This window comes from Kribbella sp. NPDC002412 (assembly GCF_053592935.1).
This window is the reverse complement of the sequence record NZ_JBSFBL010000009.1, coordinates 57,672-171,796: the sequence shown is the minus strand read 5'-3', so window position 1 is coordinate 171,796 and position 114,125 is coordinate 57,672. Positions and strand designations below refer to the sequence as shown.

The 114,125-nt window shown below is 67.0% G+C and carries 101 protein-coding genes and 3 pseudogenes (2 of these 104 cut by a window edge); 47 read left to right on the top strand and 57 right to left on the bottom strand.

Annotation, left to right across the window (positions count from 1 at the left end; translation table 11 throughout):
* On the top strand, positions 1-366 hold the 3' portion of the coding sequence (locus ACWCOV_RS10430; RefSeq protein WP_449828954.1) for a hypothetical protein. Its footprint begins 165 nt before the window's first position; 366 of the gene's 531 nt are visible here — the last part of the coding sequence; its start codon lies off the left edge, out of view; it ends in the stop codon at positions 364-366.
* On the opposite strand, the gene ACWCOV_RS10425 is transcribed toward ACWCOV_RS10430, so the two are convergent.
* Complete coding sequence (locus ACWCOV_RS10425) at positions 328-2,913, bottom strand: GNAT family N-acetyltransferase (RefSeq protein WP_449828953.1); 2,586 nt, start codon at positions 2,911-2,913, stop codon at positions 328-330. The two genes, ACWCOV_RS10430 and ACWCOV_RS10425, sit on opposite strands and share 39 nt — an antisense overlap.
* An 89-nt stretch (positions 2,914-3,002) precedes the next feature.
* Between ACWCOV_RS10425 and ACWCOV_RS10420 the strand changes: the two genes are divergently transcribed.
* Together ACWCOV_RS10420 and ACWCOV_RS10415 are read left to right on the top strand one after the other, a co-directional pair.
* Positions 3,003-3,716, top strand: coding sequence for a siderophore-interacting protein (locus tag ACWCOV_RS10420; protein ID WP_449828952.1), 714 nt, complete (start codon positions 3,003-3,005; stop codon positions 3,714-3,716).
* A 17-nt stretch (positions 3,717-3,733) separates the two neighbouring features.
* Positions 3,734-4,186, top strand: a complete 453-nt coding sequence (locus ACWCOV_RS10415; protein ID WP_449828951.1) for a GNAT family N-acetyltransferase — start codon at positions 3,734-3,736, stop codon at positions 4,184-4,186.
* Here ACWCOV_RS10415 and arfA read toward each other — a convergent pair.
* The 5 genes from arfA to ACWCOV_RS10390 all read right to left on the bottom strand — a co-directional run bounded on the left by arfA (position 4,170) and on the right by ACWCOV_RS10390 (position 9,894).
* Entirely contained in the window at positions 4,170-5,666 is a 1,497-nt protein-coding gene (gene arfA / locus ACWCOV_RS10410; protein ID WP_449828950.1) for an arabinosylfuranosidase ArfA, read from the bottom strand. The genes ACWCOV_RS10415 and arfA overlap by 17 nt on opposite strands.
* A 30-nt stretch (positions 5,667-5,696) precedes the next feature.
* Entirely contained in the window at positions 5,697-6,524 is an 828-nt protein-coding gene (locus tag ACWCOV_RS10405) for a carbohydrate ABC transporter permease (protein WP_449828949.1), read from the bottom strand.
* Positions 6,521-7,468 carry a carbohydrate ABC transporter permease gene (locus ACWCOV_RS10400; protein ID WP_449828948.1) on the bottom strand — a complete coding sequence of 316 codons (948 nt, stop codon included), beginning with the start codon at positions 7,466-7,468 and terminating at the stop codon, positions 6,521-6,523. Before ACWCOV_RS10400 ends, ACWCOV_RS10405 begins: the two co-directional genes overlap by 4 nt.
* 15 nt (positions 7,469-7,483) lie before the next feature.
* The gene (locus ACWCOV_RS10395; protein WP_449828947.1) at positions 7,484-8,764 is read right to left on the bottom strand and encodes an extracellular solute-binding protein; all 1,281 of its coding nucleotides are present in this window, start codon (positions 8,762-8,764) and stop codon (positions 7,484-7,486) included.
* An 89-nt stretch (positions 8,765-8,853) separates the two neighbouring features.
* On the bottom strand, positions 8,854-9,894 hold the full coding sequence (locus ACWCOV_RS10390) for a LacI family DNA-binding transcriptional regulator (protein WP_449828946.1): 1,041 nt from the start codon (positions 9,892-9,894) through the stop codon (positions 8,854-8,856).
* A 105-nt stretch (positions 9,895-9,999) separates the two neighbouring features.
* On the opposite strand from ACWCOV_RS10390, the gene ACWCOV_RS10385 reads away from it, so the two are divergent.
* Together ACWCOV_RS10385 and ACWCOV_RS10380 are read left to right on the top strand one after the other, a co-directional pair.
* A complete protein-coding gene (locus tag ACWCOV_RS10385; protein WP_449828945.1) occupies positions 10,000-10,500 on the top strand; it encodes a MarR family winged helix-turn-helix transcriptional regulator in 501 nt (166 codons plus the stop codon).
* The gene (locus ACWCOV_RS10380; protein WP_449828944.1) at positions 10,497-11,639 is read left to right on the top strand and encodes an MFS transporter; all 1,143 of its coding nucleotides are present in this window, start codon (positions 10,497-10,499) and stop codon (positions 11,637-11,639) included. Before ACWCOV_RS10385 ends, ACWCOV_RS10380 begins: the two co-directional genes overlap by 4 nt.
* Here the strand turns inward: ACWCOV_RS10380 and ACWCOV_RS10375 are convergent.
* Both ACWCOV_RS10375 and ACWCOV_RS10370 read right to left on the bottom strand, forming a co-directional pair.
* On the bottom strand, positions 11,636-11,776 hold the full coding sequence (locus ACWCOV_RS10375) for a hypothetical protein (protein ID WP_449828943.1): 141 nt from the start codon (positions 11,774-11,776) through the stop codon (positions 11,636-11,638). The genes ACWCOV_RS10380 and ACWCOV_RS10375 overlap by 4 nt on opposite strands.
* 123 nt (positions 11,777-11,899) lie before the next feature.
* Entirely contained in the window at positions 11,900-12,943 is a 1,044-nt protein-coding gene (locus tag ACWCOV_RS10370; RefSeq protein WP_449828942.1) for an aldo/keto reductase, read from the bottom strand.
* Between the two features lie 87 nt (positions 12,944-13,030).
* Between ACWCOV_RS10370 and ACWCOV_RS10365 the strand changes: the two genes are divergently transcribed.
* Positions 13,031-14,065, top strand: coding sequence for an aminotransferase class V-fold PLP-dependent enzyme (locus ACWCOV_RS10365; RefSeq protein ID WP_449828941.1), 1,035 nt, complete (start codon positions 13,031-13,033; stop codon positions 14,063-14,065).
* 43 nt (positions 14,066-14,108) lie between these two features.
* Positions 14,109-14,537, top strand: coding sequence for a MerR family transcriptional regulator (locus ACWCOV_RS10360; protein WP_449828940.1), 429 nt, complete (start codon positions 14,109-14,111; stop codon positions 14,535-14,537).
* Here ACWCOV_RS10360 and fdhD read toward each other — a convergent pair.
* The 7 genes from fdhD to ACWCOV_RS10325 all read right to left on the bottom strand — a co-directional run bounded on the left by fdhD (position 14,534) and on the right by ACWCOV_RS10325 (position 22,339).
* Complete coding sequence (gene fdhD, locus ACWCOV_RS10355; protein WP_449828939.1) at positions 14,534-15,361, bottom strand: formate dehydrogenase accessory sulfurtransferase FdhD; 828 nt, start codon at positions 15,359-15,361, stop codon at positions 14,534-14,536. The two genes, ACWCOV_RS10360 and fdhD, sit on opposite strands and share 4 nt — an antisense overlap.
* Positions 15,349-16,452, bottom strand: a complete 1,104-nt coding sequence (locus tag ACWCOV_RS10350) for a molybdopterin molybdotransferase MoeA (RefSeq protein WP_449828938.1) — start codon at positions 16,450-16,452, stop codon at positions 15,349-15,351. The genes fdhD and ACWCOV_RS10350 overlap by 13 nt, the downstream gene beginning before the upstream one ends.
* A gap of 170 nt (positions 16,453-16,622) precedes the next feature.
* Positions 16,623-16,841 (bottom strand): formate dehydrogenase subunit delta, encoded by a 219-nt coding sequence (locus tag ACWCOV_RS10345; RefSeq protein WP_449828937.1) that lies wholly within the window; start codon positions 16,839-16,841, stop codon positions 16,623-16,625.
* Positions 16,838-19,651: a formate dehydrogenase subunit alpha gene (gene fdhF, locus ACWCOV_RS10340; RefSeq protein WP_449828936.1), complete on the bottom strand. Its 2,814-nt coding sequence runs from the start codon at positions 19,649-19,651 to the stop codon at positions 16,838-16,840. The genes ACWCOV_RS10345 and fdhF overlap by 4 nt, the downstream gene beginning before the upstream one ends.
* Positions 19,648-21,168 (bottom strand): formate dehydrogenase beta subunit, encoded by a 1,521-nt coding sequence (locus ACWCOV_RS10335; protein ID WP_449828935.1) that lies wholly within the window; start codon positions 21,166-21,168, stop codon positions 19,648-19,650. The genes fdhF and ACWCOV_RS10335 overlap by 4 nt, the downstream gene beginning before the upstream one ends.
* Positions 21,165-21,659 (bottom strand): NAD(P)H-dependent oxidoreductase subunit E, encoded by a 495-nt coding sequence (locus tag ACWCOV_RS10330; RefSeq protein ID WP_449828934.1) that lies wholly within the window; start codon positions 21,657-21,659, stop codon positions 21,165-21,167. Before ACWCOV_RS10330 ends, ACWCOV_RS10335 begins: the two co-directional genes overlap by 4 nt.
* Positions 21,660-21,730: 71 nt before the next feature.
* Positions 21,731-22,339, bottom strand: coding sequence for a TetR/AcrR family transcriptional regulator (locus ACWCOV_RS10325; protein WP_449828933.1), 609 nt, complete (start codon positions 22,337-22,339; stop codon positions 21,731-21,733).
* 118 nt (positions 22,340-22,457) lie between these two features.
* Between ACWCOV_RS10325 and ACWCOV_RS10320 the strand changes: the two genes are divergently transcribed.
* Both ACWCOV_RS10320 and ACWCOV_RS10315 read left to right on the top strand, forming a co-directional pair.
* Positions 22,458-23,339, top strand: coding sequence for an SDR family oxidoreductase (locus tag ACWCOV_RS10320; protein WP_449828932.1), 882 nt, complete (start codon positions 22,458-22,460; stop codon positions 23,337-23,339).
* Positions 23,340-23,367: 28 nt separating this feature from the next.
* Entirely contained in the window at positions 23,368-24,072 is a 705-nt protein-coding gene (locus ACWCOV_RS10315; RefSeq protein WP_449828931.1) for a GNAT family N-acetyltransferase, read from the top strand.
* Here ACWCOV_RS10315 and ACWCOV_RS10310 read toward each other — a convergent pair.
* Entirely contained in the window at positions 24,016-24,558 is a 543-nt protein-coding gene (locus ACWCOV_RS10310) for a CGNR zinc finger domain-containing protein (RefSeq protein ID WP_449828930.1), read from the bottom strand. The genes ACWCOV_RS10315 and ACWCOV_RS10310 overlap by 57 nt on opposite strands.
* Before the next feature lie 148 nt (positions 24,559-24,706).
* Between ACWCOV_RS10310 and alr the strand changes: the two genes are divergently transcribed.
* Genes alr through ACWCOV_RS10295 form a run of 3 tightly spaced genes read left to right on the top strand, consistent with a single transcriptional unit; the run spans position 24,707 to position 27,422 of the window.
* A complete protein-coding gene (gene alr / locus ACWCOV_RS10305; RefSeq protein WP_449828929.1) occupies positions 24,707-25,849 on the top strand; it encodes an alanine racemase in 1,143 nt (380 codons plus the stop codon).
* On the top strand, positions 25,846-26,811 hold the full coding sequence (locus ACWCOV_RS10300; RefSeq protein WP_449828928.1) for a D-alanine--D-alanine ligase family protein: 966 nt from the start codon (positions 25,846-25,848) through the stop codon (positions 26,809-26,811). Before alr ends, ACWCOV_RS10300 begins: the two co-directional genes overlap by 4 nt.
* Positions 26,808-27,422 (top strand): M15 family metallopeptidase, encoded by a 615-nt coding sequence (locus ACWCOV_RS10295; protein ID WP_449828927.1) that lies wholly within the window; start codon positions 26,808-26,810, stop codon positions 27,420-27,422. Before ACWCOV_RS10300 ends, ACWCOV_RS10295 begins: the two co-directional genes overlap by 4 nt.
* Here the strand turns inward: ACWCOV_RS10295 and ACWCOV_RS10290 are convergent.
* The gene (locus ACWCOV_RS10290; protein WP_449828926.1) at positions 27,419-28,561 is read right to left on the bottom strand and encodes an ROK family transcriptional regulator; all 1,143 of its coding nucleotides are present in this window, start codon (positions 28,559-28,561) and stop codon (positions 27,419-27,421) included. The two genes, ACWCOV_RS10295 and ACWCOV_RS10290, sit on opposite strands and share 4 nt — an antisense overlap.
* A gap of 250 nt (positions 28,562-28,811) precedes the next feature.
* Complete coding sequence (locus ACWCOV_RS10285) at positions 28,812-29,363, bottom strand: TetR/AcrR family transcriptional regulator (RefSeq protein ID WP_449828925.1); 552 nt, start codon at positions 29,361-29,363, stop codon at positions 28,812-28,814.
* Between the two features lie 78 nt (positions 29,364-29,441).
* On the opposite strand from ACWCOV_RS10285, the gene ACWCOV_RS10280 reads away from it, so the two are divergent.
* Positions 29,442-30,269, top strand: coding sequence for an oxidoreductase (locus tag ACWCOV_RS10280; RefSeq protein ID WP_449828924.1), 828 nt, complete (start codon positions 29,442-29,444; stop codon positions 30,267-30,269).
* Between the two features lie 22 nt (positions 30,270-30,291).
* Here the strand turns inward: ACWCOV_RS10280 and ACWCOV_RS10275 are convergent, their stop codons facing one another.
* On the bottom strand, positions 30,292-31,008 hold the full coding sequence (locus ACWCOV_RS10275) for a GAF and ANTAR domain-containing protein (protein WP_449828923.1): 717 nt from the start codon (positions 31,006-31,008) through the stop codon (positions 30,292-30,294).
* A 134-nt stretch (positions 31,009-31,142) separates the two neighbouring features.
* Between ACWCOV_RS10275 and nhaA the strand changes: the two genes are divergently transcribed.
* Positions 31,143-33,020 carry a Na+/H+ antiporter NhaA gene (gene nhaA / locus ACWCOV_RS10270; RefSeq protein WP_449828922.1) on the top strand — a complete coding sequence of 626 codons (1,878 nt, stop codon included), beginning with the start codon at positions 31,143-31,145 and terminating at the stop codon, positions 33,018-33,020.
* Positions 33,021-33,114: 94 nt separating this feature from the next.
* Positions 33,115-33,588, top strand: a complete 474-nt coding sequence (locus ACWCOV_RS10265; RefSeq protein WP_449828921.1) for a rhodanese-like domain-containing protein — start codon at positions 33,115-33,117, stop codon at positions 33,586-33,588.
* A 3-nt stretch (positions 33,589-33,591) separates the two neighbouring features.
* On the opposite strand, the gene ACWCOV_RS10260 is transcribed toward ACWCOV_RS10265, so the two are convergent.
* Genes ACWCOV_RS10260 through ACWCOV_RS10250 form a run of 3 tightly spaced genes read right to left on the bottom strand, consistent with a single transcriptional unit; the run spans position 33,592 to position 35,757 of the window.
* Positions 33,592-34,092 (bottom strand): tetratricopeptide repeat protein, encoded by a 501-nt coding sequence (locus tag ACWCOV_RS10260; RefSeq protein WP_449828920.1) that lies wholly within the window; start codon positions 34,090-34,092, stop codon positions 33,592-33,594.
* A gap of 17 nt (positions 34,093-34,109) precedes the next feature.
* Positions 34,110-34,454: a DUF1622 domain-containing protein gene (locus tag ACWCOV_RS10255; protein WP_449828919.1), complete on the bottom strand. Its 345-nt coding sequence runs from the start codon at positions 34,452-34,454 to the stop codon at positions 34,110-34,112.
* A 16-nt stretch (positions 34,455-34,470) separates the two neighbouring features.
* Entirely contained in the window at positions 34,471-35,757 is a 1,287-nt protein-coding gene (locus tag ACWCOV_RS10250; protein ID WP_449828918.1) for an FAD-binding oxidoreductase, read from the bottom strand.
* A 71-nt stretch (positions 35,758-35,828) separates the two neighbouring features.
* On the opposite strand from ACWCOV_RS10250, the gene pdxR reads away from it, so the two are divergent.
* Together pdxR and ACWCOV_RS10240 are read left to right on the top strand one after the other, a co-directional pair.
* Positions 35,829-37,235: a MocR-like pyridoxine biosynthesis transcription factor PdxR gene (pdxR, locus tag ACWCOV_RS10245; RefSeq protein ID WP_449828917.1), complete on the top strand. Its 1,407-nt coding sequence runs from the start codon at positions 35,829-35,831 to the stop codon at positions 37,233-37,235.
* A 48-nt stretch (positions 37,236-37,283) separates the two neighbouring features.
* A complete protein-coding gene (locus ACWCOV_RS10240) occupies positions 37,284-38,030 on the top strand; it encodes a GNAT family N-acetyltransferase (RefSeq protein ID WP_449828916.1) in 747 nt (248 codons plus the stop codon).
* On the opposite strand, the gene ACWCOV_RS10235 is transcribed toward ACWCOV_RS10240, so the two are convergent.
* Positions 38,020-38,961: an MBL fold metallo-hydrolase gene (locus ACWCOV_RS10235; RefSeq protein ID WP_449828915.1), complete on the bottom strand. Its 942-nt coding sequence runs from the start codon at positions 38,959-38,961 to the stop codon at positions 38,020-38,022. The two genes, ACWCOV_RS10240 and ACWCOV_RS10235, sit on opposite strands and share 11 nt — an antisense overlap.
* 123 nt (positions 38,962-39,084) lie before the next feature.
* Between ACWCOV_RS10235 and ACWCOV_RS10230 the strand changes: the two genes are divergently transcribed.
* On the top strand, positions 39,085-39,966 hold the full coding sequence (locus ACWCOV_RS10230; RefSeq protein WP_449828914.1) for a LysR family transcriptional regulator: 882 nt from the start codon (positions 39,085-39,087) through the stop codon (positions 39,964-39,966).
* Positions 39,963-40,835 (top strand): serine hydrolase, encoded by an 873-nt coding sequence (locus ACWCOV_RS10225; RefSeq protein WP_449828913.1) that lies wholly within the window; start codon positions 39,963-39,965, stop codon positions 40,833-40,835. Before ACWCOV_RS10230 ends, ACWCOV_RS10225 begins: the two co-directional genes overlap by 4 nt.
* On the opposite strand, the gene ACWCOV_RS10220 is transcribed toward ACWCOV_RS10225, so the two are convergent.
* The 5 genes from ACWCOV_RS10220 to ACWCOV_RS10200 form a co-directional block, all read right to left on the bottom strand.
* The gene (locus ACWCOV_RS10220; RefSeq protein ID WP_449828912.1) at positions 40,832-41,878 is read right to left on the bottom strand and encodes an aldo/keto reductase; all 1,047 of its coding nucleotides are present in this window, start codon (positions 41,876-41,878) and stop codon (positions 40,832-40,834) included. The two genes, ACWCOV_RS10225 and ACWCOV_RS10220, sit on opposite strands and share 4 nt — an antisense overlap.
* Positions 41,879-41,980: 102 nt before the next feature.
* Positions 41,981-43,567: a LuxR C-terminal-related transcriptional regulator gene (locus ACWCOV_RS10215; protein ID WP_449828911.1), complete on the bottom strand. Its 1,587-nt coding sequence runs from the start codon at positions 43,565-43,567 to the stop codon at positions 41,981-41,983.
* A 68-nt stretch (positions 43,568-43,635) separates the two neighbouring features.
* On the bottom strand, positions 43,636-43,998 hold the full coding sequence (locus tag ACWCOV_RS10210) for a RidA family protein (RefSeq protein WP_449828973.1): 363 nt from the start codon (positions 43,996-43,998) through the stop codon (positions 43,636-43,638).
* A 236-nt stretch (positions 43,999-44,234) separates the two neighbouring features.
* The gene (locus tag ACWCOV_RS10205) at positions 44,235-44,375 is read right to left on the bottom strand and encodes a hypothetical protein (RefSeq protein ID WP_449828910.1); all 141 of its coding nucleotides are present in this window, start codon (positions 44,373-44,375) and stop codon (positions 44,235-44,237) included.
* On the bottom strand, positions 44,372-45,673 hold the full coding sequence (locus ACWCOV_RS10200; protein ID WP_449828909.1) for a hypothetical protein: 1,302 nt from the start codon (positions 45,671-45,673) through the stop codon (positions 44,372-44,374). Before ACWCOV_RS10200 ends, ACWCOV_RS10205 begins: the two co-directional genes overlap by 4 nt.
* A gap of 54 nt (positions 45,674-45,727) precedes the next feature.
* On the opposite strand from ACWCOV_RS10200, the gene ACWCOV_RS10195 reads away from it, so the two are divergent.
* Both ACWCOV_RS10195 and ACWCOV_RS10190 read left to right on the top strand, forming a co-directional pair.
* Positions 45,728-45,886 (top strand): hypothetical protein, encoded by a 159-nt coding sequence (locus ACWCOV_RS10195; protein ID WP_449828908.1) that lies wholly within the window; start codon positions 45,728-45,730, stop codon positions 45,884-45,886.
* Positions 45,886-47,787 carry a DUF6807 family protein gene (locus ACWCOV_RS10190; RefSeq protein ID WP_449828907.1) on the top strand — a complete coding sequence of 634 codons (1,902 nt, stop codon included), beginning with the start codon at positions 45,886-45,888 and terminating at the stop codon, positions 47,785-47,787. The genes ACWCOV_RS10195 and ACWCOV_RS10190 overlap by 1 nt, the downstream gene beginning before the upstream one ends.
* On the opposite strand, the gene ACWCOV_RS10185 is transcribed toward ACWCOV_RS10190, so the two are convergent.
* The 5 genes from ACWCOV_RS10185 to ACWCOV_RS10165 all read right to left on the bottom strand — a co-directional run bounded on the left by ACWCOV_RS10185 (position 47,784) and on the right by ACWCOV_RS10165 (position 52,322).
* Positions 47,784-48,557, bottom strand: coding sequence for a thiazole synthase (locus tag ACWCOV_RS10185; protein ID WP_449828972.1), 774 nt, complete (start codon positions 48,555-48,557; stop codon positions 47,784-47,786). The two genes, ACWCOV_RS10190 and ACWCOV_RS10185, sit on opposite strands and share 4 nt — an antisense overlap.
* Before the next feature lie 16 nt (positions 48,558-48,573).
* A complete protein-coding gene (thiS, locus tag ACWCOV_RS10180) occupies positions 48,574-48,780 on the bottom strand; it encodes a sulfur carrier protein ThiS (RefSeq protein ID WP_360518472.1) in 207 nt (68 codons plus the stop codon).
* Between the two features lie 214 nt (positions 48,781-48,994).
* The gene (locus tag ACWCOV_RS10175) at positions 48,995-49,870 is read right to left on the bottom strand and encodes an RNA polymerase sigma-70 factor (protein ID WP_449828906.1); all 876 of its coding nucleotides are present in this window, start codon (positions 49,868-49,870) and stop codon (positions 48,995-48,997) included.
* Positions 49,867-51,573 (bottom strand): ferritin-like domain-containing protein, encoded by a 1,707-nt coding sequence (locus ACWCOV_RS10170; protein WP_449828905.1) that lies wholly within the window; start codon positions 51,571-51,573, stop codon positions 49,867-49,869. Before ACWCOV_RS10170 ends, ACWCOV_RS10175 begins: the two co-directional genes overlap by 4 nt.
* The gene (locus tag ACWCOV_RS10165) at positions 51,570-52,322 is read right to left on the bottom strand and encodes a class I SAM-dependent methyltransferase (protein ID WP_449828904.1); all 753 of its coding nucleotides are present in this window, start codon (positions 52,320-52,322) and stop codon (positions 51,570-51,572) included. Before ACWCOV_RS10165 ends, ACWCOV_RS10170 begins: the two co-directional genes overlap by 4 nt.
* 154 nt (positions 52,323-52,476) lie before the next feature.
* Between ACWCOV_RS10165 and ACWCOV_RS10160 the strand changes: the two genes are divergently transcribed.
* From ACWCOV_RS10160 to ACWCOV_RS10150, 3 genes are all read left to right on the top strand, one after another.
* Positions 52,477-53,187 (top strand): alpha/beta fold hydrolase, encoded by a 711-nt coding sequence (locus ACWCOV_RS10160; protein ID WP_449828903.1) that lies wholly within the window; start codon positions 52,477-52,479, stop codon positions 53,185-53,187.
* 151 nt (positions 53,188-53,338) lie between these two features.
* Positions 53,339-54,184: a hypothetical protein gene (locus ACWCOV_RS10155; protein WP_449828902.1), complete on the top strand. Its 846-nt coding sequence runs from the start codon at positions 53,339-53,341 to the stop codon at positions 54,182-54,184.
* A gap of 5 nt (positions 54,185-54,189) precedes the next feature.
* Positions 54,190-54,948, top strand: coding sequence for a caspase family protein (locus tag ACWCOV_RS10150; protein WP_449828901.1), 759 nt, complete (start codon positions 54,190-54,192; stop codon positions 54,946-54,948).
* A 28-nt stretch (positions 54,949-54,976) separates the two neighbouring features.
* Here the strand turns inward: ACWCOV_RS10150 and ACWCOV_RS10145 are convergent, their stop codons facing one another.
* The 3 genes from ACWCOV_RS10145 to ACWCOV_RS10135 all read right to left on the bottom strand — a co-directional run bounded on the left by ACWCOV_RS10145 (position 54,977) and on the right by ACWCOV_RS10135 (position 58,027).
* Entirely contained in the window at positions 54,977-56,131 is a 1,155-nt protein-coding gene (locus tag ACWCOV_RS10145) for a nitric oxide synthase oxygenase (protein WP_449828900.1), read from the bottom strand.
* Positions 56,132-56,223: 92 nt separating this feature from the next.
* Positions 56,224-56,772: a DivIVA domain-containing protein gene (locus ACWCOV_RS10140; RefSeq protein WP_449828899.1), complete on the bottom strand. Its 549-nt coding sequence runs from the start codon at positions 56,770-56,772 to the stop codon at positions 56,224-56,226.
* Positions 56,723-58,027: a globin domain-containing protein gene (locus ACWCOV_RS10135; protein WP_449828898.1), complete on the bottom strand. Its 1,305-nt coding sequence runs from the start codon at positions 58,025-58,027 to the stop codon at positions 56,723-56,725. The genes ACWCOV_RS10140 and ACWCOV_RS10135 overlap by 50 nt, the downstream gene beginning before the upstream one ends.
* A gap of 604 nt (positions 58,028-58,631) precedes the next feature.
* Between ACWCOV_RS10135 and ACWCOV_RS10130 the strand changes: the two genes are divergently transcribed.
* Positions 58,632-59,480 carry a hypothetical protein gene (locus ACWCOV_RS10130; protein ID WP_449828897.1) on the top strand — a complete coding sequence of 283 codons (849 nt, stop codon included), beginning with the start codon at positions 58,632-58,634 and terminating at the stop codon, positions 59,478-59,480.
* On the opposite strand, the gene nhaC is transcribed toward ACWCOV_RS10130, so the two are convergent.
* The 3 genes and pseudogenes from nhaC to ACWCOV_RS10115 all read right to left on the bottom strand — a co-directional run bounded on the left by nhaC (position 59,396) and on the right by ACWCOV_RS10115 (position 63,538).
* On the bottom strand, positions 59,396-60,919 hold the full coding sequence (nhaC, locus tag ACWCOV_RS10125; RefSeq protein ID WP_449828896.1) for a Na+/H+ antiporter NhaC: 1,524 nt from the start codon (positions 60,917-60,919) through the stop codon (positions 59,396-59,398). The two genes, ACWCOV_RS10130 and nhaC, sit on opposite strands and share 85 nt — an antisense overlap.
* Positions 60,920-60,934: 15 nt before the next feature.
* Positions 60,935-62,395, bottom strand: a complete 1,461-nt coding sequence (locus ACWCOV_RS10120) for a basic amino acid/polyamine antiporter (RefSeq protein ID WP_449828895.1) — start codon at positions 62,393-62,395, stop codon at positions 60,935-60,937.
* A gap of 35 nt (positions 62,396-62,430) precedes the next feature.
* Positions 62,431-63,538: pseudogene (locus ACWCOV_RS10115) on the bottom strand (arginine deiminase).
* An 869-nt stretch (positions 63,539-64,407) separates the two neighbouring features.
* Here ACWCOV_RS10115 and ACWCOV_RS10110 point away from each other — a divergent pair.
* Positions 64,408-64,911 carry a helix-turn-helix domain-containing protein gene (locus tag ACWCOV_RS10110; protein ID WP_449828894.1) on the top strand — a complete coding sequence of 168 codons (504 nt, stop codon included), beginning with the start codon at positions 64,408-64,410 and terminating at the stop codon, positions 64,909-64,911.
* A gap of 264 nt (positions 64,912-65,175) precedes the next feature.
* On the opposite strand, the gene ACWCOV_RS10105 is transcribed toward ACWCOV_RS10110, so the two are convergent.
* From ACWCOV_RS10105 to ACWCOV_RS10085, 5 genes are all read right to left on the bottom strand, one after another.
* Positions 65,176-65,496, bottom strand: a complete 321-nt coding sequence (locus tag ACWCOV_RS10105) for a hypothetical protein (protein ID WP_449828893.1) — start codon at positions 65,494-65,496, stop codon at positions 65,176-65,178.
* A gap of 128 nt (positions 65,497-65,624) precedes the next feature.
* Positions 65,625-66,335, bottom strand: coding sequence for a DJ-1/PfpI family protein (locus tag ACWCOV_RS10100; RefSeq protein ID WP_449828892.1), 711 nt, complete (start codon positions 66,333-66,335; stop codon positions 65,625-65,627).
* Positions 66,332-67,885 carry a multicopper oxidase family protein gene (locus tag ACWCOV_RS10095; protein ID WP_449828891.1) on the bottom strand — a complete coding sequence of 518 codons (1,554 nt, stop codon included), beginning with the start codon at positions 67,883-67,885 and terminating at the stop codon, positions 66,332-66,334. The genes ACWCOV_RS10100 and ACWCOV_RS10095 overlap by 4 nt, the downstream gene beginning before the upstream one ends.
* A 9-nt stretch (positions 67,886-67,894) precedes the next feature.
* A complete protein-coding gene (locus ACWCOV_RS10090; protein WP_449828890.1) occupies positions 67,895-71,152 on the bottom strand; it encodes a DUF4062 domain-containing protein in 3,258 nt (1,085 codons plus the stop codon).
* 633 nt (positions 71,153-71,785) lie between these two features.
* Positions 71,786-73,204, bottom strand: coding sequence for a tyrosine-type recombinase/integrase (locus ACWCOV_RS10085; protein ID WP_449828889.1), 1,419 nt, complete (start codon positions 73,202-73,204; stop codon positions 71,786-71,788).
* An 890-nt stretch (positions 73,205-74,094) separates the two neighbouring features.
* Here ACWCOV_RS10085 and ACWCOV_RS10080 point away from each other — a divergent pair.
* From ACWCOV_RS10080 to ACWCOV_RS10055, 6 genes are all read left to right on the top strand, one after another.
* Entirely contained in the window at positions 74,095-74,607 is a 513-nt protein-coding gene (locus ACWCOV_RS10080) for a hypothetical protein (protein WP_449828888.1), read from the top strand.
* A gap of 433 nt (positions 74,608-75,040) precedes the next feature.
* On the top strand, positions 75,041-77,677 hold the full coding sequence (locus ACWCOV_RS10075) for a hypothetical protein (protein WP_449828887.1): 2,637 nt from the start codon (positions 75,041-75,043) through the stop codon (positions 77,675-77,677).
* Positions 77,678-77,780: 103 nt separating this feature from the next.
* Complete coding sequence (locus ACWCOV_RS10070) at positions 77,781-79,784, top strand: zinc-ribbon domain-containing protein (RefSeq protein WP_449828886.1); 2,004 nt, start codon at positions 77,781-77,783, stop codon at positions 79,782-79,784.
* A gap of 62 nt (positions 79,785-79,846) precedes the next feature.
* Complete coding sequence (locus ACWCOV_RS10065) at positions 79,847-81,787, top strand: ATP-dependent nuclease (protein ID WP_449828885.1); 1,941 nt, start codon at positions 79,847-79,849, stop codon at positions 81,785-81,787.
* On the top strand, positions 81,784-83,442 hold the full coding sequence (locus ACWCOV_RS10060) for a UvrD-helicase domain-containing protein (RefSeq protein WP_449828884.1): 1,659 nt from the start codon (positions 81,784-81,786) through the stop codon (positions 83,440-83,442). The genes ACWCOV_RS10065 and ACWCOV_RS10060 overlap by 4 nt, the downstream gene beginning before the upstream one ends.
* A 551-nt stretch (positions 83,443-83,993) precedes the next feature.
* Positions 83,994-84,764, top strand: a complete 771-nt coding sequence (locus ACWCOV_RS10055) for a hypothetical protein (RefSeq protein WP_449828883.1) — start codon at positions 83,994-83,996, stop codon at positions 84,762-84,764.
* A gap of 78 nt (positions 84,765-84,842) precedes the next feature.
* Here ACWCOV_RS10055 and ACWCOV_RS10050 read toward each other — a convergent pair whose 3' ends face one another.
* Positions 84,843-87,251, bottom strand: a complete 2,409-nt coding sequence (locus ACWCOV_RS10050; protein ID WP_449828882.1) for a hypothetical protein — start codon at positions 87,249-87,251, stop codon at positions 84,843-84,845.
* A 243-nt stretch (positions 87,252-87,494) separates the two neighbouring features.
* On the opposite strand from ACWCOV_RS10050, the gene ACWCOV_RS10045 reads away from it, so the two are divergent.
* From ACWCOV_RS10045 to ACWCOV_RS10035, 3 genes are all read left to right on the top strand, one after another.
* Positions 87,495-88,994: a hypothetical protein gene (locus ACWCOV_RS10045; RefSeq protein WP_449828881.1), complete on the top strand. Its 1,500-nt coding sequence runs from the start codon at positions 87,495-87,497 to the stop codon at positions 88,992-88,994.
* 213 nt (positions 88,995-89,207) lie between these two features.
* Complete coding sequence (locus tag ACWCOV_RS10040) at positions 89,208-90,440, top strand: hypothetical protein (protein ID WP_449828880.1); 1,233 nt, start codon at positions 89,208-89,210, stop codon at positions 90,438-90,440.
* Positions 90,441-91,052: 612 nt separating this feature from the next.
* Positions 91,053-91,820 carry a hypothetical protein gene (locus ACWCOV_RS10035; protein WP_449828879.1) on the top strand — a complete coding sequence of 256 codons (768 nt, stop codon included), beginning with the start codon at positions 91,053-91,055 and terminating at the stop codon, positions 91,818-91,820.
* Between the two features lie 245 nt (positions 91,821-92,065).
* Here the strand turns inward: ACWCOV_RS10035 and ACWCOV_RS10030 are convergent.
* Positions 92,066-92,634: pseudogene (locus ACWCOV_RS10030) on the bottom strand (IS1634 family transposase); the annotation flags it as partial.
* Positions 92,635-92,707: 73 nt separating this feature from the next.
* On the opposite strand from ACWCOV_RS10030, the gene ACWCOV_RS10025 reads away from it, so the two are divergent.
* The 5 genes from ACWCOV_RS10025 (at position 92,708) to ACWCOV_RS10005 (ending at position 99,909) form a co-directional block, all read left to right on the top strand.
* On the top strand, positions 92,708-92,899 hold the full coding sequence (locus ACWCOV_RS10025) for a hypothetical protein (protein ID WP_449828878.1): 192 nt from the start codon (positions 92,708-92,710) through the stop codon (positions 92,897-92,899).
* Positions 92,900-93,243: 344 nt separating this feature from the next.
* A complete protein-coding gene (locus ACWCOV_RS10020; RefSeq protein ID WP_449828877.1) occupies positions 93,244-94,347 on the top strand; it encodes a hypothetical protein in 1,104 nt (367 codons plus the stop codon).
* 230 nt (positions 94,348-94,577) lie between these two features.
* Positions 94,578-97,256 carry a type I restriction endonuclease subunit R gene (locus tag ACWCOV_RS10015; protein ID WP_449828876.1) on the top strand — a complete coding sequence of 893 codons (2,679 nt, stop codon included), beginning with the start codon at positions 94,578-94,580 and terminating at the stop codon, positions 97,254-97,256.
* Positions 97,253-98,671 carry an N-6 DNA methylase gene (locus ACWCOV_RS10010; protein WP_449828875.1) on the top strand — a complete coding sequence of 473 codons (1,419 nt, stop codon included), beginning with the start codon at positions 97,253-97,255 and terminating at the stop codon, positions 98,669-98,671. Before ACWCOV_RS10015 ends, ACWCOV_RS10010 begins: the two co-directional genes overlap by 4 nt.
* Positions 98,668-99,909, top strand: coding sequence for a restriction endonuclease subunit S (locus ACWCOV_RS10005; RefSeq protein ID WP_449828874.1), 1,242 nt, complete (start codon positions 98,668-98,670; stop codon positions 99,907-99,909). Before ACWCOV_RS10010 ends, ACWCOV_RS10005 begins: the two co-directional genes overlap by 4 nt.
* Positions 99,910-99,918: 9 nt before the next feature.
* Here ACWCOV_RS10005 and ACWCOV_RS10000 read toward each other — a convergent pair whose 3' ends face one another.
* The 6 genes from ACWCOV_RS10000 to ACWCOV_RS09975 all read right to left on the bottom strand — a co-directional run bounded on the left by ACWCOV_RS10000 (position 99,919) and on the right by ACWCOV_RS09975 (position 104,409).
* Positions 99,919-100,899 carry an IS630 family transposase gene (locus ACWCOV_RS10000; protein ID WP_449828873.1) on the bottom strand — a complete coding sequence of 327 codons (981 nt, stop codon included), beginning with the start codon at positions 100,897-100,899 and terminating at the stop codon, positions 99,919-99,921.
* Between the two features lie 156 nt (positions 100,900-101,055).
* The gene (locus tag ACWCOV_RS09995; protein WP_449828872.1) at positions 101,056-101,961 is read right to left on the bottom strand and encodes an SDH family Clp fold serine proteinase; all 906 of its coding nucleotides are present in this window, start codon (positions 101,959-101,961) and stop codon (positions 101,056-101,058) included.
* Positions 101,945-102,286: a DUF6527 family protein gene (locus ACWCOV_RS09990; RefSeq protein WP_449828971.1), complete on the bottom strand. Its 342-nt coding sequence runs from the start codon at positions 102,284-102,286 to the stop codon at positions 101,945-101,947. Before ACWCOV_RS09990 ends, ACWCOV_RS09995 begins: the two co-directional genes overlap by 17 nt.
* Before the next feature lie 79 nt (positions 102,287-102,365).
* Complete coding sequence (locus tag ACWCOV_RS09985; protein ID WP_449828871.1) at positions 102,366-103,745, bottom strand: HesA/MoeB/ThiF family protein; 1,380 nt, start codon at positions 103,743-103,745, stop codon at positions 102,366-102,368.
* Entirely contained in the window at positions 103,742-104,131 is a 390-nt protein-coding gene (locus ACWCOV_RS09980) for an E2/UBC family protein (RefSeq protein ID WP_449828870.1), read from the bottom strand. Before ACWCOV_RS09980 ends, ACWCOV_RS09985 begins: the two co-directional genes overlap by 4 nt.
* 20 nt (positions 104,132-104,151) lie before the next feature.
* On the bottom strand, positions 104,152-104,409 hold the full coding sequence (locus ACWCOV_RS09975) for a multiubiquitin domain-containing protein (RefSeq protein WP_449828869.1): 258 nt from the start codon (positions 104,407-104,409) through the stop codon (positions 104,152-104,154).
* A gap of 100 nt (positions 104,410-104,509) precedes the next feature.
* On the opposite strand from ACWCOV_RS09975, the gene ACWCOV_RS09970 reads away from it, so the two are divergent.
* The 3 genes and pseudogenes from ACWCOV_RS09970 to istB all read left to right on the top strand — a co-directional run bounded on the left by ACWCOV_RS09970 (position 104,510) and on the right by istB (position 106,614).
* Positions 104,510-104,722, top strand: a complete 213-nt coding sequence (locus ACWCOV_RS09970; protein ID WP_449828868.1) for a ribbon-helix-helix protein, CopG family — start codon at positions 104,510-104,512, stop codon at positions 104,720-104,722.
* Between the two features lie 523 nt (positions 104,723-105,245).
* Entirely contained in the window at positions 105,246-105,443 is a 198-nt protein-coding gene (locus ACWCOV_RS09965) for a hypothetical protein (RefSeq protein WP_449828867.1), read from the top strand.
* Positions 105,444-106,039: 596 nt separating this feature from the next.
* A pseudogene (gene istB, locus ACWCOV_RS09960) lies at positions 106,040-106,614 on the top strand (IS21-like element helper ATPase IstB).
* Between the two features lie 88 nt (positions 106,615-106,702).
* Here istB and ACWCOV_RS09955 read toward each other — a convergent pair.
* The 5 genes from ACWCOV_RS09955 to ACWCOV_RS09935 form a co-directional block, all read right to left on the bottom strand.
* Positions 106,703-107,062 (bottom strand): hypothetical protein, encoded by a 360-nt coding sequence (locus ACWCOV_RS09955; RefSeq protein ID WP_449828866.1) that lies wholly within the window; start codon positions 107,060-107,062, stop codon positions 106,703-106,705.
* Between the two features lie 63 nt (positions 107,063-107,125).
* Positions 107,126-108,085, bottom strand: a complete 960-nt coding sequence (gene tgmB, locus ACWCOV_RS09950; RefSeq protein ID WP_449828865.1) for an ATP-grasp ribosomal peptide maturase — start codon at positions 108,083-108,085, stop codon at positions 107,126-107,128.
* Positions 108,086-108,097: 12 nt separating this feature from the next.
* Entirely contained in the window at positions 108,098-108,301 is a 204-nt protein-coding gene (locus ACWCOV_RS09945; RefSeq protein WP_449828864.1) for a hypothetical protein, read from the bottom strand.
* Positions 108,302-108,323: 22 nt separating this feature from the next.
* Positions 108,324-108,866 carry an N-acetyltransferase family protein gene (locus ACWCOV_RS09940; RefSeq protein WP_449828863.1) on the bottom strand — a complete coding sequence of 181 codons (543 nt, stop codon included), beginning with the start codon at positions 108,864-108,866 and terminating at the stop codon, positions 108,324-108,326.
* Positions 108,863-110,161 (bottom strand): helix-turn-helix domain-containing protein, encoded by a 1,299-nt coding sequence (locus ACWCOV_RS09935; protein WP_449828862.1) that lies wholly within the window; start codon positions 110,159-110,161, stop codon positions 108,863-108,865. The genes ACWCOV_RS09940 and ACWCOV_RS09935 overlap by 4 nt, the downstream gene beginning before the upstream one ends.
* A 487-nt stretch (positions 110,162-110,648) precedes the next feature.
* Here ACWCOV_RS09935 and ACWCOV_RS09930 point away from each other — a divergent pair, with 487 nt between their 5' ends.
* From ACWCOV_RS09930 to mobF, 4 genes are all read left to right on the top strand, one after another.
* Positions 110,649-110,966, top strand: a complete 318-nt coding sequence (locus tag ACWCOV_RS09930) for a hypothetical protein (protein ID WP_449828861.1) — start codon at positions 110,649-110,651, stop codon at positions 110,964-110,966.
* A gap of 757 nt (positions 110,967-111,723) precedes the next feature.
* Positions 111,724-112,407 (top strand): diguanylate cyclase domain-containing protein, encoded by a 684-nt coding sequence (locus ACWCOV_RS09925; RefSeq protein ID WP_449828860.1) that lies wholly within the window; start codon positions 111,724-111,726, stop codon positions 112,405-112,407.
* Between the two features lie 355 nt (positions 112,408-112,762).
* A complete protein-coding gene (locus ACWCOV_RS09920; protein WP_449828859.1) occupies positions 112,763-113,338 on the top strand; it encodes an HD domain-containing protein in 576 nt (191 codons plus the stop codon).
* Between the two features lie 101 nt (positions 113,339-113,439).
* Positions 113,440-114,125, top strand: partial view of a MobF family relaxase gene (gene mobF, locus ACWCOV_RS09915; RefSeq protein ID WP_449828858.1) — the beginning only. Its footprint extends 3,145 nt past the window's final position; only the first 686 of its 3,831 coding nucleotides appear in the window; the start codon lies at positions 113,440-113,442; the stop codon falls past the right edge of the window.

Sequence of the window (114,125 nt, the reverse complement as noted above, 5' to 3'; positions counted from 1 at the left end):
GAGTACTTCTTCGGCTTGCCGGCCCGGGAGACCGGGGGCAGTTACCCCAACTTCGGTGGAGCGGAGCCGTCGCAGTTGCTGGACGCCGGGCGTTGGCTCGCGCTGGCCGATCAGTTGGCGAGCATGTTGCCGCCGGATGATCCGGAGACCGGTGCGGAGGCGTTGACGCTGGCGGCCGCGGCGGTTGGTGAGGTGGTGAAGTTCATTCCGGCCGGCTCGGACGTCGTACCTGTGGACGCCTTCTGGACGGTCGAAGGGCGGCAGGTGTACGACGCCGAGCCGGGGCGGTTTCAGCGGGGGCGGTTGGAGGTGGTGCTGGCGACGTACCTAGGCGCCAAGGAAGCGTTCGCGGGTGAGGAAGGCTAGCTGGGCGGTCTTGGTGGTGCCGTCGGGGTGGGTGATCTTGACTTCGGGGCCGGTGGTGAAGCCGGTCCGGAGGAAACGGTCGATGGCGCGGTCGTTGCGGACGTCCGGGTCCACGACCACGCGGGGGTGGCCGAGGTGGGCGAACAAGAACAGGCCGAGGACCTTCAGCAGGTTGCCGGTGAAGTTCGGGCGCGGGTCGCCGGGCGCGATCAGGAAGTGCAGCCCGATGTCGCCGGCCTGGACGTCGTACGACGCCCCGACCGGATCGGCCTGTGGGTCGTAGGTCTGCAACAGGGCGATCGGCGCGCCGTCGAGGTGCACGATGTACACGTGGTGCGTCGGGACCGAGTCGAGGAAGCGGTAGATCCCCTCGATCTCGTCCCGGGACAGGTGCCCCATGCCCCAGTAGGTCGCCCGCTCGGCCGTCACCCAGCTATGAATCAGGTCCAGGTCGCGGGCCGGATCGGCCTCGACGATCCGCACCGAGCCGAAGCCCTCGACGTCCTGCGCGAAACCCTTCTCGATCCGGGCGAGCTCACCCTGAACCGGTGCCAGCTCGCCGCGAAGCCAGTGCGGCAGCTGGTCGTGGTGGTGCGGATCCCCGAGTACGCCGGACGCGCCCATCGGCACGATCCACGCGCTGGCCGAGCGATCCGCGAGATCCCACGCGTAGCGCGCCGCCGAACCGCGGATGCACACGTCGGTCAGGCCGGGCAGGCTCGATGTCGACATCACGCAGTGGTGGTCGCCGGACACGCCGAGATCGAACGGCTTCTCGCCCGGCGCGAACACCGGACCTCGCAACATGTGCAGCGGCGCGACCTGGTGGGTCTCACCCCACGGCGGCCGGGGCTTGCGTGCGGCCACCTCCTCGAGCGCCTCCCGCGCCAGCCAGCTCACGTTGACGGCCGGCAGCTCAGCGTCGAGGAGGTTCTCCAGCGCATAGGAGACGTGCGTGAGCGGATCCATCCACGGCGCGAAGACCTCCGGGCCGTCCGCTCCTTCAAGCATCGTGAAGTGATCCGCCAACCGGGAAACGAGGGCCTTGCGGACCGCAGCGTACGACGACGCCGTTGTGCTCGCCGCATCCATCCGACGGTCCCACGCGAGCAACTCGGTGCGCAGGGCAACGGCTTCCTCGGAGAGATCGTCCAGCCCGGCCAGGATGTCCAGCAGGCCGGCCGCGGAGCCGAGGTAGGTGTCGGTGTGCACCGACGGCATCTCCTCCACCGACCACCCGGAGCGTGCGGACAGCAGGTCCGCGATCCGCCGGGACCGATGCGGCGCGGCGAACTCCACACCAAGGGGAGCGGCCAGCTCACGCGCGTTCGCCATCACGACCGGACCGTCGACGGTTGCCCGAGGCATCGGGGCGTACCAGCCCTGCCACTGGCTCTCAGCCTCCCACGCGGGGACCACGCGCAGCCGGTTCGCGTGATCGCGGGTGGGTACCAGACCGGCGGTCCGATGCAACAGGCCACCGGTCTGATCAGCGGCCAGCACCACGTTGACCGGCTCGACCCAGTCCTCCAGCGCTGCATCCAGCTCACCCACGCTCGTTGCCCGCAGCAACTTCGGCAGCACCTCGAAGCCGAGGCGCCCGGTCACCCGCGGCGGGTACCGCAGGCTGATGGTCTGCGTGGGGGTGTCGATGATCACCGGCCCGCGCTCGGTCTCGATCACCTCGATCTCGATCGGATCCGCGCCGGCCACCTCGACCACCTCGGTGTGCACCGAGGCCGGCTTCCACCCGTCCGGGCCGAGCGCCTCGACCGTCGACCCGGTCCGCCGGAGCTGCTCGGCGTACAGGTCCTGGTAGTCCGACATCGCGTTGGTGATCGCCCAGGCGACCTGGCCGGTGTGACCGAAGTGGGCGATCCCCGGGACCCCGGGGACGGCGAGGCCGAGGACGTCGTACTCCGGGCAGGTCAACCGGACCTGCTGGTAGATGCCCGGGCTCTCGATGAACCGGTGCGGGTCACCCGCGATGATCGCCTGCCCCGAGGCCGTCAGCGAACCGGGGATCAGCCAGCCGTTGCTGCCCGCGGTCCGCGGCCCCTCGGAGGAGAAGAGCTCGATGTTGTCGTCGCCGAGCTGCTGGGCGACGTGCGTCCGCCACAGCTTGGTCGGGAAGCCGGCGAACAGGATGTGGACGGCGAGCCAGATCCCGAGCGGCGCCCACGGCTCCCACGCCTGGAGAGTCAGGCCGGTCTGCGCGAACTCGGGCGCGCGCTTGGCCCCGACCGGCAGCGCGTGGTTGACGCCCTCGGTGTACGCCGTGATCCACTCGCGGGTCTCGTCGTCGAGCGCCTCGAAGCAGCGCTGCGCGGTGTCCGCGAGCCGAGCCTGCCGCGCGAACACGTCCCACGGCGCGTGCTCCGGGCCGAGGAACGCCGCGCTCGTCCCGAGGAAACGGCGGCGTTCGAGCTCCAGCTGCCAGGCTCGATCCTCCGCTGCGTTGAGGCCCTGCAGGTAGCCGAGCGCCAACGGGTCTCCCGCTTGCAGATGCGGTACGCCGTACGCGTCCCGGTAGACCCTCGCGTTCACTACAGTCCTCGCTTCAGTTAGGTTAGGCTGCGCTAACTTACAAGTCAGCTACATCTGGCCGCAACGGCCATTCTCGCGTGGAGGAAACAGTGAGGCATGGCTGGGAAGGCGTCGTACTCAAGCTGTTCCGCGGGAAGGACTTCACCTTCACGGTGACCGGCGCCGAACAGGTCACGGAACGCTACCGCCGGGTGCACTTCACCGACGGCGGGCTGCTCGAGGCGATCGGCGTACACCCGACCATGTGGGTGCGGCTGTGGTTCGACAACGCCGGCAAGCCGCACCAGCGCGCGTACACCCTGGTCGACCCGGACCCCGGCAAGGGCACGTTCAGCCTGGAGTTCGCGCTGCACGACGGGTGCGCGAGCGACTGGTCCCGCGAGGCCGAGCCGGGGGACACCATCGAGGCGACCGTGCAGGGGACGGGCTTCGAGGTGCCGGACCCGCTGCCGGAGCGGATGCTGGTGATCGGCGACCCGGCGTCGCTGCCGGCCATCAACTCGCTGCTCGCGGTCGCGCCGAAGCTGCCGGCGACGATCTGGTTCGAGACCACGGACGACGCCGACCACGAGTTGCCGTTCCGGATCGAGGACCATCACGACCTGCGCACGGTGCCGCGGCCGGAGCTGGTCGAGGGCGTGAAGGCGGAGCTCGCCAAGTTCGTCGGCGACAACCCGGCCGACGCGTTCGTCTGGATCGCGTGCGACACCGTGACCACCCGGACCCTGTCGTCGTACGTCCTGAAGGATCTCGCGGTGCCGAAGCACCGGGTGAAGGCGCTCGGGTACTGGCGGGCCGCCTGAGCAGTAGCCTGACGCGCGTGATCAGACCTCTCGACCTCAGCGACCGAGCGCTCGCCGAACGCGTGCTGGCGATCCAGCGCGCCGCGTACGCCGTCGAGGCCGAGCTGATCGGTTTCGACGGCATCCCGCCGCTCCAGGAGGACCTCGACGGCCTGATGGCGTCCACCGAGCACTGGCTCGGCCGGTACGACGGCGACGTCCTGGTCGGCGCGGTCGCCTACGAGTTCCCGGACCAGGACACGGTCGACATCTCCCGCCTGATCGTCGACCCGGCGCACGCCCGCCGCGGGCACGGGCGTGCGCTGCTGGATCACCTCGACCAGCTCGAGCCGCGACCGGTCAGCATCGTCTCGACCGGTACGGCGAACACCCCGGCGATCAACCTCTACAAGTCCCGCGGCTACCACGAGACCGCGCGGATCGAGATCGCGCCGGGGGTCACCGTGACGCAGTTCAGCCGGCGAGGCTGACGGCGGTCCAGCTCACCGCCGGGAGGGTGACGGTGAGCTTGCCGTCGTCCAGCTTGACGTCGGCCGGCTGCGGGACGACGCGGTCCGGGTGGTCGGCGGAGTTCGTCGCGAGCAGGTCGTCGTCGTGGATGATGACGGCCTCGGCGACCGTGCCGACGCCGGCACGGCTGACGTCGACGGTTACCTCGATCGGGCCCTCGGTGGACCGGTTGACCAGGAACACGGCCAGCTTGCCCTCGTCGTACGTCGCCACCGCGTCGACCGCCGTGATGTCGCCGTACTTGGCCGTGCTGATCGTCGGCGAGTCGGTCTCCAGCCGCAGCACCTGGCCGGCTGCGAGCCGGGAGGTGATCGCGAACGGGTGGAACGTCGGCTGCCGCCAGGCCGGGCCGCCGCGCTCGGTCATGATCGGCGCGATCACGTTCGCCAGCTGGGCCAGGCAGGCGACGCCGACCCGGTCGCTGTGCCGGAGCAGCGAGATCAGCAGGTTGCCGACCACGACGGCGTCGGTGACGTTGTACTCGTCCTCGATCCGCCGCGGCGCCACCTCCCACTGGTCGCCGGGGCCGTCGGTGCGGCGCGAGCGCTCGCCGTACCAGACGTTCCACTCGTCGAAGGAGATGTCGATCTTCTTCTTGCTCTTCTTCTCCGCGCCGACGGCGTCCGCGGTCGCGGTGACCGCGTCGATGAAGCGGTCCATGTTGACCGCCGAGCCGAGGAACGAGGCGGTGTCACCGTCGTCGTTGCCGTAGTACGCGTGGCAGGAGATGTACTCGACGAAGTCGTAGGTCTCCCGCAGGACCGTCTGCTCCCAGCTCCCGAAGGTCGGCATCGCCGACGAGGACGAGCCGCACGCGACCAGCTGCAGGTCGGGCTCGATCATCCGCATCGCCCGCGCGGTCTCGGCCGCGACCCGGCCGTACTCCTCGGCCGTCTTGTGCCCGATCTGCCAGGGCCCGTCCATCTCGTTGCCCAGGCACCACAACTTGATCCCGTACGGCGACGCGCCGTGCTGCTCGCGGAGGTCGGACAGCGCCGTGCCGCCCGGGTGGTTCGCGTACTCCTGCAGGTCGAGCGCCTCCTGCACCCCGCGGGTGCCGAGGTTGATCGCCATCATCGGCTCGACGCCGGCCTTGGCGCACCAGCGGATGAACTCGTCCAGGCCGAACTCGTTCGTCTCGACGCTGTGCCAGGCCAGGTCGAGGCGGCGCGGGCGGCCCTCCCGCGGGCCGACGCCGTCCTCCCAGCGGTAGCCGGAGACGAAGTTGCCGCCGGGGTAGCGGACCACCGACACCCCGAGCTCCCGGGTCAGCTCGAGGACGTCCTTGCGGAACCCGTCCTCGTCGGCGGTGGCGTGACCCGGCTCGTAGATACCGGTGTAGACACAACGACCCATATGCTCGACGAACGCGCCGAAGGTACGGCGGTTCACCGGCGCGATCGTGAACGCTGGGTCGAGGGTGATGTTGGCAGCGGGCACCAGGTTGCTCCTGTCGTGATGGATGGTGATCTATCCCTTGATGCCCGCGTCGCCGACCCCGCGGACCACGTGGCGCTGGAACAGGGCGAAGACGATGAGCAGCGGGAGTCCGCCCAGCACGGCCGAGGCCATGATCTGGGCGTAGCGCAGGCCGTACGAGCCCTGCACGTTGGCGAGACCGACCGGGATCGTCATCATCGACGGGTCGGTGGTCACGATGAACGGCCAGAGGAAGTTGTTCCAGGCGCCGATGAAGGTGAAGATGCCGACGGCCACGAGAATCGGCCGCGACATCGGCACCATCACGCTCCAGACGATCCGCCACCGGGTCGCGCCGTCCACCCGGGCGGCGTCCTCGTAATCGCGGGAGATGCCGTCGAAGAACTTCTTCAGCACGAACACCATCACCGGCGCGACCACCTGCGGCAGCACGATGCCCCAGTAGGTGTCGACCAGGCCGAGGCCGGTCATCTCCTGGAACAGCGGCACGATCAGCACCTGCGGCGGGACCAGGATGCCCGCGATGATCAGGCCGAACAGCACCCGCCGGCCGGGGAAGCTGGTCCGCGAGAACCCGTACGCCGCCAGCACCGAGACCAGCAGGGTCAGCGCCGTCACCAGGACGGCCACGATGCTGCTGTTCATGAACCAGCGCAGCAGGTCGCCCTGGTCGACGACGCTCCGGTACGCGTCCATGGTCGGATCCTGCGGCAGCCAGGTGATCGGTGACCTGGTGGTCTCCGGCTCCGGCTTGAGCGACGTGTCCAGCGCCCACAGCAACGGCACCAGCCAGACCACGGCGAGCAGCACCGCGCCGACGATGGTCGCCACCTTCGGGAAGGTCCAGGTGGTCCTCATGCGCCGGCCTCCTTCCGGCCGGAGAACAGCTTGAACTGCGCGATCGCGACGACCACGATGATCGCGAAGAACATGTAGGAGATCGCCGACGCGTAGCCGATCCGGTAGTTGGTGAAGCCGTTCTGGTAGATGTACTGGATGATCGGCCGGGTCGCGTAGTTCGGCCCGCCGTTCGTCATCAGGTAGATCTGGTCGAAGATCTTCAGCGACGCCACCAGCTGCAGTACGACGATCAGCCCGGTGGTCCGGCTCAGCAGCGGCAGCGTGATCCGGAACAACTGCTGCCGACCGTTCGCGCCGTCGATCGCGGCCGCCTCGTACACCTGGGCCGGAATCCCTTGCAGGGCGGCCAGGTAGAGCAGGAAGTTGAAGCCGACCGTCCACCAGACGGTCGTGATCACCACGGCCAGCATGGCCCGGTTCTCGGTGTTCAGCCAGTCGATCTCGGCGAACCCGCCGGCCGTCAGCAGACCGTTCACCAGGCCGAACCCGGGCTGGTAGATCCAGACCCAGATCAGGGTCACGACGGTCGCGGGCAGCACGAACGGAGCGAAGTACGAGAATCGCAGCAGCCAGCCGAGCAGGCCGCGGCGGTTGGCGAGCAGGGCCATGACGAGCGCGATGACCACCAACGGCGGAGTACTCATCGCGGTGAAGACGAGGGTGTTCTTCAGCGACGACCAGACAGCCGGGTCGCCGAACATCTCCCGCCAGTTCTGCAGGCCCAGGAACTCCTGCTGGACACCGGCCAGGCTGGTGTTGAAGAAGCTGTTCCACAGTCCGGAGATCGTCGGCCAGATCAGGAAGGCCGCGAACAGCAGCAGGAACGGCGCGACGAAGAACAGTCCCGCCCAGCGTTCCTTCCACGGCTGCCCGGTCTCCGGTTTCGCCGTCGTGGACGGCGTACCAGGGGTGGTGACTCGAGGTGGTGTCTGCACAGCCATCGTGGTGACCTCCTGTCAGACCGGGGACGGGGTGTCGAGCAGCGTCTGAGTCGCTGCCTTGAACTGTGCGAGCGCAGCCTTCGGCGTCGCCTGGCCGGAGAACACCCCGCTGAACGCGGCGCCGGCTTCGTTCTGCAACTGCGCGCCTGAGCCGCTGAACCACGCGTCCGGGTCGAACAGCACGTCCGGCGCAACACTGCGGTACTCCGCCTGCGGGTCGAGGCTCAGGTACTTCTCGCTCTTCACCACCGGCTGGTACGCCGGGATGTGCCCGCCCGCGGCCCAGTCCGCGCTGTGCTTGAGCATCCAGGCGATGTACTCGACCGTCGCCTTGGTGTCGTCCGCGCTCCGGTTCGACTGGTGCGGCAGCACGAACGTGTGCGCGTCACCGGCATACTTCGGCACGTCGTACACGACCGGGAACGGCGCCATGCTGAACGGCATCTTCGCGGTCTGGTACGTCGTCACCTCCCACTCCCCGTTGAAACTCAGGCCGACGTCGCCGCTGGTGAACTGGGCCACCAGGGCCGGGTAGTTCGCCGAGCGCGGGACGAGACCGTCGGCGGCGAGTTTCGCCATCAGCTCCAGGGCTTCGAGCGCCTTCGCGTCGTCGATGATCAGCTCGGTGCCGTCCTCGGTGAAGAACTCGCCCTCGAGCTGGCCGTAGAGCGTCCACCACATCCGCCACGGGTTCGTGGTCTCGATCGAGGCGCCGTACTTGCCGGTGGTCTCCTTGGCCGCCCGGATCATGTCCACGAACGCGTCCACGCCCTTGACCGGCTTGATCTTGCCGTCCGGTCCGAGCAGTCCGGCCTTCTGGCAGATGTCGGTGTTGTAGTAGAGGACGAACGGGTGCTGGTCCAGCGGTACGGCGTACAGCTGCCCGTCCACGACGCAGCGGTTCCAGGTCGCGGGCAGGAAGTCCTCCTCGTGGATCCCGGCGTCGTTCAGCAGCTCGACCGGGATCGGGTCGAGCATCGTGCTCGGGCTGAACCCCTTCAACCGGGACAGGTGCAGGGTGGCGATCTCGGGCGCCCGGCCGCCGGCCGCGGACATCGCGAGCTTGGTGTAGAACGGCGGGCCCCAGGCCAGGGTGTGCGCCTCGAACCGGACGTCCGGGTGCTCGGCGACGTACTGCTGGTGGATCTGCAGCAGGCGGGCGCCGTCGCCGCCGCCGAACAGGTTCCACTCGCGGACCTTCGGTCTGGCGCCGAGCGTGCCGCAGCCGCTGAGCGCGAGCGCGCCGGCCAGTCCGCCAAGGACTGCCCGGCGCGAGAGGGGTGGGGTGTCAAGCATCTTCGTGTCCTCCTGGCGGTGGTGGAGCACGGCTTTTACATCGGTGTAGTACATCGGTGTAGAGATGATGCCGGGTGGTCCGCGGACGGTCAACCCTTCGGGGACGGTGGCTTTGCGTGACCGGTCAAGCCGGCCGTGGACTCGCGCACGTGCAGCTCGTACGGCGCCACGATCTCCTGGTGCTCGGAGTCGTCGCCGGCCATCCGGCGCACCAGCAGCTCGACCGCCTTCCGGGCGATCTCGGTCCGGCCCGGATCGACGGTGGTCAGCGTCGGGCTGGTGAACTTCGCCTCGTCGATGTTGTCGAAGCCGGCGACCGCCACGTCGTCCGGGATCCGGACACCGTGCGCGGCCAGCGCCCGGATCGCGCCGAGGGCCAGCGTGTCGTTCAGCGCGAACACGGCGTCGAACTTGCCCTGGCCGGCCAGCAGCTCCTCCATCGCGTCGGCTCCGCTCGAGCGGCGCCACTTCCCGCCCGACACGGCCAGATCCTCCGGCACGGGGACGCCGTACTCCGCCAGGGTCTCGGCGTAGGTGCCGTACCGGATGGCGGCGGTGCCGACCTGCTCGCCGGGGCGGATGCCGATCACGGCGATCCGGCGCCGGCCCTGGTCGAGGAGGTGCCGGACGACGGCTCTGGTGCCCTCGACGTTGTCGATCATCACGTGGTCGGCCGGGCCGTGGAAGATCCGCTCGCCGAGCAGCACCATCGGTGTCGAGGTCCGCAGCGCGTCGACGTCCTCCGGGCCCAGGCCGAGCGGGCTGTAGAGCAGGCCGTCGACCAGGTGGCCGCGCGGGCGGGCGAGCGCGGTCAGCTCGCGCTCGCGGCTGGCGCCGGTGGTCTCGATCATCACGGTCAGGCCGTGCTCGCCGGCGGCCGCGATCGCGGCGTCGGCCAGCTCGGCGAAGTACGGGTTGCTCAGCTCCGGGACGGCCAGGCCGATGATGCCGGTCCGGCCGGACTTGAGGTTCCGGGCCGAGATGTTCATCTGGTAGCCGAGGGCATCGATCGAGGCGAGCACCTTGGTCCGGGTCTCCTCGCGGATGTACGGGTACCCGTTCATCACGTTCGAGACCGTCTTCGGCGAGACCCCGGCATGCCGCGCCACGTCCCGCATCGTCACCGCCACGGCATCACCCCCTCGTCACCCGGTCCTGGTTCCCACACACCGTAATGCACGCGGCCGACACGCTCAGGCTGGCGCGAACATATGAGCAAGTCATATGACTGAATCATGTCTGAGTCGAACGTCTGGGCCGCCTGGACCCTGCGCAGTCACGATGCGTTGTCGGCAGCAGTCGCGGCGGCCGCGCCTCCGGGGGTCGCTCTGCGTGACCTCGCGGCACTGACCTTGATCGCCAGCCACGACGGCTGCTCGGCCGACTGGTTGTGGAGCCGGATCGGCCTCACCCAGTCCGGCACCGTCCGCCTGATCGACCGCCTGGAGCGACTCGGGTACGTCGATCGCGCCCGAAGCGGCCGGGTTCTGGAGCTCAGCCTGACCGCGGCCGGCGCCGACCTGCTGGCGAGCTGGAACTCCGCCCGGGATCAGGCTCGGCATGAAGTGCTCGACGGGTTGACGCCGGCCGAGCGGCGCCGGTTCAACGACCTCCTCGCCACCGCGCTCCGGCGAACCGCTCGCGCACGCACCGAAGCCGACTCCACCTGCCGCCTCTGCAACTGGCCGATCTGCACCGAATGCCCAGTCGACGAATCGGTTGGCGCGTCGCCATGACCCGACGCCCGCTCATCAGCCTCGCGAGTGCGTGGACGCTCGCTTCGACGGCTGACAGCTTCCTGTTGTTCGTGCTGCTCTGGATCGCTGAGCCCCAGGGGTGGTCCGGTGCGCAGACTGCGCTGCTGATCGTCGCGATCCGGCTGCCTACGGTCGTCGGCGGTGTGCTGGGCGGTCGTGCCGTGGATCGGTTCGGGCCGGTGCAGATGCTGTTGCTCGACGTCGTCGTACGGGCTGTGCTGATGGGCGCACTCGTGGTTGTTGGTTGGCGGCAGCAGTTCGCGCTCTGGGTCGTGCTGGGGTTGTGTGCGGTGGCTGGTGCGACCACTCCGCTCAGCTATGCGGCGGCGCGGACGTTGGTGCCGCGGCTGGTTGACGACGACCTGTTGCCACGGGCGAATGCCCTGCTGGGGTTGGGGGATCAGTTGCCGATGCTGCTGGGGGCGGCGTTGGCGGGCCCCGCGCTCGCACTGCTGGGTCCGGGGCGGGCGTTCCTCGTGCCGCTGGTGATGTTGATCGGCGTTGCCGCGATCGCCGTACGGCTGCCTCGTCGTACTGGGGTGCCTCGCCGGGCTGAGGCGCGGGCCGGTTGGGTGTCGGGGCGGGTGATCGGGCTGATCGGGTTGTCGGTGGCGTACTACTTCACCTACGGGCCCTTCGACTCCGTGCTGCCCCACTTCACGCGGGAGCAGTTGGGCAGCGGGGTTGGTGGTTACACGCTGCTGTGGGTCCTGTTCGGTGCAGCCGCGCTGGCGACGTTGCCGTTCGCCCCTTGGCTGGCCGACCGGCGGCCCGGGGTGGTGAATGCGGGCGGCGCGCTCGTGTGGGGGCTCGTCACGCTCCCGATCGTCCTCACCGACAGCCTGCCTGCCGCGGCGGCGATCTTCCTGGTGTCGGGTGCGGTGTGGGGGCCGTACTCCGCGATCGAGGCGACGGCGTTGCAGCGCTGGGCCGATCCGGCGAGTCACGGCGCGATGTTCGGCACGCAGCGTGCGCTGCTGTCGATCGCCTTCCCGCTGGGTGCCGCGGTGGGCGCGGTGGCGGTCGACCACGTGTCGCCGGCGGCGATCCTCGCGGTGTCCGCACTGAGTTGCGCCACCGCGGGAGCGGTGGCGATGGTGCCGCTGCGGCGCGGTTAGGCGCCGTACGGCGGGCGGTACAGCGGAGTGAGCTTGATGCCGGCCTGGAGGGCCTTGCTCAGGATGGCCGACTCCGGGCGGCCGAGGCGGAGGCTGATCACCGAGGGTGGAAGGTTGTCGGCGGCCAGTTCCTTCAACTTACGCAGTTCCTTTGTCGTCCAAGGTTCCGCAGCGTTGCGGATGGACTGTGGCAGTCCCATCGTCCTCACATCTCTTCAGCGGTTCTGCCACCCCTGTGCCCGATCTCCATCGTTTGAAAATCAGCGGTCCGCCGGGGGCCGTCGGCGCCAAGTCGCATCGGTGAGGGATGGCGGCCGCCAGGCGCCGTCCGGCTGGTAGAGGTCGGTGCCCGGTGGCACGATCTCGTCGATGCGGTCCAGGGTGGCGTCGTCCAGCGTCAGGTCGGCGCTCTTCAGCAGACCGTCCAGGTGCTCCATCGTGCGCGGGCCGCTGATCACCGACGTCACCGCGGGATGCGTGGTGACGAACGCCAGCGCCAGCTCGGGCAGCGTACAACCGATGCCCTCGGCAACCTCGATCAGCTGCTCGACCGCGTCGAACTTCGCCGCGTTCCCGGGGATCGACGGATCGAACCGGAACGGCGTCAGCGCCGCACGCCCGGTGCTCAGGTCGACCGGCTGGTCCTTGCGCACCTTGCCGGACAGGAACCCGGACGCCAGCGGGCTCCAAGTCAGCACGCCCATCCCCAGCCGCTTGGCGGTCGGCAGCAGCGACCGCTCGATGCCACGCGCGATCAGCGAGTACGGCGGTTGCTCGGTCCGGAACTTCCCGTACCCACGCCGTTCCGCCACATGGTAGGCGTTCACGATGTCCTCGGCCGGGAACGTCGAGCACCCGAACGCGCGGATCTTCCCCTGGCTGACCAGGTCGGTCAGCACCCAGAGCGTCTCCTCGATGTCCGTGCTGTAGTCCGGGCGGTGGATCTGGTACAGGTCGATCCAGTCGGTGTCGAGCCGGCGCAGGCTGTTCTCCACCCCCTGGACGATCCACCGCCTCGAGTTCCCACTCCGGTTCCGTGACCCGTCCTCGAGCGGGAAGTGCACCTTCGTCGCCAGCACGACGTCGTCCCGGCGGCCCTTGAGCGCCTTGCCGACGATCTGCTCGGACTCGCCGCGGGAGTACATGTCGGCAGTGTCGACGAAGTTGATGCCCTGGTCGAGGGCGGCGTGGATGATGCGGACACAGTCCGCGTGGTCGGGGTTGCCGACCGCGCCGAACATCATCGTCCCGAGGCAGTGCGCACTGACCTCGATCCCGGTCCCACCCAGCGTGCGATAACGCATCTACTCTGCTCCTAGCTCCCGGATCTGGTGTCTCGAACGCTAGAAGCTAGAGCGCTGTCTAGGTCAAGCCGCCCGTACTGTGGGGACGTGGACTTCGCAGAGTTGTGGGACCCGGAGCCCGGTTGGCTGAACACGGCGTCGTACGGCTTGCCGCCGCGGGTCGCGTGGGAGGCGTTGCAGGCTGCGCTGGCCGACTGGCGGGTCGGCGCGACGAGCTGGGAGCCGTGGGACGAGTCGACGACCCGGTCCCGGGAGTCGTTCGCCCGGCTGGTCGGAGCCGACCCGGCCGACGTGTTCGTGGGCAGCACGGTCTCCGCTGCGATGGCGCCGATCGCGGCCGCGTTGCCGGACGGCGCCAAGGTGCTGACCGACGACGTGGAGTTCACGTCGAACGTCTTCCCGTGGAAGGTGCACGAGGACCGCGGCGTCGAGTTGATCGCCGTACCGGGTGATCAGCTGGTGGCGGCGATCCGGCCCGGGATCGACCTGGTCGCGGTGAGCGCGGTGCAGTCGTCGACCGGCGCCGTCCTCGACCTCGCCGCGGTTGTTGCTGCCAGCAAGGAAGCTGGCGCGCTGCTGGTGATCGACGCGAGCCAGGCGCTCGGCTGGCTGCCGCTGACCGTGGACGGCGTCGACGCGCTCGTCGCGCACACCTACAAGTGGCTGATGTCGCCTCGTGGGGCCACGCTCGGTTACCTCTCGCCGCGGCTCCAGGAGCGGTGCCGCCCGTCGGCCGCCGGATGGTACGCCGGCCGGACGGTGCACGGCTCGTACTACGGAGCCGAGATGGATCTCGCTCCGGGCGCACGGAGGTTCGACCAGTCGCCGGCGTGGTTCAGTTTCGTCGGTGCGGCGCCCGCACTCGAGCTGATCGAGCAGATCGGCGTCGAGACGATCCATCGCCACAACCTCGAGCTGGCCAACGAGTTCCGCGCCGGGCTCGGCCTGCCGCCGTCCGGCTCGGCCATCGTCAGTACCGACCTCGCCGGCGCCCAGGAGGCGTTCGAGGCGGCCGGGATCCGGGCGGCCGTCCGGGGCGGGAAGCTGCGGGCGTCGTTCCACATCTACACGACGACGGCCGACGTACATCAGGCCCTCACGGCGCTCAAACCGCTGCTGTAAAAACAGCTAGAGGGTGGTCTAGGTCCGGGTTAGGGTGCCGCGTATGAGCACGGGACTGAGCATCGGACAGGTTGCGGAACGGACCGGGCTGAGCGTGCACGCCCTCCGGTTCTACGAGCGCGAGGGCCTGCTCGCGGATCCGGTACGGCGGGAGTCGAACGGCCGGCGCGTCTACACCGAGGACGACGTCGAGTGGCTCGGCATGTGCATCAAGTTCCGCTCGTCCGGGATGCCGCTGGACACCATCCGCAAGTACACCGACCTGGTCCGCCAGGGACCGGGCAACGAGCAGGACCGGCTCGCCCTGCTGCGCAGCCACCAGGAACACGTCACCGCGCAGATCCAGGAGCTCACCGACTGCCTGAGCGTCATCACCCACAAGGTCGACGTCTACAGCCGCCACCTGGCCGCCGGCACCGCCGACTGCCTGTGGGTGGCGCCGTCCAGCAGCACCGACTCCGCCGCGTCCTAGTCCACCGTGATGCGGTCGGGGTGGGCGTAGACGTTCATCGTGCCGTTGCGGATGAAGCCGGCCAGGGTGAGGCCGGACTCGTGCGCGAGGTCGACGGCGAGCGACGACGGGGCCGAGACGGCGCCCAGGACGGGGATGCCGGCCATGACCGCCTTCTGGGCGAGCTCGAACGACGTACGGCCGGAGACGATCAGGATGCAGGCGCGGGCCGGGATGTGACCGGCGAGGACGGCCCAGCCGATCACCTTGTCGACGGCGTTGTGGCGGCCGACATCCTCGCGTACGACGAGGAGCTCGCCGGTGGCCGTGAACAGGCCGGCCGCGTGCAGACCGCCGGTGCGGTCGAACACCTGCTGCCGCTCGCGGAGTGCGTCGGGCAAGTCCTTCAGCACGTCGTACGGCACGCGCACCTGGTCGTCGGCCGGGGAGTGGCGGGTCTTCAGGCGTACCGCGTCCAGCGACGCCTTGCCGCAGACGCCGCAGGACGAGGTGGTGTAGAAGTTGCGCTCGACGCCGGTCACTGGTGGCGGGACGCCGGGCGCGAGGCGCACGTCGAGGACGTTGTAGGTGTTGCGGCCTGCGTCGTCGACCGAATCGCAGTACCGGGCGTCGCGGATGTCGTCGGAGCTGCCGATCACGCCCTCGGTGTGCAGGAAGCCGTGCGCCAACTCGACGTCGTGGCCGGGGGTTCGCATGGTGACCGCGAGGGGCTTGCCGTCGACGCGGAGCTCCAGTGGTTCCTCGACGGCGATCGAGTCCGGGCGACTGCGGTCGCCCGCCGGGCCAAGTCGCAGTACCGGACGACGTGCGATCAGACGGCCCATGGTCGCGCTCCTGGATCGAGTGGCAGCAATCGCGCGGCGATCGCCTCGGCCGGGCCGGGGTCGACCACGGCGAGCGCGTCAGCTGCGGCGACGCCGCGCAGCATCGCGGACCCACCATGCCCGAGCGGTACGGCGCCTTGTGCGGTGACGCGGACGGGGACGAGCCGGGTACTGCGGGGGTGGCATGGCAGCCCGCCTGGTACTGGGGCGACCAGCAACGTTGGGAGGGGGAGACCCCGCATGCGGAGGATCGCGGCGACGCCCAAGGTGAGGAAGGCGGTCAGGGCGGCGAACGGGTTGCCGGGTAGGCCGACGATCAGGCGGCCGTCGGCGAGGCGTGCGAGGGCCTGCGGGTGACCGGGGCGGCAGGCGACGCCGTCGATGATCAGCTCGGCGCCTAGCGCGGACAGTGCTGGTCGTAGGTGGTCTGCTGGTCCGGATGCCGATGAGCCGGACACGAGGATGAGCTCGGCGTCGGTGGACCGGAGGGTGTCGATGAGCGCCGTACGGTCGTCGGGTAGGTGGGTGACGGGGGAGGCTTGGGCGCCGGCCCGGGTGATCAGGCCGGGGAGCATTGGGCCGATGGCGTCGCGTACGCGGCCTGGTCCGGACGCGCCTCGGTGCACCAGCTCGTCGCCGGTGACGATGGCTGCGACACGTGGTTGTGGGATGACCGTCAGGCGGTTGAGGCCCACTGACGCGGCCACGCCGAGCACTGCCGGGTCCACAACTACGCCGGCGGGCAGCAACATCTCGCCCGCTTGGCACTCCTCGCCCGCCCGCCTGATGTGCTGGCCGGGCTCATCCGGCCCGTGCACCAACTCACCGACCCGAAGCGCGTCCTCATCCCGCACCACCGAGGTCGCACCGCTCGGAACCGCGGCCCCGGTCGTGATACTGCACGCCTCCCCGTCCCTCAGCCCCGTGGCCGCTGTGGAGCTGACTCCCACATGCCCCACAATCCGCCACGGCCCCACACCACACACCGCAAACCCATCCATAGCCGCCCGATCCACCGGCGGCACCGCACCAGGCGCCACCAACGGAGTAGCCAACACACAACCCTCAGCCTCACCCAACCCCCGAGACACCGCCGCCCCCGGCACCCCAGCCGAATGCGCCAACTCCCGCGCCACATCCCACGGCAACACAGCTACAGCATGCCGCCGCACCCGAAGGCCAAGGCCTTCAGGATGAGCCCGCTGGCTGCCGATCCCCACTTCCGAGGCGTTCCCCGGTTCCCGGGTGTTGTCAGGTTGTGTCACTTGGTTGCCAGTTGTTGGGCTGCCAGGGCTGCTACTGGGTCCAGGTCTTCGGCTCCTGCTGCTACGTGGGCGATCAACGCCTTTTTCATGCGGGGGTCCCAGGCGGCTTTCATGTGGTTGGCGATGGCCGTGGCGGCGTCTGCTGGAGGGCGGTGGGCGAACTGGACGGCGATCTCGTTCGCCAGCCGGACGTACGGCGGGAGGGTGCTGGTCATCTGGCGCCGACCGCCTCGCGCTCGGCGGTGGTGGTGGCCGGCTGGGTCAGCAGGTCGACCTGGACGGCGGTCACCTTGTACTCGGGGCAGTTCGTCGCCCAGTCCGAGTTGTCGGTGGTGACCACGTTCGCTCCGCTCACCGGGTGGTGGAACGTCGTGTAGCAGACCCCGACCGGCATCCGGTCGGACAGCTTCGCGTGCAGCGTCGTCCGGCCGACCCGGCTCGACAGCGCGACCGTGTCGCCGTCCTCGATGCCCCGGACCTCGGCGTCGTGCGGATGCAGTTCGAGGATGTCCTCGGGATGCCAGGCGACGTTCGCCGTCCGGCGGGTCTGGGCGCCGACGTTGTACTGCGACAGGATCCGCCCGGTGGTGAGGATCAGCGGGAACTTCCGGGTCGACCGCTCGCTGGTCGGCACGTACACGGTCTCCATGAACCTGCCCTTGCCCCGGGTGAACTCGTCCTCGTGCATGATCGGCGTCCCGTCCGGGTGCTCGAGGTTGCACGGCCACTGGATCGAGCCCATCGTGTCCAGCTTCTCGAACGACACCCCCATGAACGTCGGGGTGGTCAGCGCGATCTCGTCCATGATCTGGCTCGCTGAATCGTAGTGCATCGGGTAACCCATCTGCTGGGCGATCTCACAGACGATCTCCCACTCCTGCTTCCCGGTCTTCGGCGCCATGACCGGCCGCACCCGGTTGATCCGGCGCTCCGCGTTCGTGAACGTGCCGTCCTTCTCCAGGAACGACGTACCGGGCAGCAGCACGTGCGCGAACTTCGCCGTCTCGTTGACGAACAGGTCCTGTACGACGAGCAGGTCGAGCGCACCGAGGGCCGCGAACACGTGCTGCGTATTGGGGTCGGACTGCGCGATGTCCTCACCCTGCACGAACAGCGCCTTGAACGATCCGTCGATCGCGGCGTCGAACATGTTCGGGATCCGCAGACCGGGCTCGTTCAGTAGCGGCGTGCCCCACAGCTGCTCGTACACCTCGCGTACGCCGTCGTCGGACACGTGCCGGTATCCCGGCAGCTCGTGCGGGAACGAACCCATGTCGCAGGAACCCTGCACGTTGTTCTGGCCGCGCAGCGGGTTCACGCCGACGCCGCGCCGGCCGATGTTGCCGGTGGACATCGCGAGGTTCGCCATGCCCATCACCATGGTCGAGCCCTGGCTGTGCTCGGTGACGCCGAGACCGTAGTAGATCGCCGCGTTGCCGCCGGTCGCGTACAACCGGGCCGCCGCGCGGATCTCTTCGGCCGGTACGCCGGTGATGTCGGCGACCGCCTCCGGGCTGTGCTCGGGCTGGGCGATGAACGACTCCCAGGTCTCGAAGTCCTCACACCGATTGTCGACAAAAGAACGATCGACAAGGCCCTCGGTGACCACGACGTGCGCGAAGGCGTTGATGATCGCGACGTTGGTGCCGGGCGCCAGCTGCAGGTGGTGGGCGGCCTCGATGTGCGGCGAGCGGACCAGGTCGATCCGGCGCGGGTCGACGACGATCAGCTTGGCGCCCTGGCGGAGCCGCTTCTTCATCCGGGACGCGAACACCGGGTGCCCGTCGGTCGGGTTGGCGCCGATCACCAGGATCACGTCGGCCTCCGCGACCGACTTGAAGTCCTGGGTGCCGGCCGACTCGCCGAAGGTCTGCTTCAGGCCGTACCCGGTCGGCGAGTGGCAGACCCTGGCGCAGGTGTCCACGTTGTTGTTGCCGAACACCGCGCGGACCATCTTCTGGACGGCGTACACCTCTTCGTTGGTCGTCCGCGACGAGGTGATCGCGCCGATCGAGCCCTGTCCGTGCTCGGCCTGGAGCTCGCGCAGCCGGCGGGCGGTGAAGCTGATCGCCTCGTCCCAGGAGACCTTCCGCCACTCGTCCGCGGTGGTGTCGCGCACCATCGGCTCGAGCACCCGATCCGGGTGGCTGGCGTACCCGAAGGCGAACCGGCCCTTCACGCACGAGTGGCCCTCGTTCGCGCCGCCGTTCTTGTACGGCACCATCCGGACCAGCTCGTCACCGCGGAGCTCGGCCTTGAACGAGCAGCCGACACCGCAGTACGCACAGGTCGTGACGACCGACCGCGTCGGCATGCCGAGCTCGACGACCGACTTCTCCTGCAGCGTCGCGGTCGGGCAAGCCTGCACGCACGCGCCACACGACACACAGTCCGACTCGAAGAACGAGACGCCCGCACCCGCCGCGACCTTGGAGTCGAATCCGCGGCCCTCGATGGTCAGTGCAAGAGTTCCTTGTACTTCGTCACACGCCCGGACGCACCGTGAACACGCGATGCACTTGGACGCGTCGAAGTCGAAGTACGGGTTGGAGGTGTCGGTCGGCAGGTCCAGGTGGTTGGCGCCGGCCTCGACACCGGATCCGTACCGGACCTCGCGAAGACCGGTGACGCCGGCCATGTCCTGCAGCTCGCAGTCGCCGTTGGCGGAGCAGGTCAGGCAGTCGAGCGGGTGGTCGGAGATGTACAGCTCCATCACGCCGCGACGCAGTTTGCCGAGCCGCTCGTTCTGGGTCCGGACCACCATGCCGTCGGCGACGGGCGTCGTACAGGAGGCCGGCGTGCCGCGCACGCCGTCGATCTCCACGACGCACAGCCGGCAGGACCCGAACGCCTCGAGACTGTCGGTCGCGCACAACTTCGGGATGTCCAGGCCGGCCTCCTTGGCCGCGCGCATCACCGACGTACCCGGTGGAACGGCGACGGTCACCCCGTCGACGGTCAGGTTGATCGTGGCTGCGCCGTCGCGGGCGGGAGTGCCGTAGTCGGGTTCCTTGAGCAGGGTCATGCCTGGAAGTCCTCTCCGAAGTGGCGGACAGCGCTGCGGACGGGCATGGGGGTCAGCCCGCCCATCGCGCAGAGGGAGCCGTCGGTCATCAACTCGCACAGGTCGTCGAGCAGCACGAGGTTCTTCTTGCGGTCGTCACCGGCGACGATCCGGTCGATCGTCTCGACGCCGCGGACCGCGCCGACCCGGCAGGGCGTGCACTTGCCGCACGACTCGGCGGCGCAGAACTCGAACGCGAACCGGGCCATCGCGGCCATGTCCACGCTCTCGTCGAACACCACGATCCCGCCGTGCCCGACCATCGCGCCGGCGGCCGCGAACGCCTCGTAGTCCATCGGCAGGTCGAACTGCTCGACCGGGAGGTACGCGCCGAGCGGGCCGCCCACCTGGACGGCCCGCACCGGGCGTCCCGACGACGTGCCGCCGCCGAAGTCGTTCACCAGTTCGCCGAGCGTGATCCCGAAGGCAGTCTCGACGATGCCGCCGCGGGCGACGTTGCCGCCGAGCTGGAAGACGCTGGTGCCGAGCGAGCGGCCCATCCCGTACGACGCGTAGGCCTCGGCGCCATGCGCCAGGATCGTCGGGACCGTTGCCAGCGACAACACGTTGTTCACCACGGTCGGACGGCCGAAAAGTCCTTCCAGCGCGGGGATCGGCGGCTTCGCCCGGACCGTGCCGCGCTTGCCCTCGAGACTCTCCAGCATCGAGGTCTCTTCACCGCAGATGTACGCGCCGGCGCCGACGCGCACGTGCAGATCGAACGTCAGTCCCGAGCTCAGGATGTTCGCACCGAGCCAGCCTTCGCTCCGGGCGATCTCGATGGCAGCCTTCAGCGTCGCGACCGCGTCCGGGTACTCCGAGCGCAGGTAGACGTAGCCCTCGGTCGCGCCGACCGCGTACGCCGCGATCGTCATCCCCTCGATCAGCGTGAACGGGTCGCCCTCGATCAGCATCCGGTCCGCGAACGTGCCGGAGTCACCCTCGTCCGCGTTGCAGCAGACGAACTTCAGGTCCGATTCCGCGCCGAGCACGGTCCGCCACTTGATCCCGGTCGGGAATCCGGCGCCGCCGCGACCGCGCAGGCCGGAGTCGACCACGGTCTCGACCACCTCGGCCGGGGTCATCGAGAGTGCTTGCCTCAGGCCCGCATTTCCGCCGTACGACGTGTGGTCGCCGGTGGAGAGTGGATCGATCACCCCGACGCGGGCGAACGTGAGCCGCTGCTGCCGCTTCATCCACGGGAGCTCCTCGACCAGGCCGAGGTACGCGCCGATGTCGCGGACCTCGCCGCGCAGCATCCCGGCCGCGACCAGTCCGTCCACGTCCTCGGGTGCGACGGGTCCGTAGCCGACACGGCCCTCGGGGGTCTCGATCTCGACCATCGGCTCCAGCCACAGCATGCCGCGGGAGCCGGTCCGGACGACCTCGGCGCCGCCGATTGCGGTGATCCGCTCGGCGACCTCGTCGGCGCCGACCGACCGCGCGGCGGAGTCCTTGGGGACGTACACCTTGGTCATCGGGCCTCCCCGAGGATCGCGTCGAGCCGGGCTGGCGTGACCCGTCCGTGCAGCTTGCCGCCGACCTGGACCGCCGGGCCGAGTGCGCAGTTGCCGAAGCAGAACACCTCATCCAGCGTCAGCTGCCCGTCCGCCGTCGTCTCACCGAACCCACAGCCGGTACTGCGTTTCGCGTGCTCGGCCAGCGCAACCGCGCCGACCGACCGGCACGCCTCCGCCTGGCAGATCGCCACGGTCGTGCGTCCGGCCGCCGTACGACGGAAGTCCTTGTAGAACGTGACGACGCCGTGGACCTCGGCCACGGCGATGTTCAGGACGTCGGCGACGACCGGGACGTCGCCCTGGTCGACGTACTCGAGCTCCTCCTGGATCGCGTGCAGGATCGGGATCAGCGCCCCGCGGAGCCCACGTAGTTCGGTGGCTATCTCGCGCACTCGCTGGGCACGCCCGGGAACCGGGACGGGGGCGGCGGCCACGACCTCACTCGTCATGTATACAACATTCCGTCGCCCGACCCGCAGGGTCAAAGCAATGCTGCCTATGAGCTGATAGACGCCGGCTATCAAACCGGCTTGGCGGTCGCCTCGCGTGGCTGGAGGCCGTGCAGGACGGTGTCGACAAGTGTGTCGACGTACTCCGGTGTCAGGGGGCCGGTGTGTTGCAGCCAGCGGTTGAGGATCGGGCCGAAGATCAGGTCGACGGCGACGTCGAGGTCGGCGTCCTTGGAGATCTGACCGGCTTGCTGGGCCGCGCGCAGGCGGTTCTTCTTCACTTCCCGCATGGGTCCGTCGAGGCGCTCGTGGTAGTCGGCGGCCAGCGCGGGGTCGTGCACGATCTCCGTGTGCAGGGCGCGCATCGTCTGCCGGTAGCGGGGGTTCTCCAGGTCTTCGATGGTGGCGTTCAGGACCAACTTGAGGTCGGCTGCCAGGTCGCCGGTGTCCGGTAGCGCGGCCATCTCGCCATCCGCGGTCCCGGCCAGGGTGAGGAAGGCGTCGAACAGGAGTGCGCCCTTCGACGGCCACCAGCGGTAGATCGTCTGCTTGCCGACGCCGGCGGTGGAGGCGATGGTCTCGATCGCGACCTTGGGGTAGCCGATGTCGGCGACCAGGTCCAAGGCGGTGCTGAGGATCGCCTGGCGCGACGTCTCGTTGCGGCGACTCGGGTTGGGCATGCGACTACCTTACCCCTTGGTGAGACGAGACGGTCCGTCTTGACAACCGCATCGAGCGTCGGGCACGCTTCTTGCCACGAGACGGAACGGACCGTCTCGTCTCACGAAGGGATCCGAGATGGAAACCACTGGTCAGACGGCCTCCGGTGCGGTCGAGGCTCGGGTCTGGTTCATCACCGGAGCAAGCCGCGGACTCGGTCGTGCCTTCACCGAGGCGGCTCTCGCTGCCGGCGACCGGGTAGTCGGCGTCTCCCGTGACACCTCGCCGCTCGGTGATCTCGTCGCGCAGCATCCGGGTCGGTTGGTTCCGCTGTCGGTCGACGTGACCGATCGGTCGGCCGTGTTCGACGTGGTCGCGGAGGCGGTCCGGCAGTTCGGCCGGCTCGACATCGTCGTGAACAATGCCGGCGCGCTGTACGCCGGGATGGTCGAGGAGTTCTCCGAGGCGCAGGCGCGCGCCCAGTTCGACCTCAACTTCTTCGGCGCGCTCTGGGTCAGCCAGGCGGTGATGCCGCAGCTGCGAGCGCAGGGCAGCGGGCACATCGTGCAGATCTCCAGCATCGGCGGCCTCGGTGGCTTCCCCAGCACCGGCCTCTACAGCGCCAGCAAGTTCGCCCTCGAAGGCATGAGCGAAGCCCTGGCCGCCGAGGCCGCCACGTTCGGCGTCAAACTCACCATCGTCCAACCTGGCGGCTACTGGACCGACCTCTACGCCAACACCACGGCCGCGACCTCGAACCCGGTCTACGATCCGCTCCGCGCCGAGCTCGAGAAGCAATGGGCCGAGGGCTCAGTCGACAGCGAGCCCCGCCTGGCCGCGGAAGCCCTGCTGAAACTCGTCGCCAGCGACACCCCACCCCTCCGCCTCCTGCTCGGCAGCATGGTCTACGACCTGGCCTTCGACATCTCCCGCCAACGCATGACCACCTGGTCCGCCTGGGAAGACGTCAGCCGCGCCGCCGAGAAGGCAGTCCCAGCCCCAACCTCTGTAACTGGCTAACTCGTACTAACCAGTTACAATCGACGGTATGAGTGAGGCGTTGCGGCGGTGGGTTGAGGGGTGGCGGTTGTGCCGGGGGTTGGAGGTGGTGAGTGAGGACCGGGACGCGTTGAGGGTTGTGCTGGGGTTACCGGGGCGCGAGCGGGAACTGTTCGCGTTGACGGATGCGCCGGTGGTGGTGGATCGGCTGGTGGGGCTGGCGGGTGCCGGGGTTTGGTTGACCGTGACCACTCAGGACGGGGACGGCGTGGCTCGACGGCTGGCGGCGGGTGGGTTGGAGGTGTTTGCGGAGCAGAAGGTGCTGATGTCGGTGGGGCTGCGGGAGCACCCGAGGCCGGTGACTGCCGCGTACGAGGTGGAGGTGCGGTCGGAGGGGCCGCTGGAGTACGTGCGAATCCTGGCGTCGGATGGTTCGGTCGCGGCGCGCGGGATGGCGGCCGTGGTCGGGCGGGACGCGGTGATGCACGACATTCAGACCGAGCCGGAGCATCGGCGGCGAGGGCTGGGGAGTGTGGTGATGCGCGCGTTGAGCCGGCGGGCGGTGGAGCGTGGCGCCGAGACAGGCCTGCTGATGGCGACGGTGGAAGGCGTCCACCTGTACCGCAAGCTCGGATGGGTGCCCGAAGCAACCATGGTTACCGCGAAGGGACCACTCCCCGGCCGGCGGGGCGAGGAGTCAGGCGGTGCGGGCTCGGTGGGCGGCGACCTTGGTGCGGTTCTGGCAGGCGGTTGAGCAGAAGCGCTGGGTGCGGTTGCGGGTCGAGTCGAGGAAGAGGTCCTCGCAGCGGATTGCCTCGCAGCGGCGCAGGCGGTGGATGTCGTTGCTGCCGAGGAGGGTTGCCGTCGCGGTGGCGAACTCCGCGATCCAGCCTGTCGCTGAGTCCGGATCACCGAAGTGCAGGTGCCAGGGCGCGTCCTCGTGCCGGGTCAGCTGCGGCGCCGCCTTCGTCGACTTGAGCAACTCGTTCACCACCTGGACCGCCTCGTCGATCCGACCCTCGGGTAGGTATCCGAGCGCGTCGTACAGCCGCCGCCCACCCAGCGACCAGTGGGAGACCTGGATGTCGACCGGTTGATTGGTGGTCAGGCGCAGTACGGCGTCCACCGCAGCCTCGTCGGGTTCGGCAGCCGGGCGGCCTTGGCGCCAGGCGGATCCGAAGGTGTTGGCCAGCGCGATCGCCGCCAGCAGCGACGCTTTCAGGTGATCCGTGGCCTCCACACCTCCAGTATCCCCGGGAAAGTTCGCCGGGCGGGCAGATTTCATTCATCTGGAGGAGCCGGGTCATACCACGGTCGTAGCCAGGGGTCGCACAATTCGTTCCGCGAACCGACGAATCCGGCCGTTGCCGGAAACAACAATGACGACCATGAACCTGGTCCAGAGCCTGTCCCGCCACCGCCCGGCAGTTCGTGGGATCGCCGGCCTGTCCGAGGCGGTCGTCGACCTCTCGGCGGTTCGCGACAACGTCCGCGCCTTCCGCAGTGTGATCCCGCAGGGCGTCATGGCCGTGGTCAAGGCCGACGCCTTCGGCCACGGCGCCGTACCGGTCGCCCGGGCAGCCGTCGAGGCCGGCGCGGCCTGGCTCGGCGTCGCCCGCGCCGAGGAGGCACTGCAACTGCGCGCCGCCGGGCTGACCGTTCCGATCCTGACTTGGCTGTACGACGCCGCCGAGCTGATGCTGCTCGGTGACGTCGACGTGGATGTCAGCATCTCCACGATCGCGGAGCTGCAGCGAGTGGTGTCCAACCCGGCGGTCCACCACGTGCACCTCAAACTCGACACCGGACTGCATCGCTCCGGCAGCGCACCCGATCAATGGATCGAGCTGACCCGAGCGGCCGCGCATTACGAGGCGCTCGGCGCTCTCACGGTCCGCGGCATCTGGTCGCATCTCTCGCACGGCGCCAGTGCGGATGCGGTCCAGAGTCGCCATCAACTCCAGCTCCTCCGCACCGGCCTGGTTCTCGCGAGGCGCGCTGGTTTGCGGCCGACCGTCGTACACCTGGCCAACTCCGCCGGGGCGATCACACTCGACGCGCCCGACTGCGACCTGGTCCGGATCGGCGCCGGGCTGTACGGGATCGACGAGACCGGGCTCGGGTTGCGGCCGGCGATGCGGCTGATGAGCAAGCTCGCCCAGGTACGGCGGATCCGCGCAGGTGAAGGAGTTTCGTACGGGCACGACTTCGTCGCCGACCGGGACACGACGGTGGCGCTCGTCCCGCTCGGGTACGCGGACGGCATCCCGCGCGTCGCCGGCGGACAGGCGAGCGTGCTGTGCCGAGGTGTCCGGATGCCGATCATCGGCCGGATCGCGATGGACCAGTTCGTCGTGGACGCGGGCGATCTCCCGGTCGAACCCGGGGAGCCGGTGACGATCTTCGGCGACGGGTCGCGGGGCGAGCCGACCGCGGCGGACTGGGCCGGCTGGGCCGGCACCATCCCGCACGAGCTCTACTGCGGGATCGGGTCTCGGGTCCCACGGCGCTACGAGGAGGCGGCCCGATGAAGGTGGCAGTCGTGATGGGCGGCGCGAGCCCCGAGCACCAGGTGTCGCTGGCCAGCGGCCGCGGGATCGCCAGGGCGATCAGCATCCTCGGCCACACGCCGATCCCGCTGGTGATCGATGCCGAAGGCAACTGGGTGGACGGTCAGCACGAGGCGATCGAGATCCTCCAGGCCTGTGACGTCACCGTCCCGGCCCTGCACGGCGAAGGCGGCGAGGACGGCACGCTGCAGGGATTCCTGTCCCAGCTGAAGGTTCCGTACGTCGGCAGTGGCGTGGCGGCCAGCGCGGTCGGGCTCGACAAGCACCTGACCAAGTCGGTGCTGAGGGCGCACGGTATCGCGGTCACGCCCGGAGTCACCCTGCGAGGCGCGGACCTGACCGACACCGAGGCCGCGATGCAGAGGCTCAAGGAGGCCGGGCTCGACTTCCCGCTGTTCGTGAAGCCCGGAAACGGTGGCTCCAGTTTCGGCGTGACCCGGGCGACCGACCTGCCGACGTTGTCGCACGCGATCGCGGAGGCCGCCGTACTCGATCCGCACGTGCTGGTGGAGAAGGAGATGGTCGGGCGGGAGATCGACCTCGCCGTGCTGGAGTCTCCGGACGGACGGGTCGAGACCGCGCCGGCGTTGGAGATCCACAGTGATCCGGGCCAGCCGTTCTTCAACGCCACGGCGAAGTACGACAGCAGTGCCACGCGGTTCGTCGTACCGGCTCCCTTGGATCCCGCGCTGGCCGATCGGCTCCGGCGTACGGCGATCGAGGTCTTCGACGTGCTCGGTTGCGAAGGGCTCGCGCGGGTGGACTTCTTCGTGCCGGCCGAGGGCGAGCCGGTGGTCAACGAGATCAACACGTTCCCCGGCTTCACCCCGGCGTCGCAGTTCCCGCGGATGTGGGCGGCCGCCGGGATGAGCTACGCCGAGGTCGTCGACACCTTGCTGCGTACGGCGGTGGCGCGCGGATGACCGTCCTGCTGAGCGACGACCGGATCACACAGCTCCCCGCGATCGAGAGCGGTGAACCGCTGGTCGACCTGTTCACCCGGAACCTCGCGACGACGGATCGCCAGTTCGCCCGGGAGAGTGTCGCGGACCGGCTCGCGATGGCCGACGCGTTCCTGCCCACCGGCGTACGGCTGCAGGTCGTGGAAGGCCTGCGGCCGATCGAGAACCAGCTGCAGATCTACGACGCCTATCGCGCCGAGCTCGAGCGGCTGCACCCGGGCATCTCCGATCACGACGTCCAGGTGCTGGCCAGCCGGTTCGTCTCGCCGGTCGAGGTCGCGCCGCACGTCGCCGGTGCCGCGGTCGATCTGACGCTGATCGGTGCGCACGGTCCGCTCGACCTCGGGACGCCGATCGACGCGACACCCGAGCAGAGCAGCGGCGCGTGCTTCTTCGACGCGGCCAACATCAGCCGGGAGGCGCGGACGAACCGCTTGCTGCTGGCCGACGTACTGACCGCGGCCGGGTTGGTGAACTACCCGACCGAGTGGTGGCACTGGTCGTTCGGCGACCGCTACTGGGCGTACGTCGAGGATCGCCCGAACGCCATCTACGGGCCTGCCGAGGTCTAGCGCCCGAGGACGAAGGTCTGGATGGCGACGACCGCTGCGCCGACGGCCCACTCGGAGAAGTCGGCGGGCTGCAGGACCATCGGGAGCTCCGCGCCGGACGGGTGGCGGTCGCCGTGCAGCCCGGCGAGCAGCTCGTCCTGGGCCACCTCGGCCAGCCGAACACCTTCACCGCCGAGGACGACGAGCTCGGGCATGGTGAAGTTCGCCGCCGCGGCGATCAGGCGGCCCAGCGCGCGGCCCGCCCTGCTGACCACCTGAACGGCCGCCGCGTCGCCTTTGGCGGCGAGGTCGAGACATTCCTCGTACTCGACGGTCCGGCCGAGTGCGCTGCCGACCTGGTCGGTGATCGCGCCGACCGTCAGCAGGCTCAGCGCGCAGCCGCGGTGCCCGCGGTCGCAGCGTGGTCCGTCCGGAACCAGCGGGTGATGGCCGATCAGGCCGATACTCGTGTCGGGGCTGTCGACGACCCGGTTGTGGACGACCAGGCCGTACCCGATCCCGACCCCGATCGTCAGCAGCACGAAGCGGTCCGAGCCGCGGCCGGCGCCGAACCAGTGCGTCGCCTCGGTCAGCGCGTTCAGGTCGTTCGCGACCACGACCGGGGTGTCGGTCGCGGCTGCGAGCAGCTCGCCGAGCGGTACGTCGACCCAGTTCAGGTACGGGCCCCACCGGACCTCGGAGTTGCCCCCGACCCGGCCGCCGACAGTCACGCCGATGCCGGTGATCGGCCGCTGCCCGGGCACCTGGACGGCGAGGTCGTCGGCGAGCTCGAGGACGAGCCGGCACACCGCGGACGGCGTGTGGTCGGTGAGCGGACGCTCGATCCGCGTGATCACCTCGGCCCGCAGCGTCGTCAGGACGCCGATCGCGGTGTCACCGGTGAGTTTGATGCCGACGAAGTGGTGCGCGGCCGGATCGAGGTCCAAGGGTTGTGACGGGCGGCCGACCCGGGCGTCGGTCGGTCCGGCGGACACCTCGACGAGCAGCCCGGACTCCACCATCGGCTTGGTCAACCGGGTGAGGCTGCCGGGCGACAGGCCCACGCGGCGGGAGAGTTCGGCGCGCGACAGCGGGCCGTCGAGCAGGATCTCCAGCGCCACCTGCCGAGACGGACCCGTCAATGGTCGCCACTCACCCACGCGACCAGCGTAGCGGCGGAGCGGCGAAGGGGTTGGACGCCGGGACGTGACCCGGTCCGCGGTTCTGGCCGCACAAGCCCCGGCGTCAAGCTCAACCCCAAGGTCCGCAGGTGTCTGGGTGCGGACCGATTGCGGGCGGAGTACCCAATTCTTCTTGAAGTATGCACCCGATCGAGGAGCCCGGCGCCGTTACTTTTCCTATATTTTCGGAACGTTTCAAACGCTTCTACGACGGCTGTCCCATCCGTCGTCAGCGGCCGCGGGTGGTGAGTCCGGGAAGGACCAGGGTGAGCCAGCGCGCCCGGACCGCCCGCGGTTGGTCGATCGGGGCGGACGAGATCAGCAGGTAGAAGTCGTCCACGGTGACATCGGGGTGCAGGTCGCCGTCCGCCTGAGCGGCCTCGATCAAGGCGTCGGCCGCGGCTCGGGCGCGGGTCTCGGCGGGCTCGTCGACAGTCGCGGCGCCCAGCGTGCGGGCGGCCGCCTTGACCGCGGCGTCGGTGGCGGCGGCCTCCAGGACCCGTTCGACGAACGCGGTGATCTCGGCCATCGGGTTGGCGCCGGCCGCGACCCGCGCCTGCGCGGCCTCGGCGTCGTCGGCGACGTGGCCGAGGTGCTCCGCGATCACCGCGGTGACCAGGTCGGTCTTGTTCGGGAAGTGCCGGTACAGCGTGCCGACGGCGACGCCGGCCGCGGCGGCGATCTCGTCCATCCCGGCGTCCGGCCCGTGCCGGGTGATCTGCTCGCGGGCGGCGTCGAGGATCTTCTGCCGGTTCCGGACGGCATCGGCGCGCGGACTCATGCGGTCTCCCTTGCAATAGCGTGAACCATGGTTCATGATAATCGTGAACCAGAGTTCATCTTACCCTCAGGGACGGTCATGACCACGAAAATCGCCCTCGTCACCGGCGCCTCGTCCGGGATCGGCGAGGCCACCGCCCGCAAGCTGCAGGCCCTCGGCTTCACCGTGTACGGCGCTGCCCGCCGGGTCGACCGGATGGCGAAGCTCGCCGCCGACGGCATCCACCCGATCGCCATGGACGTCACCGACGAGGACTCGATGCGCGCCGGGATCGACCGCATCCTGGCCGAGTCCGGGCGGATCGACGTACTGGTGAACAACGCCGGCTACGGCTCGTACGGCGCTCTCGAGGACGTGCCGTTGTCGGAGGCGCGGTACCAGTTCGAGGTGAACGTGTTCGGCGCGGCGCGGCTGATCCAGCTCGTGCTGCCGGGGATGCGGGCGCAGCGCAGCGGGACGATCGTGAACATCAGCTCGATGGGCGGCAAGATCTACACCCCGCTGGGTGGCTGGTACCACGGCACCAAGTTCGCCCTCGAGGCGCTCAGCGACTGCCTGCGCCTGGAGGTCAGGCCGTTCGGCGTCGACGTCGTGGTGATCGAGCCCGGCGGCATCCGCACCGAGTGGGGTGGCATCGCCGCCGACAACCTCCGCAAGGTCTCGGCCGAGGGGCCGTACGCCGGCCAGGCCGAGCCGATGGCCAGGTCGATGGACTCGGAGCTGGCCGACCGCCGTACCTCCCCGCCCTCGGTGATCGCCGACGCCATCGCCAAGGCCGTCACGGCCCGCCGGCCCCGCACCCGCTACCTGGTCGGCTTCGGCGCCAAGCCGCTCGTCACGCTCCGCCGGATCCTGCCCGACCGCGCGTTCGACTTCACCATCAAGCGCGCCACCGGCGTCCGCTGACGTTTGTTGCCGCCCGCAACCGTCAGTGCGGGAGCTTGCGGGTGTCGATGAGCTGCTGGGCGACGTCGCGGAGCTTGGTGTTGGTGTCCTGGGAGTAGCGCTTGAGGATGGCGAAGGCCCGGTCGCCGTCGACGTCGAAGCGTTCCATCAGGATGCCCATCGCCTGGCCGACCAGCTTGCGGGCGTCGACCGCCTGCGCCATGGTCTCCTCGTGCCGGGCCGAGGCGACCGCGACGGAGGCGTGCCGGGCGAGGATGTGGGCGATCGCCTCGTCGTCCTGGCTGAAGGCGTCGGGGATCGGGCTGTAGAGGCCGAGGACGCCGACGGTCGAGCGGGTGCTGTCGCCAGTGGTCAGCGGGACGTCGAGGACGCTGCGGACTCCGAGCGCGCCGACCTTGGCCGCCCACTCCGGCCAGCGGTTGTCGGTGAGGGTGTCGCGGATCAGGATCGTGGACCGGTCGCGGAGCGCGGTGACGAGCGGGCCGGTCTCGGTGCTGAGCTGGAGGTCGTACACGTCGGCGACCACGGGGTCGGTCACCGCCGCGATCTCGGGACGGGAGCCGCGGGCGTACAAGGCGATACCGGCGTAGGTGCAGCTCAGCGCCTGGAGGGCGAACTGGACGACGGCGTCGACCGTCTCCTCCACCCCGGGAGCGTCGTGCAACTCGATCGCCAGCCGCGCGAACGCGTCTGCCGATGCCACAGCGACATCTTGGTCGGTCAACGAAACTCCAGGCATGCTCGAACCAACGGGCACCCCGTGGCTGGAGTGATCCTCAGGAGACATCATGCAGCCCGCACCCCCCAAACTGTTAGCCGGATCGCCCGCCGATTTTTTCTGGGTCGTTGAACCCAGAACGATACAGTGAACGCATGACGGACTTCGCCGGCCTGCTGAGTGGCCGGACGAGCTGGCGGCGCGAGTTCGCGGCTCCGGTGCGCGCCTTCCTGCGGACCGAGGCGGGCAGTTCCGGCGTCCTCACCGCGGCGATCCTGGTCGCGCTGCTGTGGGCGAATCTGGCACCCGGGACGTACGAGGACTTCTGGCGGACCGAGCTGTCGATAGCGCTCGGTCACGAGGTGCTCGCGATGGACCTGCGGGAGTGGGTCAACAGCGGTCTGATGACGCTGTTCTTCCTGGTGGTCGGCCTGGAGGCGCGGCGCGAGTTCGACCTCGGTGACCTGCGCGACCGCAGCCGGCTCGTGCTCCCGCTGGTCGCCGGCATCGCCGGCATGGTCCTGCCGATCCTCATCTACCTCGCGTTCAACGCCGGTGGCGAGGGTGCGCACGGGTGGGGTGTCGCGATGTCGACCGACACCGCGCTGGCGCTCGGCCTGCTCGCGCTGGTCGGTCGCGGCGTACCCGACCGGGTCCGGGTGTTCCTGCTCACAGTGTTCGTCGTCGACGACGTGATCGCGTTGCTCGTCATCGCCGTCGTGTACAGCGAGAACATCCAGCTGATGCCGCTGGCCATGGCGATCCTCGCCTTCGCCGCCGTGGTGGTTCTGGCGGTACTGCGCGTGCGGAAGGCGTGGGCGTACGTCGTCCTCGGCGTCGTCACGTGGGCGGCGCTGCTGACCAGCGGCGTCGACCCCGTGGTGGCCGGACTCGCGATCGGTCTGACGGCGTCGGCGTACTCACCTGGGCGGGAGGAGCTCGAGCAGGCGACCGGGTTGTTCCGGCTGTTCCGCGAGCAGCCGACCCCGGAGCTGGCCCGCTCGGCGACGGTCGGGCTGACCACGACGATCTCGCCGAACGAGCGGCTGCAGTACCTCTACCATCCGTGGACCAGTTACCTGATCGTCCCGCTGTTCGGCCTCGCGAACGCCGGGATCACCATCGACCTGGACTTTCTCGGGCGGGCGTACACCTCGCCGATCACGCTCGGCATCCTGGTCGGGTACGTGGTCGGCAAGCCGGTCGCGGTGTCGGTGGCGTCCTGGCTGCTCACCCGCTTCTCCGGTGGGCGCTACCGGCCGCAGGTCGGCTGGGCGGCGGTGGTCGGCAGCGGCGCCATCGCCGGCATCGGGTTCACCGTCTCGTTGCTGATAGCAACGATCGCGTTCGAGGGGCCGGCGCTCGCGGAGGCGAAGCTCGGGCTGTTGTCGGCGGTCGTGGTGGCGTCGGGGCTGACCTGGCTGGTGTTCCGCGCGGCCAGGTTGCTCTCGCCACCGAGGAAGGCGCTGGCGCTGCTGGGTGACGCGGAGCAGTTGGTGGACCTTGCCGATCCGGTCGATCCCGAGCGCGACCACATCCGCGGTCCGGAGACGGCGTCGGTGACCCTGGTGGAGTACGGCGACTTCGAGTGCCCGTACTGCGGGATGGCGGAGCCCGTCGTCCGCGACCTGCTGCAGGACGACGACCTGCGGTACGTGTGGCGGCACCTGCCGTTGAGCGACGTCCATCCGCGGGCGCAGATCGCGGCGGAGGTGTCGGAGGCGGCGGCCGCGCAGGGCGCGTTCTGGGAGATGCACGACCTGCTGCTCGCGAACCAGGAGAACCTGCAGCCGAAGGACCTGCTCGGGTACGCCGAGGCGCTCGGGCTGGATCAGCAGAAGTTGCACGACGACGTGAAGCGGCACGTGGCCGCGGCCCGGGTCGCGCAGGACGTGGAGTCGGCCGACCTGAGCGGGGTGTCCGGGACGCCGACGTTCTTCGTCAACGGGCAGCGGCACTACGGCGCCTACGACGTCGAGACGCTGAAGGCCGCGATCAAGGTGGCCAGGGCGCGGGCCAAGCTCCAACGCTGACAGTATTTTGTGGTACTAGGGCATTTCTGCCACTTGTTGAGGTGGGTCCCGGTGCCCGACGCTGGTGGCTCCGCTGATCGAGAAGGAGCCCCGAATGTCCGTTGACCTGCACACATCGGCTGTTCTGCAGACGCCCGCCGCCGATCGGGAAGCGGCGGTAGCGCACTTCGCCGGGCGGCTCGCGTTCGAGGCGGACGTCTCGGACGTGGCCGCGGACATCGGGGCCGGCGTGACCGGTTGGGTGCTGGTGGACAGCCGGAGCCAGGAGAGCTGGGACCAGGGTCACGTGCCGGGCGCGATCCACCTGCCGACCCGCGAGATCGCCGGCCGTGCGGCGTCCGTCGTACCCGAGGGTGTCACTGTGGTGACGTATTGCTGGGGGCCGGGGTGCAACGGTGCGACGAAGGCGGCGCTGGAGTTCGCCAAGCTCGGCTACCCGGTCAAGGAGATGATCGGCGGCTTCGAGTACTGGGCCCGCGAAGGCCTGCCGGTGGAGACCGCCTCGGGGATCGAACGCCGGGCGGCCGACCCGCTCACCGCGCCACTGGGGATCGCCTGCGCCTGCTGAGCGTCAGAGGTTGGCGAGGTATTCGGCGTTGCCGCGGATGGCCGCCTCGTAGCGCTTGATCTCCGGCGTGCCGAGGCGGTCGGCGATGACCAGGAGGAGGGTGGCGAGCGCCTTGTCCTTGTGGCCGGCCGCGTGCAGGGTGAGCGACTTGAACACCCGCAGCGAGTCGGACTCGGGGAACTCGGCGCACGCCGTCTTGAAGATGTCCAGGGACTCGTCGAAGCGGCCGAGGTTCCGCAACGTGCTGCCGTACTGCAACAGGCACTTGCGCCGCGCCTCCCCGGTGAGCCCCGGCAGCGCGCGCTCGTAGTAGACGACCGCCTGCTCCTCCTGCCCGTCGGTGTCGTACGACCCGCCCACCTCGTACAGCACGTACGGGTTGTCCGGGTGCTCCTCGAGCAGGTTCAGGAAGAAGTCGATCGTAGGCTGCATGTTCCCCCGGTCCCGCCGGCTGAACGCCTCCTCGATCGTCGCCGCCAATTCAGGCGTCAGATCGGTCGTCACCCTTCCATCATGCCAACTCACTCGGTACGGCGTTGTTGCCATGGCCAGGCGCCGGAGATCTCGACTTCGAGGGCGAAGCTCAGGACTGTGCGGATGACGACGATCAGGCCGAGGACGAGGACGCTTTCGACGGAGGTTTCGACGATGATCGTGCGGATGATGTCGCCGACGATCAGGATCTCCAGGCCGAGCAGGATCACCCGGCCGAGGTTGACCCGGAGTTGCTGGTAGCTGCCGGTGCCTCTGCGGACGACGTCGTACGCGTAGCGGACCAGGACGACGGCGACGCCGATGGCCATGATGACCACGCCGGCGCCCTCGATCACCCGGGCCACGTCGGCGAACAGCGCCTCGAAGTCCACTCCCCAGGAGTACCAGTCAGGCCGCGGTCTCGCCGGCTGGCTCGCCGGGGCGGATGTTCTGGTTCAGGTGGAAGACGTTGGCCGGGTCGTACGCCGTCTTGAGCGCGGTCAGCCGGGCCAGCTTGGCCGGCGGGAAGGCGCGGTTGATCGGGTCGCCGTTCAGGGTGTTCAGGTAGGCGCCACTGGCGTACGGCGCCAGGCCCGCGGCGTACTCGCGGAGTTGGGCGATCCGGGTCGCGTCCTCGGCCGGGTCCTCCCAGCGGGTCGCGGTGACGAACTCGAACAGCGTGTCCCGGTGGCTGAAGGCCGCGTCCTCGTCCGGTACGTCGGCAATCGCACCGCCGTACGCCTGCAGGCTCGCGGACACACCCGGGGTGTTCAGCAGCGCGCGGATCGCGTCGTCGGGCAGCGACTTGAAGTAGTGGCCCTTCCAGTAGCGCCGGTAGCGGTGCCCCTGTACGGTGTCATCGCGGCTCTGCAGCGTCAGGTACGACATCTCCTCGACGTGCTCGTCGGCCACGGGACCGAGCGCGCGGAAGGCCAGCAGGAGCTCGTCTCCACCCTCACCGATCCACACGTAGCCGACCGTCACGCCGTCGGGAGTGACGTTCGCGGTGAACGTCGCCTGCCGCGGCGCGGTCGCGTTGAGCTCCCGCCATCCCCGCAGTACGTCGAACCCCGCGGCCATCGGATACGTGAACTCGGCCACCAACGCCCGGGTGCCGGCCTGGTGCAGCCGGAACTCGAACGACGTGACGATGCCGAAGTTCCCGCCGCCACCGCGCAACCCCCAGAACAGCTCGGCGTTCTCGTCCGCACTCGCCCGAACCACCGAGCCGTCCGCGGTGACCAGTTCGTACGACGCCACGTTGTCGCAGGCCAGGCCGAACTGCCGGGCCAGCCAGCCCATCCCGCCGCCGAGCGTCAGCCCGCCGACACCGGTGTGCGAGACGTTGCCCGCGGTCGTCGCCAGACCGTACTGCTGCGCCGCCTTGTCCAGCTCACCCAGCAACGCCCCGCCCTGGACCCAGGCCAGCTGCCGCTCCGGATCGACCCGGACGGCGTTCATCGGGGTCAGATCGATCATCAGCCCACCCTCGGGTACGGCGTGGCCGGCGATGCTGTGGCCGCCGCAGCGGACCCCGATTTCCAGCCCGGCCTCCCGGGCGAACCGGACCGCGGCGACGACGTCGGCGGTGTCGTGGCAGCGCGCGATCGCGGCCGGGTAGCGGTCGATCATCGCGTTCCAGACGCTCCGGGCCTCGTCGTAGCCGGCGTCGCCGGCCTGCAGCAGCGTGGTCATCGTTCCCTCCAGGATTCTCGGTGTTGCCACCACCCTGACAGCGCAGCGGTACTCCGATAAGGTCCAGTTGCGTGAGCCGAAACAGGACCAGTTCCGGCGCCGGCGAGCTGCTGGTCGAGCTCCGCCGGGACGGCGGCACGCCGCTGCACCAGCAGCTGGAGAAGGCGATCCGGGACCGGATCCGGCAGGGCCTGATGCACGCGGACACGGTGATGCCGTCGACCCGGGCGCTCGCCCAGGACCTCGGGCTGTCCCGCGGCGTCGTGGTCGAGGCGTACCAGCAACTGGTCGCCGAGGGGTACCTGGTCAGCCGGGGCGGCGGCTACACCCAGGTCGCCGACATCGCGGTGGTCGAGGCCTCGACGATCCAGACGCCGGCAAGCGGTCCGCCGCGGATCGACTTCAAGTACAGCCGGCCCGACGTCTCCCAGTTCCCGCGGGCCGCCTGGTTGCGCTCGATCCGGAAGGTGCTGAACGAGGCGCCGCACCTCAGCTTCGCCTACCTCGACGGCCGCGGCGCGCTCGAGCTCCGGCACGCGCTCGCCGACTACCTCAACCGGGTCCGGGGTACGGCGGCCAGGCCGGGGAACATGCTGATCTGCAACGGCTTCGCCCAGGGCTCGCGGTTGCTGCTGCACGTCCTCGCGAAACAGGGGCATCGGCGGCTGGCGCTCGAGGACCCGTCGGACAACGAGCTGCGGGAGGTCGCGGAGGCGGCCGGGCTCGAGGTGGTCGGCGTACCTGTGCTGGAGTCGGGGATCTCTGTCGACGCACTCGATCAGTCCGGGGCGGACGCCGTACTGGTGACGGCGGCGCATCAGTTCCCGACCGGGGCGGTGGCGTCGGCGGAGACGCGGGCCGCGCTGGTCGCGTGGGCGGCGCGCCGGGACGCGTTGATCATCGAGGACGACTACGACGCGGAGTACCGGTACGACCGGGAGCCGATCGGCGCGATCCAGGGCCTGGCGCCGGACCGGGTGGCGTACGCCGGGACCGCCAGCAAGACGCTGGCGCCGGGGCTCCGGCTCGGCTGGCTGGTCCTGCCGGACCGCCTGGTCGAGGACATGTCCACCGCGAAGCTGGTCGACGACCGCGGGTCGCCGGTGCTGGAGCAGCTCGCGTTCGCGGACTTCGTCGCGCGGGGTGAGTTCGACCGCCACCTGCGCCGGATGCGGCCGCGGTACCGGCTGCTCCGGGACACGCTGGTCGACCGGCTGGCGGAGCGGTTGCCGGAGCTCGTCCCGGTCGGGGTATCGGCCGGCCTGCACGTGATGACGTGGTTGCCGGATGGGTTGTCCGAGAAGGCTGTGATGGCGGCCGCGCTGGAGCGAGGCGTCGGCGTCTACGGGCTCGCGCCGTACTGGATGGCGGGAGACGGACCGGCCGGGCTGGTCTTCGGGTACGGCGGCCTGACCGCGAAGGCGGTTGCCGAGGGCATCGACGTGCTCGCGGACGCGGTCTCCGGGCTGGGTGAATAACTATCCAATTGCTTGCAAGTTGATTCGGCTGCTTCTACGCTGGGTGGAGTGATCAGCGCAGCTCGCATCGACAGTCTGATGAACCAGGGCTGGCCCGCCGAGGCCAAGACCGAACTGGACGGCTGGGTGATCCGGCGCAACGGCGGCGTGACCCTGCGAGCGAACTCCGTGCTGCCCAAAAGTACGCCGTTCGACCTCGGCAAGGCCTTGGACTACGTGGAAACCCTGTACGAGGCGCACGGCATCACGCCGTCCTTCCACGTCAGCCCGGCGGCGCAGCCGGTGGACCTGGACGCCCAGTTGGCAGCCCGCGGCTACACGGTGCGGAACCCGACGCTGGTGCAGTGTGCCGAAGTGGCCGACGTGCTCGACCGGCTGCCGGACGTGCCGACCGACGTGAATATTTCTGCCGCGCCGGACGACGACTGGATGGACTTCTGGTGGTCGATCGACGGGCGCGGCGGCGATGCCGGGAAGCAGGCGACGGCGCGGGGCATCCTCAACCGCGGCCGGGCGTTGTACGCCGTGGTCCCGTCGACTGGCCCGATCACGGCGATCGGCCGGCTCGCGCTGGTCGACGACTGGGCCGGGCTGTACTGCCTCGCCGTCGACGAGCGCTTCCGGCGGCAGGGGCTCGCGCTCGCGGTCATCCGCGCGTTGTTGCAGGAGGCAACGACCCTCGGGGTCCGGTACGTCTTCCTGCAGGTGGTCGCGGACAACGAGCCGGCCCGGGCCCTGTACGACCGGTTGGGCTTCCGGACCGTCTCGCAGTACCACTACCGGGTCAGAGCGTGAGTTTCTCCAGGTGATCCAGGACGACGAACTCCGCGCCGGCGGTCTCGACCGAGGTGCGGAGTTTCGTCAGGTCGGCCCAGGGCACGGACGGCTTGTCCAGCGGTTGGTCGAAGTCGTCCCAGTGGGTGGCGACGACCTTCCGGACCGGCTTGATGGTACGGAGCAGGCGGTCGGTGATCCCGGGCTCGCCGCCGGGGGCCGCGAAGACGACGTCCACCTGTAGGTCGCGGAGGGCGCTCGGGTCGAAGTTCGCCGTACTCAGGCTGAGGATGCGGACACCGCCGATCGTGATCACGTACGCGAGCGTGCCGCCTTCGAGCAGGTCCTCGATCACGCGTGGCCGCGGTGGTACGCCGTCGAGGCGGTAGCCCGGGTAGGCGTAGGTGTGGTGCCGTCCGCTGCACGAGTGCAGGGACGGGAAGACCTCGATGGTGAAGCCTTCGAACGGGAGGTACTCGCCGCCGCGCACGGGTGACAGCAGGTCGGCCGGCGTCCGCATGGCCTTGAGCATGTTGACGTGCGACTGGGTGCCGAGAACGGTCGCCTGGGTCTTCTTGGCGACGTACGGCACGTCGGCCATGTGGTCGTAGTGCCCGTGGTGCACCAGGATCGCGTCGGCCGTGGAGATGTAGCGGTCGATCACGTCCGGCTTGATGACGAGCTTGGTCTTGGGGTCCGCGCCCTCGGGGGTGAACGTGCCGGTCTTGAAGCGCGTGATCCACGGATCGGTCAGCACGATGTGCTTGCCCCAGCGGATCTGCCAGGCGTGGGTGCCGAGCCAGGTGAGCTCCACCCGCTCCCCGGCCTCGTCCCCGGTCGTCGCCCCACCTGCCGCGACCTCGGCCGTCGCGGCTTCGCCGAGGGTGGCCACTCCCACGACGCCGGCGGCGCCGGCCGCGGCCGCCCCGGTGATGATCCCTCGTCGACTCACCTTCACGCTGTCTCCTCTCGCCGGAACCGACTCCTCAGTCAAGGCGAGGCGGTCGGCGAGTGTCGAATATGCTCTTACGCATGCTCCGATTGCCTGGTGATATCGCCGCAGGTCAGCTGGGTCATGCTGACTGAACGGCATCTGCAGATCTTCATCGCGCTGGCCGAGGAGCAGCACTTCGGCGATGCCGCGCGCGTCGTCGGCATCACCCAGCCGCCGCTGTCCCAGGGGCTCCGGCGGCTCGAGGCGCTGGTCGGGGCGAAGCTGTTCGAGCGCGGGCAGGGCCGGGTCGAGCTCACGCCCGCGGGTGCGGCGTTGCTGCCGTACGCGCGGCGGGCGCTGACGTCGATCGAGGAGCTGCACCAGGCTGCGGTCGCCCGGGATCCGGAAGGGCCGGAGATCCGGCTCGGGTTGGCCCCGGAGGTTCCGCCGGCTGCTGGTGCCGCGGTGGCTGCGGCTTGCGGGGCGGCGATTCCGGGGAGCCGGGTGACGGTGGTTTCCGCGCCGACGAGCTCGTTGGTTGGCCAGGTGTCCGCAGGTCGGCTGACGCTGGCCGTCGTACTGCATCCCGCCGTACTGGATGGGCTCGAGGCCGGTCCGGTGACGTTGGTGCCGACCTGGGCGCTGGCGCCGGTGTCGGTGGTGCCGGATGACGGTGCAGAGGTCAAGCTGCGGCAGTTGGGCGGGTTGCCGGTGGCTGTTCGGCCGCGGGCGGAGGCGCCGGCGGCTCGTGATCTGTTCGTGGACACGCTGGAGTTGCATCGGCCCGATGGTGGGACCGTCGTCGTGACAGACGAGCGTGCCGGGCTCGCGATGGCTGCGGCGGGCCAGGCGATCGTCGTGACCGCGGATCCGTCGCTCACTGCGCCGGGAGTCGGTCGGCACCTGATTGTCGACAATCCACTTCCGCTGCGTCTGCGGTTGGTGTGGGCGAGGACGCGTACGCCGTTCATGCGGCCGGCCGACGTGATGGCTCAGTTGACGGATGCGCTGGTGCTGTCGTGAACGCGCGGATCCGGGCGGTGTTCGAGGACGCCGGGGTGCGCGGCTGGCTGCATGCGGTCGCGCTGGACGCGCCGGAGTCGACGGTCGAGGTGGACGCGGACGGCGTCGTACCGATGGCGTCGGTGTACAAGCTGCCGTTGCTGGCCGGGTTCTGCCGGTTGGTGGATCTCGGTGAGCTCGACCCGCTGGCGAGGTTGACGCTGGATCCGGCGGATCGGACTCCCGGACCGACCGGGCTGTCGGCGCTGGCGGATCCGGTGACGATGTCGTTGCGCGATCTGGCCTTCTCGATGATGACGGTGTCGGACAACGCCGCTGCCGATGCGCTGCTGGGATTGGTCGGGCTGCGGCGGTTGGCCGGCCTGCTGGAGTCCTTCGGCCTGCAACGGACCTGGGTACGGCGGGGGACCGAAGGGAGTCTGCGTGATCTGCAGCGGCGTACCGGGCTGAACGATCCGGATGCGGCACTCGCCGTACTGGCGGACAACGACCGGACCGATCCGGACGGGGTCTACGAGGCGGCGACCGCATCCGCGAGCAGTCCGCGCGACATGACGTTGCTGCTGCGGCGGCTGTGGGCGGGGGAGTTGCTGTCGGGTGCGCAGACGGAGTTCGTGCAGGCGACGATGCAGCGGCAAATCTTCCAGCACCGGATGGCGTCCGGCTTCCCGCACGACGGCGTACGCGTCGCCGGGAAGACCGGAACGTTCGGTGCGCTGCGCCACGAGGTCGGCGTGGTCACCCTGCCCGGCGGCGCTGCCTTCGCGATCGCCATCTACACGCTGGCCGCGCGCGGCGACTTCCGCCAACCTCGTGTCGACGCCGCCATCGGTGAGGCCGCCCGCCTTGCGGTGGACTTGTTGCGCTAGCTCCAACGCAGCGGCGCCGTGGGCGGCAGGTCGATGAGTGGCTCGAGATTGCCGTAGAGGGCTTGGCCGCTCGGCGAACGCAGCAGTGTGTACGGCGACGGATCGGCGATGGCGCTCGCCTCCGTCAGGCGGCGTTGGTGCTCGGCCGGAAGCGTGACCTCGGTGCAGCCGAGGGTCTCCTCGACCTGCTCGACCGTGCGGGCGCCGACGATCGGGATGAGGCCGGGGTGGCGCTGGCGCAACCAGGCGAGCGCGACCTGGGAGGAGGCGATACCGAGCTCGTCGGCGACCTCGTCGACCGCGCGGGCGATGGCGAGGTTGTGCTCGGTGAGTTGCTGCTCGTTCGCCGTACGGCGGAGCGACTCGCCGCCGCCGGGCCGGGTGTACTTGCCGGTGAGGACGCCGGCGCCGGTCGGGGCCCAGGCCAGGAACGGGAGGCCCTCGCCGGCGGCGTACGTCAGCACTTCGGGTTCCGTCGTACGGTCGATCAGGCTGCAGGGGAACTGCAGTCCGGCGAACCCGGTCCAGCCGCGCACCGACGCGATCGCGTTGGCCTGGGCGACCACCCACGAGGGGCCGTCGGAGAAGCCGAGGGCAAGGACAGTCCCGGCGTGCACGAGGTCGTCGAGGGCACGCAGCACCTCGTCGACGGCGCAGGTGTGGTCCCACGCGTGCACCCAGAGGACGTCGAGGTAGTCGGTGCCGAGCCGGCGCAGGCTGGCCTCGACCGACTGGCGCAGGTTCTTGCGGGAGTTGCCGGCCGCGTTGGGGTCACCCGACCGCATCGCGAGGCTGTACTTCGAGCCGACCACCCAGTGGTCGCGGCCGGTGGCCAGGTAGCGGCCGAGGATCTCCTCGGTCTGGCCCTCGTGGTACTTGTTCGCGGTGTCGACGAAGTTGCCGCCCTCCTCCGCGAACGTGTCGAGGATCCGGTGGCTCTCCTTCTCGTCGGCGCCGAACCCCCAGACGTCGCCGAAACTCATGGTGCCGAGACAGATCTCCGAGACCCGGATTCCGCTCGGGCCGAACAGTCGATAGCGCATGACGTTCACCTCCTGGTTGCTGACGCTAGGAGGTGGCGCGCTGTGGCCGCGTCGCACGAATCAGCCAACTCTTACCGACGCTTCGTGGTGCGGACGTACCACTCAGGCGAGCCGGTGCTCGAAGGCGTAGGCGGTGGCGGCGGAGCGGGTGGAGACGCCGGTCTTGGCGAAGATGTTCTGCACGTGCCGGCGGACGGTGTGCTCGCTGAGGACCAGTTGCCCCGCGATCTGGCGATTCGTGTGGCCGGCTGCGACCAGCGCGAGGATCTCGACCTCGCGGGCGGTCAGGCCCGCGACCGTGTTTGGGCGCACGGAGAGGCGCTCGAGATCGGGCCGGGCGCCGAGGCCGGTGAAAGCGGCGACCGCGGCCTCCCGTTCGAGCTGGGCCGTCTCTTCGTCGCCCAGCGCGGCGCAGGCTACCGCGATCAGTTCGCGGGTACGCGCCACGTCGTACGGCGCTTCGAGCTCGCGCCAGCGTAAGAAGGCCTGACGCAGGAGGACCAACGCGGCCGAGGCGTCGCCATCCGCCAGCAGGACCGATCCGAGTGACTGGGCTGCCCGGGCCCGCAGTACGGCGGATTGGTGCTTGGTTGCGATGGCCTGGAGCTCGCGTGCCTGGGTGAGCGCGCGTGGGAGGTCGGGCAGTCGCAGGAGGACCTCGATGGAGGCGGCCAGCAGGGTGGCGCGCAGACAATCGCCGGATGTCTCGTCCAGCGCGCGCTCCAGCGCGACCTGGGCTGCCTTGGTCTGCCCGCCCGCCATTCTGAGCAGGGCCAGCCCTGGCTGTGGATCGCGTCCCTTCCGGCTCGCCTGCAGGTAGGCGCGCTCGGCCTCGGCCGGCTCACCCTGGAGTCTGAGCAGTTCGCCTTCCTGGTAGTAGGCCTCGCCCTCGGCGGGGTGCCCGGCCAGCCGGGCCTCGGCGGAGCGCGCGGCCTCGATCGCCGCGTCCCAGGAGCCGTCGACCTGCAGGACCTGCGAGCGGTGCACGAGGCACTGGCCGCCGTACGGGACGAGATCCGGCTGGGTCTCGCACCACTCGCTGAGCGCCCGCGTCCACTCGCGGGCCCGGCCGAGATCGAGCGTCTCCTGGCAGACGCTCAGCCCGGCGCAGTACGTCAGCCCGATGTTCATCGGCGACACGTCCTCCGCGCTGACGGTGAGGATCGCCTCGTCGAGTACGCCGATGCCCTCGGCAACGTCGCCCAAACGGACGAGGGTCTCGCCCAGGCCCACCTGGGCGAAGGCGAGCAGATTGCGGTCGTCGAAGCGGCGGCCGATCTCGATGGCGCGGGTGAACGCGATCAGCGCCGCGGGGTGGTCGCCGGTGATGTAGTCGTACAGGCCGGCGTGCGCGGCGAGGAGGCCCGGTCCGGGTCCCTCCGTGGGCGACTCGTCCAGGGCGCGCCGAGTCTTCGACATCCAGCCCGTCGACCTGGCGTGCTGCCCGTGCAGGAGCAGATCGATCGCCAGCCAGAACGCGCAGCCGGCACCGCGGTGCACGTCGCCCGCGGCCCACCACGCGGTCGCGGCCGCCTCCCAGGCGCGGGCGCTGTCCGCGTCCCGCCCGATCAGATGCGCCGTGACCGCCAGCCGCTCGAGATCCTCCGGGGCCGCGGAGCCCGCGAGCAGCCGGTACGCGTCCGCCCAGGCGCGATGCTCGTACGCCGCCCGCCCGCTGTCGACCTCCATGGCCAGCCCCTCCGCAGCCAGTGTGAGCCCAGTGTGAGCACGGCCGCGGCGCCGGGTAAAGCCTCTGGTCAGATGACCGCGTACGCCTCCACCTCGAGCAGCGCCTCCGGCTTGAACAACGCGACAACCTGGACCGCCGTGCTGGCAGGTGGGTTGGCGGTGTCGACGTACTCGTCCCGCGCGGCCCGGATCGCCGGCAGGTACCCGATGTCGGTCACGTAGAAGTTCAGCTTCACCACATCGCCGAACGTGGCCCCGGCTGCCTTCAAACAGGCATCCAGATTCGCAAACACCTGCCGCGCCTGCGCCCCCGCGTCCCCCACCCCCACAAAGTTGCCCTCAGCATCCAACGCCACCTGCCCCGCCACCGCCACCCACTGCCCCGCCCCCGTCACCACATGGCTGTACCCATTCCCCGCCGCAACCCCCACCGGCACAGGAAAAGAAAACCTGCTCAAGACGTCCTCCTAGACTTCGACCGCCCCATCTTCACCCCCGCACCCCGGCGGGTCTACCGGAATTGCTCGGCCACCGCCCGAAGCTTGTCGACGTACACCTGTCGGCGCGCCGCCGCACCGAGGCTGTCGTGCTCGGTTCGGCTGTCGATGAGCCGAGATGCGTCATCACCCCGAGCAGGTTGGTCCCGGTCGGTGGGTGGTGGGGGTGGCTACTGGCCGGGGTGATCGAGCAGGCTGGGGCGGTCGCGGTAGGCGCCGCAGCGGTCGCAGATCTCGTAGCGCTGGCCGCCTTCGCTCCACTTGTTGCGCCAGTCGTGCAGCCGGAGCATGCACTTCCAAGGCTTCTTCATCTTTCGACGGTAGGACTGCCTCGGAGCGACGACAACAGGAAGTTTTGTACCTCGTCCTGCATCTCGTGGTCGAAGCGGTGGGGGCCGGGGTGGAAGTGGGACTGGTAGGTGCCGGGGCCGGAGTGGAAGCGTTCGGTGAGTGCGCGGTCGGCGGCGAGCATGCCTTGGGGTGGGAAGAGGTCGTCGTCCTCGGCGTAGACGACGAGCTGGTGGTGGCGGGCCCGGCCGGCGGTGAGGGACGGGTGGTCGAGGTGGCGGGCCAGGCCGGGGGTGGTGAACAGCCAGGAGTGGGCGTCGAAGTACGCCGGAAGCAGTGCCTCGAACGTGGTCATCATGCAGACGATCGCGGACGCCTTGATGTCCGGGTCGAGCGCGGTGAGGGTCGCCGAGCGGCCGCCGCCGCCGGAGAAGCCGAAGACGCCGATCCGGTCCGCGTCCACCTCGTCGAGCCCACGCAACACGCTCAGCGCGACGAGGTCGTCGTACGCGACCATCCCGGCGAACGACGTACCGAGCAGGCCGGCCGCCTTCGCGATCGTGTGCTCGTGGTGGCTCGCGGCGACGTCGTACCACTCGTCGTCACCAGGGGAGCGGTCTGCGGCCAGCCATGCCGCCTCGTACGTCGCCATCACGTCGCGCAGCCGCCACGGCAGCGGATCGAGCCCGAAGCGCCGCGAGCCCCAGGCGAACGTGTCGTGACACAGTACGACGAAACCCGCGCGGGCCAACGCGTTCGCGACCGCCCGGCCCTCATACAGCTCCTCACGAAGCCGGATCGCGGCGGCGCTCGGCTCAGGCGTCTCGACGAGCCGCTCGGCCCCGATCGCCTTCACACCCGCATGGCAGTGCAACCCGAGCACGCCGGGTGCAGACGAGGCCTCAATCGGGCGCAGCAGCCAAGCCCGAGTCGGCGGCCCGAACGGGTTGTTCCACTCGAGCACACTCCCGCGGACATTGTCCGATTGCCAATCGTCGACAATCCGCACGTCCGGCCGCTCACCCGGTTCCGGTACGCCGAGCAACCCGGCGACCCTCGTGGTGAGCTCGTCCCCGGTCAGCGGGGACGCGTCCCGGACGAAGCCCGGCCAGTTCTCGTAACCACCCAGCGCACTCGGTCTCAACCCTTCACCGCTCCCGCCGACGGGCGAACTTCGTTGCACATAGGCGAAGACAAGCACAACGGGTACGACGTCCACCACGCCCCGCCCGGCCGCCAGCGCGCCGCAGTCGACGCCGTACTCGCCGAGCCACGGCAGCACGACCTTGAGGAACCCGCGCAGCCGCCCGCACCCGTCCACCCAGGACGCCTCGTAGGATTCGGAAGGCGGTTTCCCGATCGGAGGGCGAGACCTGTGCACGTGAACCCGGTGCTCGATGCGGACTGGCCGGACCCGGACGCGCTCCGGGTCGGCGACGACTACCGGCTGTTCGCGGCGGCCTCGCAAGGCACGATGGACGGTGGCGGGGCTGTGTTCGGTCCCGTCCGGGTCACCGAGCGAGAGACGGCTTGATGGGCAGGACGCCGAAGGACTCGATCACGATCGCCGACGTCGCGCGCGCGGCGGAGGTGTCCCGGGCGACCGTCTCGCGGGTGATGAACGGGCGCCTCACCGTGGCCCCGGAGATCGCCGAACGCGTCCGGGCCGCCGCCGACCGGCTGAACTACCGGCCCAGCGACCTCGCCCGGAACCTGTCGCTCGGCCGGACGAACATGGTCGCGCTGGTCGTGCCGGACCTCGGCAACCCGCTGTTCCAGCAGATCATGCGCGGAATCACGAACGCCGCGGCCGCGGCCGGGTACCGCGTGCTGGTCGCCGAGACGGACGAGGACCCGCTGGCCGAGGCGGACATCGCGATCGAGGCCCGCCGCCGCTGCGACGCACTCATCCTGGTGTCGCCGCGGCTGGCCGAGGAGAGCCTGCTCGAGCTGCTGCCCGAGGTGAAGCCGGTCATCCTGGTCAACCGCGAAGGGCCGTCCGACGTCGCCTCGGTCGGCGTCGACTTCGGCCGCGCGGTGCGGATCGTGGTCGACCATCTCGTCGGTCTCGGGCACCGCCGGCTCGCCTACCTGGCCGGGCCGGTCGGCAGCGCGTCGAACACGGATCGCCTGCGCTCGCTCGAGATCGCCGAGCGCGAGATCCCCGGGCTGGAGATCGTCCGGCTCGAGTGCGGCTCGTCGATCGAGGACGGGTACGGCGCGGTCGAAGAGGTGCTGGATTCACATGTCACCGCGGTGGTCGCGTTCAACGATCTGGTCGCTTTCGGTCTGCTGGCGCGGCTCAACGAGGTCGGGGTCGCCGTACCTGCGGACCTGTCGGTGGCCGGCATGGACGACATCGGGTTGTCGCGGTTCGCCGTACCGTCGCTGACAACCGTCCGGGTCCCGCAGCAGGGGATGGGGGAGTTGGCGTGGCGGAGGTTGTACGCCGAGATCGCCGGGACGGAGGTGGAGCTGGACGGGGTGCCGGACCTGCGGTTGGCGTTGCGGGCCAGCACCGGGCCGGTTCCGCAGGCGACGCGGTTGCAGTCGGACGCGCCTCGCGGGCGGTTCGGGCCTGTGCGTTGGCAGCAGCAGGGGGACATCTTCGTGCTGGGGTCCGAGTCCGGCCTGCTCGCGCACTATGAGTTCGGCCGGCGGATGCCGCAGGTGCATTCGCCGCGGCCGTACCTGCATCCGGTGCGGACGCTCGGTGGCCACCCGCTGACCGAGGTGAGCCCGGTCGACCACCGGCACCACTACGGTGTGTCGCTCGCGGTCGCCGGCGTCAACGGGACGTCCCACTGGGGCGGTCGAACCTTCCTCCCTGGGCGCGGGCCGACCTTGCTCACGAACCACGGCCAGCAGCGCAGCCGCGGAGTCACCGTGGACGACGGTCCCGGCAACGCGTTGACCGACGAGATCACTTGGTACGACGAACAGGGCCGGCCGCAACTGGTGGAGCGCCGACAGCTCAGCGGCTTGCTGGCCGAGGGCGGCTGGCGTCTCGACTGGCACAGCGTCCTCACCGCCCGCTACGGCCCCATCCGCATCGACAGCCCGGCGACCGCGGGACGCCCCGGCGCCGGGTACGGCGGCATCTTCTGGCGACTGCCGTCCGCCGAGAACACCGTCGTACTGAGCGAGGCCGGTGAAGGCGCCGACGCCGCTTACGGCTCGGTCAGCCCTTGGCTCGCTTTCGTCCAGCAACGCGGCGACAGCGTCACCACTCTGCTGCTGGCGCAACCCGCGGACGTCCGCCCCTGGTTCCTCCGCTCCACCGACTACGTCGGCGCCGGCCCAGCGCTCGCCTGGCAAAGCGCCCTGGCCCTACAACCCGACCAGGAGCTCGAGCTCAGCCTGTCAGCCCTCCTCCTGGACCGTTCAATCGACCTCACCGAGGCCCCAGAGCTGGCCGCGCGCCTGCGGACTTAGAACGTCGGGAGACCGGTCACCGGTGAGGACGCTTGGGCTGAGTGCCAGCGGCGGGGGACTCGGCCGGCCAGGCGGGCGGCTCGGCCTGCGTTGACTGCGTCACGCATCGCGGCGGCCATCAGGGCCGGCTTTTCGGCTCGGGTGACCGGGGTGGCGAGCATGACGGCGGCGCAGCCGAGCTCCATGGCCAGCGCTGCGTCACTCGCCGTACCGATGCCTGCGTCGACGATCACCGGGACGTTCGCGGCCTCGGCGATCAGCGCGATGTTGTGCGGGTTCCGGATGCCGAGCGCGGAACCGATCGGCGCCGCCAGCGGCATCACCGCCGCGCACCCAGCCTGCTCCAAGCGGCGCGCCAGGATCGGGTCGTCATTGGTGTATGGCAGCACAGTGAAGCCGTCCGCGACCAGCGCGTCGACCGCGTCCAGCAACTCGATCGGATCCGGCATCAGCAGATGGTCGTCGGCGACCACCTCCACCTTGATCAGGTCGGTCTGCAGCGCCTCCCGGGCGAGCTTCGCGGTCAGCACAGCCTCCGCCGCGGTGTGGCAACCGGCCGTGTTCGGCAGTACGTCGATCCCGTGCTGCTTGAGCACATCGAGGATCGAGCCCTCGTGGCCGGTGCCGAGCCGGCGCATCGCGACCGTGGTGAGTTGGGTGCCCGAGGCAAGCAACGCCTCCTCCATCACCTCGAGGTTCGCGGCGCCGCCGGTCCCCATGATCAGCCGGGAGGTGTAGATCCGGCCGCCGAGCTCCAGTGGGTCGTCCATGTCCTCGATCACGTCCTCAACCACCCTGGACCGCACTGACGATCTCGACCCGGTCGCCGTCCGTGAGCGTCGTACCGGCCCACTCGTCGCGGGTCAGCACGGTCTGGTTCACCGCGACCGCGATCCCGGTCTCGCGGTCGGAGTACTCCCGGACCAGCTCGGCAACGGATCGATCCGGCGGGACTGTCGTCGCCTCGCCGTTCACCCACACGTCGTACGCCATCGCGTCCTCCCTACGCCGGCATTACCCGATACAGGTTCAGCGGTCGGCGACACCGTGTGTCAGTCGCCCTCTCAGCCCACTCTGGCGTGAGCTCCCGCGGCTTCCTCGACGATAACCACCGCACCCCGCCGAGACAACCCGCGTCTCGTCAGCTCGTCACGTCGTCAGGAGCGAGCGGGAGGTGTGTGACGAGCGCGACAAGCATCAGGCGCCGCTACGCGGCGTTGAAGGTGGCGAGCTTCGACGGGTTCAGCGCCCAGAGGACCTGTTCGATGCCGTCCGTCGAGGCGGTGATGGTCAGCACGGCGAAGGTGGTCCCGTCGCGGCGCAGGATCGCGGCCGCCTGGCCGTTGACGGTGCCGAACTCGACGTCGGCGCCTTGCCAGAACGTCGACGCGTAGGCCTGGTGGACCTTCGCGACTCGTTCCGCGCCAACCAGCGGGTAGCGGGTGGCTCGCGCGGCGCCGCCGCTGTCGGAGTAGCTGATGACGTCAGCGGCGAGCAGGCGTTCGAGTGCTTCGAGGTCGCCGGACTGCGCGGCGGTGACGAAGGCAGTCAGCAGCTCGCGCTGTTCCGACCCGGTCACCGGGTTGTGGCGCTCCGCGAGGATGCGTTTGCGCGCCCGGCTGACGAGTTGCCGCGAGGCCGTCTCGGTGGACCCGATGATCTCGGCGATCTGGCTGTACGGGTAGTCGAACGCCTCCCGCAGGATGTACGCCGCGCGCTCGGTCGGCGTGAGCCGCTCCAGGATCAGCAGTACGGCGAACTCCAGCGCCTCGCTCCGTTCGGCGCCGAGATACGGATCCGCGCTGGTGTCGACCGGCTCCGGCAACCACGGGCCGATGTACGTCTCCCGCCGTACCCGGGCCGACTGGGTCGCGTTGATCGCCAGCCGGGTGATCGCGGTCGCCAGGTACGCCGCCGGGTTCGTCACCTTGCTGCGGTCGGTGGTCTGCCAGCGCAACCACACGTCCTGGACGAGGTCCTCGGCCTCGGCGGCGCTGCCGAGCATCCGGTAGGCGATGCCGAACAGCCGTCCGCGGACCTCGGCGAACACCGCCGCGGCCTGCTCCAAGTCCGCCGACGTCATTCGTGGAACTTGATCTCGCGATGGGTGCCGTCGCACAACGGCTTGTTGGACGAGTGGCCGCACCGGCACAACGTCACCCGGTTGCGGGTCTCCTGCAGCTGCCCGTCGGCCCGGTGAACCGGCAGGCCGCCGGTGACCCACAACGCGCTGGCCTGTCCGTCCTCCTCCTCGAGGACCGAGATCGCCCGCGGCAGGTCGGGCTCGATCGACTCGCCGCCGCGCTCCAGCGCGTAGCTGTACGACCCCGACGGGCAGTGGTCGATCCGTCCCATGACATCGGAGCGTACGTCGCTGTCCCCGGTGTCGGCGAGCATCTTGGCGATCGGTCGTGTCCGCCCGATGCAGAACGCGGCGTGGATGCACAGCTCGCCGACCCGCTGCGCGGAGATGCCGACGCCGTCGTGGACGTGCTGCAACTCGCCGTACGGCGCCATCAGCTCGGCCTCGGTGCCGTCGAAGCCGACCACCGCGTGGGTCCCGTCGCAGAACGGCTTGGAGCCGGACCGGCCGCACCGGCAGAGCGCGTACGTGTCCTCGGTCTCGATGGCCGCCGACGTCTGCCAGGTGAGCGAGGCGTTGTTCTCCGACACGATCTTGAGCTTGCGCCGCAGCGGCACCCGGCCGTAGACGACGTACGGCCCATTCGGCAGTACGGCGACCCGCTGCGACTCGCCGACCGACCACTGACGGGCCGCCGGCGTGACGTAGTCGAAGGTCGGGCCGGCCACGAAGCCGTCGCCGTCGCGCATCTGCATCAGCGCCTCGGCCTGGGCCTTGAGCGCATACATGGTGCCGGTGGCAACGGACAGCATCCGCGGGCTGCCGTTGAACGTCTGCTCGAGCAGGTGCAGGACCGCGCAGTACGTGTGGTTGAACTCCTCTTGAGCGACCCGGATCGGGTGTCCTTCCGGGTGGTCGGTCAGCCTCGGGTTGGGCCGCATCGGGCGTACGCCGTCCATGTCGAAGCCGATCGGCTCGCCGGTCGGGCCGGATGCCGGGGTGTCGCCACGCTGGTACCGCCGGCCGAGCTGCAGCTCCTGGAAACGGTAGTAGTGGGCGACCTCGTCGCGGTCCGGGTGGAACATGTCAGCGTCCCCGTCCCAGACTTCGCCGCGCGCCGTACCCTCGCCCTGCTCGACGATCTCCGCCAGCGCCTCGAGCGCGGACTTCAGGCTGTCGACCACGATCAACCGGCCGCCGCTGTGCCGGAAGTGCGCGTTGCCGACCTGCCGGGCCGGGTCGCCGCAGAAGACCGCGTCCTCGCCGAGCTCGTCGCACAACTCGATCAGCCCGCGTTCGATCGCGTCGTAGAACTGGCCGATCGTCTCGTAGTCGTCACCCTCGGCCGGGCCGCCGGGCGGCGCCGGCCGCTCGATCCGGAGGAACATTTCCAGCGCTTCCGGCCCGAAGGGCCCCAGCGAGAGTTGCAATGAACGGTCGCCGTGCGGCATCCGGCGCGGATGCGGTGGCAGCATCTCGGGCTTGTCCAGCTGCGGCCGGCCGCCGACGGCGTTCAGGATGTTGGCCGCGAGCGCGAGGTGCAGCATCTCCTCGGAGAAGACACTGCCCACGACCTGGACGGCCTCCGGGTTCCGCTGCGGATCCAGCGAGTACAGCGCGCACAGGTACGGCGGAAGTGTCGCGTGCTCGAGCTCGACCGCCCACTGCAGGTGCTCCCGAAGGCTTTCCAGGGTCCACGTCATGCTTTCCTCCCGTGAATCAGTTGCATCGACAGGTGTCCGCCGTCGAAGAGATCGGCGAGCCGCCGACCCTGTCGAGCGGCAAGTGCGTAGGCGGTGTGCGAGCTGTGCCGGGCCTCGACCATCGCCGCGACCTCCGCGGCCCGCAGCGACCACGACCGCGGCACGTCGGCCGGTCGCTCGATCTGCTCCAGGACGTCGAACCCAGCGTCCGCCAGGAGGTCGTCCAGCTCGTGTTGGCCGGGGAAGTGGTTGCCGTCCGGGAGCCTTCGCAATTGCTTGCCCTGGGCAATCACTACGAGCAGGCCGAGTGACCCGCCCGGGGCGAGTACGCGGTGGATCTCACTGAGCAGAGTCGCCTTGTCCTCGACGGTGCACAGCACTCCGAGACACCACGCGACGTCGACTGACGCCGTACGCAAGGGAATCCGGCGGCCGTCCGCCAGCACGACGGGCAAGCTGAACAACGTGGACGCGGCCCGGCACGCGGCAGGCATCGGCTCGAGCAGGATCGGGCTGACGCCGAACCGTTCGGCCGCCCAGGCAGCGGGTCCGCCGACGCCGGCGCCGACGTCGAGCAGGCGCATGCCGGCGGACAACTCGCACGCCTCGGCCAGCCAGGCCAGCGCCGTCGGGCTGGCGCTGCCGCGGCATGCGGCCGGGATGGCGTACCGATCCCCGAGCTGTCGTACGGCGTCCGCCGTCCACCCGGCCACGTCGTCGAACTCGGCAACCATCGCCGCAGCGGTCATCCGAACCTCTCCAAGAGCACCCCAGTTGCTGTCCGTCGGCAGCTAAGACAGGCCAGCCCGGCGGCGTGTGACAGCCGTGACACCACGCTCCCGGTCACAAATGCGCAAGCTGCGATGTCTGAGCTGGCGACACCCGATCCCGAAGGAGTTCTCCATGAACGACCAACGTCCTGCCGTCGTGCTCGTGCACGGCGCGTTCGCCGACGCCAGCAGCTGGAACGGCGTGGTCGAACGACTACTCGAGCGCGGTCTCGAGGTCGTCGCCGTCGCCAACCCGCTGCGCAGCCTGACCACCGACGCGGCCTATGTCCGCGACGTCATCGCCGGCATCGGCCGGCCGGTGCTGCTCGTCGGCCACTCGTACGGCGGCATGGTCATCACCGAGGCGGCGGCGCAGAACGACAACGTCGTCGGCCTGGTCTACGTCGACGCGTTCGCCCCCGACCACGGCGAGAACGCGTTCCAGCTCTCGGTGAAGTTCCCCGGCAGCACGCTCGGCGACGCGCTCACCGCGTACCCGGTCGCCGGTGGCAACGAGTTCGCCATCCGGCAGGACGTGTTCCAGCAGCAGTTCTGCGCGGACGTCCCGGACGCGCAGGCCGCCGTGATGGCCGCGACCCAGCGCCCGGTCACCGAGGCCGCCCTGACCGAGGGCCTCCCGGCCGAGACTCCGGCGTGGAAGTCGCTCCCGTCCTGGTTCGTCTTCAGCGACGCCGACCTCAACATCCCCGTCGAGCTGCACCGCTACCTGGCCGAACGCGCCGGCGCCAAGGGCCACAAGGAGATCCCCGGCGCCTCCCACGCCCTCAGCGTCTCCCAACCCGCCGCCGTCACCGAGACCATCCTCGAAGCCCTCGGCGCCTGATCCCACCAAACCCCTGCCGGCAGCACCCCGGGCAGGCGCCCCGGCAGGGGTTTGGTGTCCCCAACGCCTCGCCGGCTCGTGGACTTCGTCGCTACTCTGTGTCACTATCGCGGGAACGTTGGGGTGGGTTGAGTCAGGGCGGGGGGCCGGGATGACTGCTCAGGTGAAGTTGTCGGCTGAAGGTGACGGCTCGACCGCGGTGGAAGATGGCGAGTCGGATCATCCGGTCTTGAAGGTCGCGCCGGACACCGAAGTGACGCTGACCGCCGTTGTCGAACCCGCCGAGGCCGGCCAGTCTCCGAGCTTCGCGTGGAGTCACAAGGGCACCGCTCTGCCCGCCGAGACGAGGAATCCTCATACCTTCAAGGCGGGTGCGGACACCTGGGGCAAATACGAAGTGGCTGCCACCCTCAATGGCACCAAGCTAGGACCAGTCGCGGTCAGCGTGGCCGAGCGTCCGGAAGAGAAACCCGCAGAGCCTGTCGATGACAAGGTGACCGAGACCGAGGCCGGCGAGTACGACGCTCGGTTCGCTTGGATCAGCGGTGTTTCGGCTGCCGGGGCTGCGCTGCTGACGCTGATCCTGCTGGCTGTCGTGCTCTTCGGTATCGACCTGCCTGCGCCAGTGTCGACCGTCGCGGAGAACCAACAGGTCACCGGCACGTGGTCGGAGCGCTTCGCCGGCATCCTCGCCCTTGTCCTGGCGGTGATCGGCGCGATCCTCGTCTTCGGCGGTCTCTGGCTCGCTGCCATGGAGGCCCGTGGACGACTGCGTGCCCAGGTCGCCGTCAAAGTACGTGGCCCACTCGACGGCGTGCCCGAGGTCCTCGACAAGGCCCGCATGCTGCGAGGCACGATCGCGGTGCTCTGCGCGGGCGTCGCCATCCTTGTCGTCGCGGCGATCATCGGCATCCGTCTCGCCGGAGTTGCGTCGGGCACGGATCCACAGGTCAGTCCGTCGACTCCGGTGGCGCCGTCGGTCTCGCCCACGGGCTGAGCGTGATGGCGAAGGCGGTCGTGGTCCTCGTCGGCGTACCGGCTCCACGTCCCTTCAAGTACGACGGTGCGGTGTACCGATTCGCGTCACTGCCGGGCGTGCTGAACGACGTACGTCAGCACCAGAAACTCCTGCGCAGCGCCGTACCGGGTGATCCGGTTGTCCGCGAGTGGGTGACGCCGTACGACACCAAGGTCGAGGTCATCGGCAAACGCCTCCGTGATGTCGTCACCACGTTGCACCCCGACGACCTGATGATTCTCGTGCTCTGCGGCCATGGCTTCCAGGTCCACGACAACGACATGTTTCCCGAGCAGGATTTCAAGGACGAGGTGTTCGCCTGCTCGGACGGCCCGCTGCGCGACGACTTCTTCCAGGACCTGTGGGCGAAATGTCCGACCGGTACGCGGGTCGTCTCGATCGTGGACACCTGCGGATCGGATACCCTCGTCCTCGGCCTGGCCCGCCCCGAGCCCTCGTACTACGAGGTCCTCACAGCCGCCGGCCCGTCCCGGTTGTCGATCTCCGCCTGCCTCAGCGCGGAGACCGCCCAGGAAATCGGCCCCGCCGACCAACGCCAAGGCCTGCTCAGCTGGGCCCTCGAACAAACCTGGACCCCAGCCCCCGACCTCACCTACCGCACCTGGTTCACCGCCGCCGCCAAACGCGTAACCCACCACAACAGCCGCCAGCACCCAACCCTCAGATACCTAGGCCCCAAACCCGGCCTCCCCCTGGTCGACTCCCGACCCTTCCAACAATGAGTCCTCTGGGGATAACCAGTCCGGGGTTTCAGAAGGCGGGTGGGGTGCCGTGGAGGGCTCGGTGGGTGGCGGCTTCGTCGGCGGTGAAGTTGGGGACTCGGGTTTCGGTGTCGTAGTAGCGGTGGAAGACGGGGGTTTGGGAGCCGGACATGGGCGGGACGATCCAGCTCCAGTCGGCGGGGCAGCCGCGACCTGCGCGTTCCTCGCGTTCCAGGTGGATGAGGAAGCGCCGGGTCTCGGTGTGGTGGTCGGTGATGGTCACGCCGTTCGCGCGGAACGAGTGCAGGACCGCGCGGTTGATCTCGACCAGGGCGCGGTCCCGCCAGAGGGTCGCCTCGTCCGAGGTGTCCAGCCCCATCCGTTCCGCGACCTCCGGGACCATGGCGTAGCGGTCACTGTCACCCAGGTTGCGGGCTCCGATCTCGGTGCCCATGTACCAGCCGTTGAAGGGCGCGGCCGGGTAGGAGACACCGCCGATGTCCAGCCGGTTGTTGCTGATGACCGGGACCGCATGCCACCGCATGCCCAGGTCGGCGAACCACGCCAGCTCGGGGTGCTCGAGCGGGACCTCGTGGACCGCCTGCCCGGGGAGCTGGAACATCTGCGGTCCCTCCTCGACGGTCTCGACGATGAGCGGGAGTACGTCGAAGGCCCCGGGACGTTCGGGCGGTCGCCATCCGCGCTGGATCAGTTCGCTGGTGAAAGCCCGGTAGCGAGGGTCCCCGAGGACACGCCCGTACGGCTGCTCGTACCCGGCGTACCTGATGAGTTGCTCGTTCCAGATCCTGGGCGCAGGCCGGTACGGCGTCTCGGGGGCGAACACGCTGATCATCGCCCGGATCTTCCCGCCGTTGTGGGCCGCGCGCAGGTGCTCGAAGCAGTGCCCCGCGACGCCGCCGGCGTCGGAGACGGTTCTTAGGTCGCGCACCCGCAGGCTGCGCCAGTACAGCCTGCCGATGCAGCGCGCGTTGTTGCGCCAGGCGACGCGGGCGCCGAACGTCAGCTCCTCGGTGGTGTGCCAGTAGGTCCCGGTCAGGTCGATCTCACGCATTACCGCAGCGAGCCGCGGCCCCAGCGGTCCGGCCTTGGGGTTCTCGGCGTGAAAGAGCTCGAGGAAGTCCTTGGCCGCGGCCCGAACCGCCTCGACGTCGGCGCTCTCGGGGCTTGGATCAGGCTGGCTCACCGCGCGCAGGGATGTCGACCGGATCCTCCCGGGGCCAGGTGACGCCCGGTGGCCGGTACGGCGAGGCCTGCCCCACGGTCGATCGGCGACCACTAGTCCGCCGGGCCCGGAGACTCCGGAGCGCTCCCGTAGCGGGGGCGGAGCTGCCGGTCGTCCAAGTCGTCGAACAACGGGTCGTGCTGGTGGGAGGTCGGCTCGCCGGACAGCTGCGTGCTGCCGAGCCGGTCGACCTCGCTGGCGAACGAGTCCATCAACGACTGCATCTGAGCATGGGTCGACTGCGCGTACGAGCGAACCTGCTGCCCAGCCGTGTCCATGGCCTCCGCGACGATCCTGCGCTCGTGCGCGCGCGCCTGGCCGATGCGCTCGCGGGCGTCCCGGCTGACGTCCTTGACCATCTCCTCGGCCACGAGCTGCGCCTGACTGAACAGTTGGACGACCTGCTCGTTCACGCGCTCACCGACCTGCTCGTACTCGTCCAGCTCCGCCTGCACGCGTTGCAGCTCCGCGCGGGTGCGCTGCAGTTCCATCCGGAGACGTTCGTTCTCGGCCCGGCTCTCGCTGCGGTCTCGCTCCGCAGCCTGGAGCTGGTCAGCCAGCCGATCGAGGAATTCGTAGACCTTGCCCGCGTCGAGCCCCATCATCCGGCGGGGGAATGTCTCGTCCCGGATCGACTCGGGTGCCTGGTAGCGCGGTGAGCCCTGGCGGTGGCTGCTGTGCGTCACTAGTCGTCTCCTGACCTGGTAGCGCCGGCATGTCGAGGTGCTTGTCGGCGGCTGCGTAGTAGAAGTGCTCGTACTTGATCTGGTCTGGTCGCATGCCGGCGCCGGCCAGCTGCTCCAGCGTGTGCGCGACCATCTGCGGGCCGCCGCACACCATCGCCGTACGCCCGTAGAGCGCCTGCCGGGCCGCGACCGTGCCGACCTTCCCGCGCGTCCCCGGGTACGACGGATCGCCCGAAACGACCTCGGTGTAGTCGAACCAGGGCCGCTGCTGGGCGAGTTCACGCAGCCGCGGGCGGTCGTAGAGGTGCCAGGCCATCCGGACGCCGTGAAGCAAGTGGACCAGGGGACCGGTGCCCGACCGCTGCCACTCGAGCTCGATCTGCTCGAGGACCGCGAGGAGCGGGGCGAGACCGGTCCCGCCGGCGACCATCAGCAGGTCCCTCGTGTCGCCTTCCCACCGGGTCAGCCGGTCGCCGACCGGCGCCCCCAGCTTCACGGTGTCGCCGACCTTGAGCGACCGCACCACGGCCGGGCTCACCTGGCCGCCGTCGATCTGCTGCACGTGCAGGTCGATCGAGCCGTCCGGGCGCGGGGCGTTGGCCGGGCTGAAGTACCGCCACAGCCGGGGGCGTTGCGGGATCTCCATGGACACCGACTGACCGGGGAGGAACTGGTACGCGCGCCGGGGCCGGACCGTCAGCAGGGTGAGGTCCATGGTGCGTCGCTCGGCTGAGACCACGTCGGCGTCCCACCAGTCGGGCGTGGACTCGGAGGACGTCTCCGCCGCCTCGACCATGATCCGCGCGACCACCTGGTACGCCGCCGTCCAGTCCGCGGCGAGGTCCTCGTCCCACTCGGGTCCGAGGAAGTGCTTCAGGGTTGCGCACAGCGAGGCGCCGACCGCGTTGTAGTGCTCCGCCACGACGGCGTACTTGCGGTGGTCGCGGCCGAGGTGCTGCAGGAAGGCCGCGTCGTTCTCGAGCTGGTCGGCGTGGCTGACGATCCGTCCGAGGGCGCTGAAGAACTTGTCCCGCTGGCCGGACATGGAGAGCGGGAACATCGAGCGCACGTCGGGGTGGGACACGAAGAGATGCGAGTAGAAGTACAGCGCCACCTGTTCGCCGTGCTCCGACACCCGATCCCAGCTGCGCTGCAGGGCGTATGCATCCATCTGGCTATCCGTCCCGGAGCGGCAGCTCCTCGAACGAAACGACCAGCCCATCAGGGGGCATGAGGTACTGACGGTTGTCGGCGGCGCACGCCGACGGGTCCTGCGTTGACAAGGGTTTCCCCTCCCAGATCCGACCCCGAGTCTTATCCAGTCCTCCGTCTGCCTCCCGACCTACCCGCCCCCCAACCCCCTGAAACCGCCAAATCGGACCAATTCGTCTCGAATCTCCTCAACGCCTTCGAAATGTTGCCAAAAGCAACAACCTACCGACCGGTCCGGCCTTGCCGCCGCGCCGAAGACCTGGTATTTGGAACTCAACCGCGAGCTCAACTCCAGCGCACGTGATGATCACGAACTGCCGACGCGGGGTCGGGGTGCTTGTGGGATGGGAGCCTCAGAGAACGGCGGGGGATGTCGTTCCGCGGGACGATCGGGCTTGGCCGCGGAGCTCGGTGCCTGTGCCGGTGGTGCTGATCATAGTGGCGGTGGCCGCCGGCGTGGGGTTGGGGTCGGTGCCGCCGGGGCGCAGTGTGATGGGCATGGCGGTTGTCGGCGGTGGGTTCGTCGTCGCGTTCGGCTTCGGGGTTGTCGTCGCTGTGAAGGAATGCGGCAGTGGATCGCCGGGCATTCGGTTCCTGGGCGGATCCAGCTGCTCGAGTGGGGCGCGGTGGCGGTCGGCTTCGTGATCCTGGGTCTGGTGGACACCGGCCTGGGGTGGGTGCTGACTGCCAACCTCTGGGGAATCCGCATCGCCCGCGCGAACCGCGGAGCCGTCGACCAGGCGTTGTCCGCCCTTGAGACGTCGGCGGTTCGAACCAAGCCCACGCCCAGTGCGACGCGGGTCAAACCGTTGACCCCCATCCTCCGCAACAACCTGCTTCTCGAACGACGGCGCGCGATCGCCTGGCTGATCGCGTCCGTGATCGCCGTGGCGAGCGCCGGTAGAGCTGCCGCCCGCGACCACGATCACTGGCTTCGCGCGTTGGTTGGGGTCCTGCGCCGACTCATGGCGACCTGGCTGGCGTTCCACAATTTCACCAACGCCGCGAACCCGCCCCGCCGCGCGTACGTCGTACTGCTGAACGACCCCGCACCGAGAACGCTCCGTCCGCTGCTGGCAATCTGGCCGTCGCACTACCGCCCCGACGCGCCCTCTCATCGGCAGGTGCGTGCGTTGGGCCGGCGTTCCACCCCGTCGCCCGGGCTTCTAGCCGTCGCGGCATGGGGCGCACAGGTGTTGGCGGATCACACACCGGAGAGTCCTGAGAACACCAGTCACGAAAGCGTGAAGTCCGCGTTCACACGACTGCGGCCTGGTCGAACACATGCTCTGGGTCTCTGCTGTAAGGCCTGTTGGTCGGTTCAGCCTCAGGAGGCGTGTTTGTCGGGGGCCGGCGGATCCTCGGCGGGGGAGGGTGGGATGTGCTCGATCTTGAATCCGGTGAACCCGTAGAGCACCGATAGCAGGGGGCTGGCCCAGCAGAAGATGGCGTAGGGCGCGTAGAGCAGGGTCGATACGCCGAGGACGGCGCTCATGAAGGCGCCGCAGGAGTTCCAGGGAACCAGCGGCGAGGTGACCGTCCCGCTGTCGGCGGCGAGCCGCGACAGGTTTGTCGGGGCCAGCCCGCGTTTGGCGAACTCGGCCCGGAAGATGCGCGACGGCAGCACCAGCGCGATGTACTGGTCGCCGGCCACGATGTTGAGCCCGAAGCCGCAGGCGAACACGGTCAGGAACAGCCGCCCGGTGCCCTTGGCGGCGCTGATCATCGGGTTGACCAGGCGGTTGATCAGCCCGAATTCCTCGAGCACCGCGCCAAATGTGACGGCTCCGAAGATCAGCCAGAGCGTGAGCAGCATGCTGTCCATGCCGCCGCGGGACAGCAGCCGGTCGATGTCCCCGATGCCGGTGTCGATGCTGAAGCCGTTGGCCATCGCCAACCAGACGGCCTTGATCGGGCCGAGCACCGCGCGGTAGGCGCTTTCGGGGTCCATGTGTTTTACGAAGTCCCGGTACACGTCCGGCTGTAGGAACGCGCCCAGCACCCCGGCGAACAGCGTGGAGAAGGTCAGCGCGAGCGAGGCCGGCACCTTGCGGATCGACAGGGCCGCGAGCAGCGCCAACGGCAGGAGGTTCCAGATGGTGATGTTGTAGACCTGGTTGAGGGACGCCAGTTCGACGGCCTCGGACAGCGGCGCGTGCACGTCGGGACCGCGCACGAAGCCGATCACGAAGAACGCGGCCAGGGCGATCACGAAGGCCGGGACCGACGTCCAGATCTGGCGCTTGATGTGCTGGTAGACGTCGACCTTGACCATCTGCGCGGTGAGGATCGTGGTCTCTGACAACGGAGACGCCTTGTCGCCCAGGTAGGCACCGGAGATGACCGCCCCGGCCGTGATCGCCGGGGACACCCCGAGCATGGCCGCGATCCCGACGAGTCCGACCCCGATGGTTCCGGCCGTCGTCCACGAGCTGCCGATACTCAATGCGATGACGCCGCAGATGATCGCCGAGGCCGCGTAGTACCAGCTGGGCGACAGGATCTGGATGCCGTAGTACACCAGCGTCGGGATGGTGCCGGACAGGTTCCACACGCCGATCAGGGCGCCGACGGCCAGCAAGATGAACGTCGCACTCGTCACCGAGGCCATGGCTCCCTGCGCAGCCGTCTGGACGCGCGACCACGGGTTGCCGTTCTTGACCGCGATCAGGGCCGCCACCATCGCGGACAGCACCAACCCGACCTGGATCGGACCGTCCAGCGCGTCCAGGCCGAACAGAGCCAGGGCCGAGGCGATGAAGACGGCCAGAACGACCAGCGGGATGATCGCGTCCGCCAGCGACGGCGGCCGGGCCGCGCGGCTCGGCTCGGTGCCGATCTGGTCACTCATCGCGGGTGCCGTCCATCAGATGGTGATTCGTCCGGTCCACAGTCCGACAACGCCGACGACGGCGGCGATGACGATGAGCGCGAACAGAGCCATCTCTGTGGGTGTGAAGATGCGCCGGCCGTGTTCGGCGCGGGCCTTGATGTACAGCAGCGTCGCCGGGGCAAGGATGATCGTGCAGAGGAGCAGGAACTTCAGCCCGGCGGCGTCGAACAGGAACAGCGTGTATGCGGTCGCGATTCCCGCGAAGACGGTCTGCTTGCGGCGGGTGCCGGCGCTGACGTCTTCGTAGGTCTCACCGGTGAGCCCGAGCTTGAGGGCATAGGCGGCCGCGAGGAAGTACGGGATCAGGGCCAGGCTGGTGCACAGGTCGAGCATGAAGTTCAACGCGTCGGTGAGGACCAGGGTCAGGGCCAGCAGGCTTTGGACCGCGAGCGAGCTGACCACCAAGGCGGTGATCGGGGTGCCGTTGTCGCTCTCCCGGCCGAGGAAGACCGGGAAGTCCTCATTGCGGGCGGGCATGTACATCACCTCGGCCGCCATCAAGGTCCAGGCGAGGTAGGCGCCAAGCACCGAGACGATCACGCCGACGCTGATGAAGACCTCGCCCCAGTCGCCGACCACTGACTCGAACACGCCGATCATCGACGGCTGGCGAGTCTGGGCGAGTTCGGGCTGCGGCAGCACCGAGTAGCTGGACAGGGTCACCAGGGAGAAGATCGACAGCACGCCCAGAAAGCCGAGCACGGTGGCCTTGCCGACGTCCTCGCGCTTCTTGGCGTAGCGGGAGTACACACTGGCGCCCTCGATGCCGAGGAACACGAAGGTGGTGACCAGCATCGTGTTCCTGATCTGCTCGTTGAGGTTCCCCAGGTCGCCGTAGCCGTAGGCGGTCCAGTTGTCGGCGAACACGCCGGCGTCGAGGTTGACGAACAGCACGACGATGAAGACCAAGATCGGGATGACCTTCAAGACCGTCACGATCCGGTTGATGACCGCGGCGTCACGGACCCCGCGGGCGATCAGGTAGTGGAAGAACCACACGCCGACCGAGCCGAGAGCGGCGGCGAGCACGGTGTCACCGTCGCCGAAGGCGTCGGCGAAGGTGCCGAGGGTGGCTGTGATGAAGACCCAGTAGAAGGTGTTGCCGGCCACCGCGCTGGCCCAGAAACCGATCGCGGAGTTGAAGCCGGCGTAGTCTCCGAAGCCGGCCTTGGCGTAGATGAACACACCGGAGTCGAGGTCGGGTCTGCGGATCGCCAGGTTTTGGAATACGAAGGCCAGCATGAGCATGCCCGCACCGGCGACGGCCCAGGCGATCAGCGATCCGAGAATCCCGGTCGCAACGCCGAACCGCGCGGGGAGCGAGAAGACGCCTGCCCCCACCATCGAGCCGACGACCATGCCGGTCAACGTCGGCAGTGACATCCTGGCGGTGGCGCCGACCTTGGTGGCTGCATCCTCCTCTGCAATGCCCATCGGACTGCCTCTCGTGAGAAACGGTTACCCCTTTGTCAGAACGAGATCGGCTCGCGGATGACAGGGCAGGTCATGCAGTGCCCGCCGCCACGACCGCGGCCCAGTTCGGCGCCAACGATCGTGATGACCTCGACGCCGGCCTTGCGCAGCAAGGAGTTCGTCAGGGTGTTCCGGTCGTAGGTGAACACCACACCCGGCTCGACCGCGACTACGTTGTTGCCGCTGTCCCACTGCTGCCGCTCGGACTGGTAGGCGTCGCCGCCGGTCCCGATCGTCTGCAGGCCGGGCAAACCGAGGGCGGCCGCGACCACGTCGACGAAGGGTCGGCTCTCGTCCGTGACGTGCACGCTGCCGCCGGGGCGCAACGTGAACGGGTGCACCGCGTCCATGATCGTCGGGTAGACCGTGACGATGTCGCGGTCGGCGAAGGTGAACACGGTGTCCAGGTGCATCGCGGCCCGCAGCTTGGGCATGCCGGCGACAACGCAACAGTCGGCGGTGCCGTTCGCGAGCAGGGCGGCCGCCGCCTGCGTGATGGCTTGGCGCGACGCCCGCTCGCTCATGCCCATCAGGACGACGCCGTTGCCCACCGGCATGATGTCGCCACCCTCGAAGGTGGCCCGGCCCCAGTCCTTCTCCGGGTCGTCCCACCAGACAGTGGAGCCGACGAAGTCCGGGTGGAACTGGTAGATCGCCTTGTAGATCAGCGTCTCGTCGTGCCGGGCCGGCCGGTACAGCGTGTTCATCGTGAGGCCGCCGTACAGCCAGCAGGTGGTATCCCGGGTGTACAGCCTGTTCGGCAGCGGCGGCATCAGGTACTCGCGCGCCCCGGTCGACTCCCGCGCCAAGGCGAGATAATCCGACCGGAAGTCCTCCGGCAGGTCGGACGTCGAGAGGCCGCCGATGAGGTACTCGGCCAGCTCGCCGCCGGACAACGACTCCAGGTATGCCCGAGCCCAGCCCCACCTGGTTCGGCTCGATCTTGCGGTCCAGCAGCCATGCCTTCGCGTCCGCGATGGCAATGGTCTGGGCGAGCAGTTCGTACAGCTCGACGACCTCGACTCCACGGTTGCGCATCTTGTTGACGAAGTCGGCATGGTCGCGCTGGGCGTTCTCTACCCACAGCACATCGTCGAACAGCAGATCCTCACGGTTGGCCGGGGTCAGCCGACGGTGCGCCAGCCCCGGCCGGCACACCAGAACCTTCCGCAACCGCCCGACCTCGGAGTCCACGCAGTACGAGGCCGACTTCGAGGCGTTCTCAACCGTCATGATCGTCGCAGTCCCTAGCAAATCGACAAGCCGGATCGCCAAGAGCTTCCCAGCAGCCTCGGCCGGACACATCACCCGGAATGGAGGATGTCGGTGTCTGGTCCCCGGTCCGGGCCCCTCCTTGACGGTCTTCTTGCCGTTGCGAACGACGTAGATGTCATCCAGCAACAGCACGCCTTCTCGCTGCTCCGGGTCCGCCGTCTGCTCGTGGAAGTCGATGTCTTCGAAGCGGCGCGCCAGGATCTCGCCTCGGCGCGTACCCAGTGATCATCGTCAGCCAGACGAACGTTCCCTAGGCGAAGTCCTCCGCGAACGCGGCGTCGACCAATCTGGCAGCTTCCGATGTACAAGGAGGAAGCTCGGCTTGTCCTGCTTCGTTTCTTGGCAGCGTCCGCGGGTTCGTGTCGATCCAATCCCAACGAACAGCCAGGTCCAGCGCGCCGCTGACGCTGGCGTGGATCCGCCATCCTTCGGCGGCCGGCCCGGCTGCGGGGTGCTTGCCGGTCCTGCGCGTAGAAGGTCTCCAGCACCTTCGCCGATCCTGCTTGCCGGCACCGTGCCGAAGTCTACTCATCGACAGGCGGCCCGGGACGGGCCGGCTTGGAACCGGCTCCCAACAGGTCAGACGCGGCAGGCCCCGTGGTGTTGTGGTTCAGGACATAGGCGACAGATGTCTCACGACATAGGCGACACGTGTCTCGGGTGGTCGGCGACTGGTGTGGTGGGTCGGATGCTCGGGGATGTCGAGGGCTCGGTTGGTGCTGCCCGCGTTGTTTGTTGAGGGGCAGACGGTGTCGGAGGTGGCCCGGCGCTACGGGGTGCACCGGGCGTGGGTCTATAAGTTGCGAGGGCGGTATCTGGCCGAGGGGCAGGCGGCGTTCGAGCCGCGGTCGCGGCGGGCGAAAACCTCGCCGCGGGCCACGCCGCCGACGACGGTGGAGCTGGTGCTGCGGTTGCGCAAGCAGCTGGGCGAAGCCGAGCTGGACGCGGGCGCGGACACGATCGGCTGGCATCTGGAACACCACCACGGCACGGTGCTGTCGCGGGCGACGATCCACCGGATCCTGACCCGGGCCGGGGCCGTTGTGCCGGATCCGGCCAAGCGGCCGCGGTCGTCGTACCTGCGGTTCGCCGCCGAGTTGCCGAACGAGTGCTGGCAGTCCGACTTCACGTATTACCGGCTCGCGAGTGGCCGGGGGTGGAGATCATCACCTGGCTGGACGACCACTCCCGCTACGCGTTGAGCGTCACCGCCCGTCCCCGGATCACCGGACCAATCGTGCTGGCCACCTTCGGGGAAACCGTTGCGGAGTACGGGATCCCGGCCTCCACGCTGACTGACAACGGCATGGTCTACACGACCAGGTTTTCGGGCGGGATGGCCGCAACGGGCTCGAGACCGAGCTGTGGCACCTGAACGTCGTCCAGAAGTACTCCCGCCCGAACCACCCGACCACCTGCGGGAAGGTGGAGCGGTTCCAGCAGACGATGAAGAAGTGGCTGCGCGCCTAACCGGTCGACCGACTATCGCGGCCGCGCTCCAGGTCCTGCTCGACCAGTTCGTCGACGAATACAATCGCCGCCGCCCGCACCGGTCCCTGCCGCACCACGCCACCCCGGCCACCACCTACACCGCCCGCCCCAAGGCCACCCCGACCGCGGATCGGACCGGCGAGGTCCACCACCGCGTCCGCACCGACCGCGTCGATCACACCGGCGTGGTCACCCTCCGAGCCAACGGCCGACTCCACCACATCGGCATCGGCCGAACCCACGCCCGAACCCACGACCTCCTCCTCATCCACGACCTTCAGATCAGGATCGTCCACGCCGCCACCGGCAAACTCCTCCGCGAACTCACCCTCGACCCCACCAAGGACTACCAACCCACAGGGGGCCGACGTGCGATGGTTCCCGCGCCTCCTCCGACCAGGCGAAACTGTGGCGCGGGCCGGGTTCACTCGAGTAGCCGGGCGAGCATCGTGGGGTGGTCGGCGAGAGCTTCTCTGGCGAAGCCTTCGACTCGTGGGCGGAAGCTGTCTCGATCGACACCTGGCCAGTCGATTCCGCCGTGAGGTGGCTGTGGGTCATATTCGATCGCCAGTTGTACTGTGCGGGCGAGGTCGTCATTGGTCAATCGGGCTGCGAGCCGCAGTGCAGTGTCGATACCTGCCGAGACTCCCGCACCGGTCAGGTACTGATCGTCTTCGACCCAGCGCTGCGGTACGTAGGTCGCACCGAGGCGGTCCAGGAATCTGTGGTACGCCCAATGCGTGGTGGCGCGGCGACCATCCAGCAGACCGGCGCCGGCGAGAAGAAGGGAACCGGTGCAGACGGAGGCGACCACCTCGGCGCTGCTGTCGGCCTTGCGAAGGTAGTCCAGGAGTGTGGGATTCGCGAGCTGGCGAAGGGTGCCGACACCGCCGCCGGGGACGAGGACGACGTCAGGTTCGGGTGCCTCGTCGATGGTCGATGTGGCGGCGATGCGTACGGGCGTGTCGGTGGGCACAGCGTCAAGGCTTTCGGCGACCACCATGACGTGGTGGCGGGGCTGGACGCCGAGAACGGTCTCGACGGCCTCCAGGCCGCTCATGACCTGGAGCGGGCCGATCAGGTCCAGTGGAGTCAGTCCCGGATAGAGGACGAAGGCGACGGTCTTGTCGTTCACGGCACGACCTCCTCCGCGGCATCGAAGCTGAACATCATGCCGGTCTCGATGTGTTCGGCGATGTGGCAGTGAACCATCCATCGGCCGGGGTTGGTGACGTCGAGCAGGATGTCGACGATCTCGCCGGCGCGGACGAGCACGGTGTCCTTCCAGACCAGGTTCGGATCCGGTACTCCGTTGCGGCTGAGCACCAGGAAGCGGCCCGCACCGTGGACGTGGAACGGGTGATGCATCTGGTGGTCGGAGCCGCGTGAGTTGTCGAGCCGGATCTTGACCCGGTCACCGACGCGGAAACTCCAGGCGATCTCGCGGTTGGCGGCACCGGTGGCGGGGTCGACAAGTTTCCATGTCATGTTCGAGCTGGTCGACATCACGTTCATGTCCGGCATGGTGTCCTCCCACTCGACACCGTCGTCGCTGCTCTCGGCGTGCGACTCCGTTTCGGAGCTGCCCATGTCGTGGTGCTCCATGTCGCCCATGTCCATGTCACCCATATCCATGCCGCTCATGTTCATCTCACCGACGAACTGCAGGGTCTGGTCGGGGGCACGATCGCGATGTGCGGCGAGTCTGTCCCGCTCGGCGGTGAGGCTGGGGTCGGAGCGGAGTACCGGGTAGGTGTTGGCGTGGCTGGGCTCGGCCGGGATGTCGGAGACGGCGAAGGTGGCGAGTGTCGACGAGCTGTCGGGGGTTCTGTGCTGGAGCACCGCTGTGCCGGGCCGGTCGAACAACACATCGACGACGGCGCGCTCTGACGGTGCGATCATGACCGAGTCAACGATCTCCTCGTGTTCGTAGCGTCCGCTGTCGCCGCCGATCAGCTTGAGTGTCGCCTCGGTGATCGCCGCATCGAAGATCCGAGTGTTCGCGGTGTTGGTGAGGTAGAGGCGAACCACGTCGCCGGTGTTCGCGTCGAAAGCCGGCTCTGTCTCGCCTCCGACAAGGAGGACCGTGCCGAAGCGGCCCATCATGGTGTACGTCGGCCCGGACCGGTGGAACGCGGGCATCCGCCCGTCCTCGAGCAGGATGTCGTCGAGAGTGAGCGGGATCTCACGGTTGACCGAAGGCCAGTAGCCGGGGTCGATCGGATCGACGATGATTTGGCCGTAGAGACCCATTTCCTGGCCGTAGTCCTCGCGGAGGTGTGGGTGGTACCAGTAGAGGCCGGGGTCGGGGAATCTGAGCTGGGCGGTGAACCGCCCAGCGATGGGGATGGGTTCTTGGGTTTCGTGCGGGACTCCGTCGTAGCGGTTCTCCAGCCGGAGGCCGTGCCAGTGCACCGTCTGCTCGAGATCGGCGTTGTTGGTGATCTCGACTGTCACGGTCGCTCCCTGCCGGACCCGCAGGGTTGGCCCGGGGATTGACCCGTTGTAGGCGAGCATGCGTACCAGGTGGCCGGAGATGCGTTTGCGCACCGGGGCGATGCCCAGGTCGTACTTCGCGCCGTCCGCCAGCGTTGTCACCGTTGGCGGGGCGACGTCGGGGAGGCCGTCGACGTCTTGCGGAAAGAGGTCTGCTTCGGCTGCAGGCTTGCGAGTCTCGTCGGTCATGGTCTTCTCCTAGGAGCGAGCTTGTCCCCGTTCCGGTTCGGCGGCCGCTGCCTCGAGGGCCGTTAGTTGTCGACGTGCTTCGGCGTACTCGGCCGACGCCTCTTTGTCGTCCAGTAGGGACACAGCGTGCTGTAGCAGCGCGATCGCCAGCGCTGGGCGGCCGGCTCGACGGTAGAGGTCGGCCAAGCCGACGGCGTAGGTGCTTCCCATGGGCGCTCTGCCCATCTCCACGAACCTGGCCGCGGCGTCTGTGAAGCGGGCCTCGGCATCTGCTGCCCTGCCGCGCGAGTAGGCGAGCACTGCGAGCGCTTGGTTGGCATGGGCCGATTGATGGTCGTCCCCGAGCTCGTCGAGCAGCGAGCTGGCCCGCTCCAGCTCTGGGGCAGCCAGCTCGTCCTCGCCCTGCAGCAAGTGGACGTGCCCGAGTGCGAGGAGGTTGTCGGCTTGGGCACCGCGATCTCCCAGCTCCACGGCGAGTGCGTTGCTTGCCGTGTACAGGTCGGTCGCCAGATCGAGGTCGAGTGCGCGCAGCGCTTCGAATCCTCGCAGGGTGAGGATTTGCTCTTGGCCCCACTTGTCGGCACCGACTCCGAGCAGGGCCGCCGGTTCCTCCAGCAGCTCGGCGACGTGGTCCGATTGCCTGTTTCTCGCGATGTGTGCGACCACCAGCAGGGACGTCGTCACACCCCACGTGAGCTGCAGTGTGCGGAAGACGCTGAGAGCACGCCGGGCGTACCCGTCGGCCTCGTCGAGCTCCGCACGCGAGATGGCAACCAGTCCGAGCGCCAGCAGGGCGAGTCCCTCACCCTCGTTCCCGCTGCCCGCGAGCTCGTCCAAGCTCGCTGCCGCGAGCTCCGCTGCTTTGCTGAGGTCCTCTTGCTTCCAGGTGAAGATTGCGGCCCAGGCGCTGCCGGTCGCCCGCAGGGCCGGCTCGGCATCGTCCAGCGCGATGCTCTGCTCGAGCGCCCTGCGTCCTTGGTCCCAGTGACCACGCAGATACCAGAACCATGCCGCGCCGACGGCGATGCGCAGGCTGGCCTGGGCGTCGCGAAGGCTCAGCGACCATTCCAGGGCGGCCTGGATGTTGTCGTGTTCGGTGCCTAGTCGTTCGAGCCACCGCGTCTGTTTCTCGCCGCCACGAACTTGTTCGGTGGCAGCCTCGATGATCGAGCAGCACCAGTCTCGATGGGTCGTGCGGGTCGCGGTGGTCTCATCGGCGTCGGCGAGTCGCTCGCGCGCGTACTCGCGCACCGTCTCCAACAGTCGATACCTGTTTTCGTCACCGCCGTCCACGACGCCCACCAAGGACTTGTCGACGAGTCTGCCGAGCAGGTCCAGCACGTCCATGGCGTCGAGGCCGGCGCCGCCGCAGACCGTTTCGGCCGCCTCGACCGTCCAGCTGCCCATGAAGACCGACAGCCGTCGCAAGAGCGTCCGCTCGGCCGGCGACAGCAGGTCGTGGCTCCAGTCCATCGTCGCCCGCAGGGTCTGATGCCGTGGCACGGCAGTTCTGGCCCCGGTGCTGAGCAGCCGGAACCGGTTGGTCAGCCGGGCAGCGATCTGCTCGACCGACAATGCTTTCACCCGGGCCGCGGCGAGCTCGAGTGCGAGCGGAATCCCGTCGAGCTGTGTCACGATCTGAGCGACGGCCGCGGCGTTCGCAGCCGTGACTTCGAACTCCGGCCACACGGCCCTCGCTCGCTCTGCGAACAGGCGGACAGCCGGGGTACCCGACAGCGTCGCGACGTCGGCTCCCTTCGCCGGGCCGACCAGTGACGGCACCGGAACGATGACTTCACCCGGCACCGCCAGAGCCTCTCGGCTGGTGGCCAGTACCCGGAGGCCGGGAGCGGCCTGCAGCAGGCTCGTTGCCAGCTCGGCGGTGGCTGCCAGGACGTGCTCGCAGTTGTCGAGCAACAGCACCAGGCGTTTCGACTCGAGTTCGGCAGCGAGTGTCTCGGCGACGCCGCGATGCGGGTCCTCGGTGATCGCGAGGACGTCGGCGACGGACGACGGGACTAGTTCGGGCTCGGTCAGCTTAGCCAGCTCGACCAGCCAGACACCGTCGGAGAAACGCACCAGGAGGTCAGCCGCCGCCTGAAGCGCAAGACGTGATTTTCCAGACCCACCGATACCAGTCAGTGTCACCAGTCGCCGCTTCTCCACCGCTCGCAGCAGCGCGGCAAGTTCGTGATCCCTGCCAACGAAGCTGCTGAGCTGGACCGGCAGGTTATGGCGGCGCCGATCGAGCGTCCGAAGGGGTGGGAAGTCCGACTGCACTCCCGGCATGACGAGTTGATAAATCTCCTCTGCTCGCGCAAGATCCGAGAGCCGGTGCACGCCGAGCGACCGAAGCATGAGCGGAGCCGGCAAGACGTCGCCCAGCAGGTCGACGACCGCCGCAGACAACACCACCTGACCGTCGTTGCAGGCGGCCAGCAGCCGATCCGCGCGCTCCAATGGCGCACCAACGTAGCCCTCGCCGCGCAGCTCCGCCAACCCGCTGTGCAGCGCAACAGGAACAGCCGGTGTTCTCAGTTCTCTCGACTCCGGGCCCGCCAGTCCCGTCTCGAGGTTGAATGCCGCCGTGACAGCGTCCAACGGGTCCTCGAACGCCGCGCGAAATGCGCGAGCCGCATTGTCGAACACGTACCCCCCGTTCGAGATGACGGCCCGCTGCGCGAACTCATCCGGTCTGTCCAGCGGTGCTGCGTCCTTAGCGCCGCTGGCCGATGGTTGTAGGCCTCGATCCAAGTCGGTGACCAGGAATGTCACGACGCCGGTAGGTCTGCTCGGCGCAGCGAACCGCTCGCTGAGGAGCAGCGCCAAGTCATCCGCGACGAGCCGAGCAAGTTCATCGGGGGTCCGGAACGGCTTGTAGGACGCGGTGTCGTCGTCCCTGACCCGCTGCATCAGTTGTTCCAGCCGTGGCTCCCGCTGCGACGCCGGCGTCTTGACGTAGAGCAACCGCGGCATGCCATGCGACAGCCTGTACTCGTCCTCCAGCCCCGAGACTGTCTCACTGGGCGCCACCCAGCCATAACTCTGCCAGTAGATTCCGATGAAGATTTGGCTCTGCTCGAGGTAGGCCCGGTAAAGCTCACGTGGCGGGTGCGGGCGCGCGCCGAGCTCGAACATCACCGGCGCCAGGTGCAGCCGCTCGATCGTCTCGCGCACCGCGATGCGCTCGTCGGCCAACTCGCCCAGCGTGGAGCTGACAAACACCCGAAGTCTCTGATCGGGCGTGCGGATATGGGTACTCGTCACACTGCCCTCCTCGTCTCGGTGCCCGAGGCAGGGGCGGCTTACTCAATCTTCCATCCGACGGCCGAAGCAGTCGAGATCCCGAAGCGACAGCCACCGATCTATGACCACTCTCTAGTCCATTTGGCGGCTCTACGCACCGCAGCTCAAGAACGGTGGCCGAGAACCGTCAGCCTCGTGACCAGATAGTCCGGCTTGTCGACGCGGTACTGATACGCGGGCGGGATGGCCTATCGTCGTTCGAGGCGCCGGATGTCTCGCCGGACAGTGCACAAGTGCTCGCGCGCGTGCTCTACCGGCGTACAGGCGAGCGTGGAAGTACCGCACTCTCAGCCCCAACCCTCCGTACCAGGCCGCGTACACAGCGGCGTCGGCGGCATCCCGCGCGGCGACAGCATCTGCCCGGTGCTCGAAGCGGCACACCTGTCGTCGTGCGGAGCTGTGGCACTCATGAGCCTCTCCCAACTCGTCTACGGGAGCGGCTCCCAGGCGGTTGCGATACCCGCTTCGGACCGTGGTCGGTGGTCGTCACGCGATTGACCGTCGCCGGACGTCCTGGTCGCGCGGCGGCCGCATCTGTCGCCGTACCAATTGGTCGATCCGCACCAAGGCGAGTGCTGCGCTGAGCAGGAGGGGCTATCCCGTGGTCCTAATCTGGCGGGAGTCGTCGAGAGGATCCCAGGTCTTCAGTAGATCGAGCGCGCGGCAGATGGTTCCGTCCAAGACGCCATGTTGGCTGGCGAGCTGCGTCGTCGGCGGCAGGCAGGTGCCTTCTGCCAGCAGACCAGACTCGATTGCGGCGCCCAGCTTGGCCGCGATTGCCTCATAGGGGGCCTGCGGGTTGCGCAGGATCCGCTCGCGCTCGCTGAGCTGTTCTGGGCGGATCGGGAGGCGGTCGAAGAGGGCAGTCGCTGCGCGTTGGTCGGCCTCGGACACAAAGGCGGTATAGACGCGGAGCGTTGTGGTGCCGCCGCCTCCGTGGCCGAGGCGGCCGGCGACGGTTCGGATGTCGACTCCTGCGGCGATGAGTTCAGTGGCAGAGTAGTGGCGGAGGTTGTGCAGGTGGGTATCGATACCGAGACGGGTCGCCAGCTTGCTGTAGCGCTGCGAGACGCTGTCGGGAATCAGATGCTCGCTGTTGTCTGGGGCAAGGGAAAACACGAACGCATCCGGCCCGAGCTTGGTCTCCAGCTTCGCCGCGCTCTCGTCGCAGATCTCCCGGTGTTTGCGCAGGAGAGTCACGGTCTCGGTGTCCAGCGTTAGGCGCCGGTGCTGGTGGGTCTTGGTGTCCTTGAGCCACTTCTTCCGGCTGTTCTGGGCCACGCTCGTATCGATGATGACGGTGCCTTGGTCGAGGTCGACTTTGGACCAGCGGAGGCCGCACAGTTCGCCGCGACGGGCGCCGGTGACCATCGCAAGCCATACGAAGGTGCCCCACGCCTGGTCGTTGAAGGCCTCGCCAAGGATTTGGGCGGCCTCGGCGGCGGTCGGTGGGCGGGGATTGGGCCTCGGAGCGGCCGGAGGCTTGCCGGTAGGCATCGGGTTGACCGATACCCACTTCCACCGAAGGGCTTGGCGGAAGGCGCCGCTTAGGATGAAGTGAATTTGGCGGATCGTGGACGCGCCGAGCGGTCGGCACTCGTGCGGACGGCACCGGGTGTCGCATTCGTGAATGGTCTTGGTGCGGTGTTCTGTGAAGGGTCGCCGGTCGCAGTGGCGACGACAGCGACGGAGCTCGGCGTAGTACGAGTCGAGAACGTGGGCGTCGACTGCGCCGACCTTGACTTGCCCGATCAGCGGTTCGATGTGGTTGCGGACGTAACCCAGGTAGGTGCGGCGGGTGGTCTCGTCCAGCTCCGCGAGCTCCAGGTGTCGCTTGATGAGCTGGCTTAGGTTCGCGTTGGTCCGAGGTTGGCGCCGCTCGTCGACCTGGGTCTGAAGTCGCCGGACGGCTCTCTCGGCCGCCTCGGCTGCCTTCGGCGCGTTGGCCGGGATGGTCTCGCGGAGGTAGTGGCGGCGTTTCGTGACCGGGTCAATGCCGGCGTACACGGACACTCGGAGCGCACCACTGGGCAGTTCCTCGACGGAGCCGCGGGCGCGCTGACGCCGCTTCGGGGGCTTGCCGTGGGATCAATCGTACCGATTCGCACCACGTTTGATCCCACGAACCGAATCGTGGGGGGTTCGATCAGCCGTATGGCCCTGCCGGGATCGCCTTATTTTTCTAAGCGGATCGGTACTCGGTAGGCCCCGTGGGACTCGAACCCACAACCCGCGGACTCTGACAAGTATGAGCTCATCGTTTGTCATCAATTGCTAAATCTACCCGTGACCTGCGGATTCATGCCACCGCACATCGCATCCGTGACTGTGCACAGCCATCGCTTCCTGTTGATTGTGCTGAGTAAGGGGCCGAGTTGCGCCAGGCGGGCGGACGCCCGAGCCCGGCCCACATTTCGACCCGACACATGTAACAACAACCGGCTTCTGAACGATGGATCGTACAACGGGCCAGGGGGCGGATGATGTCGACTGTTGGACCGGTGCCGTCCGGTCAGGTAGTCGGTCTGCACAGGGATGCGCAATCTCATGCGCTGATCCACGCACCCATGCCGAGACGCCTGACATGTCACGCCGTGGTGCCGCGTGCGCCTTCGACGCTTGGTGGCTAATCCAGATGGCGATGCGTGCCACCCAAGGCTGTCGGCGAGGTTCCGGCCAGTGCGCACGTTGGGCGCGAATTCGCGCTCGGACCGAGGCTTCGGCGTTGCGCTGCTGGCTCGTGCGCGTCCTCGCGCAGCACGACGGCTGCTGTCGGTGCGCGCGAGTAGGGTGGTTCGCTAGCTGGCCTCGACACATCAATGCTGCACTTGCCTGAACACTCGGAGGGTGGAACATCGCCTAATGGACCTGGGGATCTGGTCAAAGGTGCTCGCGTAACCGGCGTGCGCGCCGATGGGCCGGTCACCGTCGTGAGCGCCGATCACTCTGGCGTCTCCGCTTGCACGGTCACGTTCCAAGCGATTGACGGAAGCGTCGCGCAAGTTCTGGTTCCTGACGATGCAGCAAACCTGGCCCTAGCTCAGGATGACGTCGGCGTCGACGCCGACGACGGGGAGCTGTTCCGGTTGGCAGCGGAGGCTAGCCGCATCAAGGACGCAGCCCAGTTCGACCCGATGCTGGCAGTGTCGACAAGCATGGTGGAGCGACTGCCGCACCAGATCCGCGCGGGGCATCGGCGGCCCCGTGCAGCAGGTGCTCGACCACAGTACGTGCGCTTCAGACCCGCAGGGCCCCGGGGGATCCCGATGGTGCAACATGCCGGCCATCAGGCTTCGGCCTTGCACGAGCTGCTGGACCACGCCGTGGCGTCACCGCTCTCCGACCGCTCCCAAATGACGGCTCGAGCGTCAGATCGGTGGTTCGGGCGGGTGCGTTCGATCCGCGACCACCGATGATCTCTTCCGGACGGCGCATCGAACCCCAGCACTCGCAACCCGCGGCTCGGTCCTGCCGAGTTCGCCGAGGTTGCCGACATCATCGCGACCGCACTCGTTCACCATGCCACCGAGCGCCGCACGTCCGAACTGCGCGGCCGAGTCATGGATCTGGCAGCGAAGTTCCCGCTCTATCCGAGGCTCTGACACGACCGACACTGGCAGATCGGTGGTGTCCCGCGCGTTCCCGCAGAACAAGCGGGACACCATCTGTGCCGGATCGCTCCTGACTGACCCCGCACACTGAGGAGTTCAGGCGCCAAGTCAACGAGGCAGTCGGTCAAGGGTCGCGTGCACCTCCGAGGACCCTTCCCCGGCCGTGAAGTTGCGCGAGCGGCTTCATACTCAGGGCATGCTGTATCGACTACGTCTGCGTGGCCCTCTGAGTACATCCATGGTTCTGATCGGTGTGGCTTGGACAGCCGTGGTCGTGTGGTGGCCGCAACTGCCGCTGCAGGATGACGCCACTGCGCGCGGGTGGCAGTCGCAGGTCGCGATCGGGCTCGCCTCCATCGTCGCAGGTCTGATTGCTCTGCTGCTCACAGTCGGGCTCGCTGCTGTTCAGCTGCGCGCATCGCTCTCCTGGCGGGCCATGCGGGGAATCTTCGACATCCCCGCGAGAGTCGGCCTGCTCGTCATCGTCGCGATCGGAGTTGCGCTTCCACTCTGGGTCGCGCTGTCTCCGTCCGCTCGATGGAGCCGGTGGGCGTTCGTGGCATTCGGCTGGTCACTTCTGCTCGCAGCAGCCATGGTGTGGATCGGAGTCGAGCGCACAGCGCCAGAGTGGCTCGTCGATCGGGCGATCAGGCGCGCTGTACGAGCGGCGTGCGGCAGGTCCAGGGGCAATGGTCGTCGGCTGACCGAGCGGACTGACGTTGTCGTCGAACTCGCCGGGCACGCTGCACTCGGGGCGAGCGAGCGCCGTCGAGCGCTCGCAGCAGCCGCCTACTTGCTGGCGTCGCAAACTCAGGCCGCAGGCCAGGCCAAGATCGATGCGGCGATCAGCCGGATCGCCAGCAGCTCGATCGACGGCAGCGCGGAACCATCGGTCACGGAAGACACCGTGGTCGTGCTCACGGTCCTCGGTGTCGCGCTAGCCAACCAGCCATCTGCACACCATGCCATTCGGACCGCGCTCACCGGGATAGCCCAGCAAGCCAGAGCAAACGGACATCATGCGACCGGCAGCGAGGCTCTGGACGGTGTCGTCGAGGTAGCGATCGCACGACTCACGCTGTTGGTACCGACGGTGCCGTGTCGCCGGTCGTCGCAGACCCCCAGCTCCGACGACGTGCCACAAGCGGTCCCTAATCCGTCCGGTCGGCGTTCGTCTACCGCGATCATCGGTGACATCGCCCAGGCGGCGGCTGGTGAGCGGCTGGAGTCTTTGAAGGTCGGGGGCTTCGTGTCCGCCGCTGCAGCTGCCACAGATGGCCAGCAGCACACGCCGCCGAACGAACACATGGCCAATCGGCTCCTGGAAGCCACCACAGAAGATCTCGTTGGCCTGCTCGCTTCGCCCCGGCCCGATGCCGGCGGGTGGCCCGGACGCTGGCAAGGACCCGGCGCCCTTGCGGATGACATCCGCAGGATCGGCAGGCTGGCACGGGTTCTGTACGAGCAGCGGCAGTACACCGCAACGGACACTGTCGAACAGGCACTCGAAGACGTTGGGGTCGCGTTGATCATGGACTCAGGTCCGCGAGCTCCGAGACCACCCGACAGGACCGGTTGGCGTGACGCACACAGTCCTGACGACGCAGACCCGTCGACGACTCTCGGCGAGGTGTTCGCTGCGCTCGTGGTCGCAGCATTCGAAAGCGGGTTCGACAGACGAGCGCTCCTGACGGCTCGCCGCTTGCTGGCCGCAACGACCATGGCTGCGGCATCGGTCGACATACCGGTCTCTACTAGCCTCGGTCGTTCGTTCCAGCGGGCGATCCGTCAGCTCACCCGGTACCAGCCAGACAACGGCCCCGCACACCGCGTCCGCGAAGCAATGTTCATGGAAGGCTTGATTGCAGAGATTGATCCACTCCTCGCCGCATGCTCAGCCGATGGTCGGCTCGAAGACCTGGCGCGGGAGATCACAGGCGTACTCGTCTGGGCAACAAATAGCAGCCCTGCTCCACTGGCTACCGCGCTCTGGAAGGCACGCCTCAGGACTGCCGGGTGGTTGGTCGAGGCGCCTCCGCGTCGCCACCTGCTGGGATCGGTTGTCGTCGCTCCACTTCCAGCTCGGCTGCTCGTGCAGGCACACGACGAACTGAGGAGTTCCTGCGCCCATGCGCATCGGTATCCCTCCTATGCAGCGGCGCTCATCAGCTGTCTGTGGGCTCACGCCGTCGCATGTATGCGGTCCGGCGACGGCCCCGACGCTGCCGAGCAACTCCACGATCTGCTCTCAAGATGGCGCGACGAATTCAAGGAAGCCATCGAGGACGAGGGCTCACCCGAAGAGCGCGTGCCAGGTCGGCGCCGATTGGGCAAACCGCTGACCAGGCTGATCGGCGCAGCGCTCCACTGGACAGAGGATCCGCACCGGACACCGGTGTTTCCCCGCCGTGTCCCTCCATTTGCCGCGCGCCTGCACAACGCCCTCGCCGATCCTCGCTTCCGCGATCGCAGCTACAGCGGCCTGAGGGATGGCGAGACCCTGGTGCTGGTCGAGGAGTACGACGGCAGCACACGTCTCCTCCGTGACAGCGAGTCCCGTGCCCGTGCCGAGTTCGAGTGGGGGTACGGCGGCGGCGGGCCGACAACCCTGGCTGAGGTGCTCACGACCGACGCTCTGGGCGACTTGGTCCTATGCCCGGCCTGCCTGGGCGGAGCGGCCTACACCTCGAATCTCGTGCACTGTCGCGAATGCACGGAAACCGGGCTCGCGCCTCAGCTGCTCGAATTGCAACTGTCCATCGCCGAGAAGGTCGAGACGCTGCCCCGCGACCGCGAACCAGCGCAGCGGCCGGCAGCCGTTTGGACCTGGACACGCCGCGAGATTCTCGAACATGCGTTACGGAATCTCGAATGAGCTGATCCGTACCCACCAACCTGGGACGAGGCGCGTGTAACGCTTCGTGAAGGATCGCGATTAGGGAGTAGGGTCCCGCGCTGCTTGGCGCCGGGATCATGCCATGTGGGGGGAACTCGTGCCGAAGCGATCTGGCGCGCAGGGTCGGCCGCGGCGATTGGGGTGGCTGTCAGGTCATCCTCTCGCGGCAGAGTTCGACAGCGCCGTAAACCATCCGCTGACTCCTCAGCAGGTGGCGCAGCAGAGCAACACCAAGGTGCACTGGGTCTGCGAATTCGGCCATCGGTGGCGCGCCAGTCCGAACAACCGCGTCGGTAAGGGCTCGGGCTGCCCGGACTGCGGCGGTTACCGCGTGAACGACGGGAACCGCCTCTCGCTGCAATGCCCCGACAAGACGTTGCTGGAGCAATGGGACTACGAGCGCAACGACCTGACTCCGGACGACTTCTCGGTCGGCTCACATAAACGGGTTTGGTGGACCTGCCCTGCAGCCGAGGATCACCGGTGGTCGGCAAGCATCGACAAGCGCGTGAACGGCCGCAACTGTCCCTTCTGCTCTGGTAAACGGGTCTCATCCACCAACCGCCTCTCCGTCCATCGACCCGACATCGCCGCGCAGCTCGACACGACACGGTCCGGATTCACCGCAGAAGAGGTGAGCGTCGCGAGTGTCCGCGTGGGGGTGTGGAACTGCGGGATCAACGAGAATCACCCGCCCTGGCCCGCACCGGTTAGCCGGCGAACCGGCGGATGGGTTCGCAAAGGTGCAGGATGTCCGAGCTGCCGTCTGGCCCAGGTTTCCGTACAGGAGCTCCGGTTGAAAGCCGAGCTTGCGACCGTTCTGCCGATCGATGAGACGAGGCGATCAGTCAAGGATGCCGCAGGCCGGGTCGTCAAGGTTGACATGGTTGCCGAGGACGACCGACGAGGCCTGCGCCTGATCCTGGAGTTCGACGGGGTCTGGTGGCACAGCAAGCCGAGGAGCGCTGCCCGGGACGCCGATAAGGCGGATCGGCTCCGAAGGGCGGGATGGACGGTCGTCCGCGTCAGGGAAGCCGAACTCGAACGTCTTGACCCGGAGTTCGACCTCGTCGTCGATCCGCAAATGGCGCCGGAAGAAGCCGCGGTTCAGGTTCTCCAACACCTCGTTGCTTTGCGCATCGTCGAGCCCGCAGAGGCTGATGCCTACACGAACGACGACTTGCCACGTGCCACTGCAACAGCTGACGTGTGGATCCGACGCGAGCTCGGTGAGTCAGCACTTCCCGACGAACGCAGAAGTCAGGAAGCTGCCTGGATCAGGATATTGGAGTCACTGACAGTCTTTGAAGCCGAACACGGGCATTGCTGCGTGCCGGCTGGTGGAGTCCGGGTTGACGGCGTCGACCTGGCTCGATGGATCACGAAGCAACGGGGGCGGCACCGCAGAGGGCAGCTCCCGCCGGACCGTCAGGAACTCCTGAGGAGCATTCCGACCTGGACTTTCGCGCCGACCGAAGAAAACTTCAACCAGCAGCGTGACCGCTACGTGAAGCACTACCTGTCGGCTGCCGGACTGGATGAACTGGACCGTACCTGGGCGAACAACATGCGCACCCGACGACGAATGCTTCAGGCCGGAGGCCGTGACTTCAGCCAGGACCGTCTCGAGGACATGGCCGTCATTCCTGGATGGGATTGGGATCCGCGCGCCGCTGGAATCGACCACAAGGTCGAGGTGCTCGAGTCGTACATCAGGGAGACGGGCATCGGAGCGGGGCAGATCAAGCAACGCGATATCTGGCGAGGTGAGCCGATCGGCTCATGGATCAACACCTGGCGGACGAATCCCGACCGGCTCTCCCTAGAGCAGCGCTCGGCACTGGAGGGCTTGCGCGGGTGGACCTGGAAGCCTCGCAACGACATCTGGGAGTCCCGCTTGATCCAACTGCAACAGTTCGGAATCGCGCACGGCCACCTCCGTCCGTCACTCGACGCTGACGACGAGGACGAACAAGCCCTGGCCCGCTGGAAACGCAACAACAAGAACCGGCTGCGCGGTAGGCAGGACGCTCGGGCACGCCAACTCCGAGAACTCCTCGCACAGTATGGCGAAATCATGGACTGACCAGCCGGCCCAGCTCACTCGGAACACGCTCTTCCGCAACTGACGACATGCAAGGGATGCACGTGAAACTTGTCAGGCTCCGGCTGTGCAACTTCCAGTCGTTCGGACCAGAACCGGTCACGATCGAGCTGGACCGACTGACCTACGTTCTCGGACCGAATGGAGCTGGGAAGACCACGGTGCTGGAGGCCTTGTCCCGGCTCTTCAGCCCCGTCCAGACCCAGCGACGAGTGCGTGTCGACGACTTCCACGTTCCGCTCAACCGAAGTACCACGGACCTTGACGCCGACCGTCCTGTCCTGTGGATCGAGGTTGACGCCGAGTTCCCCGAAGCGGCGGAAGACGGACAACACGCCAGCATTCCACCGAGCTTCGCGCACATGACCATCGCGTCCGCGGACGACGTTCCGCGCGTACGCATCCGGCTCACCGCCTTGCTGGCAGCCGACGGGGTGATCGACGAGACGATCGAGTACGTACTGCGAACCGACGAGACAGGTGAGCCGATCGAGCGCGCCGCGATGTCACGCTACGACCGCGGCCACATCGAGGTGCATTATCTGCCGGCCCGTCGAGATCCCGCCGATCACATCTCCTACACGACTGCATCTCTGCTGGGCCGGATACTTCGTGCAGCCGATTGGTCCGAGCAGCAGACGGCTATGAATGAGCTGGCGATTCAGATCACTGCCGCCTTGATCGGCAACGCGGCGGTCGCCGGCGTTGGCACGTTACTCACCGCGGAATGGTCGGGCCTTCACACCGGCGAGTTCTTCAAGACTCCGTCGATCGCCTTCGGGCATGGCGACATCGACAGCGTACTGCGCCAGCTCACCGTGACCTTCTCGCCGTCGCACGGAAGCGACCCGCTGCCGTTCGAGCGGTTGAGTGATGGCCAGAAGTCTCTGCTGTACATCTCGCTGGTGCTGGCGTGGCAGTCGCTGACCCGGAGTGTGCTGGACGGGTCGGACTCATCGCTCGATCCGGATCGGCTCCGGCCGCCCGTCCACACCGTCATCGCATTGGAAGAACCCGAAAACAGCTTGGCGCCTCAATACCTCGGCCGCATCGTTCGCCAGCTGCGCGCAGCCTGCGGTCATCACGATGTCCAAGCCCTGATTGCCACTCATGCGCCGACGCTTCTCCGGAGAGTCGATCCGGAGGCCATCCGATTCCTGCGACTGAACGGCGCCCGAGAGACCACCGTTCACAGGATCGTCCTGCCGGAGGACGATGAGGTAGCCGCGAAGTACGTCCGCGAGGCTGTCCAGGCCTACCCAGAGCTGTACTTCTCACGCCTCGTCGTCCTGGGCGAAGGCGCCAGCGAGCAGGTTGTCCTCCCCCGTGTTCTGGCAGCTTCCGGGATCGCAGAGGACGACGCGTCAGTCTCGGTCGTCCCGCTCGGCGGCCGTCACGTCAATCACTTCTGGCGGCTGTTGAACGAGCTGGAGATCCCGTACGTCACGCTGCTCGATCTAGACGCTGCCCGGCACCAGGGCGGCTGGGGACGGATCCGCAACGCGCTCAAGCAGATCAACACGATCAGTCCTGGCAGGTTCGCCGCCAACGCGATCGACGGCCTGCCGAAGTGGGACGCGAACGAGGACTTCCCCGAGGTCGGCTCGTATCCGACGTTCGATCCCGTGGGCGGACCGGTCGAGGCGTTGGAGCATGCGAACGTCTTCTTCTCGTCACCGCTCGACCTCGACCTGATGATGGTCGAGGCTTACCCGGTCGCGTACGACGTGCATCCGGCCGGTCCCGATGACAAGACGATCGCAGCGGTTCTCGGCAAGAAGCACAAGAACCACGACCGCCTCGGAACTGACCGGTTGGAGCTGCTCGACGACTATCACGCGATGTTCGACCGCAGAAGCAAGCCCGCGACGCACTTGGCGGCACTGGCCACCCTGGAGGACAGCCAACTCCTCTCGGCGCTGCCCGCCGTCCTCGATCGACTCATCGAGAAGGTTCGAGTCGAGCTTGGTCGGCTGCCCGAATGATCAGGCCGGCGGATTGGCAGGCGGTCGGCGGGCTGTCACTCGAGCACAACGCACTCACCGCCGTAACCACGACAGATCGGAACGTCGTGGTCGCGGCCGGACCCGGCGCAGGGAAGACCGAGCTCCTCGCCCAGCGCGCCGACTTCCTGCTCCGCACCGGAACCTGCCCTTACCCACGACGCATACTGGCGATCTCCTTCAAGGTCGACGCCGCCCGGAACCTCCGGGATCGAGTGCGCCTCCGCTCGGGCAGCCAGCTCGCCGCCCGATTCGACAGCTTCACCTTCCATGCGTTCGCCAAGCGACTTGTCGACAACTACCGGCCGGCGCTGACCGGGACGGACGCGCTGCCGCCGAACTACACCATCGACACTGCCGAGCGGATCGAGGGTTCGCAGATCACGTTCGACGATCTGGTGCCGCTCGCCTTGAAGATCCTCGAGACGAACCCGTACGCACGCGGAGCCCTTCGTCAGACCTACAGCCACGTCTTCCTCGACGAGTTCCAGGACGCGACCCGGAACCAGTACGGATTCGTCAAGGCAGCCTTCGAAGGAACACCCGTCGTCCTGACCGCTGTCGGCGACGTGAAGCAGCGGATCATGGCCTGGGCAGGAGCGCTCGACGGCATCCTGCAAGCCTTCGCTGACGACTTCGATGCAGCGCCCCTGCCGCTGTATCAGAACTTCAGGTCAGCGCCACGGCTGCGGAGGATGCAGAATCGGATGATCGCCGTCATGGATCCCGGCGCTGAGAGCCCTGACGAGGAGCTCCTCGGCGATGAGGGCGTGATCCGCGTGCTCCACTTCGACACAGATACCGAGGAGGCCGCCGGAGTAGGTGACCTGATCGAGCGATGGATCGACGAAGGCGCTCCGCACGACGAGATCGCGGTTCTGGTTCGGCAGCAGGCAAGCCTCGTCGCCGGGCCGTTGGCCGATGAGCTACGCAGACGTGACATCCCCTGTCGCAACGAGCAGGAGCGCCAAGACCTCAACGCCGAGCCGGCCGCTGCCCTTGTCCTCAACTTCATCCGGGTAGTCGCCGACAACAGGCAGCCTCACGCCTATACCGAACTGATGCGGATCGCGAGCAGAACCACCGTCACCGAAGAGTCAGCTCTGCGATTCGACAGCAAACTGAAGCGGTTGCTGCGCGACGCACGCTCGAAGGTCCGCGATCCCGGCTTTTCGTCGAACACGGTCGACGCATGGGCCCCACTCATAGATGAGCTTCTCGACTGTATCTCGCGACCAGTCTTGCTCGCGCTGTCGCCTGCCTACCAACAGGGAAGCCGACTTGACGACGTACTGCGCGACGCACTCGCGGCATTCGAGACAGAACTCGCAGTCGATGGCAGCCCGATCAGTGCGTTGCGACGGCTGTCCGAGTCGGACGCCGTCCGGCTCCTCACGATTCACAAGTGCAAAGGCCTCGAGTTCGAGAAGGTCGTTGTACTAGGCGTGGAAACGCAACTGTTCTGGGGCAACAAGACTGCGGCGATGTCGGAGTTCTTCGTAGCCGTCTCGCGTGCCAAGGAGGAGTTGGTACTGACACACGTCGACTTCCGCGAGAGGCCTCCCGCACCAGTCGCGTTCTGGGACGAGCGGCGCACACCGCACCAGGAGTTCATCGACTTCACGAACGAGGATTGACTGGCCGGATTGCTGGAGACCGCCGAGGGCGTCGGATGCAGCACCTCGGCCGCCAGGGTTTATCGCCTCCCAGCCAACTAAGGCGCAGCATTCGCAGGCGTCGTACCTCGATCAGTGACCTCGGCTTGACGTCCGGCCGCGCCGGATCGGCCGCGACCTGTTCCAGTTGCACGGCCGGGCGGTCCGGCTTACCGCGCTCACGCCACCCGCGGACAGCGTCGCGGATCCGGTGGCGCTCGGGGACATACGGCCGCTGCGGGACGTCCGGCGTCACGGAGTGGGTCTGTTCGTGGATCGACTTGATCACGGAGGACGGCACGTACTGCACGGCGGTTCGATTCGACTCCTCGACATAGGAACCTGGCGTTGATACGTCCAATGCCACTTCTACGCAGACTTGATGTGTCAGATGCATCATGCGCGCCGTAGCACCCGCACCCAGCCGCGTGTGCACGCGCAAGTTGATCGCGGCGCGTGTCAGCCCTTCGGTCCAGGCAGCAGCGCGCCGCGTCGCAACGACGTGCCGGCGCGCGATGCGACAGACTTTGTGCGTGCAGGGAGTAGAGATTTGGAATCAGATCAACAAGTCCGCCGAGGTCGTGGTGTGGCCGGCCGTTGTGATGCTCGGATTGATCCTGTTCCGGACCAGGCTCGGCGAGGTCGTTCAACGACTGCGGGAAGCGGACACACCCGTTGGAACGATGAGATTCGATCCGAGCGAGCAACAAGCTGCGAATCAGAGCATCGCTGAATCCGCTCACGCTCTTGTCGAGACAGTCCGGACCGAGCTCGCCGGCCATGGACGACCCCCGCTGGAGGGCGACGACCTGAACGGAGTCGATCGTCACATCGAGTTACGCGGCGTTGAGGCCGAGGTCGAGACCCTGATCAGGTCATCCTTCGCGGCCGGATTCGAACTCTCAAAGCTGTTCGACGCCAACAACGTACAAATCATGGAGGGACGCACTCCTGCTCCGGTCATTCAATGGGAGGCTGCCGGTCCTCGTGTCGTGGGCTACGAACTGAACGTTCCCGACTACATCGGATTAGCTGATTCGTTCGCGAAGGCTGCCGCAGAGCTGGACAGGCTCGGGGACCTGCAAGCCACGTTCGATCGGCTTGTCGAGGAGCTCAACGCTGCGATCGCGAAGTGCCGGCAAGAGGGCGACGTAGGGAGAATTCAGCACCTGACGACCGCTCTCGAAGAGACGATTCGGATGCGCGACCGGTTACAGGCCGACCTCCCCGGATTGAGGGAGCAGTCCGAGAAACTGGCCAGAGCCAGGATCTTCGTGCCCATGAAGAGATGGATCCAGAAGTAGCCACGCCTGCTAGGTCTCATTGAGTCCTCGCGCCGACGGCTACCCCACGGCCTGCGCCATCGCATCGACGACGGAGGATCAGCGCAAGCCCTGCGGAAGGCGGCGTGGCGACTGCGCGGGATCGATCAAGCCGGACGCGGCAACCACTGCATCCATCTCCGGATCGACTCGGAAGGGCAGGCCGTCGTAGACGACGTCGACCAACATCTTGGTGGACTCGTCGAATACGAAGATGCAACCTCGATCGAGCCGGAGTTGATACTTCTTCGCTGTGAGATAGGAGCGGAGCTGATCGGCGAAGACTGCAGGATCTACCGCGGTTGGTCGACCTGCCCAGACGAGAACCCATGCCTCCTGTCTCGTCGAGCCGAGCGAGATCGTCATGCTCCGGCCGCGGCCAAGAGGATCTGGAGCAGCAAGAAGCTTGTCGCTGGCGCGCAGCAGCTCCGCCTGCACCTCGCCGGAGGCCGAGAGTAGGGTCGCCCCGATACTGAGCCACGCGTCGGCGTCCAGCTCCTGTAGCTGGCGGACCAGACCCTTCATCTGGGCCTTCTGCATGGCCGGCTTCGGAACGTCTGTTCTCCCGTCGCGTTTGGCGTAGTACCAGGCGTCGAGGGCATCGGTCCTGCTGGTCAGATACTGGCGTTTCTGCCGCTCGCGGCGTTTGACGTCAGTTGCACGAACCTTCACGAAGCCAAGTTCTCGTCGCGAACGCCTCGGATCAGGTTCGACGTAGAGGCCGGCCTCGAGAAAGTATATGAAGTAGTCGAGTTCGTCCGGTGCAAGGTAGTAGTGGGTCGTCTCCGGGTCCCTGCGCCGTCGCACATAGAGAAGGAACTCTGACGGCAAGTCCACCAGGTCGCAGATGAGCTGAAGGTCGTGTAACGAGACGGTCCATGGGACATCCAAGGGATCCAGCAGACCAGCGAGAACCAACTCCTGCGTTGTCGTTGCTACGCCGGACAGATCATCCAGGCTGACGGCTACGGTATGGATCTCACGGATGTCCGGGAGGTCCACCCATTCGTTGGCGCGCGTACGAAATCCGAGGTCCTTCTGCAGGATCGACTTCAGGCGTCGCCCCTGATCACCGGCACTCTTCACGATTCGAGTCAGATCGCTGCGTAGCCGTCTGGTGTCGCCTGCCCTTGCCCTCGGCGCGAGCGTCACCGCCTTTGCTTCGACGATCACGGCCACGTCACCTTTGACAACGAGCAGATCGCCTTCGACCAGCTTTGAGTATGTAGCCGGATCGCCAGCAGCTTCCTCCGGCGTAGCCGGCGCGAAGTACTCGAATCCTTCCCACGTCCGGGCATCTGGGACGACTCGCGCGAGGTTCTCGGAGATGCGGTGTTCGAGGACCTTCCCTCGGTGTGCTTGATACTGCTCCCACGCAGCGCTGGTCTTCAGAACCTGCTCGAGGTTCTCGCGTACGGCATTCAGCGTCAGCGCGTCATGAACCAGCATCATGCGACCGGACCTCGTGACAAGGAGAGGGTTGGTCCGCAGCGGATTGTTGCCGGAGGTGAATTCGCGCACCGCTCGCACAGGAGTCCAGTCATCGACTTCCAGCCGAAACTGCTCAGCGACGGCGCGCACGACGTCCGGCTCGAGGCCGGCGGCAGCAACTACATCTTCCAGGGCGACAGTCGCCCCCAGTTCGTCGGGCTCCCACGTCGCATCCCATTGCGCCCGTAGGACAGACCGCTCGTCGTCATCGGGCTCCGCGCCGTCGGCCATTGCCTCATCAATCGCCATGAAGCACGCACGCATCCGATCGTTGAACGCGTCAACTTGGAGTGTGTGACAGGTTGTCAATGCCAGTATCGCCTGCTCGGCATCGAAGCCGACCAGATCGCGCAGCGCGTGCCGGATGACGGGCGGATCGAAGATCTGGGCGACCGTCTCCTGAACCATGTCCGGATAGGAGGAGTTGGGGATCCACACCTCGCGTCCGCGACTCGCTGCAACGATGGCCGCCATCGGGTCCGGCTCTTCGGCTGCCGCCGCGGCAAGGATGTGCTCCACGGTCGACAGATTGATCAGCTCATGCGCACGTTCGGCGAACGATGTCAGCCGGGGCGACAGCGGTTCTTCGGTCTGTGCCACCTCATCAGCTCGTCCAGCCATGGAAATCAAGGCCAGCAGTTCCGCCTTCGTTGCGCCGCCCTCCGTACCAGGCCGCGACTGGCCGTCCGCGCTCCAGGGCAGACAGGCCATCCGGACACCTTCGCAGAGTCGGAACTTGTTGTAGGAGCGCACGTCGGCCGCAAGACCAACAGTGGCATCCTGCAATCTCTGGGCAGCGGCAGCGAGCGGATCTTCTGCCCGCGCAACTGTCCATCCGTAGCGTCCACGCCACGGATGGACTCGAGCACAGACACCAAGTGCCGATCCAGCGCCGGCACGTCCCGCGCGGCCGCGCGCCGCTGCTTCTTCCGCTGCCGCTGCCCCTTGCTCTTCGTCGCCATCCGACGATGAAATCACGCGACACCGACAATTCCGCACGTCCAGCAGCCGCTTCCGAAGTCGCTGTCGAGCGCGTCGAGGTCTCCGGCCATCGCAGGCAACGCAGCCAGGTTCGAGACCGCAGCGTCGTACGGCGCCCTGGTCGCGCATCGCGTGGTTCGAACAGACGACGGCAGGTGTCCTGGAGCCGCGCTCTCGCAGGCGGTGAGCCGCTGACCAACTGTTAGGCGTTTCCGCGCGCCGGGGCGATACTCTGCGGCAGTGACCGGCATCAACGGCCTGGACCGCGATCAGCTTCGCGCCCTCGACCCAATCGAGGCCCTAGCGAGGGTCCGCCGCGGCCGGTACGACGTGGATGGTCCTGCAGTTGCCGAGGAGGTTCTGCTTCGATGCTGGGACCTCAAGTCCTATAGCTCCTTCGCCGAACCGAACTTTCTCTCGTCATTGCGAGCGTCCCTGACCGACAAGGACGACACTCTGGAGAGCGGTGTCCCCGCGGCGATCGCAATCGCCGCTGGCTGGCTGTCGTCCGATCGGCTGCTGGCTGAGCTCGGCGTAGACGGCCGGAAGCAGCGATACGCGGCGTCCAGCTTTGTGGATCAACGGACTGTCCTCGGCGATCGTCTGATCGAGCAGGCAGCGGACCCCTGGGGAGCGAAGGTCTGGCACGACGTGTTCTTCCTGCACCGTTGGCGAGCTCGCCCCGGGATCGAGCTTGCCGCAGTACGGTCGAGTCTGCGCGAGCTTGCGCTGTCGGAGCCCTCGGACTGGATCCAGGCCCTCCCTTGGCTCATCTGCCTCGGCGAACCCGAACCGCTGGTGACCGAGCTGTCGATCGAGATCCTTCACGAACATCCTCAACTGCTACACCTGATGTCGGGGCATCGTGATCACCTGCATCCGAAGGTTGGTCTCCGGGTTGCTGGGCTGCTCGCTCATCTCCGTCCCGCCGAACTCCCTGATTGGGCGGTCGAGGTCGCCTCAGCGCGCCTGGACCGGCGCCGCGACCTCTTTCCGAGGCCATTGGCGGAGCCTTCATCCACGTGGATAACAGACCGCGAGCTCGAGGATCTGATTCGGGGAGCTGCGAAGAGCGCCTGCAGAGACTTTGTTCCCTGGCTGTTGTCACAAGGAGCCTCCGAGGAGGAAGGCCTGACAAGCGCGCTGCTGATGTTCCTCAAACATGGCTTCGCCGAGATCGGCGCCGCCCACCGGATGACGACCGGCCGTCATACGTCCGCTCCTGCCGTCAGCCTGTCGCACCGGATCGTCGCAAAGAAGGAGGAACGAATCCTCGGCGCCGATCTGGTCCTGCTGGTCGACGTCGAGATCTCGTCCGAACTCAGGCTGGCCTTCGGGGATGTCGCGCAGGTCAAGAAGTCGGAGCGAGTCGCGCGTCCTCGGCGCGCCGAGGACGCCTGGCGCATCGCCCTCGACCAGCTCGACGACCTACTGCGGAGGAGTCCCAGCGCTGTGTACTGGTTGATGAGTGCGGCCGGAGACGTGTTCGTTGTCCCCGCGAAGCTGCTCAGGGGTATTGCGAACGCACAGGCAGATCCAAAGCAGCTCAGCCTCTCCATCCGCTACTCAGCGATCCGGCACGCCGCTATTCCTCTAGCTGCCTACCTCTGCGACTTGCTGATCGGCATGTGGCTAGGCACCTCTGACGCAGCAGACCTCGCCACCCTCCAGGGCGGCGGGACGAACACGTCCCCTTACGCAATCCTGGAACTGACCGTACGTCGCACGTTGCAAGGTTGATGTGCCGTGACTGGGCGGGAGCGCACTTGAGCTCGGCCTCAAGTCGTACGTCGAAGCCACCGCGCCCGCTGCCACCTTGGCGGCGCGTACAGCTGAGTTCACGGCGATGCAGACAGGTCTGGACTGCGCCAGCTACTGGCGGGCCTAGCTGATCGCTGAATCTGGCGCGCGTGCCGATTCGTCGTAGGCGCGTGGCACCAATAGAGTCACCAAATGGTTGCGATCATCACGATCGAGAAGGGATTCGCGTCCCGGCTCGCCGAGAAGGCTGCCGGCCGCCCCGGATCGGACTACTCCGAGGCGTGGCGCGTCGAGAACTGGCACGGGCGGACTACGCAGCTCGTGGTCATGGTCGACCGTTCCTCAGCGGCCGTCCACTGGCTCGGCCGCGCCGTGCGCGGCCGACGGGTGACCAGTCGTGACCTGCGTGTCAACGTCGTCGAGCTCCACGAGATCGAACCGATCGCGATCGACAGGATCCGGCAATACTGGCGCGACCCTCGTAACCGGCTGAGAGGCGGCAACGACGGCACACTCGAGGACTCCGAGGCCCTCGACCTCGTGCACACACTTCTCACCGTCAACAACGATCTTGGGCCTCTGATCCAAACTCTGGACCGCCCAGGCAGCCCATTGCTCGGGACCGGCGCGCGGGGCGAGTTGTTCAATCAGGAGCGGGATGCACTCGGATTGATCCTCGGCCTCTCCGGCATCGAACGGGATGAGCTGGAACGCTGGGTACCGCCGGACGGTGACGTGCCGTTCCTCACCGGACTCTCGTCGTACGTCGAGCGCGAGGATGCCATGGTCGACCACGACCTGCACCGCTTCGGGGACTGGACCGGCAAGACGGCGAGGGTCGGGTGGCAAACCTTCACCAACGGATCACGCCGGGTCTTCGTCATGAACGCGAACCGGTCGCCCGTCGAACGAACGCTGGGCGTCGACATGCTCTACTACAACGAACCCCGCAACTCGTTCGTCCTCGTGCAGTACAAGAAGATGCGCCCCGAAACGGTCCGCGGCGGCAAGGAGTCCCTGTTCTACCGGCCAGACGAACAACTCTGGCTCGAGATCGAGCGGATGCGAGGGGTCGACGAACTGTGTGGAGCTGCCGAGGGCGAGTACCGCCTCAACTGGAGCGCATCCTGGTTCAAGCTCTGCGACCCCAATCCCGCGATCGAGGATCCGACCGCCCTCATCAAGGGCATGTACTTCGCTCTCGAACACTTCGAGGAACTACTGGCCACACAGCGCGGCCCCCTGGACGGAGTCCGGATCGGCTACGACCAGGTCGATCGGTACTTCAACAACACGATGTTCCTCGACCTCGTCCGCGACGGCTGGATCGGCAGCCGAGGCCCCGCATCCGAAACCCTCAAGTCCCTCGTCCAGCAAAGTCTCGACTCAGGCCGCGCGGTCATGCTGGGTCTCGAACCACGGTAAAGGGTCACACATGAGCCAGTGTCGGTGCGCCGTGGCAGACCCTTCCCCCTCTCCCGCTGGATACACATCGGCCTCCAGTGACCAGCCGACCCCTCTCTGCCTCACCGACGCCGGCATCGCTCCGCGTGAGGCCCGCAGCAGTAACTTCCGCCAACTCGACCTCGCAAGCATGGTGGCCGGAATCGCTTCAGGCGCACCTCCTTACGCACCTCAATCAGCGCGAGAGGATGGTGAGCGATGAGAACCGATGTGTACGAGGCAACGCTCGAATCCCTTACCAGTAAGAGCTTTCACCCGTCATCGACAAGCGGTGATCAGTCTCAGTTTCGTATTCAGCAGTGAACGAACGACGAGGCCGCGGCTTCTTCTTGCCCATGGACTCCATGATGAACATCCTCCCGGAGCACAAGCTCCTGATCTCGAATGTCCGTCAAAACGGGCAAAGCCCAGGCGCTCTCCCACTAGATGCGAGGTTGTGAAGCTCGCTACTTCGGCATCAAGGTCAAGTGTGCTACTCGGCGCCATGGCCAAGCTCGGATCTAGGTGTGTTGCTGCTCGTCCTGCACAGGCCAGATTTGTGGCAACTGGCAAGCCGCCATATACCGTTCCGCCATGAGCGACGACGCTGTAGGAAGTAGCGAACCATTCGCAGGGCTTGTTCCCGAGACCCTGGCCGAGGCGGGCATCGGGTTCGCAACTGGTGGCCCAATAGGTGCAGCCGTCGGCGCAGTGAAGCCATTCGTCACACGCTTGATCAAGCTCAGCGCTGCGGAGCTTCGCTCAGGCGACGAACGAGTCGCAACTACTTGGCGAGCCGCTGCAGACTCATCACACCTCGACTTGGTAGATCTAGTTGACAGGGCGATGTCGGATCCGGATCGACAGTTCCTCGGGTACTCGGCCAGCGAAGCCGCTCGCTACGCTAGGACCACCTCGAAACTCAACGTGCTCGGGCAAGCACTTGCCACAGGGGTTCTGGCAGAAGACGAGGCAGTCCTCGACAATGAGCAGCAGGTCGTCGACGCGCTATCTCAGATCGAACGGCCTCATCTGGCAGTGATGTGGGCGTTGAGAACGGACTCTGGCGCGCCGAACGGGTGGGCCCCTCTCAGCCTGAACTGGGAAGAGCTTCAGGCGCAAGTGCCCGCGTATCGTCACATCCTTCCTCGGCTATTGGGCATCTTGGATCGTGAGGGATTGGTCTCACGTCAGTCCACCGTGACCATCGTGCCCACCGGAGAGGGGGATGCGCCCCGGCGCCCGGGGCGGGAGGACTACTCGGGTGATTATTGGGCCCTTACCCAGTTCGGCCTCGAACTCCTGAGTCGGCTGTACCGAGCCGGGCTGGAGACGCCAGAGGCGGATGCCACCTCGCCCTAGCAGGCCGATCGAGCTAGCGCAGAGTCGCGAAGGTCTTCATACGTTCGGGCTCTGGGTGATCTCCAGCAGGACGCATCGACCAGCACTCATCGTCCCCGGAGCCAGGCGCGGATCCTGCTCCGTATCCGGGAAGGACGACCAGCAACCCGGCGTTCCGGACCTGCCGCGAGCAGCTCGCCGACTCAGTTCTCCGCACGGTCGGCTTCACCAGAGCTGGCTTGAGCCCCTGAGTTGGGCCAAATGCTTTAGTGCCTCGCGGTCGGGGTTTGCATCGCGTTGAGGATTGCGGTCTCGGCGGGGCTGAGCGCGGGTGGGATGGTGGTCGTGATGCCGTTGATTTCGACGGTCGCCGAGCGCAGTGGCCTGAGGGTGCGCAGGACGCGTCGAATGAGAGCCCGGTGCGGTTCTGCACGGTGCGGCTGACGGCGAGGGCGGTGAACACCATGGTGAGGTGGGCCTCGATCGCGTCGCGGGTGCGGGCGAAGATCGGCCGGGCGCGTAGGTCGGTCTTTGACATCCGGAAGGACTACTCGACCTGCCAGACATCGTGATAGCTCGCGATGACCTCGCGTGCGGGCATGACGCCGACGGGGATGTTGGTGACGTAGCCCTTCAATCCGACCAGCCGCCGCGCCCGCGCGAGCGCCTTCTCATCGAGTGTCTGTGCGCCGTTGGTTGTCTTGACGAACCGCGGGATGCGTGTGGTCTTCTCCCCGGCAACGACGGCCTTGGCGCGGTTCTCCTGCAGGGTCAGGGTCTTGGTGTCGCGGACCGAGCGCTTGGTCGAGTAGGCCCACACCGCCCGCCGCGACCCGGGATGCGGCTACGCCCAGGAGCTCCTAGCTGTTGGACAGGCCGGCGGCCGGTTTAGCGACATACTCATCGAGATGCTCGATGGGATGCTGGCGGCCCTGCTCGCGCATCCCAGGTCCTTCCTCTTGCTGCACATCGGACCGATCCTCAATCAGTATCCGGAGCTTGGAGGGGCTATCGTTGGCGAGATCCGGCATTATCTGACCAACTGGTGTCAGAGCTACACGTTGTTCGCAAGCCATGGCGTCAAGCTCCGACCAGGCTGAACCGTAGAGCGCATGGGGCCAGCACTGACCGCAATGCTGGACGGCTTCCTTCTCCGATCCCGGCTACAGCCGGACGAGATGACTTCCTGCCGATGGCGGGATGCCAGCCTGCTGACAGACACGATTATCGCGTTCAGCGTCGGCGTCATTGACGTTGACGGGACGGCCGGACATCGCGCGGCTTGCTCAACGGGGTCTTCCCGGCCTAACGACGGCCAGACATGCCGCGCGCATCGCGTAGCCGCATCCGTCGGCTCGGCGCGTCGCGCGCAGAACTACCAGTAACGTATGCCCAGCTATAGGCGATACATCAAGGTGGGCACGTTGGATCAACGGGAGGAAAAATGGGGGGACTACCGTTCGGCATAGGGCCACTGTTGTTCAGCATTGATGCCGATTCGCCAAACGAGCGCCAAGCTGCCATCGCCAAGGCATTCAAGCTACCTGGCGTTGAGTTGAGAAATTGCTGGTTCAACCAAAGCGCTGAGGCTGATGCCAAGGCACGCGAGAAACTCTCTCTGCCCTCTCTACATAAGATCGCGTTGGCAAATATTCCCGCATCGGGCAATATACGACTGCGCCTTCATATCAGCATGGAGAAGCAGAGGCAGTATCTAGATGGCAGTCGTCCGGATACTGGCACGGAAGATTTTGAGCTGTCCGTTGAGTACGGACCCCTTATCCCAACTGCCTTCTCAGTCTGCGTGAATAGTAGCACCTTGAGGGGTGGAGCCAACTCTGTGAGGGTAGTTGGTCATCATCTTCATGAATGGTTCACGACCGAAGGCGTCACACGGAGCACCGGCGTTCGACTTCATTACGGGCCCGACGCAGTTCCTTTTCCTCTTGATGCCGTGCTGCGTGGGGCTGATCAGTCGGCGCGATTCATGAAGGAGCGGACATCTCTAACGCCAGCCCGCCTCGACTCATTTGTTTACTCGATGAGGGATAATCAGATTGAACCCATCGATGCTCTCTGGCAACTACAAAAGGCGATGCAGTACGAGCTTTCCTATCTGTTCTACTGCAAGCAGCTGGCGAGCGAGCGAGGCGAGGCTGCCTCGGAGGTGCGACGTGCCGCGGATCAACTCATTGGATCCCATACTTCATTGGAGTTCCGTCAGAAGTTCCGTCGCTTGTTCCAGGGGGGTCAGGCGCAGCAGGTGGCATTGCAGGTCCTCTCAGCTCGGAAACGAACGAGCACCGACATGGAGTTCCAAACTGAGGCTCTGATGCAAGTGCACACCCATGCGGATCTCGCCGTATTTCAGGATGTCTATGACTCCATAGCGAGCGACGATTTCGAACCTGACCTTGTTTATGCCGAGAGCGCGGTTGAGGTAGTCGAGACATTGAGGCGAAGCGATTTTCAGGTTTACGTCGCCGCAATGGTGACACTCACGGTCGCGATGCTTACCATTGCCTCCCGAGCTCTTGGCGGTGGGTGAACCCGGCCTCCGGCAATGTCCGGCTCGACATCGAACGGGCGCGCCACAATCGGGGGTTCGGGGATCCGGTGCAGCGTCCCTGATGAGACAAACGGACATGGAGCGAGACCAGCCCATCGATCGATTTCTCGATTGAGGACTTCAGAACCGATCGAACCGGCTGCCTAATCCCGGATCCTTGCCGCCTCCAAGGATGACCAGTAACATGAGGAGGCTAGCTAAGGGGTGGAATGGCTACAGAGCTTGAGCGACACACAAGGAAGCAACGAATCGACCCCCGCCTGAAGACCGCGGGCTGGTCGATCGTTCCGTTTCGCGGCACCGACACCCATCCGTATAAGCGGGTGGCCTTTGAGGAGTATCCCACCAGCGCGGGTCCAGCGGACTACGCGCTCTGCGACGGCGACGAGGTCCGTGGAGTCGTCGAAGCCAAGAAGGTGACGCTCGGTCCTCAGGGTGTGCTTGTCCAAGCTGAGCGCTATTCAAGAGGCATCGGGCAGTCGCCTAAGTATCAGGATGAGTTCGGCGCGCCCTTCCTCTACTCAACTAACGGTGAAGTGACATGGTTTCACGACGTCCGTCATGCACTCAGCCGCTCCCGGCGAGTGTCTGGGTTCCACACGCCGGCTGCGCTCGAGGAGTTACTCTCCCGCGACTTCGATTCTGAGATCGAAGCGCTTGAGCGAATTCCCCAGAACTCGCGCATGCGCCCGTACCAGGTCGAGGCCAACTCCGCCATCGAGCAGGCAATTCGTGACCGTAAGCGGAAGATGCTCGTCGCCATGGCCACCGGTACAGGCAAGACGCTGACGATGGTCAATGAGGTCTACCGCCTCATGAAGTCCGGGGCCGCCCGGCGAGTGCTGTTCCTTGTCGACCGCAAGGCGCTGGCAGCTCAAGCCGTTCGGGCGTTCGCCTCGTTTGAGGCTGAGCCCGGCTTGAAGTTTGACAAGATCTACCCGGTCTACTCGCAGCGCTTCCAAAAATCCGATTTGGAGGAGGCCGCCACCTGGGACCCCAACGTCATGCCCAACGCGTTGTTGACGAATCCCAAGCTCGGCGACGCCTTCGTGTATGTATGCACCATCCAGCGTATGGCTATGAACCTACTAGGCGGCGAGGGCGCGCTGACCCTCGGCGATGAGGCGGCCGATGCCAATGTCGAACAGCTCAACATCCCCATTCATGCCTTCGATTTGATCATCGCTGACGAATGCCATCGTGGGTACTCCGCCAAGGAGATGTCCGTGTGGCGAAGCACGCTCGATCACTTCGATGCGGTCAAGGTCGGCCTCACCGCGACGCCGGCGGCCCACACTGTGGCGTACTTCGAGAACCTGGTCTTCCGCTACGAGTATGACCGCGCCGTGCGTGAGGGCCACCTGGTCGACTACGACGTCGTGCGTGTTCGCTCGAACGTCCGCATGAACGGCGTTTTCCTGAACGAGGGTGAACAGGTCGATGAGGTCGATCCTGAGACCGGTACCCGCCAGCTCGATCTACTAGAAGATGAGCGCAGCTTCGACGCCGCCGACGTCGAACGCAAGATCACCGCTCCGGACTCGAACCGCAAGATCATCGAGGAGCTCAAGGCCTTCGCGGACGAGCACGAACAACAGTACGGCCGCTTCCCCAAGACGCTCATCTTCGCCGCCAATGATCTGCCGCACACCTCGCATGCCGATCAGCTTGTCGACCTGGCGCGAGACATCTTTGGGCGGGGCGACTCATTTGTCGCCAAGATCACCGGACGCGTTGACAGACCGCTACAGCGGATCCGCGAGTTTCGCAACCGCCCCAACCCTGGGGTAGTTGTGACCGTCGACCTGCTCTCGACCGGTGTCGACATCCCCGACCTTGAGTACATCGTCTTCCTCCGTCCGGTGAAGTCTCGCATCCTGTTCGAACAGATGCTCGGACGCGGGACACGGAAGGGCGACAGGTACCCGGACAAGTCGCACTTCGTGGTTTTCGACTGCTTCGACGGCACGCTGTTCGAGTACTTCCGCAACACCACGGGCATGACCGTCGAGCCGCCCGAGGGTGACGGTAAGAGCATCGCTCAGATCATCGAAGAGATCTGGCAGAACAAGGATCGTGCGTACAACACTCGCCGCTTGTCGAAGCGTCTTCAGCGTATCGACAAGGAGATGTCCGGTGATGCCCGAGACCTGTTCGCGCGCTTCATCCCCGGTGGTGACCTCGCCGCGTTCGCTGAAGATCTCGCAAGTCTCTTGCGCCGGACATTCACCGACACCATGCGCGTCCTGCGTGACCCTAACTTCCAGAAGCTTCTCATCGACTACCCGCGTGCTCAGCGCACTTTCCTGGTCGCTCCAGGCGTCACCGACGAGGTTTCCTCCGAGTGGTTGATCCGCGCCGGCACAGGGCAGGAGTACAAGCCCAGCGAATACCTGGAAGCCTTCGCCTCGTTCGTCCACGAGCACCAAGACCAGGTCCAGGCCATATCGATCTTGCTGTCACGCCCCAAGGACTGGGGTGCGGCGCCGTTGACTGAACTGCGCCAGGCACTGACGCAGGCTCCCGAGCACTTCACGGAGGCCAATCTTCAGCGGGCCTTCCATGCCGCCCACCACAAGGCCCTCGCCGACATCATCTCGATGGTCAAGCGAGCGGCCGTCGACACGTCGCCGCTCCTCACGGCCGAGGAGCGCGTCAACCAGGCGGTCGATCGGGTCGTAGGTGGGCGTACGCTGACTGATGCACAGGCCACCTGGGTCGAGTACATCCGGCAACATCTCGTCGCAAACCTCTCCATCGAGCGCGACGACTTCGAGGCAATCCCGGTACTCTCCGACCATGGCGGATGGGGCCGCGCCAACCGGGTGTTCGCGGGCCAGCTCGCCGAGCTAATCGATGAACTAAACGAGGAGCTAGTAGCAGCGTGACGGATGTTGTTGGAAAACTGTGGGGCTTCTGCCACGTCCTACGCCATGACGGCGTGGACTATGGCGACTACATCGAGCAGCTCACTTACTTGCTCTTCATCAAGATGGCCGACGAGCGAGGCATTGAGCTTCCCGAAGACACCGATTGGCCCTACCTCCGCAAGCAGAGCGGGACGGACCTCCTCGATGCGTATGTCGAGGCCCTGCGTCTCCTCGGTAAGCAGCCCGGCATTCTCGGGGACATTTTCAGCGGCGCCCAGAGCCGTTTTGGCAATCCGGTCAACCTGCAGAAGCTCATCGGCATCATCGACGAGACCGAGTGGACCTCGCTCGACGTAGACATCAAGGCAGCAGCCTTCGAGGGACTGCTCGAGAAAGCCGCAGCCGAAGGCAAGAAGGGCGCCGGACAGTACTTCACGCCACGCCTACTCATCCAGTCGATGGTGCGTTGCATAAAGCCTGACCCACGGGGCAGCAAGGACTTCACCATCAGTGATCCTGCCTGTGGTACGGGCGGATTCCTAGTAGCTGCCTATGAGTGGCTGAAGGATGAAACCGGCGGTGCGTTCGATCGCGAGACGGCTCTCCGTATACGTAAGCAGACGTACTTCGGCCAGGAACTCGTGCCCAGGCCACGGCGGCTCGCACTCATGAACATGTATTTGCACCAGGTCGAGCCGCACATCACGCTCGGCGACTCCATCTACGAGGAGCCAAGCCGTCAACGCTTCGACGTCATCCTCACCAACCCTCCGTTCGGTACCAAAGGTGCCAACCAGGCGCCCGTCCGCGACGACTTCGTCGTGTCGACTAGCAACAAGCAGCTCAACTTCATCCAGCATGTCCTGACCACCCTTAAGCCAGGCGGCCGCGCCGCAGTTGTGGTCCCCGACAACGTCCTCTTCGCGGGCCAGGCGGGCGAGGTGTTCGAGCTGCTCATGCAGGACTGTGACGTCCACACGGTCCTGCGTTGTCCTCGGGGGACATTCAGCCCGTACACCGAGGGCACCGCGACCAACGTCATCTTCTTCACCAAGGGTCGACCGACCGAACGCACGTGGATCTACGACGCCCGAGCCAACGTTCCCAAGATCACCAAGACAAGCCGGCCCCTCGCTGCAAGGCACTTCACGGAGTTCGAGCAATGTTTCGGCGAGGACCCCAACGGCCGACGCACGCGAAACGAGGACGATTCCGCTGGTGGTCGCTGGCGCAGCTTCAGCCTCGACGACATCAAGGCGCACCACTACAAGCTCGACGCTTTCAAGTGGATCCGAGACAAAGAGCTCGACGATCCCGACGAGATCCCGGAGCCCGAGGAGTTGATCACCGAGGCCACAGAGGAGCTTCAGCTCGCCTTAGACAACCTCGCGGACATTCAGCACCTCCTTGAGGGTAATGGCGGCGACTCATGACCGAGAGCACGGAAGGACTTCCGCAGGGTTGGATGCGTCGACGTGTTGGAGACGTTCTGGTGCTACGAAACGGGTACGCGTTCAAGGCGTCCGAGTGGAGTCAGTCCGGAAGACCTATCATTCGCATTCAGAACCTCAAGTCGGATTCCGCAACCCACAACTACTATGGCGGCACCCTACCTGACCGCTTTCGAGCGAAGCCTGGCGATCTATTGTTTGCCTGGTCGGGCACCCCAGGAACCTCATTCGGTGCCCATGTATGGAATGGCCCGGAAGCCTGGATTAACCAGCATATCTTCCGAGTTGACTTTTCCTCGGATGATTTCGATCGCGACTTCCTGAAACTTGCTCTCGACTTCAACCTGAACGACTATATCTCGGAGGCGCAGGGCGGTGTCGGTCTTGCTCACATCACTAAGGGAAAGCTCAATGAGTCGTACCTCATCGCTCCTCCACTTCCAATACAGCGGCAGATCGCCGTTCGAGTTGCTGAGATTGCCCATGGCCGGGCTTCGGCACTAAACCATCTTGCGCTGGCTCAACGCGCCATCGAACGTTTTCGTCAATCCGTCCTTACGGCCGCGTATAGGGAAGCGAGCACCTGGGGCGACGCCAATACCCAGGTTCCTCTAACCAGCGTACTGCGCGAGCCGCTCAAGAACGGGTACTCGGCCAAACCCGTCAACCATGAGACCGGGTTCCGAGTTCTCACTCTTACAGCTACGACCAGTGGCTGGTTCGATCCTCGCCACTTCAAATACACCGAGGAGGAGTTCCCGCCGGAGTCCCCTTTCTGGCTCACACCCGGTGACATAGTAATCCAGCGTGGAAACACCGCCGAATACGTCGGTGTTCCCGCCTTATATGAAGGCGATCCGGGCGAGTTTCTGTACCCTGATCTCATGATTCGGGCGAGGGTGCAGCCGGAGATTGATCCTCGGTTCGCCTGGTATATGCTGCTCGCGCCTCAGGCGAGGAACTATCTCAGGGATCGAGCTACTGGATCGGCAGGCAATATGCCGAAGATCAATCAGAAGGTACTTGCTGACCTTCCGATCCCTATGCCGCCGGTCGACGCTAGGCAGGCGATCATTGCGAAACTCGATAAGGCATTGGCGCTCACGAAAGAGATACGGGACCGAATCGACATGGCTGCACGTCACGTAGATGCCACCTCGCGAGCGGTCCTGGCCAAGGCCTTCCGCGGAGACCTTGGTTTGTCCGAGAATCCGAACTGAGGTCGCGAGCTAGTGTCGTGAGTCGGTAATTCGTTGGCAGTATGCGGCGAGGATGTCGAGGATCTGGTCGGCGGTCTTGGTCCAGACGAAGGGCTTGGGGTCGGCGTTCCAGGTGTTGATCCAGGCGCGGACGTCGGCTTCGAGTTCGGTGACGGAGCGGTGGGCGGAGCGGCGGAGTTTGCGGTTGGTGAGTTCGGCGAACCAGCGTTCCACCAGGTTGAGCCACGAGCTGCTGGTGGGGGTGAAAAGCAGGTGGAACCTGGGTGGCGGATCAGCCACTCCTTCACCTTGGGGGTTTTGTGGGTGGCGTAGTTTGTCGAGTACCAGGTGCAGGTCGAGGTCTTTGGGGACGGCGGCGTCGATCAGTTTCAGGAACCGCAGGAACTCTTGATGACGGTGCCGGCGGTAGTGCTGGGCGATCACCGACCCGCTGGACAGGTCGAGGGCGGCGAAGAGGCTGGTGGTGCCGTGGCGCACGTAGTCGTTGGTCATCCGCGCCGGCGTGGTCGGCATCACCGGCAGGATCGGTGCCGTCCGGTCGATGGCCTGCATCTGCGACTTCTCATCGACCGCGAGCACCAGCGCGTTCTCCGGCGGACTCAGATACAGCCCGACGACATCGCGGACCTTGTCAATGAGCTGTGGGAACAACGGATCCGTGGACAGCTTCCAGGTCTCGATCGCCTGCGGCTTCAGCCCGAACGCCCGCCGGATCCGCGACACCGCCGACTGCGACATCCCCGTCGCCGACGCCATCGACCGGGTCGACCAGTGCGTGTCCTCGCCCGGAGTCTCCTCCAGCGTCTTGGTGATCACCCGCTCGATGTCGTCGTCGGTGATCGTCCGTGGCCGGCCCGGCCGCGGCTCGTCCGACAACCCGTCCAGCCGCTCGGCCAGGAACCGAGAACGCCACCTCGACACCATGTTCCGCGACACCCCGACAGCCTCAGCGACCTCACCGATCGTGCCACCGTCCGCACACCGCAACACAATCCGGGACCGCAACGCCAACGGCTGCGACGTTTCCGCCGCCGAGCCCACCCAGCCAGCACAGACCGCTCCTCGCCGGACAACACCACCGGATCAACCTTCGGGCTCGGCATCACCACAGCATACCGACTAACCGCGAATTACTGACTCACGACACTAGAGGTGAAGTGAGGCGTAGTTTGACTCGAACAACTTCTCGGTATTGCCTCGTAGTGTCAGACGCATGTCGCAATACAGACGCCAATAGGCTTGCCATTCGTTCTCGTGCTCGTCACGGTAGTCGATCTTGAGACCAAGCGTGCGCGCGTCATCGGCATTTACGACCGCGCCATGTGACAGCCATTCAGCGTTGCTGTTGAGCTTGCCCGCCATCTCTGTCACGTTCGCCATCTCGCCGCGGAACATGCCTTCTCGAAGGAACTTCTCAGCGAACTTCCGCGACCGCGCCAGGGCCTTGCGGCACATGTCGAGCAGGGCAGGATCAAACTTGGCGACGAGCTCGCGGACCGCCGGCCCGTCCTTGCCATCGCGAACTTGCTTGATCATGTCCTCATAGGCATCGATGTATGACTGGGCCGGGCGACTACTTAGAGAACCATCCGACGACGGCGTGACGATCTGCGGGTCAATCGGACCCAGCTCACTCGTGTCGCTCATGATGATCGATTGAGCGGCCAAAGAGATGAGCGTACCCGCACTCTTGGCACAGTCCGGGACGATGACTCGCAGCTCGCCGTTTACGCCAACCGCTTTGAGCAGAAGCCCGGCGATCTTTTCAGCGGCGTCGACCTCTCCACCGAGCGTATGAAGCATGAGATCGAGCTTGGCGTCCGGCTCAACGTGATAGAGCAGGTCCGTCAGCGGCAGTACATCGTCCCGCTCGACATAGCCGGCTGGACCGGAGACATAGCAGATGAGAGTACGGCCGGTCGCTGCCTCGATCTCACGGATTAGTTCCTGGCGACGATAGCGTGCACCCTGAGTTGCACGGTAGAACGGGGTCTGAGTTGGCTGGGGCAATAATTCCCCATCGTTATCAGTGCTCTTATCGTTGTCGCTCATATCCCCGTCCTTCCTTGTTTAATCTTATCAGCTTTGCCCATCGAAGGTGGCCACGTCTGAGCCAGAAATGACAGCGGCTGCCGTTATGGGTCGCGTCGATACTTGGACGGAGGGTGAGCGTGGCACGATCGTGAATCGTCCAGTACGGGCGCCGACGCGTCGAGAGGTTCAGCATGATGCGCTGGTCTCGATGTCGGGGACAGTCGAAGGCGATCCAAGTCGGTCGGTTTGCCGACTGAACCAAAACTGCAGTTCGAGCGGCAAGTTCTAGCGGTATTTCGTCGGCGGCATCAACTACGCCGACAATGATGTACCTCCAGGGCACGAAGCGGCTTCCAGGCAGTTGCCGCAACCACAGCCGAAGACGTTGTCGAATTGAGTTGTCGGTGGAATGGAAGGCCACGTCAGTCCGTCCTCCAAGCCGTTCCCAGGAATGGTTCCTGGTCACCAAGGCCGAGGTGTCCGGTGGCCGGGTCGCAGAAGTGGCCGACGTTCGGCTGGCGGCTGTTCGTGCTGATCTCCCGCTCATGGGCGCGCAGGATCAACTCAGAGGGAGCCGCCTCGGGTCCATAGCCGGTCAGCCGCTCAAGCAGCTCGGCGACGGCGAATCCGGCAACGAGAGTGGTGAACGTGACCACAGCTGGATCAACCCGGCCAAGCTCGGGAGCGTACCCCTCATCTTGGCGTTGACGTCGTTCTTCGGGATTGAGCTGTTCGGCGGCGGCTCGGGCCAGGTCGATACGGTTTCGACAAACGAGGCAGGCGTAGCCGGGAGCCATGACGGTGATCCGGCCGTCGATGCCCAGCAACTCCCCGTCTTCGCTGGAGAGAAGAACGCCGCAGTCGATCACCGGGACCAGGTAGTAGCTGGACAGTCGGGCCAGGATGAGTCGGCCGGCGTTGTCATCGCTGCACCCGAAGATCACATCGCGGTCGGTGAGGGCAGCTGCAACGCCCCGCGAGGTGGTCCGTCCGACGATACTGCGGACGGCGACATCGGGCGCGATCGTCCTCACGTGGTCAGCAAGGGACGGCGCTTTGGGTTTGCCGACGGTCGACGGGCTGGAGCCGTAGACCCTGGTGATGTTGGTGTCTTCGATCACGTCGGGATCGACGATTAGGAGATCCCCAACGCCGAGGCGAGCGAGTTGCTCAGCCACAGCGGAACCGGTGCCGCCAGCACCAACAACGGCAACCTTGAGGCCGCGGAGCACTCCCTGGATGCCGCCACCGAAGGCCCGAACCTGGCGGTCGTACAGCGGCGGGATCTGCTCGGCGGGTGGCGCATCGACCGCGCTGATCAAACGGAACCGCGAACCGACGAGCCAAACCGTTGAGATTGGCACGATTTCGTCGTCGACGTACGTCCGACCGCTGAAGTCGAAGCCCCCAGCGTCGCTGGGTGAGAACACCAGACTGGCGAAGAAGTCCTGTCCCGTCCTGATCTGGAAGACGTCGGCCAGTTCGAAGTCGACGGTGTCGTCGTAAACACTGTTGATGGGCCAGCCGCCTGGATGTGTATGCAGCCAGATCGCGACCGCGCCGATCTCCTCCGCGCGGGCGAGAGCTCCGGTGTAACCACCCGATCGGATCGAGAGGCGGTCAGCTTCCCGCACGATGTACTGATCCTCCGGAACCCAGTGCAGCTCTTGCGCGAGCAGTCGGATCTGACCCTCCTGGCGAGCGAGACCGGCGAGGAGCACGCCGGCTGTCTCGACACGAAAAGCTGCCTGGGTCGCGATGTCGCGTGTCATCTGGTCGGGGATGGTGAGCGTGACGATCATGCCGTTCTCCTCGCCGACCGCGTCATCTCTCCGCGGATGCGGGCAAGATAGCTCTCGAGGCCGTCCACACCAGAGCGCCACTGGCCGGGCTGGACAAAGTGCCGCGACCACCGCTGCCAGTTCCGTCCGAAGTACTGTTCCCGAACCTCCGTCGCCTGCGCCTGCGAGCCGTCGAGCAGGATGAGCGCCGGGTCGCACCACCACATGTCAGGCGGGACATCCGGGTAGCCGGGCGACAGCCGCAGGAGGAGATCAGTTTCGGTCTGGCGATAACCCTCAGGTACTCGCCAGCTCGGAAATTGGACACAGATCATCCCGCCGTCCTCCTGCACCGTGTGGTTCAGGCCGCGGTCAGCGAGATAGGTGGTGTCGGAAGCGGGCAGCATGGTCTCGATCTCCTCGGTTCTTACAGTCCGGCGCCGGGGTTGATCTGGCCGGGCGCAGTGAAGAAGCGGAGGCCATTGCGCATAACGACGACATCGTCGTCCTGGATCTGCAGGTCGTCCTCGCCGGGACGGACCTCGTACAAGTCGCGCTCGGGAGGGATGTTCGGATCCGGCAGTTCGCGCAGCTGGGCACCCGTCAGCTTGGGCTGCGTGACCTTGAAGTGCTCGCGGTCGATCTGAATGTTGAAGTGCTTGTTGTCCTGCTCGTCGTGGGCCATCCTGGCTCCTCCTTCTAACTTGATACCACGGTATCATGGTGCTTGTCCGTTCTGCAACCATGATGCATAATGGGTTGTATACAGGGAGGAGAGGACGACGGTGAAGACCCCGAAAGCGATGACGATTCGCCTGTCTCAAGAGCAGGCGGAGGAGCTAGAGACAGTCGCTAGCGTCGAGGATCGGCCCGTGGCCGAGGTAATTCGTGCCGCGATCGCCGAGCACATTGATGCTCGAAAGCAGGATGAAGGCTTCCGCAAGAGCCTGCGCGAGCGTCTTGACCGAACCGAGCGCAGCTTCCGCACGCGGGAGTAGTTCGGCACGTCATGCCAGACGCTCTTGTTGCCTAGATCAACAAACAGCCCACTGCCTGCGACGTCAGGACGTGGGCTGTTACGCGTTCTAGTCTGGCGCGGCGAGCCAACTCATCGTCGGTTCTTGCCGACGTACCGCTCCGCCCGCAACCACTCACTGTAGTGGCGCTGGTTGACGAACGTGCGACCGCGAGCGACGACGGACCCGCACCCACAGCGGCATTTTGGCTTGGCGTCATCGGCCAATCGCACTGCCACGACAACAGAACCGTCGCTACGTGAGATTAGACGATCCAACTCTGTGACGAACTGACTGTTCGAAAGATGTCCTATCAGGGCACACTGCCGGGGGCACCGATAAATCTGCGGGTCAGGCGGGCACCACTGACAGCGCTCATCTGAGTCTCCCAAGACTCGCTCAGTGAAATTCCCCACCTGTGTGGCTCCGATGAACGCGGTGGGGCTCCTTCGAGAGTGGCGGTCTCCGACCACGCGCCACCTGCTCGAAGGAGCCCTTGCTGTCCATGCTTTCACGGGAGGAAGACATCGACGCGCACTCATTGCGTCGCCGGGGCTGGACGATCTCGGCGATCGCCCGGCATCTGAAGCGAGACCGTAAGACCATCCGTGCCATCTGGACGGCGAGCGGGTTGCCGGCGAGCGCCGTCCGGCGGGGCCGGACCTGTTCGAGCCGTACGTCGACTACGTCCGTGCACGGCTGACCGAGGATCCGCACCTGTGGGCGCAGACCCTGTTCGATGAGGTCGTTGCCCTCGGCTATGACAAGGCGTACTCCACGTTCACGGGCAGATCCGGGCCCGTGGGTTACGGCCGCACTGCGAGCCGTGCTCGGCCACGACGGGTCGGGTGGCGGCGGTGATCTCGCATCCGCCGGGCGAGGAGATCCAGTGGGACTGGCTCGATCTCCCGGACCCGCCCGAGCCCTAGGGGTGGAGCAAGACCGCGCACCTGCTGATCGGGGCGCTCGCGCACTCCGGCAAGTGGCGCGCCACGCTCGCACCGAGCGAGGAGCAGGCTCACCTGATCGAAGCACTCGACGCGACCGCCCGTAAGCTGGGTGGTCTCACCCGGGTCTGGCGGTTCGACCGGATGGCCACCGTCTGCCACCCGGCGAGCGGGAGGGTGACTGCGGCGTTCGCCGCGGTGGCCAAGCACTACGGGGTATCGGTGGCCGAGGCCGAGGGCTGGTCGATGACCGCGACACTGGAACACCTGCTGGGCAAGGAAGTCTACGCCGCCGAGGCCCGCAAACTCGCCGACCGGCTCCGGTTCGCGTCCCCTGCCCACTCCCGCCAGCTTGGCGGACTTCGACTTCGACGCCGCACCCGGCGTCGACCGCAACCTCATCGACGAGCTGGCCAGCTGCCGCTACCTCGACACCGCCACCAACGTGCTGCTGATCGGGCCACCCGGCGTCGGGAAAACACACCTGGCCGTCGGTCTCGGCCGCGCCGCCGCCGAGGCGCGCTACCGCACCTACTTCACCACCGCCGCCGACCTGGCCGCCCGCTGCCACCGCGCCGCCATCGAAGGCCGGTGGGCCACCACCATGCGCTTCTACGCCGGACCGACTCTCCTCGTCATCGATGACTGGGCTACCTGCCGCTGCCCGGCGAGGCCGCCTCCGCGCTGTTCCAGGTCGTCTCCCAGCGCTACCTCAAAACCTCCATCGTGCTCACCACCAACCGCGGCGTCGCGTCCTGGGGCGAGATCCTCGGCGACACCACCGTCGCCGCAGCCATGCTCGATCGGCTCCTCCACCGCTCCGTCGTCCTCAACCTCGACGGCGACTCCTACGGACCCCGCGACCACCACGCCCGCAACGACACACTCCGCCAGACCACCACAGGCACCCGCCGGCCGCTGCAATAACCACTGCTCAGGGTGGGAATTTCGATGAGCATCACTGGGGAAGTTCGGCGAGCGCCATCACCAAAGGGACCCGTCGACGGGTTAGGTCTCAACTTGTGTTTTCAATCCGCTCGAAGATGTCCGCGTCCGTTTCTCGCTGCCAGGCTGGCAGGTTGTCCCAGTCGGCTACATAGCTGGGCTTGGGATCGGGGATGTGGCGGTGGATCTGGGCGATCCAGCACAACGCCACGAAGCGGCCCTTCTGCTCTCGACTGAGCTTGCTTGTGGTTCCTTCCGACGCCTCGACGAACGCCCGGACCTGGTCGTAGACGGCTGCGGCGCTCGCCCGTTCCCAATCGGGTGTGTCTTCCCATGGCGCGATATACCCGGGCTTTGGTTCACCGGGGTAGTGCTTCCTCACGCCTGCAATCCACGCCTCACGGAAGATCTGACCTGGTTCGTACGACAACAGCTTTCTCCTTGGGCGAGACGGGTGAGAGGGACGAACGCTCGGCGGACAAGCACACCGGGGTCAACCTGGATCGCTCGGTGTCGTGAGCTCGTTCGCGATGGCGCCAGCGACAGCGTCCGCGATCCCAGGAAGCCATGCCCACTGGCCGTTTGGGTTGATCTCCAGGAAGTACCACCGGCCGTCAGGCGTGACTACAAAGTCGAGTACGCCGAAGACTAAGTCGAGGCGAGCCATCAGCCGGGCGACACCAACACGTATCTCGTCCGGCACCTGAGCAGGCCTGTACGACAAGGCGTCATAGTCGGTACGCCAGTCGAGCGCCGCTTGCGAGCTGTGCGCATGGATCTCGACTCCGAACATCTGCGATCCGACCACAATCAGCCGGACGTCGTAGCGCTTGGGCACGAACTCCTGGAAGAGGTGTGCTGTCAGCCGCACAGACTCGTCGATCTCGTCCGGCGCCACGAAGCGGACCGTCGGGGTGCTCACAGAGCCGTTGGCAAAGTCACGTCCGATGCCCTTGTAGATCACCTGTCCGACCTGTTCGGAGGCGAACGTCCGAGCTGCCGTCGGGTCGTTCGTAATGATCGACCGAGGCGAAACAAGGCCGGAGGCGTAGGCGAGCCTGAGCTGATGCGGCTTGTACGACGCAATGCGTTCGGCAGCAGGGTGATTGATCCAGCGACATGGCAATGCCATGAGCACTCCGGTGAAGCCCGCCTGTGCCTCCGTGGAGGTGAACTCACGCTCCTCGTCTGTCATGTCGGCCGGCAGCCGAAACGGCGTCGGTCTGCGGCAGTAGATGCCCCGAATCCCGGTCAGGTCGACCATGCGGCCAGCATGCTGGATGACACCGGTCCACCGGCCCTCGTAGTGAGCCTCCAGGGCGACATCCGTTGGGAAATCGGCGAGGTCACAACGAAGGACGGGAGTCTTGGACTCGTCGAGCTTCTGAACAACAAGGTCGGCCGTCACGTCGTTCGGGTTGGTGAGTACCAGGACAGCCGACTCGTCGCTCATCAACGCGGCAGATCAGGCGAGCAGACTGTTCGCGTCATCGTTGCCATCACCCGGCCGGCATTGTTCGGCCGCAAGTACGCCGGGTTGAGTTGCCCAGGGCTGACCGTCAGGGGTCGTGCTCATCTGCTTCTCAGGGTCGTATTGCGCCTCGTCCGACGCCGACTGCTCGACGGTTGAACGCACGAGGTGGGACATACCGAACGGACGGTTGCTCATGATCAAGCCTTTCTTCGAGAGGTCAGGCGGACTTGCTGTTGTGCAAAGGGAGGACGTCGATGTCCTCAACGGGCCAGTGCGGGTATGTCTGGGTCGTGCCGACCTTTTTCCATCCCCAGCGTTGATACATCGCGTGAGCCTGTGCACCGGGGCGGGAGATGAGACTCGCGAACGGCTCCGGTCGGTCGGCGAGGAGAGCAGCGACGAGCTGGCGGGAGAAGCCACGGCCACGGAAGTCCGTGTGTACTCCGAGCTCGATCACCGCGAACAGAGGGCCTGAAGCAACGTCGTCCGGCGGCGGGTCAGTCTTGACACCGGTCCACCATCGTCCAGGAGGAAAGGTGAATCCGTACGAGAACCCCACGAGGCGCCCGTCGATCCTCCCGGCGACCAAGACGAAGCCGTCAAGGCCAGCATGCTTCGTGATGCGGATCTCGAATTGCTCGATGTCTTCGTCCGACATCTCGTAGGGAGGTTCGGAGTACGCGTTCGCGTAGAGCGGCTTGAGTCTAGGGATGAGATCGAGCGTCTCGGTCCCCGTATGGCGGGTCATGGTCAGGGTCATGCTCTCTCCGAGTCGAGTCCGGCTTGACATGTCTGGTCGGCGAAACTGACGCCTCGTGAGGTCCGCGATGCGCGTGCTGCTCGGGCTACCGCCCGGACATGATGGCGAGCGCGTCGGGAACCAGTTGCGGCCACGGACTCGAGGTGTGGTGTAAGGACCTCGGCCGCGCCGACGACGTCGCCGGAGCTGACCATCGATCTAGCCAGCAGAGTCGTGTAGAGGAGTCGATTCCGCTGGAGGTGCAACGGGATGCGGTCGATCATGTCTCGATAGAGCGACTGGGATCGAGCTGCATCGTCGAGTAGCCCGTAGGAGAGCGCTCGCAGGCCGTCGTACTCCGCTCGGTCATAGAAGTCGAGCCACGTCGGGTCGTCATCGGCTGAACCGTCCGGCAGCAGATTGGCAGCCTGGCGCTGCAACCGATCGAACTGCGTCGGCTCGTGACGAGCTGCCCACGCCGCGGCCTCACGAATGAGCAGCAGAGATCTGAGCCTCGGTGATGCCCAACCACTCGCAACCGCCGTCGCTCGTTGCGCAAGAAGCAGACCCTCAGGGGCGCGGCTCAGGCTGAACGTTGCTTGATTCGAGAGGCTGCTGAGCGCAAAGACCTCTGTCTCGAGGTCGTTCGCCAGCTGCGCTTGGAACAACGCGTGCTGCCAGTGGAGGCGAGCGACCGTCTGATCGCCTCCGTCTAGGTGGAGCCATCCAGCCATCATCGAGAACTGGGCCGCCAGGGACTGCGCCTGCTGGGTCAGTTCGCACGACGCGAGCTGGGACTGGACAACGTCGTCGGCTCGCCCCGCCAGCTTGACGGCGAGCGTGCACAGAGCGTCGGTTCCGCCGTACTCATCACTCAACTGCTGGAGCCGCGGAACGGCCGATCGAAGCGTTTCGAGTTCTCGCTCGGCCTCGGCCGAGCGCATTCTGTCCGGACGCTCGCCAAACGCGCTCCACACGGAGGCGGCGGCAGACGCGCCGACACCACTGAGGAATTGTCGTCTGTCCGTGGCGTCCTCCTTGCTTGGTGCCCGGGCCGGACGAGCTTTGGCCGTAAGGCCGGCAAGATCGCGTGGAATCCCCAGACCATCGCAGAGCGACCGGATGGTCTGAATCGTTGGGGTCGGGATCCTGCCGTTCATCAACCGGGAGATCGTGGACTGAGTCAGGCCAGTGGCCTCGCTCATCCTCATCTGTGTGGCACCCGTGGCGGCGCTGATCGCACGCAACGCCGCCGACCAATTCCAATCGCGCAGGGCAGCGACGACGTCCTCGTGAACCAGTACGTCGGCCGGCACCTTGAACGTCGTACTCGAGGGCAGGTCACGACGGGCGACTGCACACGCTCGACAGACTGAGCCAGGATTATGCTGGCTCAGTGCTGCCTCACAGTGTTCGCATCGTCGCACGGAAGTAATTGTCCCGAGCCCTCTCCGTTGGCGCTATGCAAGCCTGCATAATGCGGCCGCACACTCATGCAGATACGCATCGTGATCATGGTAGCCACACCTGCACTCTCTGTAGTGTGACTGATCGTCCCAGGCAAAGCCACCACGCCGTTGCGGCACCGCCCACACCCTGCGACCGCCGGCGGACATCCATCCTCGACGTGGAGTCCTCCGACGATCCTGACTACCGGGTCTGCGTATGGCTCGACGCTTATTTGATCGCCGAGTGGACCGGACCGAGCTCGAAAGCAGAGGACTACGCGGCACTCCTCTCCAGCCAGTTCCCCAGCCTCCGCCTAAGCCATGAGCCGGTGCTCGACCCGGCGGAGGTCCGCTAATGCGTCGATTCGAGCTCCTGAGCAAACGCGACCCATCCGGTGGCATCGGAACGGGGATTGTTGCCATTGGCGTCGAGTTCCCGATCGACGAGCAGCGCAATGCCTGGGTTGTCCTCAAGTGGCTCGGCGCGCATCCGGGCATCGCATTTTGGCCGAGCGTTGACGATCTTCTCGAGGTTCATGGTCACCTCGGCGCGGCGGAGGTTCTCTGGCTCGACCCCGAGGATGCCGACCGGGACGAGGAGTCCAGCGCCGAAACCGCCCAAAGCCACCAACCCCACGGCGCGTTCATTGACGCCGCCAGGCGTCACACCTAGACAGCGCGGCCGGCGTGCTGGCAGCTGCCTGAGCCCGCGCTGGTCGCGCCCACCAAGAACCAACGACGGCGATCCACATCAAGGAGGAATTCGTGAGGCAGATGTCTGCCGATGCGGGTCGGTGGGCCATGATGGTTCCCACTGGAGGTGTCATTGATGGTTCGCAGGACAGACAGGCTACTCGTGACGGCACGCGCGTACGTCGAGCGTGGAATCGCGGTCATGCCGGCGTCGCCCATGGTCCCCGACGCCACTGGAACCAGCTGGCGGACCACATGGATGTGCAGTTGCGGCGACCGGTACTGCGAGACTCCAGGCGCACACCGGCTGACAACCGAGCCGCTGACTCAGCTGAGCCAGGTGTCGGCCGCCTACGATGTCGCGTCTCCTTCGAACCTACTGATCGCGTCCGGGCCTCAGGTCGCTATCTGGCGCGTTCCACTCGCGGTCGGCTCGTATGCACTGCGTCGACTCGAGCAGCAACGGCTGACGATCTGGCCGCCGATCATGCGGCTACCGGACCAGGGCTGGATCTTCTGTACGGCACCGACGAAGCAGCCAGCTGGGCTCGCCGACGTCGAGCTGGTCTGCGAGGATGCGCCGGTTCTGGCACCGCCGTCGCGAGGGCCGAACGGCGGAAGGCTGCGATGGCTCTGGAGCCGACGCTTCCCTGCGGTCCCGCTACCGGAGGCAGAGCCGGTGCTCGCTGCCCTTGCCGTCGGCTCGATGGACGAGCTCCGGGTAGCTGGAGTGGCCGATGAGCACGCCGACGCGCCTTCCAACAGAACCGATCGAGCCCACACCAGCCGCTGACACTCGGCACGATCGATTCCCTCCGCCGACCGCAGGCGGCTGGTGCGAAGACGCGCGCGATGACCCGATCACGGGCCTGGTCGCCTGGCCCGGCTTCTTCACCCGTCTACCAGGCCTGATCGCCGATGCCATCGGTCACGGCGCCAGCGTGGGGCTTGCGATCGGCGACGTCGACAATCTCAAGGACTATGTCGAAGGTGAGAAGGCCGTTGACGCCCAATCGTTCGGTCACCTGGCCGGCAACGCCTTCATGGGGCGCCTTGGCACCCTGGCCCGCAACTGGCTCTGGCGCACGAGTCTCGAACACAGCTGCCTGGCCACCTTCGGAGGCGACGAGATCGTTCTCATCGCGACGACGACGGACGAGCACTCATTCCTCACCCACGTCAAAGGCCTACGCGACCAACTGTGCGCAGGCCTGCCCCGAACCGTTTCCTTCGGCACAGGCGTGATCTCGCCGACCGCTGTACCCAGCACCGTGGTAGGCGACCACTGGTGGCGCGAGTTCACGGTCCACGCAATCGGTGCGATCGAGCACACCCTCTTCGACCACAAACACGCACGCAACACAGGAGCCCCAATCGCCCATGGCTTCATCGCGCATGCTCCCCTCAGCCGGTGCCGGTGACGTCCCATGGCCAACCAGTACGACTTCGCGGCGGCACAGCCGGCGGATCGGTTGCCGGCCATGAGCGCGGTCCACACGTGCCTCCTCGAGAGCAAGTCGGGCAGTCGGTGTGGCTGACGAACCACATGCTCGAACTCTGACAGATCAGTGAATGCTCCGCTGGCATCCACAGCCTCTGGCCAACTTGTGCTCGCACGTCCGAAGCTCTCGGAGTACGACAGAGAGCTACGACAACGAACCGGCGATCGGGGTCGAAGCAGCAGTGAAAGACAATCCCGCTGGCGGCAACGCCGTAGAGTTCAACAATCTGCGGTGCGCTGTGCAGTTGGCCAACCGATGATCGAACGGAGTAATCGTGAGCGTTGACGCTACCGACCGGGACGCAGCAGGCGTCGCCGTCTTCGCCTACGAGATGGGAGTACTCAAACGGCTCCGTCGGGCCGGATGGTGGCATGTCGGCGTCCGCGACCCCGAGTCCGTCGCAGAGCACAGCCTGCGCGTTGCCCAGCTCGCCGCACTGATCGCCAGCGAGGAGGGCGGCGACCCCGCGCGGGCGGCGTACCTCGGGATGTGGCACGACTCGCAGGAGACACGGATCGGCGATATCCCACACAGCGCCAGGCCGTATGTGGATGTCGCGAGCAACGAACGCATTACCGAGGACCAGGTCGCTGTCCTTCCAGACGCAGCCGCCAAGAGTATCCGCGAAGCCGTCAGCGAGTACGAGGCCGCCGAGACGATCGAGGCTCGCTGCGCGAAAGACGCCGATCGCCTCGAATGCCTCATGCAGGCCGTCGAGTACGGCGAGGCCGGCTACAAGCGCGTCACCGGCTGGATCGAATCCTCCCGCGCCCGCATCCAGACCGACTTCGGCCGCCGCCTTGCCGAAGCAGCTCTTCAAACCTCCCCACTCGCCTGGCGAGACCGCTGACCACTCCCCATTCACCGGCGGGTGACCGCGCAACTTCCTGCCAGCCGTAGACCGCCGCTCGTGCTGCCCGAGGGTCGCGCTGATTCGTCAGGTCTCTTTGAATGAGTGAAGGCGCTGACTCCAAGCGCAGCAAACACCGCCGCATGTCGACGAGCGTCGCTCGCCATGAAACGACAGCCTGGATTCGAGCACACCTCTTGCATGCACGGCTCGACCCCGCGAGAGGCGTCGCGTTCAGTCCTCTGAGCGCTCAGCCGTTGAACTTGCATGAGCGACCTGGAGAATCTGCGTTACTGCCACGTTCCGGGCAGGCAACCGTGCTGAGTATCCACCGGATGAACGCCGGAGAGGGCTACCTGTATCTCCTTCGGCATGTCGCCGCTGGGGACGTCGATCGGCGGATGGCTACGCCGTTGACGGCGTACTACACCGCGTCGGGATACCCGCCCGGCCGTTGGATGGGACAGGGCCTTGGTGGCCTCGGCGCAGACGGATTGGTCCCGGGGAGCGAGGTTACCGAGGCGCAGATGGCCGCACTGTTCGGACGCGCGGAGGATCCGCTGACCGGCCGGACACTTGGCGAGCCGTATCGAGTTTTCAAGGGTCCGGAGGAGCGAATCCGGGACCGGATCCGCGACCTCGGCCCTGCCCTGTCCGACGCCGAACGGGAGCGCGCGGTGGCAGGGATTCGCCGAGAGGAGATGCGGAAGAAGTCGCGGCAGGCGGTCGCTGGGTTCGACCTGACGTTCTCGCCGGTGAAGTCGGTGTCGGCGCTGTGGGCGACAGC

Bases quoted from the DNA above. Each gene is read 5' to 3' on its own strand.
- ACWCOV_RS10405 (WP_449828949.1), bottom strand. From the start codon at position 6,524: ATGAGGACCACCTGGACCTTCCCGAAGGTGGCGACCATCGTCGGCGCG.
- ACWCOV_RS10400 (WP_449828948.1), bottom strand. From the start codon at position 7,468: ATGGCTGTGCAGACACCACCTCGAGTCACCACCCCTGGTACGCCGTCC.
- ACWCOV_RS10395 (WP_449828947.1), bottom strand. From the start codon at position 8,764: ATGCTTGACACCCCACCCCTCTCGCGCCGGGCAGTCCTTGGCGGACTG.
- ACWCOV_RS10385 (WP_449828945.1), top strand. From the start codon at position 10,000: ATGTCTGAGTCGAACGTCTGGGCCGCCTGGACCCTGCGCAGTCACGAT.
- ACWCOV_RS10380 (WP_449828944.1), top strand. From the start codon at position 10,497: ATGACCCGACGCCCGCTCATCAGCCTCGCGAGTGCGTGGACGCTCGCT.
- ACWCOV_RS10370 (WP_449828942.1), bottom strand. From the start codon at position 12,943: ATGCGTTATCGCACGCTGGGTGGGACCGGGATCGAGGTCAGTGCGCAC.
- ACWCOV_RS10360 (WP_449828940.1), top strand. From the start codon at position 14,109: ATGAGCACGGGACTGAGCATCGGACAGGTTGCGGAACGGACCGGGCTG.
- fdhD (WP_449828939.1), bottom strand. From the start codon at position 15,361: ATGGGCCGTCTGATCGCACGTCGTCCGGTACTGCGACTTGGCCCGGCG.
- ACWCOV_RS10345 (WP_449828937.1), bottom strand. From the start codon at position 16,841: ATGACCAGCACCCTCCCGCCGTACGTCCGGCTGGCGAACGAGATCGCC.
- fdhF (WP_449828936.1), bottom strand. From the start codon at position 19,651: ATGACCCTGCTCAAGGAACCCGACTACGGCACTCCCGCCCGCGACGGC.
- ACWCOV_RS10335 (WP_449828935.1), bottom strand. From the start codon at position 21,168: ATGACCAAGGTGTACGTCCCCAAGGACTCCGCCGCGCGGTCGGTCGGC.
- ACWCOV_RS10330 (WP_449828934.1), bottom strand. From the start codon at position 21,659: ATGACGAGTGAGGTCGTGGCCGCCGCCCCCGTCCCGGTTCCCGGGCGT.
- ACWCOV_RS10325 (WP_449828933.1), bottom strand. From the start codon at position 22,339: ATGCCCAACCCGAGTCGCCGCAACGAGACGTCGCGCCAGGCGATCCTC.
- ACWCOV_RS10320 (WP_449828932.1), top strand. From the start codon at position 22,458: ATGGAAACCACTGGTCAGACGGCCTCCGGTGCGGTCGAGGCTCGGGTC.
- ACWCOV_RS10315 (WP_449828931.1), top strand. From the start codon at position 23,368: ATGAGTGAGGCGTTGCGGCGGTGGGTTGAGGGGTGGCGGTTGTGCCGG.
- alr (WP_449828929.1), top strand. From the start codon at position 24,707: ATGAACCTGGTCCAGAGCCTGTCCCGCCACCGCCCGGCAGTTCGTGGG.
- ACWCOV_RS10300 (WP_449828928.1), top strand. From the start codon at position 25,846: ATGAAGGTGGCAGTCGTGATGGGCGGCGCGAGCCCCGAGCACCAGGTG.
- ACWCOV_RS10295 (WP_449828927.1), top strand. From the start codon at position 26,808: ATGACCGTCCTGCTGAGCGACGACCGGATCACACAGCTCCCCGCGATC.
- ACWCOV_RS10285 (WP_449828925.1), bottom strand. From the start codon at position 29,363: ATGAGTCCGCGCGCCGATGCCGTCCGGAACCGGCAGAAGATCCTCGAC.
- ACWCOV_RS10280 (WP_449828924.1), top strand. From the start codon at position 29,442: ATGACCACGAAAATCGCCCTCGTCACCGGCGCCTCGTCCGGGATCGGC.
- ACWCOV_RS10275 (WP_449828923.1), bottom strand. From the start codon at position 31,008: ATGCCTGGAGTTTCGTTGACCGACCAAGATGTCGCTGTGGCATCGGCA.
- nhaA (WP_449828922.1), top strand. From the start codon at position 31,143: ATGACGGACTTCGCCGGCCTGCTGAGTGGCCGGACGAGCTGGCGGCGC.
- ACWCOV_RS10265 (WP_449828921.1), top strand. From the start codon at position 33,115: ATGTCCGTTGACCTGCACACATCGGCTGTTCTGCAGACGCCCGCCGCC.
- ACWCOV_RS10250 (WP_449828918.1), bottom strand. From the start codon at position 35,757: ATGACCACGCTGCTGCAGGCCGGCGACGCCGGCTACGACGAGGCCCGG.
- ACWCOV_RS10230 (WP_449828914.1), top strand. From the start codon at position 39,085: ATGCTGACTGAACGGCATCTGCAGATCTTCATCGCGCTGGCCGAGGAG.
- ACWCOV_RS10220 (WP_449828912.1), bottom strand. From the start codon at position 41,878: ATGCGCTATCGACTGTTCGGCCCGAGCGGAATCCGGGTCTCGGAGATC.
- ACWCOV_RS10215 (WP_449828911.1), bottom strand. From the start codon at position 43,567: ATGGAGGTCGACAGCGGGCGGGCGGCGTACGAGCATCGCGCCTGGGCG.
- ACWCOV_RS10205 (WP_449828910.1), bottom strand. From the start codon at position 44,375: ATGAAGAAGCCTTGGAAGTGCATGCTCCGGCTGCACGACTGGCGCAAC.
- ACWCOV_RS10190 (WP_449828907.1), top strand. From the start codon at position 45,886: ATGGGCAGGACGCCGAAGGACTCGATCACGATCGCCGACGTCGCGCGC.
- ACWCOV_RS10185 (WP_449828972.1), bottom strand. From the start codon at position 48,557: ATGGACGACCCACTGGAGCTCGGCGGCCGGATCTACACCTCCCGGCTG.
- thiS (WP_360518472.1), bottom strand. From the start codon at position 48,780: ATGGCGTACGACGTGTGGGTGAACGGCGAGGCGACGACAGTCCCGCCG.
- ACWCOV_RS10175 (WP_449828906.1), bottom strand. From the start codon at position 49,870: ATGACGTCGGCGGACTTGGAGCAGGCCGCGGCGGTGTTCGCCGAGGTC.
- ACWCOV_RS10170 (WP_449828905.1), bottom strand. From the start codon at position 51,573: ATGACGTGGACCCTGGAAAGCCTTCGGGAGCACCTGCAGTGGGCGGTC.
- ACWCOV_RS10165 (WP_449828904.1), bottom strand. From the start codon at position 52,322: ATGACCGCTGCGGCGATGGTTGCCGAGTTCGACGACGTGGCCGGGTGG.
- ACWCOV_RS10160 (WP_449828903.1), top strand. From the start codon at position 52,477: ATGAACGACCAACGTCCTGCCGTCGTGCTCGTGCACGGCGCGTTCGCC.
- ACWCOV_RS10155 (WP_449828902.1), top strand. From the start codon at position 53,339: ATGACTGCTCAGGTGAAGTTGTCGGCTGAAGGTGACGGCTCGACCGCG.
- ACWCOV_RS10150 (WP_449828901.1), top strand. From the start codon at position 54,190: ATGGCGAAGGCGGTCGTGGTCCTCGTCGGCGTACCGGCTCCACGTCCC.
- ACWCOV_RS10140 (WP_449828899.1), bottom strand. From the start codon at position 56,772: ATGGGGCTCGACGCGGGCAAGGTCTACGAATTCCTCGATCGGCTGGCT.
- ACWCOV_RS10135 (WP_449828898.1), bottom strand. From the start codon at position 58,027: ATGGATGCATACGCCCTGCAGCGCAGCTGGGATCGGGTGTCGGAGCAC.
- ACWCOV_RS10130 (WP_449828897.1), top strand. From the start codon at position 58,632: ATGCGGCAGTGGATCGCCGGGCATTCGGTTCCTGGGCGGATCCAGCTG.
- nhaC (WP_449828896.1), bottom strand. From the start codon at position 60,919: ATGAGTGACCAGATCGGCACCGAGCCGAGCCGCGCGGCCCGGCCGCCG.
- ACWCOV_RS10120 (WP_449828895.1), bottom strand. From the start codon at position 62,395: ATGGGCATTGCAGAGGAGGATGCAGCCACCAAGGTCGGCGCCACCGCC.
- ACWCOV_RS10110 (WP_449828894.1), top strand. From the start codon at position 64,408: ATGTCGAGGGCTCGGTTGGTGCTGCCCGCGTTGTTTGTTGAGGGGCAG.
- ACWCOV_RS10095 (WP_449828891.1), bottom strand. From the start codon at position 67,885: ATGACCGACGAGACTCGCAAGCCTGCAGCCGAAGCAGACCTCTTTCCG.
- ACWCOV_RS10075 (WP_449828887.1), top strand. From the start codon at position 75,041: ATGGTTCTGATCGGTGTGGCTTGGACAGCCGTGGTCGTGTGGTGGCCG.
- ACWCOV_RS10070 (WP_449828886.1), top strand. From the start codon at position 77,781: ATGTGGGGGGAACTCGTGCCGAAGCGATCTGGCGCGCAGGGTCGGCCG.
- ACWCOV_RS10060 (WP_449828884.1), top strand. From the start codon at position 81,784: ATGATCAGGCCGGCGGATTGGCAGGCGGTCGGCGGGCTGTCACTCGAG.
- ACWCOV_RS10040 (WP_449828880.1), top strand. From the start codon at position 89,208: ATGGTTGCGATCATCACGATCGAGAAGGGATTCGCGTCCCGGCTCGCC.
- ACWCOV_RS10035 (WP_449828879.1), top strand. From the start codon at position 91,053: ATGAGCGACGACGCTGTAGGAAGTAGCGAACCATTCGCAGGGCTTGTT.
- ACWCOV_RS10025 (WP_449828878.1), top strand. From the start codon at position 92,708: ATGCTCGATGGGATGCTGGCGGCCCTGCTCGCGCATCCCAGGTCCTTC.
- ACWCOV_RS10020 (WP_449828877.1), top strand. From the start codon at position 93,244: ATGGGGGGACTACCGTTCGGCATAGGGCCACTGTTGTTCAGCATTGAT.
- ACWCOV_RS10015 (WP_449828876.1), top strand. From the start codon at position 94,578: ATGGCTACAGAGCTTGAGCGACACACAAGGAAGCAACGAATCGACCCC.
- ACWCOV_RS10005 (WP_449828874.1), top strand. From the start codon at position 98,668: ATGACCGAGAGCACGGAAGGACTTCCGCAGGGTTGGATGCGTCGACGT.
- ACWCOV_RS09995 (WP_449828872.1), bottom strand. From the start codon at position 101,961: ATGAGCGACAACGATAAGAGCACTGATAACGATGGGGAATTATTGCCC.
- ACWCOV_RS09985 (WP_449828871.1), bottom strand. From the start codon at position 103,745: ATGATCGTCACGCTCACCATCCCCGACCAGATGACACGCGACATCGCG.
- ACWCOV_RS09980 (WP_449828870.1), bottom strand. From the start codon at position 104,131: ATGCTGCCCGCTTCCGACACCACCTATCTCGCTGACCGCGGCCTGAAC.
- ACWCOV_RS09975 (WP_449828869.1), bottom strand. From the start codon at position 104,409: ATGGCCCACGACGAGCAGGACAACAAGCACTTCAACATTCAGATCGAC.
- ACWCOV_RS09965 (WP_449828867.1), top strand. From the start codon at position 105,246: ATGCTTTCACGGGAGGAAGACATCGACGCGCACTCATTGCGTCGCCGG.
- tgmB (WP_449828865.1), bottom strand. From the start codon at position 108,085: ATGAGCGACGAGTCGGCTGTCCTGGTACTCACCAACCCGAACGACGTG.
- ACWCOV_RS09945 (WP_449828864.1), bottom strand. From the start codon at position 108,301: ATGAGCAACCGTCCGTTCGGTATGTCCCACCTCGTGCGTTCAACCGTC.
- ACWCOV_RS09940 (WP_449828863.1), bottom strand. From the start codon at position 108,866: ATGACCCTGACCATGACCCGCCATACGGGGACCGAGACGCTCGATCTC.
- ACWCOV_RS09930 (WP_449828861.1), top strand. From the start codon at position 110,649: ATGCGTCGATTCGAGCTCCTGAGCAAACGCGACCCATCCGGTGGCATC.
- ACWCOV_RS09925 (WP_449828860.1), top strand. From the start codon at position 111,724: ATGAGCACGCCGACGCGCCTTCCAACAGAACCGATCGAGCCCACACCA.